Here is a 115,343-nt window from a genome sequence, read left to right as displayed (position 1 = left end):
CCAGGCTCTGGATGCGCTGGAAGCCATTCAGCGACAATGACACTTCTTCGTACAGCAACAGCCCGTCCTGCGTTGGCACCAGCCGGCCATGATCACGATGGAATAATTCGAAACCGATCAATGCTTCCAGCTGAGCCAGTTGACGGCTGACGGCCGGCTGCGACATACCTATGCGGGTGGCAGCGGCAGTCACCGAACCGGTACGGACAATCTCGTAAAACGCCCGCAGGGCTTTTAGATTGAGCAAGTCTTCTTTCATGGCGATCAGTAGTGCAATACCACGGCCAGCATGGTGGCGACTGCGGCAATCACAGTGAACACCCCGAACAGCGGCAAGATCAGACGGAACCAGCGACCGTAAGGAATACCACCGGCCGCCAGGAATGCCAGCAGCATGCCCGAAGTCGGCGAGAACATGTTGACCAGGCCATTCCCGAGGATGAAGGCCAGCACGGTAGTTTGCCCGCTGACACCCACGCTTTCACCGATAGGACCCAGGATGGGAATGCTGAGTGCGGCCTTGGCCGAGGTAGACGGTATCAACAGCGTCAAGACCATTTCCAGCCCCATGATGATAGGCGCGACCAGTATCGGTGACAGATGTTCAACCTGGGCGGAAGCATAGGCGATGATGGTGTCCAGGATGCGGCCTTCACGCAGCACAATCTCGACACCCCGCGCCATGCCCAGCAGCAGCGCCGCCAGCGTCATCGAATTCATGCCTTCGACAAAGGCATGAGCACCGACCCGGGCACTCATGCGATAGGCCAGCCCAATGCACAGTGCAGTCACCATGTACAGCGTGGCAAACTGCGAATCACGCCAGCCCAGCGCGGTTGATCCATACACCAGTATTGCCAGTGCAATGCAGACAATCACGATCACCAGGAAGTGTGGTTTGGACAAGGGCTTGCTTTCAAACACGGCAGCCTTGGCCGGGCGCGGTTCCATGCGTAGTACAAACAAGATAGCCAGCGTCAGGAAGATTGCCCACAGCGTCAAACGCACCAGTGCACCGCTGAATACCGGCACGCCAACGATGGGCTGGGCAATCAGCAAAGCCAGCGGATTTGACACCGATGCCAGGTAACCGACCTTGGCAGCCAGGGTTAGCAGGGTAAAGCCATATAGCCGGCTCATGCCCAGGCGCTCGGCAATTGCAATCACCACCGGGATGAAGATCAGGTATTCGGTGATCATGCCCAGGAAGGTACTGCCAGCCGATAAAATCACCATCACCACCGGCGTCAGTACCACCACCTGACCCCCAGTCAAACCCAGCAGCCGCTCGATACCGGCGTCGAAGGCACCGGTGGCGCGAAACACCCCCAGCAGGCCACCCAGCAGCAGGATCATGAAGATCAGGTTGGCCGACTTCACCAGACCCGCCGGTACCGAGGTAAAGATGGCGCTCGGTGACAACGGTGCTGCCTCATTCTTGCTTTGAGGCTGCTGGATCAGTGCCGCAGCGCTGAGGGTTTTGGGTATGCCGTGATAGCTGCCTGGTACCACGGGCGATACCTCGGTCGTACCGCTGCGCTGGTACTCGCCGGACGGCAAGATCCAGGTCAGCAGTACGCCTATGGCCAGCGCGATGAACATCATCATGACCGGTTCCAGCGCCCAGCGCCGTTTGACGATGTTGTCCGTCGCGGGCTGGTCGGCATCTGCCTTGCTTGGCTTGTCTATCATGTTGGACATAGTCATTTTCAGAACTTGGTGTTCACACGGGTATAAAAGTAGCGGCCACGTACATCGTAGGTGTATATATCGAAATTGATAGGATTGTTGGCAGCCGATGCCGGTGGTTGCTTGTCAAAGAGGTTGTCTATGCCCATGCCTATGCTGGTTTTGCCATCGCTGAAGTTATACGACAGTTGCAAGTCGTGATACAGCGTGCCCGGCACGTTACCGCCATTGACTGCATTGTTGGGCACATCAGCGGTTGGGCCGATATAACGCGCTTTCCAGCCAGCGGTGATGCTGGAACCGATATAGCGCAGCGAAGCCTGGGCTTTCAGATGCGGGAAGGTCGAACGTGGCTGGTCGGATTTGCCGGCACGTTCGTCTACCACGATAGAACCATCTGGCTGTGGTACATAGGATTTGTAATGCTGCAGATAGGCCAGGTCAAGCGCTGCATCGATCTTGGCACCGGCGACCGGGACCAGATAGCGCAGCGTTACGTCCACCCCTTGCACTTCAATACGTGACAGGTTAACCAGTGCCTGTGTCAGTTGCAGGATCTCGCCGGTATTGGCGCGTTGTACCAGATTACAGAAGGTGCCGGTCTGGGCGCAGGCGGTCAGGATCTGGGTGGCAGTCTGAGAGGCGATGGCGTCCTTGATCTTGATCTTGAATTGATCGAGGGTCACGCTAAACCCTTTAAGCTGTTCTGGCGCATAAGTAAAACCGACAGAATAAGTATCTGCGCTTTCAGGCTTCAGGGTAATGTTGCCGGACGTGACGCCACGTGGAATGCCGCTGCTATACAGGGACTGGTTGTAGCTGGTGGGAATGCCGGCGCAACCTGGTAAGCCAGCGCCGCCGCCGTTACATGGGTCAACTGCCGGGAAACTGGTTTGTTTCACACCCTGGTACAGCTCAAGGATGGATGGTGCACGGAAACCCTGGGAATACGTGCCGCGCAACAGCAGCGAATTGAACGGGCGATACAGCACGCCGAACTTGGTAGTCGCCTTGCCGCCTACGGTGGAATAACGCGAATAACGTACTGCCGCATCCAGTTCCAGTTTTTTCACCCATGGCAGATTCGCCAGCAGCGGAGCGCTCAGTTCGGCATAGGCTTCGTTCAAGTAGTAAGAGCCAGCGGTTGGGTTGCGCGCTGCTGCCGAGGTGGTTGCCTGTGCTGCACCGGATACCAGTGGCAGCACGCTTGAAGCCTGCGAGACAAAAGGATCGGGGCTGTCGTACGCCATTTCGCGACGATATTCATAGCCAGTGGCAATGCCCAGCGGGCCGCCTTGCAGTTCCATCAGGTTGCGTGTGGCATTCATACTGAAATCAGTCTGGCTGGTGCCGTTGGTATCATGCGAGTACGAACGGATATAGTCGGCCATGGCTGGCGTGATGGTGCCAAACAGGTCAATAGGCACGCAACCTGGCGCGGCAGCACAGGTGGCTGGCGAGGTCATGGTGCGGTAGAGGTTGTCGAAATTGACGCCATTCCTTTGATCGAAGCTGGCTTTGTTTTTCGAATAGGACAGTGTTGCATCCCAATTCCAGTCACCCCACAGAGAGACCGTGCCTTCCAGGCCGAGCAGCAGGCGACTCATCTTGACATCTTGCAGCACTTCGCGGTTGCCGACCTCGACCGGTACACGCTGGATACGGAAGGTAGAACCAGAAAAGCCGAGCGCATTGGCCGCCGGGACGCCGTTGGCAGTACCGAACGGGTTATACGCCTGATCCTTGGAAATCGAATATCCGTTGCTGCCGCGAATATCCAGCAGGTAGGGTGAGAATAGTTGTGACGATTGGCGCATGGTATAAGTGGCTTCCAGATGCGCCGTTATATCGGGCGTGATCTCGTAGGTCAGGCGACCGAACAAACCAGCAGTTTTGCTGGGGCCAGTGGCATACATACCCTGGGTCTGCTGGTTGTAATAGTCACCGGGCAGGGTAGCGGTGTGGAAGCTATTGTCTGCCGTAGAACTGGCACCTATGCTGGTGACGCCGGTATTGCGAGTGACGGCATTGGCTGCATTCGATGCAAAACCAGTCGCGGTGCCGAAATAGGCGTTATTCGACAGGCCTGGTAATACATACAGACCTTGCGGGCTGGTACCAGGAGCGGTCAGCGGCGACAGTGCCACTTTGGTCAGATCACGGTCTGCTGACAAAATAGGGCGGGAATCGTTCATGCTACCTGACAGGAAGACCGATCCCTTGTCGAAGCGTTTGCCCCAGTTCAGGAAGCCATTGTAATTTTCATCATCATTACGGGATGAGGTGCCCAGGCGCATATTGGCTTCGAAACCGTCGAGCTTGCGCTTGGTATGAATATTTACCACACCAGCGATCGCATCGGCACCATAAATGGCCGAGGCACCGTCTTTCAACACTTCAACGCTGTCAATGATGCCCAGCGGAATGGTGTTCAGGTCCGTGAAGTCGCGGAAGCCGCGGCCACCCGCGGCATTTACCCAGCGGTGGCCATCGACCAGTACCAGAGTACGGTTGCCACTGCCTTCGGCGCTGCCAAGGTAGCGCAGATTGATGGAACTGACGCCGTAGGATGTACCCTGGGTGCCGTTGGAATTGAGACTGACGCCGGCATTCGGCAACGCCTGCATGATGTCGCCGAGCGAGGTCGGTGCCGCGAATTTAAGGTCATCCTTGGTCAGGGTCAGCATGGGACCGCTGGTTTCCGTATCCCTGCGGGCGATGCGTGATCCCGTCATCACCACCTGCTGGATCGGGGCCGAGGCATCATCTTTTGCCGGTGTCGCGCTGGCCGGGGCTGCAGCGGGTGCCTCTTGTCCGTGTGCGAAATGTGTTACAGCCAAACTGAGTGCTACCGCACTGCGCGCCGCTATCGCCTTCCTGTTCTTCATTTTCATAATCGTCCCTGGGGTTAGTGATGCCACGGCAATTTTGCGTTTGCTATTACCTGAGACGATAGTAGGTGGGCCTCAATGCATGATGCAATATTATGATAATTTCGGATTGTCGTATGCAAAAATGGTATGAGGATAAGGTGGTTTGAACGGCGTTTCAGAGTGAGAAAAGGATGTTTCAGGAAATGTTTCTATGGGGAAATTGCGCTGATTGCTGTCGTACAAAAAAGACGATGTTATAAAAAAACAACAGCCTTTGATGCTGAAGAAGCTGTCAGGGCGCGTTGACCTAGCCCCAAAAAACACGTTTTAAGCAAAAAAGTGCTGCGCGCTATTTTTAGACTTATTCCGGCAAGCCTTCCATTTGCCAGCCTGAAAAGCTCAAATCTGGCAGGCCATAAAGAATTTCTCTATAAATCATGGGCTTGCCAATGGGGAGGTAAAACCGCAATGCTATAATGTGAGGTTAATCCTCATATTTATTGCAAAAGGTTTTCTGTGCTTTCTACCGCAAATATCACCATGCAGTTTGGCCCCAAGCCACTGTTTGAAAATATCTCAGTCAAATTTGGCGAAGGTAACCGCTATGGCCTGATCGGTGCCAACGGCTGTGGCAAATCCACCTTTATGAAAATTCTGGGGGGCGATCTTGAACAGTCTTCTGGTACCGTCATGCTGGATCAGAATGAGCGACTGGGTAAATTGCGCCAGGATCAGTTTGCCTTTGAAGACAGGCGCGTGCTGGAAGTGGTCATGATGGGCCATACCGAGATGTGGGCAGCGATGGCGGAACGGGATGCGATTTACGCTAACCCGGAAGCGACTGATGATGACTACATGAAGGCTGCCGACCTGGAAGCCAAATTTGCCGAATATGATGGCTACACCGCTGAAGCGCGCGCTGGTGAATTGTTGCTGGGCGTGGGCATACCAATTGACCAGCATCAGGGCACCATGAGTGCCGTTGCACCCGGCTGGAAGCTGCGTGTCTTGCTGGCCCAGGCGCTGTTTTCCAATCCGGATATCCTGTTGCTTGATGAACCGACCAATAACCTGGACATCAATACCATCCGCTGGCTGGAAGACATTCTGAATGAACGTAATTCCACCATGATCATCATTTCCCATGATCGCCATTTCCTGAATCAGGTATGTACCCACATGGCGGATATGGATTACGGTACCTTGAAAGTGTATCCGGGTAACTATGACGACTACATGCTGGCATCATCCCAGGCACGCGCACAGCAAATGGCCAACAATGCCAAGGCCAAGGAAAAAGTCGCAGAACTGCAAGACTTCGTCCGTCGTTTCTCTGCCAATAAATCCAAGGCGCGTCAGGCAACTTCACGTGCCAAGCAGATTGACAAGATCAAGATTGAAGATTTCAAACCATCCAGCCGTCAAAATCCTTTCGTACGTTTCGATGGCGAAAAGAAATTGCATCGCCTGGCTGTAGAAGTGCAATCCTTAAGTAAAGCTTACGATAAGCCATTGTTCAAGAATGTGGACCTGATGGTGGAAGCAGGTGAAAGAATCGCGATCATCGGTGCCAATGGTATCGGTAAAACCACGTTGTTGCGTTGCATAGGTGGCGATGACATTACCGGCATGCACGCTGATTATGGCATTGTTAAATGGGCAGAAAATGCCAATGTCGGTTACATGCCGCAAGATCCTACCGAAGAATTTGCATCAGACAAAAACCTGACTGACTGGATAGGTCAGTGGACGCAGGAAGGCGATGATGATCAGGCCGTGCGTTCCATCCTGGGGCGCTTGCTGTTTGGCGGTGATGACGTCAAAAAATCAGTCAAGGTTTTGTCGGGCGGTGAAAAAGGTCGCATGATGTATGGCAAGCTGATGCTGGGTCGCCATAATGTTTTGCTGATGGATGAGCCTACCAATCATATGGATATGGAATCGATCGAGTCACTGAATATCGCGCTGGAAAAATATGCCGGCACCCTGATTTTCGTGTCGCATGATCGAGAATTTGTTTCATCTTTGGCGACGCGCGTACTGGAAATCAAGGAAAATAAAATTGTCGACTTCCAGGGCACGTATGAGGAATACCTGAGCAGCCAGGGTATTGAATAAGTGCTGCCAATAACAGCAAGTTGCAAAACAAAAAGCCAGGGGTACCTGGCTTTTTGTTTATCTGCATGAAGCATGAATGATGTCTGATTGCACCAGTTGTGGCTAATGAGTGAGTTTCAGGATTGATTTTGTATCAGGCACTGCCGTCGTTTAATAACTGGTCCAGTCGATCACGCAGGCTGCGTGCCATTTCCGGGCCCTTGGCTTTTTGCACGGCCTCTACATAAGCCTGCCGGAGTCCACGGAAATCGTCGATGGTCGATGCCCGTTCCACTTTCAATTGCAGGCCATAACCACGCAAGCCTATGGCACTTTTAATGGTTTCATTGAAGAAGTTATGCAGTGCCTGGAAACGTTCTGCATCTGTCATTGCAGGCAGGCTGGGGGCTGCCGCTGTAGCGGGTTCGCTTGGCTTGGTCACTGGTGCTGCTGGCGTCGCTGGTGTGCCAGAAGAGGCGTGCGTGTTGCTTGCTGCCGGTATTGATTGGACTGTGATTGCAACAATGAAATCTTGCTCCAGCAGCTCTTGCATGTTTTGTTCGGTCAGGCCCAGTCCTGTCACTTTCCTCATGATGTCGTCATTCGTATGCTTGCCATCCACCATGACCAGCAAGGTCCGCAGGCGTGATGCTAACTGATGCTTACGGGTCGCAATTTCTTCACGCCCTTTTTCGGTCTTGTCGTAGATGATTACTGTCATATCCCGCTAAAGCCCTTGTTTGTCTCAAAAGTCCCAAAAATTGTATCTATTTTATGTTTTGAGGATACATCAATTCCGGCTGACTGCCAACGGCAGGCAGAGCGTGAAACAGGTGCTATTTCTGGGCTGGCAAATTTTTGATCAGCTTGATAGTCTGTTCTGGAGACTGCGGCTTCGAACAATGATTGTTTGACGCAGTATTGTTGGACGCGCAGCCGCCACATCCAGAACCACAGCCATCGCTCTGTTTTGACAAGCCGTCAAGCACGGGCACAAGGGCAGGGTGGAGGCTCTGGAAATAAATTTTGATCCTGTTTTTTGTGGCCTTGGGCATGTATTTCAATAGCAGGTATACGCTGGCCAACAGCAATAACAAGCTGGCAATCAGGTTTTGCATTTCTCATCTCCCCAGCAGGTAAGTTGACATATGAAAGGTCAGGAAAGAAGCCAGGTAGGCCAGACCAAACAGGTAAGCTGCCATCATGACCGGATAACGCCAGGTATTGGTTTCGCGTTTCACCACGCTCAGTGTCGCCACGCATTGCGGTGCAAACACATACCAGGCCAGCAGTGACAGTGCGGTCGGCAGACTCCAGGACTGGGCAATCAGCGGTTCCAGCGAGCGACTCAGTTCTTCGCCAGACTGTGACAAGGCATATACAGTCCCCAGGGCTGCAACGGCGACTTCACGTGCCGCCAGGCCAGGTACCAGGGCGATACAAATTTGCCAGTTAAAGCCTATCGGGGCAAATACAAATTCCAGCAAGCGCCCCAGTTGACCGGCAATACTGTAATAAATCGCCGGCTGATCTGCATTTGCCGGCGCACCGGGAAAGCTGCTGAGGAACCACAGCAATATCATCAGCGATAAAATGATGGTACCGACACGTGTGGTAAAGATCTTGATTCTCTCCCACAGGCCCAGCACCAGATTGCGCAGATTCGGCCATCTGTAATCGGGCAGTTCCAGCATCAGCGCCTGTTGGTGGATGTGGCTACCCCATTTTTTCTTGAAGAAAAAAGCCACCAGCATGGCCGAGACTATGCCTGCCAGGTACAGAAAAAACAGCACCAGGCCTTGCAGATTGAGCACGCCCCACACGGCTTTGTCGGGAATGAAGGCAGCAATGATCAGCGCGTACACCGGCAAGCGGGCAGAGCAGGTCATCAACGGCGCAATCATGATCGTCACCAGGCGATCACGCGAATTTTGTATGGTTCTGGTCGCCATGATGCCGGGAATGGCACAGGCAAAGCTGGACAGCAGGGGAATAAAAGCGCGTCCGGATAAACCGACTTTGCCCATGACCTTGTCCAGCAAGAACGCAGCGCGCGGCAGATAGCCCGAATCTTCCATCACCAGAATGAAAAAGAACAGGATGACAATCTGCGGCAAAAATACCAACACGCTGCCGGCACCGCCAATTACACCCTTGACCAGCAAACCCTGCAAGATACCCGGCTGCAAGGCCGCTTCCACGGCAGCACCGCTTGCATCAATGACGGATTTGATCATGTCCATGGGCATTTGCGCCCAGGCAAATACTGCCTGGAATACCAGGAACATCAGGGTTGCAAAAATCACGGGGCCAACGACAGGGTGCAATACCCAGCTGTCCAGGCGATAGCTGAGGCTGATGTCATTGGCCGCATCAGCGGCTTGCGATACGCTCAATTGCAATACCGCATTGACTCTTTCTTGCAGCGCTTCGGGGCTTTGATTGGTCAGCGCATGTGGCGTGATATTGGCCGACGGCACCAATTGCTGCGCCAGTGTTTCAAGTTGAGTCAGCAAGGCATCAATGCCCTGTGGATCAACCGCGACTGTTTCAACTACCGGTATGTTCAGTGCCTTGCTGATGGCATCGATGTCGATATGGATATGGCGTTTTTTTGCGATATCCATCATATTGACTGCCAGAACCATGGGCTGACCAAGGGCGATCAGTTCCAGCACCACCCGCAAGCCACGTCGCAAGTTGGTGGCGTCTACCACGCATACCACGGCGTCTGGCATGGCTTCGTCGCTATGATTGCCGGTGACTACCTGCTGGGTGATTTCTTCATCCGGGGTGGCTGCATGCAGGCTATAAGTGCCCGGCAAATCCAATACCTGCCAGTCACGCCCCGCAGACGAACGAAACTTGCCTTCTTTGCGTTCTATGGTGACGCCAGCATAGTTGGCTACTTTTTGCCGCGCACCCGTCAATCTGTTGAACAGTGCAGTTTTTCCGCAGTTGGGATTGCCGACAAGAGCGATACGCGGAGAAAACAATTCTTTCACTATTTTCCTACTTTTCCTGAGTGAGTAACGCCAATTAATGCCGCTTCAAAGTTTCTTAGTGCAAAAGTGGATTGGCCAATTCTGACTGCCAGAGGCTCACCACCAAAATAGCCTTTATGCAAAACCTTTACCGGTTCACCTTTCACAAAACCCAGTTCTTTCAAACGGCGGGTAATATTGAAAGCAGCATCACTTTTTGCATGATCCTGATCTTGTACATCAAGCACTATCCCTGAATCACCGACTTTCATCTGATTCAAAGTCATGGCGCCCGCTTGTTCAAATGGCAAATCATGCATGATGAGCTTCCCGTAAAGAATAAATGCTAAACCTAAATGATAATGAGAATATATATCAATACGGATTTTGTTTCAATCGTCATGACGTGTAGTGCCACTTGATTTGATCCAGCACAAGCAGAGCTTCGTGGGAAAATATGAAATTAAATGCCTATTAAGCATTTTTCTATTTAATTGTTGCAATTTACATATTATTTTCTTTTTGCATAAATGTGCCTAACTTCATCACGCAATAATTGAATACCCATGAAAAAACTTCGTTTGCAAGTAACCGATCCCTGAGTGGCGTCATTTTCAGCACCCAATAACATCGGCACAATACTCGCAAGGTTTAACAATATGGATCGGTAGATCGTTCAATGAAGGTTTCGATGAATGCTTGTGATTTATTGAGTCAATCTGCCTTGCCGTGCCTGGTAACTTGATCGAATACGCGCAAATAATTTCCACCTACTATTTTGCCGACTTCCGTTTTATTAAAATGTAGCAGTAGCTGGCCGACAAATTCGGGGAACTCTGCATAGGAAGAAAATATTGGCGGATGCATTGCTTCTTTATCGGTGCCGATTGCCACATGGTCGATGCCAATTAAATCCGCCAATTTTGCGATACCCACCGCATAGTCTGCGAACCCGGAAAATGAATGCGCGTTCGCCCAGATGCCGATAACACCTCCGGTATCAGCCACCAGCTTCGCATGGTCGGCACTAATCCAGCGCGATTGAAATTTCGGCGCGGCGGAATAACCGGTATGTGAAAGTATTAAAGGGGTGCTGGAGACGTTCGCGATCTGATTCGCCGTAGCGAAGGTAGCATGTGCCACGTCGACAACCATCCCAAGTCGATTGCATTCCCGCACTACATCGAGGCCATACGGCGTTGCACCTCCGTAGAGCGGTGCTTCGGTTTGAATATCGCCCAGTGCATTGTCCATGCGGTAGTGCACAAGTTGCCAATGGCGTATTCCTCTCTTGTAGGCGATTTGCAGGTGTTCGATTTTCCCTTCAAGAAAATCGCTTCCTTCAACAGCAAGAATAACGCCGGCTGATTTTTTTTCTTTACTGGCCTGTAAATCTGCCAGGGTCAAAACCCGCTGAAGGCCTTGCTGAGCAATCATGCGGTCGACAAAATCCAGCCTATTGACCATGTATGCATGTAATTCGCCGGGTTTGGGTTCGCGCCGGGCAAAGAGCTTATTTTTCTTATTGGTAGACAGAAGTATGCTGTCTGAAGCCAATGAAAGACAGATAGCCGATAATCTTCCCTGTTTCATGGGAGAGGAAATATCCTGGGCAATAGCATTGTGGCCGAGGATGCCGCCGGCATGGCTATGTATGTCAACAGAAAGAACTGAGTCAAGCAGGGCTGTTGCCCGCTCATGCAAGCTCGATTCGACGTCCTGTTCTATAGAGAATGATGGTGCTGGAAGACTAAAGTATAGCGCACTTCCCGCCACGCATTGTAAGAAACTGCGTCGCGATTTCGTGTGACCACATTGTAGTTTGTTGACATGGAGGGAGCTTTTCAATTTACGTCCCAATAAAGCGATCATTCAAGATCAATATAGTCGTTGATAGTTTGTATTAGAGAAATTTTGATTGATTCTTTTAGGCATTGAGTTGCTATTTTATGAGATCACTTAAAGTGGGGAATGACAGACCTCGGCATTCCTTGTGTGGTGCAAAAAATTTGGAGATGCTGCATACATAGAATTGGATTCAGTTGTTTCATTTTTCTAAATGTTCGTTTCTGAAACGTTCATTCGCCTCGTCCAGATGTTTCACAAGTACATGTGAAATGATATTGACCCCTATGCCACCGAACATGACGGGTAGAATATACAAAGCGAGTGATACTTCAGAAACAAACACCGTATCGTCGGCCAGCGAGGGCGTCAATTTGGCTGCAGCCGCAAGCATTCGCAGGAAGTAGACATCCAGCCCTGCGATTGCCACCAGTGCAAAACCAAGCATCAGCGTGGTTTGTCGTGAGATGGCTCGTTTCATCATCAAGACACTATACAAGCCAAACGGTAGTACGAAAGAGGTCAGCATCATCAGCCAGAATTTGAGCTCTGAAAATACGGTGTTTTCCATAAACATTTTCTACATGTGTTTTTTATATGACGATGTCAGGCATCCCATCTCAGAACCTGCTTACGATCTTACTGCGCGTGCGTGATCGGGGTTCATGCGCTGCTCACAATGCTCATGTACTTAGAGTACATTCCGCTTTTTGCGCTGCTCTTCACCCCGCTGACGCTCGCTCGCTACAGATCGTAAACACGTTCTCAGGCATCCCATCTTCCAGCAACATTTTTTAATAGCTGACTGATAGCCGCCAGTTGGCGGTTGCGTACACTGAGCAAACTGCTTTCACTGCTGAATGCAGATGCCTGTGCAACCACGACGTTGAGATAACTGACGGTGCCAGCGCGATATTGATCAAGCGTGATTTCCAGATTGCGCTGGGCGGCCTGCAGTGCTTCTGATTGCAATTGCGCTTCCTGCTGCAATTGGGCATTTAAGATCAGGTTATCTTCGACTTCCTGCAAGGCTGTTAACACCACCTGCCGGTAGCTGGCAGTCAGTTGTTCGGCGCTGGCACGGGCCTGGGCGCTGGCCAGTTTTCTTTGACCGCTATCAAAAATGGATTGCGTCAGGCTGCTGCCCAGTGACCATAAAAAGTGAGGTGCACTGATCAATTGCCCCAGGGATGTGCCACGATATCCTGCACTGGCAGACAGTGACAGCGAAGGAAAGTAAGCCGCATCCGCCACGCCGATTTGCGCATAGGCGCTGGCCACGCGTCGCTGCGCAGCCGCAATGTCTGGCCTGCGTTCCAGCAGGTTTGACGGCAGCATGGCTGGCACCACTGGTGCCACAGGCAAGCTGGCGTCATGGTTTATGGTCAGTTCAGCCGGCTGGGTGCCTACCAGCACGGCGATGGCATGCGCCAGCACCGCGCGTTGGGCGGTCAGGTCAGCGCGTTGGGCCTGGGCGCTTTTGAGCTGGGTCTGCGCCTGCAGGACATCGGTGCGACCGGCAACCCCGCCTTCATAGCGTGCCTGCGTCAGTGACAAGGAGCGTTCATACGCCTGAATGCTGCGATCACTGAGTGACAACTGGGCATCAATAGTGCGCATGGAAAAATAGCTTTGTGCCAAGGTGGCCTGCGCCGACAGCCGGGCTGACGCTAAATCGGCCATGCTGGCTTGCAGGGTGGATTGGGCCCCGGCACTTGCCTGTGACAGACGTCCCCACAGGTCGACTTCCCAACTTGCATTGGCAGTCAGGGACATGCTGTTGCTGGGATTGCTGGCATTGGCGGACGTGGTTGCCGTCGGGCTGGCGTCGCGGCTGGCACTTAAACCGGCCGACAGGCTGGGGTACATGGCACTGCGGCTGGCTTCCAGCGCAGCACGCGCATTGGCGACCTGGGCAGCAGACACCTTGAGATTTTGATTATCGATGACCAGGCGGCGTTCCAGCTCATCCAGTACCGGGTCCTTGAACAGGGTCCACCAGTTGTCAGGTACCGGCGTAGCTGCCGCGTTTCCCTGTAGCCATGCACCACTTTCCTTGAACTGGTCGGTGGCGACAACGGGTGCCGGCGGATCAACTTTGGTGACTGCGCAAGCGGCCAGCATCATCGGTGCAAGCAGGGATGTCAGCAGCGGGGCAGTATATGTGTGACGAAGAGCAAATTTCATGAAATGCTACCTATTGAGTAATAGTCATTGCAGGTTCACCCGCGATTCCCGGGAATTTTTCCGGACGTGGCAAGCGTTTCCTGCGCAGTCTGTCCATCATGACGAAGACGACAGGCGTAGTGTATAAAGTCAGCAGTTGGCTGAGTATCAGGCCGCCAACGATGGCGATACCCAAAGGCTGCCTTAACTCGGCACCATCGCCACTGCCCAGGGCAAGCGGCACGGCACCAAAAATGGCAGCAAATGTGGTCATCAGGATGGGGCGCAGGCGCAGGCAGGCAGCACGGAATATCGCTGCTCCGGCAGTTGCACTGTAGGCACGCTGACGGCTGATGGCAAAATCTATCATCATGATGGCGTTCTTCTTCACGATCCCTATCAGCAGGATCACGCCGATCAGGGCGATGATGGAAAAGTCGGTATTGAACAAGATCAGTGCCAGCAAGGCACCCACGCCCGCCGAGGGCAGGGTCGACAAGATGGTCACCGGATGAATCAGGCTTTCGTACAGCATGCCCAATACCAGATACACGGTAATGATGGCAGCAGCGATCAGGATCGGTTGTGATGACAATGATTGTTGAAACGCGTTTGCTGTCCCCTGGAAGCTGCCGCGTACCGATACCGGTACACCCAGTTCGGCCATTGCATTATTGATGGCCTGGGTGGCTTCGGACAAGGATACATTTAAAGGCAGGTTGAAACTGACCGTGGATGCAGGTGTGCCACTTTGGTGGTTGATCGACAATGGTGTATTGGTTGTTTCGAACCTGGCGATGGTGGAAAGCGGTATCTGCTTGCCAGCGCTGCTGGTCACATACAGGCGTTGAAACGTGGCTGGTCCCTGAAGATAGGGGCTGGCCAGCTCCATCACCACCCGGTATTGATTGAGTGGGTTGTAGATGACCCCAACCTGGCGCTGCCCAAAGGCATCGTTCAGGGTGGTGTCGATGGCACTCATTGATACGCCCAGGCGTGCTGCCGCATCGCGGTCAATTACGAGCGAAGTCTGCATACCCTTGTCTTGCTGGTCGCTGTTCACGTCTGCCAGTTCAGGCAATTGTGCCAGGGCATTGCGTATGCGCGGTTCCCAGGTACGCAAGGCCTCCAGATCATCGGCCTGCAAGGTATATTGATATTGCGCATTGGATTGACGGCCACCTATACGTATATCTTGTGCCGCCACCAGAAACAGGTTGGCACCGGGCTCATGGGACAGCCTGGTACGCAGGCGGGTGATGACGACATCTGCTGACACCTGGCGTTCACTGATAGGTTTCAGCGTAATGTAGAAATTGGCTGAATTGCTTTGCCCGCCGCCGGTATTGCCGCTGACGTTCGCTACCGCCGGATCAGCGCGGACGATGGCCACAAAGGTGTTGAGTCGCTGCTGCATCATTTGAAACGAACTGCCCTGGTCTGCCTGTACGCCGCCGACAATGACACCAGTATCCTGTTGTGGGAAGAAAGATTTCGGAATGGCCGTGTACAGGTAGACGTTAAGGACTATCACACCCAGCAACGCAATCAGGGCAACAGGCTGGTGACGCAAGGTCCACATCAGCGAATGGCGATAACCACGCATCATCAGGCGATTGAGTTTTGCCATCACGCGACCAATTTTTCCAGGACGTTTGACGACATGTTGCTTCAGCAGCACTGCCGCCATCATCGGGGTCGTGGTCAGCGACACCAGCATGGAGATCAAGATGGCGATTGACAGCACCACCGAAAATTCGCGGAACAGACGCCCAACCACGCCCCCCATCAAGAGCAGGGGAATAAATACCGCAACCAGGCTCAGGCTGATAGAGACGACGGTAAAGCCGATTTCGCGCGCACCTTTCAGTGCCGCTTCGCGTGGGCTTAAGCCTTGTTCTATATACCGGCTGATATTTTCAGAAACGACAATGGCATCATCGACGACAAATCCGGTTGCCACGGTTAAGGCCATGGCGGACAGGTTATCCAGACTATAGCCGCACAAATACATGACACCCAGGGTGCCAGCCAGCGATACCGGCACGGCAACTGCGGGCAACAGGGTGGCGCGCCAGTTACGTAAAAACAGCAGCACGACCAAGATCACCAGACCTACGGCGATAGACAGTGAACGTTCAACTTCACGCAGCGATGCGCGGATGGTCGGTGTACGGTCACTGACGACATTCAGGTCGATGGCCTGCGGGATGGATGCCTGTAAACGTGGCAGCAGGGTGCGCACACGTTCTACGGTTTCTATGATGTTGGCACCAGGTTCCTTCAGCAAAAACAGGACGATGGCTGGTTTGCCGTTGGCGACACCGTAATTTCGTACATCCTGTACAGAATCCACTACTTCAGCTACATCACGCAAGCGCACTGCTGCGCCATTGCGATAACTCAGGACGACAGGTGCATATTCAGCCGCCGTGCGGGCCTGGTCATTGGCACTGATTTGCCAGCTATGGCCATCTTCTTCCACGGCTCCTTTGGGACGATTGGCATTGGTGGCTGTCAGTGCCAACCGTACGTTTTCCAGCGATATGCCTTTCTGTGACAGCTTGTCCGGATCAAGTTCTACGCGCACGGCTGGCAGGGCACCACCCCCCACTGTTACCTGGCCAATTCCTTCTACCTGGGCCAGGCGCTGGGCCAGGACGGTAGAGGCGGCGTCATACATCTGGCCGCGCGTCAGGGTTTCTGAGGTGAGTGACAGTATCATCACGGGTGCGTCGGCAGGGTTTACTTTACGGTAAGTGGGATTGCTGGGCAGGCCGCTGGGCAACAGACTGCGCGCCGCATTAATGGCTGCCTGTACATCTCGGGCTGCGCCATTAATATTGCGATTCAGGTCGAATTGCAGGGTGATGCTGGTCGAGCCCAGCGAAGAGCGCGATGTGATTTCACTGACACCGGCAATACTGCCAAGCGCACGTTCCAGCGGCGTGGCGACGGTTGCTGCCATGGTGTCCGGACTGGCACCAGGCAGCGAGGCATTCACCGAAATCGTCGGAAAATCAACCTGGGGCAAAGGCGCGATAGGCAGCAATTGAAAACCAATGACACCCGCCAGCGCCACACCCAGTGTGATCAGTGTGGTGGCTACCGGCCTTGCTATGAATGGCGCAGAAATATTCATAGACGGCTTTCTTTCGCCAGCCTTGCGGTTTCGCGCCTGCTGCGCCATTCAGCAAGTTTTTGCGCCTGGTGGGTAAAGCCCAGGTAAATGACCGGTGTGGTAAATAAAGTCAGCAACTGGCTGACTATCAGGCCGCCAACCATGGTCACGCCCAAAGGATGGCGCAATTCGTGGCCGGCACCGGTACCCAGCATCAGTGGCAATGCACCCAGCAAGGCAGCCATGGTAGTCATCAGAATAGGGCGGAAGCGCAGCAGGCAAGCCTGGTGGATGGCAGCACGCGGTTCCATGCCTTGTTCGCGCTCGGCATCCAGCGCGAAATCGATCATCATGATGGCGTTCTTTTTGACAATGCCGATCAGCAGCACAATCCCGATGATACCCACTACGCCCAGGTCTTGCCCCGCTATCAGCAGGGCCAGCAAGGCACCCAGGCCGGCAGAGGGCAGGGTGGAGAGTATGGTGATAGGGTGAATATAACTTTCATACAGCACACCCAGTACGATATACATGGTGACCACTGCCGCCAGGATCAACAGCAGGCTACTGCTGAGTGAAGCCCGGAAAGCTTCGGCAGCGCCCTGGAAACTGGTTTCCACGCTGGGCGGTAAATCCAGTTTTTCTTCTTCAGCCTTGATGGCATCTACGGCGCTGCCCAACGATGCACCACCTGCCAGGTTGAACGAGATGGTGACGGAAGGGAATTGCGCCACGTGATTGATCGCCAATGCGGCAGATTTGCTGATCACCTGCGCAACCGATGTCAGCGGCACTTGTATGGTGCTGGAACCACCAGTGGCCGATACTGAGGTGCCCGGCACGTACAAGCCTTCAATAGCAACCAGCCCGGTTTTGACATCTTTTGCCGCTTCCAGCACCACACGATACTGGCTGGACTGGGTATAGATGGTAGAGATCAGGCGCTGGCCAAAGGCATTGTAAAGCGCCGTATCAATGTTGGCGACGGTGACACCCAGTCTGCCAGCCGCTTCGCGGTCTATCTGCACATAGGCTTGCTGGCCTTCATCCTGCAAATCGCTGGCCACATCCGCCAGTTGCGGTAGTTTTTTCAAACGTGCCAGCAAGCGGTTGGTGGATGATGTCAGGTCTGCAGAGCTGGGGGAACTCAGCAAGAACTGGTATTGCGTCTTTGAAATACGGTCTTCGATAGTGAGATCCTGTACGGGTTGCATATACGCCGTGATGCCAGGAATATGGGATGTGCTTTCATCCAGCCTGCGAATGATCTCGGACGCCGACGCCTGTCTTTGTGAGAAAGGCTTCAGGGTGATTTGCATACGTCCGGTGTTGAGTGTGGGGTTGGCACCATCCACGCCGATGAAAGAGGCCAGGTGGTCGACATCGGGGTCTTTCAAAATGGCCTCTGCCACTGCCTGCTGGCGGGTGGACATGGCTTCAAAAGAGGTGGTTTGCGTTGCTTCGGTAATCACCTGTATCAAACCCGTATCTTGTACCGGGAAAAAACCTTTTGGCACCCAGACATACAAAATCGCTGTCAGTACCACGGTGAAGGCGAATACCAGCAGCGTGCTGGCTGGGCGGTCCAGTACCCAGTTCAGGGCACTGCCATAACGATTGACCAGTGCATCAAAACTGCGTGCACTCCATGCGCCAAGACGCGAATGTTTGATTTCATGCTCGGGACGCAACAGGCGGGCACTCATCATCGGTGTCAGCGTCAGCGACACAAAAGCAGAAATCAAAATGGCGACGGCCAGCGTGATGGCAAATTCATGAAATAGCCGGCCAACCACGTCACCCATGAACAGCAGTGGAATCAGCACGGCAATCAGCGATACCGTCAGCGAAATAATGGTAAAGCCGATTTGCTTGCTGCCTTTTAAGGCGGCCGCCATCGGTGTATCACCTTCTTCAACAAATCGGGCGATGTTTTCTATCATGACGATGGCATCATCGACGACAAAGCCGGTGGAGATGGTCAGCGCCATCAGCGTCAGGTTATTAATGGAAAACCCGGCCAGATAAATGACACCAAAGGTGCCCACCAGTGACAGCGGCACCGCGACGCTGGGGATGATGGTGGCACTGGCGCTGCGCAAGAACAGGAAAATCACCATCACCACCAGGGCGATGGAAAGCAGCAGTTCGAATTCCGTATCGTCAACAGATGCGCGTATGGTGGTGGTACGGTCAGCAATGACCTGCACATCGACCGAAGCAGGCAGCGAGGCTTTCAATTTGGGCAGCAAGGCCTTGACGCGATCCACAGTCTGGATGACGTTCGCCCCTGGCTGGCGCTGTACATTCAAAATCACGCCAGGCATGCTGTCTGCCCATGCTGCCAGCCGCAAGTTCTCTGCATCATCTACTATCTGGGCGATGTCCTTCAGCCGCAATGGATTGCCATTTTTCCAGGCAATCACCAGGTTCTGGTATTCAGCGGCTGATTTCAACTGGTCATTGGCATCAATGGTGGATGCACGTTGCGCACCGTCAAAACTGCCTTTCGCCTGATTCACATTGGCTGAGACTATGGCCGAACGGATGTCATCCAGTGACAAGCCCAGTGATGCCAGGGTTTGCGGATTGGCCTGAATACGCACGGCAGGGCGTCGCCCGCCAGCTATGCTGACCAGGCCTACTCCATCCACCTGCGACAGTTTGGGTGCCAGACGATTTTCTGTTAAATCATGCAGCTTGATGACCTGCAAAGAAGGTGAGGTAATCGCAATCGTCAGTACCGGTGCATCGGCTGGGTTGATCTTGCTGTAGATGGGAGGCATGGGCAAATCACTGGGCAGCAAATTGCTGCCACTGTTGATGGCTGCCTGTACTTCCTGTTCTGCCACATCCAGTGACAAACCCAAAGAAAAACGCAGGGTAATGACAGATGCACCGCCGGAGCTGGTCGAGGTCATCTGGTTCAGGCCCGGCATCTGGCCGAACTGCCTTTCCAGAGGGGCAGTGACGGTGGTGGACATGACATCCGGGCTGGCACCTGGATAAAGCGTCGTCACCTGTATGGTCGGATAATCGACTTCAGGCAGTGCTGACAGTGGCAGCAGTCGATATGCCAGTATGCCCGCCAGCATGATCGCCAGCATCAGCAAGGATGTGGCGACGGGGCGTTCAATAAAGATTCTTGAAGGATTCATGATGGCTGCCCGGCTCTACTTGGAAGCGGCTGTGCTGCCAGCAGGCTGATGTGCAGGCGCCGACGATGCCGCAGATACGGATGCAGATGCCGACGCTGACGCTGATGCAGATGCCGATGCCGATGAGTCGGCCCCTTTATCTTTATTCCTGCCACGTTTTCCACCACCAGCGGGTGCGTTGGCACCGGCACGCTGTTTGGGGTCAGACGCGATGACTTCCACCTTGGCCCCTTCGCGCAGGCGGTCAACACCGTCAATCACCACTTTTTCACCCGCTTTCAAAGGGCCTTCTATCGCCATCCAGTCACCATCGACCGTGCCCGGTGTGATGACGCGTGTACTGACCGTGTTATCTGCATTGACAACGTAAAGGTAGAAGCCCTGGGTGCCGCGCAATACTGCCGATGGTGGAACTGCCAGCACATCGTTCAGCGTATCCATTTGCAGGGTGACGCTGACGGCCTGGTTAGGGAACAAGGCATCATCTGCATTGGCAAACACGGCCTTGACTTTGATGGTGTCGGTGGTCGTGTCGATGGCATTGTCAACCGTGGCGACGCGGCCAGTGGCCAGCAAACGCTTGCCACCACGGTCCCAGGCATTGACGGTCATTGCCGTGTTCGAGCGCAGGCGCGCCGTGATCAGGGGCACATTGGCGGAGGGTACCGCAAAAACCAGCGTAACCGGACGGGTTTGATTGATGATGACGATGCCGTTGGCGTCAGATGCCTGCACCACATTCCCGATGTCAACCTGCTTCAAGCCAACCCTGCCAGCGGTGGGGGCCAGCACGCGGGTATAAGATAATTGCAGTCTTGCGCTGGCGACGGCAGCCTGATCTACCTTGACTGTGCCTTCAAGCTGATGAACCAGTGCTTGCTGAGTGTCAAGTTGCTGTTTGGGGACAGCATCTTTAGCGAGCAGGTCGCGATAACGTGCCAGGTCAATATTGGCGTTATCCAGTTGTGCCTTGTCACGGGCCAGTGCACCTTCCGCTTGTCCCAGCGTCGCTTCATAGGCACGCGGATCAATCTGGGCCAACAACTGGCCAGCGCTGACCTGCTGTCCTTCAATGAAATGCAGGCGTTGGAGCACGCCATTCACTTGTGCATGGACGATCGCTGTATTTGATGCAGTTACACTGCCTATGGCGTTAACCATCACCTTGATATCCTGCTTGCGTACGGTCTGTATGGATACCGGCTGTATCGTATTGGCACCGCCAAAGCGTCGCCCGCCGGCGTTGCCGACAGGGGACTTGGCAGTTGCGCTGGCGGCGTCAGCAGTGGTATCAGGACGCGATTTCCACCACCAGATGCCGCCGGCACCTATCACCATCACTGTCAACAACAAGGCCAGCAGGCGAGGCTGGCTACGTCCTGCCTGATGATGCAAAACCTGTGCAGATTGAGCCGAAGGCTGGATGCGCTGTGTGAGCAAATCAGTGAGTTTGTTGTTCATTTTATTATCAAAAGTAATAAATTATTAATATTTTCTAGTTTACACCTGTAAACCGTCAGGCCGATGGCATTATTGCCACTCGGCTAGTCCAAGGCTGAATTATGGCGGGTAGCGGTGTCGCCAATGTTACTTAATGTATTGTTTTAATGCTTATTGAAACGAAACGGCAGTTTTTTTGCTTCGCCTACGTCATGACTTGGTGCTGCACGCTACAGCATGTGAAGAGTAAATGGAAGGTGTCAACCGGGCCGATTCAGAATTCTGGTTTGAATTTCGCCCTGAATGCTGCTGTGGATGCTGCTCTGGATACGCAGGAGTATTGGCAGAACGAAGATGCTGCCGGAGGGACGTATTGTTTTGAATGAGCGGCAGTTTTCGTCATTCTGAACGCAAGACAGGGCTTGATTGCCTGCATGCCAGCATTCATGTGGCAATGGCAGATTGATGCGCAGCATACCTGTTAGAACGTGTTTACGATCTGTAGCGAGCAAAACAGGTGTGCTGCGCGTTCTAAAGCCTTACCTTGGACAGCATTTTGGAGCGCGGACGCAGGCGCGGGGCGGCGTCAGATTGGCGACGCACCAGCATGTGTTCTATACGTGTGTGCTCAGGTGCTTCTGGCACATCATTGCGCTGCGCGCGGATTTGTCGCAGCAATAATTGCACCGCCGCTTCGGCCATATCGGCAATAGGTTGGCGTACGGTGGTCAGTTCTGGCCAGATGGTGGTTGCCAGTGCCGTGTCATCGAAGCCGGCAACGGTCAGGTCGCCCGGTACATCCAGGCCCAGCCGGTGGGCAATGGCGACCACGCCAGCAGCCATATCATCATTGCTGGCAAAGATGGCTGTGGGGCGTTCATCCAGTCCCAGCAAGGCTTCTGCAGCATCCAGACCAGAGCGATAGGTGAACATGCCCTGGACAATTAATTCCGGTGCATTGTCTGCGTGTTTTTCAGCGATGGCAGCCTTGAATCCCTCCAGCCGGCGGGCGCTGGCACTTTGATTGGGGTGGCCAATGATAAAGCCGATGCGGTGATGGCCCAGCGAAATCAGATGATTGGCCATCGCATAGGCAGCATGGAAGTCGTCGACGCTGATACTGCCCATGCGCGGGTCAGGCTGGCCACAGGCAACCATTACCGCTGGCGTGCCGGATGCGGCAATCAGTTCGATCAGACGCGCAGAATCGCATAAGGGCGGCGGCAGGATAATGCCATCGACCCCGTTGGCAATCAGGCGCTGGGCCTGTTCAACGTCATGTTCATCGGCTTCACACTTTTCGACCACGAGCTGTATATTGTTGGGACTGGCCTGATTCAGCAGACCAACCAGGAATTCACTTAAATAACCTGCGCTCGGATTGCTATATAAGAACCCGAAACGGATAGTGCGCAAGCCGGCCAGGCGACGTGCGGCCTGATTGGGAATGTAGTTCAGTTCAGTGATGGCGGCATCAACGCGCACACGGGTTTGTTCACGCACATTGGTATCACCGTTCATCACACGCGACACGGTCATTGACGATACCCCGGCCAGCTTTGCAACATCGGACATGGTAGGCGCATGCAGCCGGCTGTCGGCGGTTGGCACTGCTGGTGCTGGGTTTTGCTTCACCTTGCTTTTTGTCATCTGCCTTGAAAATCCATTAAAAAATGCGCTTATGTTAGAACCTAACTTTACCACAAGGGATGTTGTGTAGGGCTAACATGCTATGGTAAGCCTATTTCATGTGCAGTTTTTTTCGTTGCGCAAACGGCGCAACCAGCATTCAAACCAGCATTCAACGATACCGGTAAAGCCGCAGCTTTTGTATCGAAAACTCCTTGTTTGACAACATGATCTGTCGCCCCTGGTGGCTCTCATCGCCATTGAGCCAGCGTCCTTCCACCCATTTGCCATTTTCATAGCTGCCTTCCGTGATTTTTTCGAAGCCAACCAGTCGGGCTGGATCGCTGGCATCCTTGAAAGTGACGGTCAGTCCTTTGCCTGCAATCAGAAATTCGTTATCGGACAAACGGATGATCAGGCCGCCATGGGCTTCCAGGTCTTTGGTTTCGGTCTTGCTCCAGCGATTGTTCAGGTCAACCTGCAGCGCAAAAGAACCCATGGTGACTTTTTGCGGGGTGGAATCGACTGTGCCTTCATAGGAAACGTGGGCCTTGAAGCCGCGCATATTGCCGCTGCCCTGATACTGGGCAATGACTGGTGCCAATTGCCTGAGTACCCGAAAAGCCTGCGGCAATGTGTCGTCTCCCTTGCCCGTGCTGTCTTCTATGCCAAACGGTGAAAACCCGAAAGCATCATGCTCGCCTATGGAGTAGAAAGCTTTGGCGGCGGCGTCGTGCCGGCCTGCATTGTTTCCCTCTGGCACAAACAGCGGGTTATCCGGACGCTTGAACTGCACTGCCCATTCGGTAAAGTTGGGGAAGTAAGTGTCGATGGCCAAGACGTCAATAGAAGGCGCACCGGCCTTCCAGACATCAAACAGGTGTGGCAGCGGTCCTGCGCTCGGATATTCACCCGGCTTCTTGCCGGGACGATTCAGCGCTGCGTTGACATACATGGGTAGCGGATAGGTTGCTTTGCCGGCGGCAGTCATCGTTTCAACGAAACGGGCGTAAGACCATGCCTGAAAAATTTCTTCCGCAGCGATGCTGGCACCGAATACTTCGGCCCAGGTACCGTTCATGCGATTGCCATTGGCAGCCCACAGCGTTTTGACGGACGTGTGCAGGTCGGCGCGATTCGCCTGCAGATAGTCCATCAAGGCCTTGGGCACGGGGCCCTTGAATGCGATATTGGCCAGCGTGCCATAGTCGCGTACGTCTGGCAGCATGCCGATTTCGTTCTCGACCTGGATCATGATGACGGTGCGTTGCGTATCGACTTGCTTGAGATGGGCAAGCAAAGCCTGGTAGGCCGCTGTGTCAGCCGCCAGGGTATTCGGGCCAAACGGGGTGAGTATTTCTTGCGCTATGCCGTTGCGGTTTCGTGACAGCGGGAAGCGTTGCTGATCCTGCTTGACCCATGTCGGGACATAAGTGGACATGGAATTTTTCCAGGCACCGAACCACAGCAAGATCAACCTGGTGTTGTTGGCGCGGGATTGTTGCAACATGCCATCGAGGATAGTGAAGTCGAAACGACCTTCGACAGGCTCAATCTGATCCCACTCCACGGGTGCCAGTACCGTGTTGATTTCTGCGGTTTTCAAAGCAGGCCACAGCTTGTTGAGATAAGTCAGGCTGGAGGCTGACGAATTATGCAATTCACCACCCAGAATCAGGAAGGGCTGGTCGTCAACCATGAGTTGTGTGGCCGAGCCTTGCTTGCGTAAATAGGGAATGGCGTCGGCGGCGACTGCCATTGAATAGTCCAGCAGGGATAGCAGGAAGACTGAGGTCAACAGCCAGGCTCGGTGTGCACGGTGTTTCGGGGTTTTCATTACATTCCTTGCGTTATATCGAAAAAACCACCGTCTATGTCACCAAATGGTGGATAGACGGTGGGTCAATCCGCCCGATCGGGATCAGGCGGCAAGTGAGAAGGTCAGGCACCTGGGCTGGAAGCCTGGCTGCGAATCTGAGCATGCGTCCTGCGCTGACAAGTGTACGCAAGATGCCAGCGTCGGGAATACGATTCGATGATTCAGTGATGCTTAGTCAGTGAATTGGCCAAAAATTTTCAGTAAGGATCAAATCCTGGAACCCAAGTGCTTATTTAGGGTCGCGAACGCAAGAAGGCAGGCCGTTGTGGTAATTGCGCATCTTTAGACCTTGGATGGGCGGCGTTTCTGCTCGTGGCATGAAGTACAGCCAGGCGGTGGCATTTCATAGGCATTGATGTCTCCAGATTCGGTTTTTACCGCTATTTTTTTGTTTTTAGCCGGCTTTTTTATGGGGATTGGTAGCGCGACCATTTTTAGTTTATAAGCTAAATTAAGTGGGTGTCAATGAAATAATTAATTTCATGTTGTACGCTAACATATTTGCGATACTGCGATTTTGTCCATTCATTGACTTACTTGCAATGCGGTCGCTGGCTTGCGCGAACTTGAAGTCTTACAATCATTTTTTAAGCAGGATTTTGATTGTATTTTGACTGGATTCGCTCATTGAATTTGCTTTGCCGAAACGCAGTTTACATAGGGCAATGAAAGAATATAATGGTAGGCATTTCTTAAGAAAATCCAAGCGCATATCCCTGCTTTTTTGTTTTCGGTGAAGAGATGTCGGGTGTGGCCTGGATATTGATTTTTGCTATCGCATTGGTGTCGTCAAATGGTTTTTGTTTTTATTTGACGTGCGGACTTTTTATGCTGGCCAACAGTTGCGCTTGTTGTAATTGTTTGCGCTACCATTGATGAGCAAGTCATTCAAAGAAAATGGAAATGCTGCATTTTGCTCAAAAATACACAAGAAAAATACACTAAGAAAAACAGGAGATTTCATGAAATATCTTTATTCCAGCCTCGCCACGCTGGTGTTTGCTCTGTCGTCGACCGGGGTTGGTGCTGCCGAGACGACGAAGACTGCCTCACTCACGATAGACGCCAGTATAGACGCCAATAAGCCTGGGGTTACCATAGACCGGCGCATCTTCGGTCAGTTTGCTGAACATCTTGGATATGGTATCTATGAAGGAGTGTGGGTAGGGCCAACTTCGACGATTCCCAATACACGTGGCATTCGCAATGACGTGGTGGCGGCGCTGAAAGCGATCAGGGTGCCGGTGGTGCGCTGGCCAGGTGGCTGTTTTGCTGATGAATACCACTGGCGTAACGGCATAGGTCCGGCTGACAAGCGGCGTGCAGGCTTGAATCCTAACTGGGGTGGGGTGGTGGAGCCAAATACTTTCGGCACCCACGAATTCATGGATTTCGTCGAGCAAATCGGGGCGGAAGCCTATATTTCTGCCAACGTTGGTACCGGTACGCCGCAGGAATCTGCAGAATGGCTGGAATACTTAACTTCCGAACACACAGCCCTGGCCCAGGAGCGGGCAGCGAACGGACATCCTGCACCTTACAAGGTGGCGTTCTGGGGTATAGGTAATGAAAGCTGGGGTTGCGGCGGTGCCATGAGCGCTGATTATTACCTGAGTCAGCTCAAACTGTATTCCCGCTTCAGCAGGAATTACCTGAATGACCAGAAAATGCAGCAGATCGCAGTTGGTCCTGATGGTGGCAAGACTGAGTACACCGAAACCATCATGAAAGCATGGCGCGACAAGGTCTGGAGCTGGAATATCGATGGCCTGTCCCTGCATTCATACACAGTCAACGGCTGGCCACCAGCAAAGAAGGCGACCGGCTTTGGCGAGGATGAATATGCCAGTTTCATCAAAGAGACGGTGGGCATGGATGATCTTATCAAGACGCATTCGGCCATCATGGATAAATATGATCCGGCAAAAAAAATTGCCCTGGTGGTTGATGAATGGGGTTCATGGCTGGCACCTACGCCAGGCAGCAAACCTGGTTTTCTGATGCAGCAGAATTCGCAGCGGGATGCCATTCTCACAGCACTCAATTTCAATATCTTTGCGCGACATGCAGACAGGGTGCGGATGACCAATATCGCGCAGATGGTGAACGTGCTGCAGGCCATGATATTGACTGACAAAGAGCGTATATTGCTGACGCCAACTTACCACGTCTTCAAGATGTATGTGCCGTTCCAGGATGCAAAGCTGGTGCCGGTCAGTATTGACGCTGGCACTTATATCTTCGGTGATGTCCGTCTGCCGAGGGTGGATGTTATTGCAGCAAGAGACAAGAACGGCAAGCTGTGGCTGGCGCTGACCAATGTTGATCCCAATGCGGCGGTCAGCATCGCCATTAATCTGCCTGGCATGAATGCCAGTGCAGCGCTTGGTGAAACCTTGACGGCTCCGCGCATTGATGCAGTCAATACATTTGAAGCGCCTGAAACGGTTACTCCCAAGCAAGTGAAAGTCGGTATCAGTAGTAATAAACTGGCATTCACATTGGCACCGCAGTCCATCACTGTACTGGGGGTTCAACAATGAGCGGCGTATCTTCCAGTCATAAAACGGCGCATGTCATTCGACATCAAATTGTGCAACGCATCGCAATGACATTGATGATGGTGCTGTGCATGTTCCATATCGGCATGTCCGATGCGCAGGCCAGGTCGGGTGACAATGGTGATGGCACCTACACCAATCCACCGCTGTATGCTGATTATCCTGACCCTGACATCATTCGCGTCGGTGAGGACTTTTACTTTGTCAGCACCACGTTTGCGAATAGCCCTGGCCTGACTTTGCTTCATTCCAAAGATCTGGTTAATTGGGAATTTGCTTCGCATATCGTGTCAAAACTGAACGGGATGGAGCAATATGATCTCAAAAACGGGAATGCGTATCGTGGCGGATTGTTTGCTGCCAGCCTGCGATATTACCAGGGTACGTTCTATGCGGTGGTGACGCCGGTCAAGCAAAATACCCGTGTCTACTACAGTAAGGATGTCAAAGGCCCCTGGGCTTACCATGAGCTGGATCGCGCTGCGTTTGACCCTGCCATGTTCATCGAGCCTGACGGCAAGGGCTATATCGCGACTTCCATTGGGTCGGATGGTACGGTCAACTTGCTAAGTCTGAGCAGCGACTATTCAAAGGTGACTGACTCGCGCAAGATTCATTACATCAAGGGGGCGGAAGGTTCCAAGCTGGTCAAGCGGGGGGGGTATTACTATCTTTTCAACGCATTGCCATCCACTCTGACGCTGATCGTGTCGCGCGCCAAGAGCCTGTCCGGTCCCTGGGAATCGCATGCGCAAATCGATGATCGTACAGGTGGGCATCAGGGCGGGATCGTTGATCTGCCGGATGGCAACTGGTATGGCTTCGTGATGGTTGATGCTGGCCCCATCGGGCGCATGACGAATATCAGTCCGATTTTTTGGGAGGATGATTGGCCAGTGTGGGGTAGCAAAGATGCACCGGGCCAGGTGCCGGCAGTCGCCCCCAAGCCTATCCTTGGCAAGCCAATCACAAAATTGGCGACCTCTGACGATTTCAGTGCGCAAACCCTGGGTATGCAGTGGCAATGGAACCACAATCCGGATGACAGCCTCTGGTCCTTGCGCGAGCGGCGAGGCTTCTTGCGGCTGGAAGCAACCAAGGCAAGCGAGTTCTGGGCGGCGCGCAATACGCTGACCCAGAAGGGGCAGGGGCCCTGGAGTCGTGGTGAGGTTGAGGTGGATGTCAGCAATGTGCTGGCAGGTGATGTATGCGGATTCGGCACCATGGGGAAATTTAACGGCCACATCACTGTCCAGCGTGATGCAGCAGACAAATTGTTTCTGAGTATGGAGGTAATAGAAGACACCGCGATCGGACGACAGACCGAAGTGCGGGTGTCATCGCGCCCGATCAATGTCAGCAAGATTCATCTGCGCACGGACATGGATTTCAGAAAGAACAAGGCTGAAGTCGCTTACAGCCTGGATGGCAGAACCTGGAACGTGTTGGGTGGCAGTTTTGATCTGGGTTATGACTGGCGGACTGGAACCTTCCAGGGGCAGCAGTTTGCCTTGTTCTGCTATAACCCCCGTCCAGATCAGGGTTATATCGACGTGGATTCCTTCCGTTTTACTGATCAGCCTTAGGTTTTTCCAAGTCTTATTTTGATGCTGCCCGGAATCTTTCCGGGCAATTTTTTTGGCAGAAATGTTAGCGCAAACAATTTTATCAAAAAACCGTATCCGCGTAACAACGCAAGTGATAAAGATGATTGACGCGAAATTCCAAAAAGGCGACTATGCAAATGGTAGCGCTATTTATTGCAGTATCATCGTTGTTATGCGCAAACAAAGCGGCGACATATCCAGTGCCAGAGAAAGAGGAGGAAACCAAGCTGGTGTTTGCTGATGAAGCAGTTTATCGCCAATGGAGCAGGGCTGAATGTGCGGTATTTGTTTGCGTTACCACAATCTGTTTCTCGTAATAAATAAAAATTGAAGCGTCATATAAAGACGCAAACAACAATGGCACAAGATGCCGTATAAAAGGAGACATGCATGAACCAAAGAACAAAGGGTGCCGTTCGGCGTCGATTGGGCACAGGGAGTGATGTTTTTGTCACTACTGTCCTTGCTGGCCTGATTTCCAGCGCTTATGCTCAGTCGGTACCAACACCAACACCAACACCGGCACCAGCTTCGGCTACGGCGGCTGAAAAAGATAAGGAAAAGGAAAAAGACAAGGAAAAAGACAAGGCAACTCCAACCGTTACGGTGAGCGGCTATCGCAGCTCGCTGGCTCTGTCTGCCAATGAAAAATACGAGAACGTAGGGCTGAGTGATACCGTGTTTTCGGAAGACATGGGCAAATTCCCTGATCCTAATATTGCCGATGCTCTGGGCCGGGTTCCTGGTGTCAAGGTTACACGTGCTGAAATCGACGGTGAAGGCCTGAACGTTTCCATTCGTGGCATGGGGCCAGCCTTTACTCGCGTGCTGCTGAACGGCGCACCGATGGCTTCAGCCTCGGCAGGTAGCTGGGGTGGCACTATCAGTGCCAACCGTGAAGTCGATATGGACTTCCTGCCGTCTGAACTGTTCCGCAGTGCCAGCGTATACAAGAGCCAGCAAGCCAGCCTGATTGAAGGTGGTATTGCCGGTACGGTAGACATGCGCAGTGTGCGCCCCTTCGACAAGAATGGTTTCCGGTCCGCGATTACACTCAGTGGTAACTACCGCGATCAAAGTGGTAAAACGGGTACGACAGGTTCCGGCCTGATCAGTAATACCTGGGATACTGGCCTTGGTAAATTCGGTGTCCTGGTCGGCGCTGCTTTTGGTGATACCAAGTACAAGACCGAAGGTTTCCAGTCAGTGGACATGCGTAACTTCCAGCTGAAATCCTTCCAGGCAAACGCTGCAGACAATCCTAATAGTACTGGTGGCGGCTCGCAATCCACCCCGGACACAGTGCCGTCAGGCTTGGCGCTGAATGATTTGCCTGCCTATGCGCGTTCGATTCTGGTGCCAGGCAAACAGATTGACCGTGCCATGTTGCTGGCACTGAACCCGGGGGCCACCATTCAGCAGATTGATAATGCGCTGATGGCGCGTCTGGGTCGACATTTGATCTATGAAGGTGAGCGTAAACGTTACGGCGAAGTCGTCAGTCTGCAATGGCAGCCGAATGACAAGCTGGATGTCTATATGGACATGGTGTTCGCCCAGAAGGGCAACAAAATGATTTATGAGGGGATGAACGCCGGCACGCGTGCCAACACTGTCATCCCTATCGGCATGGAATTTGATCGCAGCGATTGCACGATTGGTTGCGTACTGACCAAGGCCACGTTTGCCAATACTTTCTGGTCCCTGGAATACCGGCCTATGGAAGAAAAAACGCTGTTCCGCAGCTTCAATCCTGGCTTCGAATTCCGTCCTAACGACAAGTGGACCATAGACGGCCATGTCAACTTTACCAAGAGCACGTTCTTCCGTGACATGCCTTCGGTATTGCTGGCCACCACGTCGCCCAACTCTGTCATTACCTATGACAACACGGTTCCAGGCCAGTCACCAACCTATGGTGCCAACCTGAATCTCAATGATCCGAAAAACTTCGGCTGGAATCAGGCAGGGCAGGGCTTGTCTGGTTTGCGTATGGATTTGTATGAGCGCACCAATCAAACCAAAGGCTCGCGCCTGAACGTTAATTGGGGCGACAGCAGCTTCAGCATCAAGTCTGGTGTGTCGTATGACGATATCGAGCGCCGTTACCGTGACTACTCTACCGCGGATGCCTGGATGAACGTTACCTGCGGCAATAACGTCAACTATCGCTTCTTTGCACCGAACACACAGATTCGTCAACCTGGTTGTGACGGTCGCAGCACACCGGGCGTGATTACAGATGCCGCCACTGCTTACCCAGGTTATGGTACTGGTTCTACGGCTGGTGCAACTACGCCGCTGACTTACCTCGGCTCTGTGGTTACCAATGCTGGCGTGCCGAATTATGCTTATGCCACGAACCACGGTTTTATCAGCGTAAATTGGCCCAAGTTCGGTCAGGACACGGACTATCAGTATTTCCGGGACAATATTTACAAAGGCTTTACCAGCGGTAGCGGTGGCTATATCCGCGAGGTAGTGGATGCCTTCTATACGGAAGCAAACGGTCGCTTCAACTTGTTCGACGGCATGCTGCGCTACAATGCCGGTGTGCGCTACGCCAATACCAAGCAAACGATTGGTGCTTTGAGTGTAGTGGCTGATCCACGCAATGCCACGTTGAAGAATGGCGGTCAGTATGACAATATTGGCGTCTGGGCATATGAAACAACCAGCTACGCCAATGTACTGCCATCCGCAACCCTTGCCTATAACATCATGCCAAAACTGATTTTCCGTGCATCAGCTTCCAAGTCTTTGACACGTGCCAACCCGGCCGATCTCAGACAGACCATGCTGACCATTGGTGACCAGGGCGCGCGTCAGGGTAATGTGACCAACCCCAACCTGAAACCTTTCGGGGCGAACAACCTTGATCTGGGGTTGGAATACTATATGACCCGTGAAGCCTATGTGTCGGCCAGTGCCTTTGCCAAAGACATTGTCAGCCGTCCTGGTCAGCGTATCATCACGTACACGCTGTCACAACTGGATGCCATTTATGGCACTGTGGGCCTGACAGCAGCGCAGCAACAGTCGGTCGATGCCAGCGGTGGACGCGACAAGCATCTGGTCGAGATCACCGAACCGTATAACATCGACACCAAGCTGAAAGTGCGCGGTATCGAACTGACCTGGCAACAACCGCTGGACATGCTGCCAGTCAAGGGTTTTGGTTTTACCGCCAATTACACCTATACCAATCAAAAGGATGAAGCACCAAATGCACCACCGGTCTCTGGCGTGCCACCACGCACCAGCAACCTGACGATGTATTATGAACGCAACGGCCTGAACTTCCGCGTCTCGCGTCAGTACACAGCGTCGCACGTGGTGAATACCAGCACAGGTTTGAACGTGCCAGGTGGTGCCTATGCCTACACAACAGATCGTACGCAAGTCGATCTGTCGGTGGGTGCCAATCTGAAACGCATGTTCAACTTCCCATACAACACAGACCTGACCCTGAGTGTATGGAATGCCAACAAAGCCATCAGCCAGTCATACACGCAGTTCAGCAATGCCGTGTTTGATGAGTACAAACCAGGTGCATCCTATACCTTGTCTATGCGCACTTCGTTCTGATGTTGCAGTGGGCCGCTTGCGGGCGGCCTGCTAAAAGCATAAAGAGGAGGGCATGATCAGGTAGCGAATGACGCAAAAAAAAGCCCGGCAGACAACATGTTTGCCGGGCTTTTTCACGAGTCAATTCAAGCATCAGACACTAATGCCGGTTTCCCCGATTGGTGTGACAAATAACAGTCCTCCTTCCATCGAACGCAATAGCATAATCAGCGCGATTCGCCAATCAAGATGTCGACCGTGTTCGACAGAGTGATACCGAGATTCGGAATACGCCCCTTCTGACCGGCTGGCCCCAGTTCCGGCGCAGGATGAAACTTGTCACCGATCGGCGCGATCGAATGCAGCAGCGAGATATCGCCGAGCGGGAATTCTACCTTGGTGGCTTTCGGGGAACTCGCTTCGCCTGCTGGTGCTTCTTTTGGCGTGAACATCCGCAAAGCGATATCGTCACTGTGGTTGACGAAAACCAACGGCAGGTTTGTCGTCTCCAGTTCTGCCCAGTAAACCTTGTCGTGATAACCCTTGAATTCAGGATACTGCCAGCTCAGGCCAGAGACGGTGTCGTTGTAGTCTTTCTTCCATATGTTGAACCCGACGCCTTGCGTACGGTTTTTCCAGACCCGATAAGGGCCTTTGCCCAACCAGCGCATGGCCCTGACCTGTGCTTCAGGATAATCGAAGCTCACGCCCAGATAATCGGCGCTCTGCGAGCGGCCTTCCATCCTGTATTGGTAGGACAGGGTCAGGCGGCCGGTCACACTCAAACGCCATTGCACCGATTGCAGATTGCCGCTGTAGCTAGCATCGACCAGCACATCGCCGCCTTGCCTGGTGGCGTGAATTTCTTTCAGTGTAGCGGTGCCGGTTACCAGACGCGGACCATTGGTCAGCGGGACCACCGTGGCACCCTTGCGCAACTGGCGCAGATAGCCAGTGCCCTTGTCGATGGTGGCGCTGATATCGCCAGCTTTGAGTTCGAATGCATCTGCCTGTTCCTGCACGCTGGCGGAGCCTGCACCTGCACCGGCAGCGCGATGCTGATCCTGCCATTGGGTGGCCGTTTGCGCGGCGACTGCATTTGCGCTGGCGATCATCCAGCTCCAGGTATAGATTTCGTGGCCACTACTGTCCACCGCGCTCAGGTATAACGCATCCTGTTTCGACCAGTTTTCTGGCAGGTCGATCCGGGTATTGCCACGCAAACCTGGGCCCACATCGGGTGACTTGAGCTTGCCTTGCGCCGTGACCTGATAACCGTTTTTGTTCGATGCGAGTGTATCGAATTTCACCAGCTTCCATGTCAGCTTGACGCTGGTCAGATTATTGAAATCATAGCGGTTTTCAAGCTGAATGCGGCCATCGAAAGTGGGTTGCAGATATGCCTTTTCCGCCAGCGGCAGATACACTGGCGACCAGATCTGCTTGATCGCAAAGAAGCTGCCTTCTTTTTCGCGGTAAGGTCCGACGATACCATCCGGTGCGCGATTGCCCCAGACGTCGACTTCGCCATTCTTGTCGGTGCGGACGATACCTTCGTCAGCAAAGGCCCAGATAAAACCACCCGCGCTCAATGGATTGCCGAGCATCGCGTTCCACCAGTCGTTCAGACCGGCGGCGGCACCGCCATCATACAAACCGTGCATGAATTCAGTCGGCATGAACACATCGCGTCCGTGAAACAGGGATGTTGCGCAACAGTCGTAGTAGGGATAATGCGAGGTATCGATGCCGCCGTAGTTTTCCCAGGGATGGATCACTGGGCGCTTTTGCAGGTCATACAGGTCGTAATGTGAATCAACACCACGCGGGAAACCGCCTTCATTGCCGTTTGCCCAAAACACGATGGAAGGATGGTGCTGGTCGCGCCTGACCAACTCTTTGACCAGTGGCGCGGCGACCTCGGTGTCGTAGGCTTTTTGCCAGCCGGTCAGTTCGTCGATCACATACAGGCCGATTTCATCGGCGACGTCGAGGAAATGTTCATCGGGCGGATAATGCGACATGCGCACCGCGTTCATGTTCATTTCCTTCATCAGGCGCGCGTCGATATAACTGAGCTCCTTGCTGGTCGTGCGGCCGGTGGTCGGCCAGAACGAATGACGGTTCGAGCCTTTCAGTCGAATTTTATTGCCATTGACGTAGACGCCGTCCTGCTTGCGCAGTTCTATGGTGCGAAATCCGATCACCTTGCTGATCTGATGCGTGACTTGTTTGCCGTTCAGCAGTTCAAACAACACCTTGTAGCGCTGGGGATTCTCAGCCGACCAGGGAATGACATTGTCTATATGCGTATGCAAATGCAGCGCTTGCTGCGCACCGGCGAACGCAGCCAGAATTGGTTTGCCGAGCGGTTTGTCGTCGAGCGTGGTCAACAGGACCCGCACGCTGGCACCCGCCGGTACTTGCTTGCTCAGGTAAACCTCGGCATCGAATTCGCCGGTATGACGGGCGTCGAGCGTGACGTGATCGATATTGGCGACCGGCTTTGCCTCTAGCCATACCGGACGATAAATGCCGCTGAATAGCCAGAAATCCGAGCTACGTTCGGCCCGATTGACCGAGGCATTATCGGACACCCGTTTGACGCTCACTTCCAGCAGATTGTTTTCGCCAGCCTTGAGCAGCGGTGTCACATCGTAGCGGAATTCATAGAAGCCGCCCTGATGGACAGGTCCGGCAAGCTGGCCGTTGATCTTCACTTCGGTGTCGGTCATTGCACCACCAAACACAATCTCGACCTGCTGTCCTTTCCAGCCAGCCGGCACCTGGAACTGATGGCGGTATTTGCCCACATTGTCCGGCACCGCTTCCTTGCCCCAGTCCTGACCATAACGGTAAGTGCCAAAACCTTCAAGTTCCCAGTTCGACGGAACCGGGATGGTTTTCCAGGCGCCGCCATTGCGTCCTGCGTCCAGGAAGAATTCCCAGTCCACCCGGTGATCCTTATCGATGCCGCTCAGATATTTGACCTGGGTGTCTGCCGTGTTGGCAGTGGCGGCTTGGCTGGAGGTGCTAATGCCGAAGCAGGCGAAGGCAATACAGAAACTGCCGAATATTTTTTTCATGGGGTAGGGCAATTCTTAGTTTGGTAGTCTGGTAGTTTCGTATTTGATCTATCGGCTTGTCCGTGACAGTACCAGCACGGTCACAGAATAAGGCGCGAAGCTGTAGTTGAATTGGGATCCCAAATCATGTGCCGCACTGGTTACCGGTACGATCTTGCCTGGCGCGTCGATGGTGTTGGTATCGTCCGGTGCATCCGAGCGCAGGCTTATCGCTTTTCCTTCCGGTGCCACCTTGATGGGCCCCGTCAAGTCTACCTTAACCATTTGCGGAGTGCCGATAGCATTGACGACCTTCAGATAGATTTCGCCACGTTGTTCCGACCTAGTGGCGGAAAAAAACAAGGTTGGCACTTGCCTGGCCGCCGGTGCGGGTTGATCCTTTTTCGCCTTGGGCTGCCAGGTCTGAGTTTGGATATTTTCTGCTACCAGCGGCAATGAGACGTCACCCAGATAAGTATTGAACATCTTTTGCACGTGATAGGACGGAGAGCCGTAGCTGGTCTGTGCATCATAGCCGATAAGATTGCTTCGCCATTGCATGCCGCCCGGATTGACGTTGACCAGCAAAGGAGCGTAACAGGACATCTCAATGATATCGGCGTTGCGCTCCATGCCGGTCATCCACGCGGCATCGGCCAGTGCGGAAATCAGGTTGGTGGTGGGAGCACCCTCGCGCGCTGCCCATTCGCCAATAAAAATTTTCGGCCCGCTGCGGCTATAGCTGTCATAGCGGCTGGCGTCACTCATCATTGCCAGAGGGTCGTAGTAATAATGTTCGTCAATCAGGTCTGGAACACGGCTGGTCAATAACTGACGCTGGCCAAGGCTGTCCTTACCATTCACGGTCGAAATCAGCTTTAGCTGCGGATACCTGGCCTTGATCGCATCATGGAATTGGGTATAGCGGCCATCGTAGGTCTTTTGCTTGTCGAATCCATCCTCATTACCAATCTCGACGTACCGCAATTTGAACGGCGCTGGATGGCCATCCCTGACGCGTTGCGCCCCCCATCTGGTGTTGACGTCACCCATTACATATTCGATTTCTTCCAGCGCTTCCTCGACAAACGGTTGCAGCGCAGGGCCGCCGGGTATGGTTTCACCTTTCAATGCATAACCAGCGAACACTGCCAGCACCGGTTCAGCACCCATGTCTTCGGTCCACTCCAGGAATTCGAGCAATCCCATGCCATCGGAAGAACGGTATTTCCAAGTACCGGGATGTCCCGGGCGCTGCTTGAGTGGCCCCAGCGTTTCCTTCCACTTGAAGCGGGTGGCAACGGTATCACCTTCCAGGTAATTACCGCCTGGGAAGCGCAGGAAGCCTGGCTTCATGTCTACCAGTTTCTGCATCAGGTCGATGCGATTACCGTTAGGCCGGTCTTTGTATGTTGGCGGGAACAGCGAGACAAGGTTGAACCAGACCGTGCCGGGGCTTTCAGTCGATAGCACCAGCCGGCTGGCCGCCGTCGGCTTGATATCGGGCCCGGTCTTTAGTGTGACGGTATATTGCTTCCATTCGCCATTGATCTTGCCACCCTGCGCCTGTGCATACACGGTCTTGCCGTCGCTACCTTCGAGGGCGACGGTGATCGGTACTCCGCCTGCGCCTGCGGTCTTGGCATAGAAGCTTGCGCGGTAGTTTGTATTTGGCTTGATGGGAATGCCCCAATAACCATCATTCGCGACACCGACCCGGTGGCCTGTCGATGCATGCGCTGCGTCGAGCCGTAGACTGGTCGTCAATGCAGTCCCGACAATCGGATAGCGCGTGTCGAGAGTGATGGATGCCGTGCCATCCGTATCTTGCACCAAGGACCAATGCACCGCTGCTTTTTCGTCATCCTGGAAAATACGATTACGAACCAATTCTGCGTACAGTCCACCATCGTAAGAATAATTAATTTCTTCTGTCATCAAACCGTATAAGGTGGGACTGACGGGAATGCCGGGTTTGGTCAAATCTATTCTGACAGTCGTTTGCGCGGAGGCGAACGCGGACATCAGTATGCTTGCCAGCATCAGGAGTGACAGGTAACGGCGGCCCGTCGATTGTGTATGACAGGAATGGATCAGTTTGATGCGGCTGTTCATGGGCGGATGACCTTTGATGGAAACTTTGCAAGTAGCACTGAAACATAGAAGACACCGATGCCTGGCCAACTGGCAGATTGTGTCGCGGCGAACGAAAATAAGCTAAACGAAATCGCGGTGGGAAATTTCCATAGGCTCACTCTCAAACATAAATTTGAATTCATATTATGAAACGAGTTGAGCCTTTGCCAACGGACATGAGGTGAATTATCATGTTATTGATTAGTCGAATTTTCGTATAAGATTTTCGTATAAGAATGGCCAGGATCTTCACGAATTCATTCAAGCACTAATCAAGCACTATGCCGGTTGGCCCGGTTTTCACGGTTTGGCGCAACGAATGCCAAGCCTTCTTCAAATGAACGCAACACTATATCAACGTGCTTGTTGATCATAGACTGGTCGGCCTGGTCTTCTTCTGAAAGCAGGCGGATGGTGACAATGATTGCATGTGGCAGGTTGGTACGTAACTCTTGCACTATGGGTATCCAGCTATCCATCATCGAGGCCAGCGGGTAGGTAATAAACACGGTCGATACGAGATTGGCAGTGTCTTCGCCAGGATTTTCTCTGTCATCACCAAATGAGATGCTGCGCGCATCGACCGCTACCTCGCGCAGGGCCATGACAAACAGTTCGCTGAGCAAATCATCGCGTTCGCTGGCAAACCCGGCGCATAACACGATAGAGCGCAACGGTACATCCAGCGGACCTTGCCAGCGCCCCAGGCGCTTTTGGCGTATCTGGCGTAAATGGGCACCCACATTGGCATCCAGCATGGATACCGTGCGCTGTTTTTGCTTCTTCATTGTAGCGCCTGGTATCTGAGCAACCGTCTCGGCAAGGATGGCGATGGTGGCGCGTATGCTGTCCTGTTGCTCTTTTTCTATCGTCCCGTTTTCAAAATCATTCGCGCCAAGGGCAAGGCCAGGCAGCAAGATATGATCACAATATTTGGCGAAACTGAACTTGCGCAAAAAAGCTTGCGCATCACGCACGATGGCATCCACATCGGCCGCCAGCACGCGATGAAAGAAGCGATGGGCTTCATCCACGTTAGGTGCATCGGCAAACAGGATGGTAATCGGCTCCAGCGCACTGACATGCCGGCCAGCAACGACCATGCACAAGGTGAGGGGAGTCGACAGTAAAAGGCCGACCGGTCCCCACATCGCACTCCAGAACAGCGCTGACACCATCACCGCCAGTGGCGACAGCCCAGAGCTGTGGCCATACACCTTGGGTTCGATCACGTTTGCTGCGATCAATTCAATCACACCAAAAATAACCAGACATAAGATCGCCAGCGTCCAGCCCGGATCGATGGCTGCGACGAAAACAGTGATCGCGCCACCGGCAACCAGCGCCCCCAAATACGGGACAAAACGCAGCAGGCCGCTGAGTGCGCCAAATAAAACAGCATGAGGAACCCCGGCAGCCCACAGTACCAGCCCGATGATTATGCCAAAGCCGGCATTCACCAAAAATTGTGAAAAGAAAAAGCGGGATACTCCCTCGGTCGCATCGCCCAGCGCCTTGATGGTCCTGCTGACATCGCCTTTGCCAGTGAGCCGGATCAGGCGATCCCTCAGTGATTCATGGTCAAGCAGGATAAACACCAGTAACACCAGCACCAGACCGGTTTCGCCCACCGGGCCTGAGATCGTCGAAATCAGGCGCGTTACGGTCTCGGTTGTGGTCAACTGTGGTGTGCGTATTTCCACAGGTACTGGTTGAATCTGGCCGCTGACGAGTTTTCTTTCGGCATTGGATTTGGGATTGACCTGGGCAGAACTGGCCGGCGTCACTGCTTTCAGCTCTGCCTCCAGACGCGCAAACGGTCGCTCGGTTATTTCCCGCACCGTTTCAAGCTTGGAATGAATCGCGGAGCGGTATTGTGGAAGTTCTTTCGTGACGGCCATTAACTGATAGGTAAGTATCGTACCTATTCCTGCCACGCCTATGCCGACAATCAGGAGCGAGCCAAATGTCGCCGTCAAACGCCCCATGCCAACGCGGCGCATGCCATTGATTAGCGGTGCGATAATCAGGCTAAGGATTAATGCCAGCGCGACAGGTTCCAGAACTTCACGCCCAAAATGCAAAAGCGCAAGTACGCAGGTCACTGTAACAACTGAACCAGAAGTAAGCCGGGGAATAGAAGGGAGACTAAGCATTTGGAATCCGAAAGTAGTCAGGACGAAGTCGTCTTGATGGGAAGCAAGGATTATACGAAATTAATTACACCCTCTCAGACGTATTTTCTGCCCTATTTTTTGCACGAGAATTCGTTCTTTGCTGCAAGCACCCAGTCGTTTTCATTCAAACAGACTAGCTCTTATCCCTTGTGGACCGCAAATAATCTGTTGCATATCGGCTACTCATCAAGAAATCATGGCTTGCCTATTTAAGCCAGATGACAGAAGAGATGGTCAAGCAATATGTGGAGCATCACTTGGAGCCGAATCCGAACCATCACTTCAAAATGGAGCCGGTCAGGTGCGTTGTTCAGGCGACACGTATCCGGACTTTCAGTCCTCAACCCAACACCCACCGGCTTTAGCCGGTGGGTGTTTAGTCTGCAGCGCGTTACCCGCCGACCGCGTCGCCCATCCCTGGGCACCAGCCGGACTAGTTGACGACGTCGATCCGGTCCGCCTGCACGATGACGCTGGTGGCGTGCGAGTTCTTCAAGCCGGTCACTCGCACCTTGATCGTGTGGGTGCCGAGCGGCAAGGTCGGCGTTGCATAGGTGAGCGTGTTGTCGGTCCGGGTCGTCGCGTACAGATCGACGTCGGTCTCGGCGCCGTCGTCGACCGAGAAGGCGGCGATGCCCTGGTTACTCGCGCGTGAACCGTACACGCGCGCCTGGGTGCCCGTGAAGGTCAGCGAATAAGTACTGCCGACCAGCGAACTCCAGTGGTTCTGTCCGCTGTACGCACCGGTTTGGTTGCCCGAGCACCAGGTCGCGCCGCAATTGCTGGTCGAATAGGTGAAGGACGAATCGTTGGTCGACGTCGCCTGCGGCGTGTAGTTGGCCCCGGTGACCACCCAAGTGGTCACCGAATTGGGCGGTAACGACGCCACCATGCTGCCGCCGGAGACGGCCACGTTGCCGATATTGGCCACGTTCTGCGTCGAACTGGTCCGATAGCCCTGGGCGCTGGCACCGAGGCTGGTGAAATTGCTCAGCGCGTAGGTGACCGGCACGGTGTTGGCGGTCCAGTTGGTGGTGACGATCGTCAACGTATTGGCGTTGCCGTCGTACGCAGCCAGCGAATTGCCGTCGTTGATGTCGATGAACACCGCGCCCGGCTTGATGTAGCGGGTGTAGTTCGCGTAGATGTAGTAGTTCTTGTTGATCGTATAGCTGTGGCTGGTGTAGTCGATCGTCATCAGGGTAGGCCAGTCCGGCTGCCAGATCGCCCAGGCCAAAGGTTTGAGCTCGCGGATATCTTTGGTCAGTTGTTGCGACAGCGACTTGCCGGTCGTCTCCGCGCTGCCCCACTCGGACATCACCAGGCGCTTGCCGGCCGCCGCCGCCGCGCTCGCCAATTGGCTGCGCTTGCTGCCCGCGTAGCTGTGAGTGTTAATTTCAGTCATCGCCGCCTTGGTCTCCGCCGAGTAGCCAGCGAAAATGCTCACCCCGTTGTCGATGTTGTAGCTGTCCATTGAGGCAACCGTCGTCAGCGGGCTGAACGATGGCAGTAGCGACGCCAGGCTTTGTACGATCACGCCCTGTTGCGCTGGCGTGACGGCTGCGCCTTCCTGCTTGGTGCTACCGAATTTCCACCACGAGGTGTCGGGCTCGTTGGTCGCTTCAATATGGCGGAAGGTGAGGCCGTAGCTGTTGGCGAAGTGGCCGACCACAGTGGCGAGATAACGCGGGAAGCTGTTGGCCCCGGTGCCGGTGTAGGCGTCTGACATATTGCTCGAGGTGGCGTCGGCGCTGCCGGTCGAACTGCCGCTGACGGTCATCCACCACGGCGGCGAATTCGATTGCGCCTCCAGGAACACGGCGCCGTTAGCGTACGCCCGTTGCGCGACCCAGCGCTGGTTGGCGTCGGCGTTCCAGTCGAACGCGCCGTTGATCTGCAACTGGTAACCGGGCACCGCGTGCGGATAGAGGATCGTGTTGTAGCAAGGACAGTCGCCGCCGCCGATGTTGTAGCGGGCGTAGGTGAGCCCGAGGCCGGTCGGCGGCGGCGCGAACAGGGCGTCGACCAGTGCCGAGCGGGTCGGATCACTCCAACTGCCGACCCCATTCGCCCACCACGACAGGGTGGTGCCGAATCCCTCGAAGGTCTGGTACTGCGTCTTGACGTTCACGGTTGCCGTGTACTGGGCCGATGCGGGGTTGGCCACGCTGCCGATCAAGGCCATCGCAGCCGCTATTTTTAAAATATTGTTCACAAACGCTCCTTTGATTTTTGATTTTCTGAATGCTCGACATTAGCTGCACAGCAAAGCGATGGCAAGTCGATATGGTAACGTTGTCATGCTGCGGCGACAAACAAGGCAATGGACAACCGGGCGATCGATTTGTGTGAATGGTAACGTTACCACAGTCGCGCCGCGGCGGCCATAGTAGAGACAAATAAAAATTTAGTGGCGTTTAAAGAGGGTATTTTTTCGTGCAATTTGACGCGGTAATGGATTTTTCAACACATTTATGCAGACCGAAAATTAGCTTTGGTTGGACGTTGCAATAATTAGCCTGAGAATTCAAGCACTGATGAAAACTTTTACCTTTTCGAGGGGATGAATAGAAATAGTCACTTGCACAAGTTGCGTTTCGCAACTATATTGATCAATAAATGCTTGCGGAACGCAACTAATAACTACTATGCAAAAATAAGAGATTGCCCATGAACCTTGTCGATCCTTCAACTGAACCACGGGAAACCACCATTCTGGAATTGCGCGAGTTTTCCCGAAGACTGGTGCGTGAACTCGGTTTTATGCGGCCGACCCTGGCCGACAGCGGTCTTGCTCCTTCGGCTGTGCATGCCATTCTCGAAATCGGTGCCAGGCCAGGCATGAATGCCAAGACTTTAGGCAGCATCCTGCTATTGGATAAATCGAACACCAGCCGGCAAGTAAGCAAGCTGGAGTCTAGTGGACTGGTCGAACGCAAAGCAGCCAGTGAAGATGCCCGCTCGTCTAACCTGTATTTGACAAGCGCCGGACAAAAGATACGAAAAAAAATCGACCGATACGCAAGCAATCAAGTGTCTGGTGCGCTGAGCCGCATCATTCCAGCCGACCAGCAAGCCCTGGTACGCTCACTGGCTTTGTATGTTGATGCGCTTGCGCAAAACAAGCAAGTCAGCACAGACACTGACAATCCTGCGGACAGGGCTATCCTTGAAGCTTACCAGCCTGGCTGTATTGGCGACATTGCAGGCTTGCACGCCCGGTTCTATTCAAAGCATTGGGGCTTCGGTGCATTCTTCGAGCAAAAGGTAGCAACAGAACTGGCCAGTTTCACAGGCAGCTTGCCGGCAAATGGCAAGGCTTTGTGGACCTATTCAGACAATGGACGCTCACTGGCTTCTATTGCAATCGACGGTGATGATGAAACAGGCATGGCGCATTTGCGATGGTTCATTGTCGATGATTCCTTGCGTGGTTCAGGTATTGGGCGTCAACTCATGACGCGAGCGATGAAATACGCCGACGAGCGTTTTAACGAAACCTATCTCTGGACATTCAAGGGCCTGGATGCCGCACGCCATTTATATGAATCCTTCGGTTTTCAACTGACCGATGAAGAAGAGGGCGTGCAATGGGGGAGCCGCGTCACTGAACAGCGGTTCAGCAGGAAATTGCCATGACGTGAAGCTGAATGGAGCAGGGCGATGCATAAACTTTACAACTGCGATTTGTATTATTCCACCATTTGTTGTTTGAAAGACTGAAGCTTTGATTCTTGCTGCTGAGGAGGTGATGCCTTCTTGAGGCTTTCCAGCATGCGCTGAAACTCCGGGGATTGGCGCAGCACTTCACGGCCTGCCAACTGCAGTTGTTCAACATAACTGGGCGCGATCGTAAAGGCGGTTGGCACCTGCAACAGCGCACGACGTTGGCGGTTGTCTTTAATGTCTCGCAGGCTGACGCTGATGACGTGCATTTCTGCATCGGCGGCAAAGGGGCTGTCTTTTTTGCCGCGATGTTCGATGATTTCACGGTTCCAGCGCGTGACATCATCGTTGAGCATGGCCAGTGTGACCTGGGAATCGCGTGAGCCTACGCCAAACAAGAGCGCATCTGCGACTTGCCCTGTTGTCGGTACCTTATCATTCTGATCGATTCTTTCTGCCAGATCGCGTTCTGAATTTATCGAAATTAACACCACACGCCGTATTGATCCCGGCGGCGCATCGCGAAAATTGGCCTGCACTGATCCGTCGGCAATGGCCCTGTCCAGTAGCATCCTGACACCCAGATTATCGGTCAACCCACCATCCACCAGATGTAGAAAAGGGCGTTCGGCAGCATTTTTATAACTGTCTTCAGTGGCTTTGATGATGTGTGACCTATAATTGTCTGCACCCAAATTGCCTTTGCTGACCCTGGTGGCATCCGGGCGCTTAGGGCAATCTTGCGCGTAATTGCGCAGTGTTAACGGTGTCAGGACAATAGGTACTGCCGATGATGCAGCCGCTGCAAAAGACAGGGGAACACTGTCCAGGTCAGAACAGATCAGGGCGAACTGCTCTGCCGTGAATTCAAACGGCGCGCCGGTGGTCAGATCAGTGGCCGTGACAACGAGTTCAGGCGCGCGCGGGTTTTTTTGTAAATCGCCGAAAGTCATGCCGCGATAGAGTCTGTTCAGTTGCTCGCTTAACACCTGGCTGCGACCATACCAGGGTGAGCGTAGCCGATACATTTGTTTGGGCGAAAATGTGGTTTGTATCAAGCTACCTTCAAAATTGGACAACAAAAACTCGGATTCAAAACGAGTGAATGTGTCGTCACCAAAGGCAGCATAATAAGCCGCCAGAATACTGCCGCCAGATACACCGCTGATCATGCCCAGCTTGTCGAGTATCGTCGTCGATTGACCTTCCCAGGTGAATTGGGTGTCTTTCAGTTCACGCAGCACACCCAAACCAAACGCCGCCGCCCGTGCACCACCGCCTGACATGGTGACAGCGACCACGATGGATTGGGTTTTTATCAGTTTGCTTTCCGGTGCAACATTGCCTGGGGTCGCCTTGGCCACTTCATTTTGCCAGGGGTGAAATGTCGAGCAAGCACTTAACAGCGTTGCCAAGCCAAGAACCACGCAGCGTTTCATGTTTGAAAATAATCTCATCTGTATTCTGGTTTAATTCGTTGAATCGCACTGCGCAGTGTGGCCATATTTGATTACGCAAGCGTGAAATGAGCAAATCAGCACCTTACATTACTATCGCCTGTCGCGCCCAAGCCCATATCCGCACTGGTACCGGGCAGTTTTGCTGGATGCAGGTGGCAGAGATGTAAGATTATATAAAGTTTTTTGCAATTTATACCGATGCTGTAGATAAATGTACAAATAATCAGGGATCAACGTGGCAGAGTCAATTTCATTTGTGGGAAGACCAAAATTCGTCCAATTTGCAAACTGGGATTGAACCTCGTCGAGAGGGAATCCTTGTCAAAATCTAGTCATTCGTTCTCGCCATCCTGGTGAGCGACCGGGTTCCTGATGGCCGCACTATCCAATTCTGTGTTGATGTACGCCAGCTCGGTCGGTAGAAAAGGGCTGGAATTGATTGCTATGCTTTTGCTGACAGTGCTTACGCTTACTGTTGTCGTGCTTTCAATTCGCAAGGCCTACGACTTGATCACTGTTCGTTTTCTGATTGCTTAACCTTTCCCTGAGTCGCGCTAATAGGCGTACGAGCAATGACTGCAGTACTTGCCGCTTCAGTTCAATGAAACAGTCGATTTCCCCCACTTGCATTTTGGCAATCGAAATGCGCATCTCTTTGTATTCAATATGGCTGAAATAGTTTCCATAGAACCATCAAGCCAGTCAAATTCCCTCTGAAATTATTGTTTTGCTATTCATTCCTCAAATAAATAAAGCTATTTAAAAATATTTTGAAGAAATCGCTAAACATTTTCTAAATTCCGTGGATACCTTGCGCAGATTAGAAATAGTGCGATTGATCCGTTATGTATTTGCCAATTTAAATTTCCACTTGGCAATGATGGCGGGGCGATATTTACGAACAGCAAAGGGTAAGCAAAATGGTCGGAATAGTAAATGGTCAAGGTTTGGGCGCGAATTTGAATGCATTGAATTTGCTGGGACAAAAGAATCAGTTGAGTCAGTCCCAGATTGGACGAAATGGGCAACGTGTTTATGTCAATGGTAAAAGTGGCAATCTGGTTGTTCAGAATCAAGACCTGCAATTATTCGACCATGGCCTCGATCTGGGCGTTTTACGCACCTACAATAGCAATGGTCAATTTACTGACGACAATGGCGATAACTGGCTGACAGGGTTTTATGCAAAACACCTGGATGTCATCGGCGAAATTGGTGCGACTGGCAGCAGCATAGTCAAGACCGATGCCGATGGCTCGCAAGTCACCTACCATTGGGATGACAGCCAGCAAAAATACACAGGGCACAAAGACGGTGAAGTTAAAAGCACCCTGAGCATTGACGGTGCTCAACTGGTCTGGAGCCAGGGTGATGGTGGTTTGTCCGAGTCCTACGATAGCGCTAGTGGACGCCTGTTGGCCACCATAGACCAGCTCGGCTATCGCGTCAGCTATGAATACAATGCCAACGGCTTGCTCTCCAGGGCAAGCGTAGACAATGGCGTAGCAACCAGCTATCAATATGATGGCAACAACCTCAGTGCAGTCGTCACCCATTATCAGGATCAGGCTGGGCAATGGCATGACCAAAGCACCGTCCACTACGTCTACGATACGCAGAACCGCTTATCCGCGGTTACGTTGACGATAGCAGCAGGTGAGCAGGGTGGTACTGACAGTGTGTACAGCACCCGCTATACCTATGATGGTGACAGCAAGCGCCTTGCCAGCATTACACAAGACGATGGGTCGCAACTGAGTTTCACCTATGAACAAATCGCAGGTGATTATCGCGTCACGCAAATTGAAGATGCCCAGTACGGCATCACCCGTTTTGCCTACGACTTGGGAAACGGTATAACGACCGTTGACGATCCTTTGCATCACAGTACTGTATTGACTTACGGGCCAGATGGCAAATTGACCGCCATTGACCAGCCATTGTCTGATCTGTCCGTGTCCCATACCGACCTGCACTATGACGCTAACGGCAACTTGCTCAGTGTTGCCGGTGAAAACGGTCATGTAAATGAAATGACCTATGACGCGCAAGGCAATCAAACATCTACCCGTGATGCCAATGGCAATACCGTCACCCGCGCCTATGACAGCTTGGGACAACTGCGCAGCGAAACAATCTACCTGACCACTGATACCGATGGATCAGGTCCGGCATTGCCTGCTGATGGCAGCACTACACGTTACTACTACGCACCTGCTCCATCTGGCCGTGGCGAACTGCTCCGGTTTATAGTCAGCGCCGAAGGCCGTATCACCGAATACCGTTACAACGCCCAGGGCCAGCGGATTACCGCATTGGCGTATACCGGCCAATCGCTGGATGCCATCAACCTCAACGGCAATGAAACTGCAGATGCCATCAACACGATGGTGCAAAACCTGGTCAATAGCAAAGATGGACAAGCGCAGTCCCGGGCCGACATTGTGCGCACAGACATGCGCTATGACGCCCATGGTCAATTAAGCAGCGTCATTCGTTTTGCCAAAGTTCTGGTCAATCCCGCTTTTGATGGTGCGGCAGATGGCCAGGCAGAAACCCGCTACGTCTATGACCAGGCGGGTCATCTTCTTTCCAAGCTGGATGTAGAGACGGCACTACAAACCATTTATACCTATGATGGTTTGGGCCGTATCCTTAGCGTCACAGAAGGCAGCCAGGCCGCGGCGGTCAATCAATACGATGATTTGGCAAAACGCGTCACGTTCACGGATGCAGCAGGCGTAAAAACCGTCAATATTTATGACAACCTCGGACACCTCGTCACGTCGGCAACTGATGGTGCAGCTACCGTTGCCAGCTATAACTATGATGCAGCAGGACAGGTCACGTCCTACCAGGACCAAAGCGGCATAAAAGTCTGGAAATTCTATGATGATGCCGGGCATAACATTGCCACCATCGACAGCGCTGGCACGCTGACTGAATTCAGCTATAACAAAGCGGGCGACCTGACCAGGACCCACCTGTACGCCACTGCATTGGATGTGACTACTCTGACAGGGCCAAATGGCGAGCCTAAGAACCTCAAACTTGCAGACCTGCGACCAGCGTCGACAGCAACTGACACATCAACATGGCAAGTGTTTGATGGTGCCAGCCGCCTGGTCTATCAAATTGCCAGCAATGGTGCAGTAACCGAAAACCGTTATGACGGTACTTCCCAACTGACAGAAGTCATTTCTTACTTCACGCACATCAATACCAGCAATTTGGGTGGCAGCCCCGTTGCAGCAGATCTTGGCCTGGTGGCAGATGCGACCAAAGACGGTCGTACACGCCATTTCTATGACCGCGATGGTCTGCTGCTGGCGACACTCGATGCCAGTGGTGTACTGACACAATCGCTGTATGACAGTGCCAAACAAATGACTGAAAAGCGTGTTTACGCCCAAAAAGTCAGTGTTGAACTGCGAGCAGAAGGCACGCTTTCACAAGTGATAGATGGTCTTAAAAATGCAGGAGATGTGCGCACCCTGTATACCTATGACGGCAAGGGCGAGCTGGTTTCCCAGCAGCCAGTGACGGGCTATGCCGATGTCATCTTGCCTGGCGTGCACGATATAGAAGGCAGCATTGTCCAGCCTGGCGAACAGGACAGCTATCAGTTTGTGGTCAAAGAGCGCTCCCGTTTCTTTTTTGACGGCGTGCAGGGCGATCAAATCCAGTGGCAACTCGATGATGGCGTCAGAAGCCTGTTTCCAAGCAAAGGTCTTGAAGAACGCAATGATAGCTTTCTTGATCTGAATGCAGGCACGTATCACCTGACAGTCAATGCGAAGGACGGCAAGACTGGAAATTACCATTTCCGCTTGCTGGGTGAAGAAGCTGCCATTCCAGTACAGGCCAATACCGCAGTCAGCGGCGAAATAAACCCATCTAGCCAGGCAGCGCTGTATGCCATTGATGTGCAGGCAGGGGACAGGCTGTATTTCGCGCATAACGGCGGATCTGATTGGAACTGGCGCATCTTTGGTGCCGATGCCAGTGTAGTGAGAAATGGTGGGTATTGGGGCGATAGCGACACCATCGTTGTCAGCCAGACAGGTAAGTATTGGGTCAGCATCGAAGCGACGTCGCAAAGTGGCACAATACCGTTTTCATTCCTGCTGTATAAGCAAACACCGCCTGTTATCGCTGGGGTATTAGGACAAACTTATCATGTGGATTTGCCGACACCTGGTGCCGCTGCCAATGTTGATTTTGATGTAACACAAAGCGGCTGGCTCAAATGGGATCAATTGTCCAACGTGAGTGACGCAAGCTGGCGTTTACTGGATGCCAAAGGGCAGGCTGTCTCAGGCTGGTCAGCGGGCCGCGATGAAAACGATTTGTCACCCGTAGCGGTATCGCCAGGCCGTTATCGCATCGAATTTTCCAACTCAGGGCGTTCGACCGCTTCCCTTGATTTTAAACTTTTATCCATTGCAGAATCAGCGCCTCAGAATGTGACTAGCGGACAGCTTATTGCGGTAGGCTCGTCGTCCGGACATGCTGACAATGTCTATAAACTGCATGCCGATGCGAATTCGAATCTGGGCTTCCACGCCCAGTTCGACCAGTCAAACGCCGTTGCCCATTACCAGGTAACCGACCGCGCAGGTCATATCGTAAAAACAGGCGAATTAGGTAATGGTGACTATGCCACCATTACCTTGCCTCAGGCCGGTGATTATTACCTGTGGCTAGGCGGTGCATTAAGAAACAATGCAGGCTTCTCTGGAAATCTGGCCGTGCAAACATGGAGCAATGTTGCGCACGACAATGGAACGCTCAGCGACGCAGCGACAAGCGCTTTGAGCGGGACTATTATTGCCCCCGGCCAGGTCGTAAAAAACAGCTTCCACCTGGCACAGTCCGGCACCTGGTTGTTCCAGGCAGTTGCTGGTTTGAACAATGGACAATGGCAATTAAGCGGGCCAAATGGAGCCGTCATTGACTGGCATTCCCTGAATGCAGCCCAAAGCGCGGATGTTGTTCCTGCCTACCTGATCGCGGGCGACTATGAACTCGTCGTGCAAGCTGGTAATGCAATCGGTGATTATGTGGTCAATGCCAGCTCGGTACAGACTGCACAGGCGCTGGCCAACCAGGTCGCAATTGACCTGCCGACATTGGCTGTCGGGGAATCTGCGTTGTATCGCCTTGCATCGACGCCACAAGACCATTTTAGTTACACCCTCAACGCCCAAAATGGCGAGTTCAGTGTCCAGGCTTTTGATCGCTATGGCCGCATTGCGTCCAGCGGTAACACCACAGCAACGGGCGAATTCAATCAGACCCAGGCGCAAGGCGATGTGTTTGTGCGTGTTATCCGCGTTGCTGCAGCAACAGGCAGTGGAAACCCAAGTATAACGACAGTCCGCACAGCGGCAGTGATCACACCGCCACCTGCAGGCACACCTATCGATGTCGGGCAATTGGTTACGACAGGTGCAAGTGCTCAGGCGCAAGCAAGCTATAGTTTCGATCTTGCCCATGATGGACTATTGTTTTTAGAATACCCTGGGTCCACCTCGAATTCGCTTGTGGTGACAGGCGCAGTGCGGCAATTTCAGGCAGATTTGCCGGCAGTGAATGCCGACGGCAGTAACGGGCCACTGGTATTGGGTTGGGCACCAGCCGGTCACTATGAGATCAGCTTTGCAAACACTGCCAGCGATTTTTCTTTTGCGGTACGTACCAGCGACAGCGCACAAGCCATCGTCCCTGGTCAGGTCAACGCCAGCAGCTTCTCTTCAGGTCAAAACCTGGCATTGTTCCGTTTTGATGCAGAGATCGGAAAAGACTATGAATTCAATTCTGACATTACCAATGATCAGCTATACACCGTGTTTGACAGTTTTGGTAATGCTCTTGACAGTGGCAGTTTAAATAATCTCAAGAGACAAAGCTGGGCCGTCAACCCAGGGCAGACTAGCTATATCGCGGTTTACAAAAATCCGGCACTCAGCGCTGATGCTGCGGCAATCAATTTTAAAATTGAATCGTCCAGCCATATTAGCGTCGCTGATGCTGGCACCATCAACGCCGCAGCACCCGTTGATGTGCAGATCCCAGGCATCGCTGGCGGACAATATCGCACCGTCAATTTTACCGTTTCGCAAACGGGTTGGTGGAATGTCAAATCTGCAGATGTCACTGCCGATAATCATTCTGGCGCGTGGTCACTCGACCCAGCCAACCGGGGAAATTTGAATTCCGGAAAAATGTTCACAACATTCGATGGGTCGTCGGTTTCAGTCTACCTGACAGCAGGCCAGCACCAGATACTGGTGCAAAACAATGGCGGAATGCCAGGTCAAAATGGAATTGGTGGCGTTGTCGATTTCGGTCTCGAATTCAGCGCGCTGCAAACGGTGCCTGTCACAGCCGATGTCGGTACCAGCCTGGGTACCCTGGCTGACAATCAGGCCCTTGCACTCAAGCTTGATGTGACGCCTGAAGATACGCTGACTTTGCATATTCATGCCGAAGATGGCAGCCATCATTACGATGTCCGTGCCTACAATCGCGCAGGACAGTCATTGAGTGTGAATACCCATATCGACGACATAAGCGGTGACCAAATCGTTGATGTCACACAAAACTACCTCTCTGGTCCGGCCTATGTCGTCTTGACTAATCGTGCTGGCACAGGTGTGCAGTCGGCGTTGACCGTGTCAGCCCAGGTCACGCCTAACGAAGCGTCAGCCCAGAACAATGGCCGCATCAATCTAGGTGACTGGTTTGCTCCTGATCCAGCTTATATCGATTACGCCTTACGTTATAACCTGACGGTGCCAGAAGATGGCATGGTTTTTGTTGATACAAAAATTCCTGATCGTCGTATCTACGACGAATTCCAATTAGGGCTGTTTGGTCTTGGTACAGATGGCAGCATTTTTACTTCCTATTCCACGGATGCGTATAAAGTGGCAGCGGGCGAATATGAATTTGATTTACGCCAATTCCGCAATTTAATTAGTCAGACACGTGTACTGAGTTCACGCGACGCTACATTATTACCCAACAATGTAGCAACACCGGTGCATCTGAATGCGAATGAACCAAGCAATCTGTTTTATCAGGACTTAACGGCAGGCGATGACTGGAGCCTCAGCTTAGACGCACTAAATAATCAGACGCGATTCAGCTTGTATGACCCCGATGGCAAACAACTTGTCGGCAATGCCGTAGCCGGGAATGTAGCAATCCAAAAAACAGGCCGCTATATTTTACGTATCAACAATGAAGTTAATGACGCAAGCGACGTCAATATCATCACCCATACTGGCCCGGCGTCCGGGTTAGCGCCTATTCCACCTTCATCGGTAGTACTGGCGACAGCGGCACCGACCACGATAGCAACGACATTCAATGCCGCCAATCAAACTGCCGAAATCAGTTTCGATGTGACACACAGCGGCCCCTGGGCGTTTGCAGCGCTGACTGCCAACTGGGGCACGCATGCTCAACTGTCTGGCACTAGCGGTAACAAAATTTATCTGGATGATTTGTCTGCCATCATTGGTGGCAATGACCAGGTGATTTATCTCGAACAAGGTCATTACACCCTGGTATTGACGAATGGTACTGACCCCGCGTCATCTGCCTCTGTGCGTTTAATGCCGCTGGTCGCGGCGACGCCGATTACAAATGGCAACAGCGCCTCGCTGCAACAGATGCAAGTGGGCGAAACTGCCTGGTATCGTGTCACTGAAACGCAAGCTAGGGCAGCGTCTGCCGGTCTGTCCATAGACGGTCTTCAATTTGCAGTCAGCACTGATTTTGAAATCAATGCCCTTGATACATTTGACAGCTCCGGTTTGGCAAGATTTTTGTCCAGTGGCACTTTGCCAAACAGCGTTTCAAAAACCATGCTGGCAGATGGTGACTTGTATGTGATGGTACATCGCGTGGCCAATAGCGGTGAAGATGCTAAATTACTGGTGTCCAGTCAGCCCGCATCTCATTCCAGTGCTGCTGCCCCTATTCAAGTCAACACGCCAGAAACCTGGCAACTGCCAAGTCAAAGCTACGACTTCGATGTCGCCGCCGATGGCTGGGTTGCACTTGAATGGCAAGAAGGGAACTACCAGGACTGGACACTGACAGGGCCACGTGGGGTTGAAGCCAATGGTCATATCGGTGAGCCAGTTTCCAGTTACGAAAATGTGTATGGATACCGAACCGGTAGCTGGAAAGCACCGCTGCAATGGTTGCCAGCCGGTCATTACCATTTCATTTTAAGCAATGGTAGCGGCACTGCCACATTTACGCTGGCCACTGCAGCGCAAGTTCAGCCAATTAGTTTTGGTACGCCAGCGAGTGTTGACTTGGTAGCAGATCAACACTATGCCCTGTTTGGTCTGGACGTTAACGCTAACAGCGAAGTAGTACTGAATGGTTTGGCCAATGCATCGATTGGCAATTTTTTCCGTGTGTATGATGCCGCCGGCAAGGTAGTCTTGCAGGGCGATCCTTCCCAAAACCAGGCGCAGACATTTACCAGCTTGCACGGTGGTCACTATACCTTGATCGTATCGCGCAATACCTTTGATGCGATTGGTGGCACATCCATCAGACTCGCCATCAATCAGCGCTCAACTGAACCGCAAGCATTGCCAATTGGCCAGCTTGTTCAAGGTCAGCTTACCAGCAGTTCCCAGACACTGAGCTATGCAGTGACCGCAGACGCAGTTTCTCAATTAAGTTTGACTGTGCCGGGCAATTCTTTATCCTTCAATTTGTATGATGCGCTTGGAAACAGAATCAACAATTTCAATAGCAACGGCGGCAATGATGGACACAGTGTCTTTGTCATGGCACCTGGTCAATATACTTTGCAAGTCACCGGTCCTTGGGGCAATAACTGGCCTGCTGCTTTCTCGTTTTCCAACCAACTGATCAACACCCAAACTCCGCTTGTCACTGGCGTAGCGACAACTGTTAACTGGTCGAATGGAAATCCGGATCAATTACTCAATATAGTCGGTGAGGCCGGTAAAACCTATTGGATAGATGCAACGACAGCATTGCCCTATGGCGCAGAAATTCAATATTCTGTTCTGAACTCGAGAGGACAATCGGTCGCAGCCGGAACACTGAGACATTACGGAGATACCCCGGAAACTGGCATCGCATTCAATGCCGCAACCAATGATACCTATACGGTAGAAATGTTTGCCCGCACCGCAAGCGCAGGATTGAATAGCAATACCAGCTTCAGTCTGACCGAAGGCAAGAATCAACAAGAAAACTACGTGCTGGGCAGCACAGTCAATGCTTCGCTGAATGTCCCTGCTGACGCACAAAGCTATAACTTTACACTGACTGAACCAACCTCAGTCTGGCTCGATGTGTCGGGCGGTGCCTATACGGTCCGATTGGACAGAACAGACATCGCATCCACAATCCTTGCTGCCAACAGCAGCACTTCTTTTGCTCAAAGAGGTCTTTATCACCTGGATGCCGGAAGTTACCATTTTACATTCACACCACGCCAGGATGCACCGGGCGCATTCCATTTAGCATCGACCCTGGTCAGCGATTTACCGGCGTTGAGCCTGGGTGTTACCACGCCTGTTACGGTGGACCAAAGCAGCCAGCAAAGTATCTGGCGCGTGCATGGCAATGCAGGCCAACAATTACTGATCGATGCCCGTCTATTGAGCGGATCAAGATATGGCCAGAGCTGGAATTTATATGACAGCAATGGACGCTCTATTGCAAATGCAACCCAATATCAAAATGGTGACCAGTCACAACGGGTGACTTTGCCAGCGGATGGCGACTATGTTTTCGTACTAGGCAGTTCTGCTAATACTGTTGTTGACGATCTTGAGCGCAACAGCTCTGTGTATATTGGCGTTATTGCCGAGCCAGTTACCGACATCCACGTCGGCGACCAGATCAATGCCGCCATCGCCAAGCCCGGCAACACCAATCATTACCACTTCACGCTGGATCATGACACCACCGTTGTAATGGATGCGATGGGTGGTGCAGCTTATCTTTCCCTGACAGGTCCACAAGGCAATCTGCTGAATCTACCGCTGTCGGACAAGTCAGGCTATGTACTGAAAACACTCAGCGCTGGCAGTTACAGCATCGATGTGAGTGCTGCGGGCGCCAATACAGGCGATTTCGGCTTTAAACTGCTGTCCTTGACCGATGCCGCCATCGCCCAGACCACACCGGGCAACTTGAGTGCCGACCTTGGGGCAGGGCGCAGCCTGGGATTATTCAAGCTCGATACCCAGCCTGGTCGTGTATACAATCTGGACTTCACAAGTCCGGTTGGTAATCAGGATGCGCTTCATTACGTCATCGTGGACCAGTATGGCCGTACCATCTACAGTGCCTGGAGCAATGATAGTTCCATCAGCTTTACCACACCAGATACAGGCGGTGTTTACCTCCTCGCCAAGCAGTCCACTGACACCAACACGCCACAACACATAGAACTGAACCTCAGGCAACCTGCAGCAGCGACGGCTGAACTGGTCTGGAACCAGCCAACATCCGTCGCCATGGCAACCCGCCAGGATCAGTACAGCTATCACTTCCGCATGGATGCAGCAGGCTGGGTGCAGTTGCGCGATATCAGCCTCAACTCCCAGTTCACGGATTTGCAAATCGTGACACCCAATGGCAACGTGGTCGCGGGCCGTGGTATTAAGACAGATGCTTTCCTGGATGCCGGTGACTATTTTGTACGTGTAAGAAATAATGTAGATACAGCAGAGGGCACGACCCGGTTCACCCTGGCCTCGATACCAGCAACACAAAACCTGGAAAGACAAGGTGGCGTTGCCCAGACATTAAGCATGCCTAGCGGTGACGACACCCAGTCTGTCTGGTCAATCAAAGCGCGCAATGGGGACCACATCCACCTGTCTGCCCAGCAATGGGCTGGCAGTGGTCATGTCGAAATCCAAGGTACATCAGGTCCGACTTTAATAGACTGGGATCCTGCCAATGGTGATGCGGACATCAGCGCCACCGATGGCGGCGTGTTTTTACTCACGGTTCACCGTGACAGCTTGGCGAATGTGCCATCCAACGGCTATTCCCTGACCGCGACCATCGGCGAAGCCGATGTGCCTGAAGCCATCACTTCCGTCTTCAGCGCATCGGGCACGATCAATGGGGACGAAACACAAAGCTTCCCGTTTGAAATCAGCGAATCTGGCCTGTGGTATCTGGACCGCAATGTCACGCCTGGTGACAATGCCAATTATCAAAGCGCCCAGATTACCGACGCCAATGGCATCAGCTTCAAACCCAATAGCTATGGCGAGGCACAATTCCTCCAGGCCGGACGCTATACCTTAAGCATTACGCAAAGATATGTCCCAAGCACCTATGATTTCACGCTGCGTAATTTAAATGACAGCCAGGTTCCGGCCTTGCAACTGGAGCAGTCAGTCACCGCCGCGCTGGGTAGTTTTGCAACGCTCGCCTACAAAATAGATGCAGTAGCAGGTAATAAACTGAACCTTAATGTGTTGGGCGGAACAGGCAACTACACCACCAGAAGCTGGCGCCTGCTCAATCAGTTTGGTCAGTTGCTGCAACATGGTAATGTCAACCAGGATGTCCCTGCATATGAAGTGACAGATACTGCCCCGGTTTATTTGTTGCTGGATAATCCAGGTAGCGTCAGCAACAGCGCGAACAGTAGCATCTCCTTGCAGTTGACCCAGGTTTCCAACAGTGCTGTCCGCAACATCAGCCTGGGCCAAACCGTCACCGGCACGCTGCCTGCGGGGCAGCATAGTCGCACATTCTCGTTCACCCTGGATCAGGCAAAGTTGGTCCAGTTTGACCGTTTGAACATGGTCACCAGCAGTTCAGTCGCCTGGCGTCTGGATGGCCCCTATAGCGACGGTAATCTGGCGAACCAAGGCTTGCCGGATACCGATGGCTATGACACCGGTGCACGCGAATTCAATTTGAAACCAGGTACCTACACCCTCACGGTGTATGGATATGGTAGTGCGACGACCGATTTTGGCTTCCGTCTGCTCGATACCGCTGCAGCAATACCACTGGTCAATGCGCAAATTGTGGAAGGGCGCTTATTGCCATCAGGCGAGACCACCAGCTACAGCATTAATGCCCAGGCGGGTGACAGTATTTATCTTGATTTCCGTGACCTGGCACAACACAGCTATGTCTACGAACCAGAAAAAGGCGGCTGGCATTTCAACTATACAGCCAACGTCCGCGTGGTCGATCCCTATGGCCGCCAGGTCGCTTATGGTGACCTCGGTGACATGGCACTGGTTGCCACTGTGGCAGGCAAATACACCATCGATGTAGAAGACCGCGCACGTACTGATGCGCCGGTCCCTTACACACTGGCCGTGTTCGTTAACCCAAAAACCAATCCGCGCATCATTGATCTGGACAATACCGCCACCACCGGCATTGACCTGGCGGTCCAGAATGTCAATGTTGTTCCTGTTGCGACAGACACAGCCCTGCAATCAGGCGCTGAAATCCGTATCAACTGGCAGACAGTCAACAAAGGAAACAAACCGACCATTGGTGACTTTAACGAACGCGTTGTGGTACGCAATAAACGTACTGGCGATATTGTCCTGCAAGCCAGCCTGCCTTATCTTGAATCGAAAAACAATGGCCCTATAGCAGCAGGTGCCTCTGTCAGCAGGACAGTGACGCTGCGTCTGCCGGTGGGTCCTATTGGTGCCGGTGATCTTGAAGTCACCATCGAGACCAATTCCGACAATGTGCAGGATGAAACTGGCAATGTCGCGCAAAACAACCTGGCAACCACCAGCTTTAGCAGCAGCCTGGCACCGTACCCGAATTTACAGGTCAGCGATATCAACATGTCGCCTGCATCGAATTGGCAGGCAGGAGACCAGGTCAATATCCAGTGGACCACCGCCAACACCGGCAATGCCGCAGCCGCTGGTGCCTGGGGTGCCTGGACGGAACGCGTTGAACTGGTCAACCTGACCACTGGTGTCACCGTCGCTGACCTGACCCAAAGCTTTGCTGGTCAGAATCTTGCAAGTGGCACAAATGTGTCACGCAGCGCCCATATCGTCTGGCCAAGCGGCATCAGTGCCATTGGCAGTTTCCGTTTGCGCGTCATCGTCGATGCCAATTCACAAGTGCCAGAGTACGATGCATCTGGCGCACTGGAAAGCGATAATGTCGCTGAACAGACCTTTGCTGTCGGCCCGGATTTACAGGTGCGCAATGTCGGTGTCCTGGAAACCGGCATCAAAGACGGCGATCTTGTCACCGTCGTCTGGGAAGATGTCAACCACGGCGCAGTGGCCGCACCGGCAGGTTATCAGGACCGGGTAGTGGTGCGCCAGCGCAATCTGGATGGCTCCCTTGGCAGTGTCATTCTCGATACCGCGATTGGTTTCCCCGAAGATGCAGGCCAAACCCTTGCTTCTGGTGCTTCCCGCGTCCGTTCCATCAAACTGGCATTACCAAAAGGCTTGACCGGCAGTGGTCAATTTGATGTCAGCATCGTCGCCGACAGCAATACCTCAGGTGCTGGCAGCATCTTTGAAACCAATCTGCTTGGCAATGCCGAAACCAACAACACCGCCAGCGGCCAGTTCGCCTCGTCCACCCATAACTATGCCAACTTAAACGTCAGCAGCCTGACGATACCGGCCACTATCAGTTCCGGTGACGATGTTGTTATCTCCTGGGTAGTCAGCAATTCCGGTTCTGCCCCCGCTTCCGGCACATGGACCGACCGCTTAATTCTTACCAGTGATGGTATCGCTGGCAATAGTGACGATATTGTTCTCGCGAACGTCAAATATACGGCGTCGCTGGATGTCAATCACAGCTATACCCAGTCTGCCACCGTCCACATACCAGCACGCCTGACCGGTAACTACCGGTTTGCCGTTATCACGGATGTCAATCGTGCTGTAGTAGAACCCGATACACGCGCAGACAATCTGCGCCTGTCCGCGCCAGTGGCGATTGCTTCCACCTATACCGACCTGGTACCAGTCGTCACGACGGCACCGGTCGCAGCGTATGCCGGTCGCCCAAGCAGAATCGAATGGAGCGTCCAGAACAAAGGCAACCTGGCAACCGACGTGACCCGCTGGGTGGATCAGGTCTATCTGTCCACCACACCAACCCTCAATAGCGATGCTGTGCTGCTGGGTTCCCTGACCCATGTGGGTGCCGTCAGTGTGGGCGGTAGTTATACCGGCGCGCTGGATGTCACATTGCCTGAATCCCTCACAGGACAATATTATTTCGTCGTCAAAACCGATGCCTTTGCGAACGCCTATGAACCCGGCAATACCGACAACAATATTGCCGCTGCGCTGACAGCTACCGTCATTTCACCACAACCAAAACCGAACCTGACAGTTACTACGGTCAGTGGCGATCAGGTCTGGAAAGTAGGTGAGACCGTACAAGTCAACTACACCATTAAAAACAGTGGCAATGAAACGGCAGATAGCTGGACGCAAGAACAACTGCGCCTGGTCAATATCGCTGATACGACCCAGGTTATCACCATAACCAATTCACCAGGTACCGTCAGAAAGCTGCTGGCCGGTGAATCCTTCACCAGCCAACTGAGTTTCAGCCTGACCAATGTGCCAGTCGGTCAATGGCGTCTGGATATCATTGCCGATGCACCCAACTACATTTCAGAACTCAATGAAGCAGACAATGTCGGTAGCACACAGATCACCGTCGTCAGCCCTGATCTGGCAGTCGACACACTCAGCGCCAGTGGCCTGCTAAAAGGCGGCGAAAGCATTTCCCTGAATTGGACCACCCGCAACAACGGTACAGCCAGTGCCAGCAATGTCCGTGACGTGATTTACCTGTCACGCGACGGCAATCTGAGTGCCGATGACATTAAACTTGGTGAACTGAATCATGGCCTCATTGCGTCCGGTGCCAGCGCGACTGGCAGCCTGGATGTCAAGCTGCCTGTCGACAGCCAGGGACAATACCGCCTGATCATCGTCACCAATCCTGACAATACGGTCAATGAAGACGGTGCCCGTGACAATAACCAGACCGACATCAGCATCAATGTCGCACAAGACAGCTATGCGGACCTGGCCGTTCAATCGGTGACTAATCCAAGCCTGGTGATTGGTGAATTGGGAAGTGTTACCGTCAACTACAGCGTCATCAACCAGGGTACAGGCGTGGGCCGAACCGCATCCTGGACCGACGTCGTGATCTATTCCAGTGACGACATCGTGGGCAACAGCGACGACATCATCCTTGGCACAGTCGAACACACAGGTGGCCTGCAAGTCGGTGACACCTATACCGGAACCGTGACCTACCTGAGCCAGGACGGCCTCAGCCGCCATGGCCATGTCTTCGTCAAGGTCGATAAAGACGGCAAGGTCTGGGAAAACGACGCCGAAAGCAATAACACCCTCAAATCTGCCACTGCGCTCGATGTCATGCCCAAACCCTATGCCGACCTGCGCGTAGAGTCCGTCACCACCTCGTCACCAGCAAGCAGCGGCCAAGCCCTGCAAGTGACCTGGTCGGTTGCCAATCGCGGTATCGGCATTACCGACACCGGCAACTGGTCAGATAGCATCTGGTTAAGCAGCAACCCGGATGGCAGTGGCACCCGGTATGACCTGGCAAGTTCCAGCCATTTGGGACAACTGGCGGTTGACGGCAGCTACACCCGCAGTTTAATGGTCAACATTCCAGATGGGATTGAAGGTAACTACTACATCAACGTCAAAACCGGTGGCCCGTTCGAGTTTACCCATACCGACAACAACACCACTGTGGTTACAGTGCCAGTGCAATTGTCAAGCTCCCCTGATCTGGCGGTCACCTCAATTGAAGTGCCACCAAATGCACAAGAAGGTGCATTGGTGAATCTGTCGTGGACAGTGAAAAATCAAGGCGCTGTACCTGCTGGCGGTAAATGGACAGATACGGTAGAACTGATACCCATCACCGGTGACGGCGCCGCAATCCGTCTGGGTAGCTACACCTATACCCAGGGTCTGGACGCAGGCATCAGCTATACCAGGAAAGAAGAAATCCGTCTGCCACTGCGTACCGAAGGTGCCTATCGCATCCGCGTCACCACCAACAGCTTGCTGGGTAACAGCAATGCCGATGCACAGATTTATGAATATGGCACCGCAAGAACCAACAACGTGACCTTGTCCGGCAGCCAGATTCAAATTGATCTGACACCACGTCCGGATTTGCATGCTGGCCAGATCACCGTGGTTGGTGACATCAAAGCAGGCAACAACGCTGGCGTCAGTTTTGCGATCACCAATACCGGCTCCGTGCCGACCTCTGGCAAATGGGTAGATGCCGTTTACCTGTCACTCAATGGCAAGCTGGATGGCAACTCGCTTCTGCTGGGCAGAATTGACAATGCACTGGCACTGGTGCCAGGTGACAGCTACAGCAGTCAACTGGCCAGTTTCGCCATACCGCTGCGTTATCGTGGTGAAGCCTACATCCTGGTGGCTGCCGATGTGGATAATCGTATAGAAGAATTCCCTAACGAAACCAATAACATCGCCGTCAAAAAAATCAATATCGAGCCAGTCCCGTTTGCGGACCTGGTGGCAAGCAATGTTGTCGCCCCGGATCAAGCCTCATTTGGTGCTGCTATTGATATCAGCTATAAAGTCACCAACAAGGGCGAAGCCGCAACCCGTGGTGACAGTAGCGGTGTCAATGGCTGGACCGACACCGTCTGGCTGACCAGAAGCAAAGGCAAGCCATCACCCAGCAAAGGCGACATCTTGCTGGGCCAGGTCAGCCATACCGGCTTATTGGGCGTGGGCGAAGATTATCTGGGCAACCTGTCCGTGCGTTTGCCTGACAATATCAGCTCTGGTCAATACAATATCACCGTGTGGACCGATACCTACAACGTCATCCCGCAAGACACATTGGCTTCCAACGTCAATCCAGATGATCCAACCGCAGTGCAAAGTGACAACTTCAAGGCCAGGGTCATTAACGTCCTGGGCGTCACCAAACCTGATCTGACGGTTGCCTCGGTCAATTTCGACCACAATATCGTCGCAGGCACTGATTTCAGCTTCAACTACTCTGTCAAGAGCGTGGCAGGATCAGTCAACGGCACATGGCGCGATAGCGTCTGGCTTAGCGATAATGCTGATCTCAGTAAAGCCAAGGTTAAGTGGCTGCTGGGTGAATACAAGCAAGAACGCGCGCTCGGCAGTGGTGAGCAATATACCGTCAGCGACACAGTGAAGCTGGGGCCTTCAGTTTCTGGCAGTTATGTGGTGGTCCAGACGGATACCGATACCTATCATCCTATTGATGAATTTGATGAAACCAATAATGCATTGGCAATTGCAGCCAACATCACCAATGCACCATCAGACTTGCAAGTGACTGCCGTCATCACCCAGCCTGACAATGATTCTGGTGAACTCACGCCTGTTACCTGGACCGTCACCAACAAAGGTGCCGCAGTCTGGAGTGGCACCAAAGGCTGGGTAGACAACATCTATGTTGGCACCGTCCCGCAGTTCGATCCCAAACACCTGACACAAATCGGTTCTGTCGTCCATAAAAACGATGGCGGTCTGGCAGCAGGGGCAAGCTATACCACCACAGGCAATTTTGCTTTACCTGCCGGTATCAGCGGGCAATACTATGTGTACGTCGTCACCGATGCCACTTACTATGTCGGCGACGGACTGGGCCCGCAAAGTTCTAATGGCGCTACCTATGAAGAACTGACCGGTGATCCAATCACCAATGCCAATGCGCGTGACAATTTGTATGGCGTCAGCGTATTTGAAGGCATCAACAATAAAAACAATATCGGTCAAAGCAGCCTCAACGTGACTTTCAAAGAGGCTGACCTGCAAGTCAGCTCCTTTACCCTGTCTGACCCTAACCCCAAAGCCGGTCAGACCGTTACAGCAAGCTGGACCGTGGTGAATGCTGGCCAGCGTGCGACCAGGGTATCGTCCTGGTACGACGGCCTGTTCCTGTCGCGCGATGACTCCATCGACGACACCGATTACCCTGTGGTCGACAACGGCAGCGATATCGAAAAATTCTTCCGCATCCGTTCCACCGCCCTGGTGGATGCATTTGGTAATCCACGCTATCTGCAACCGGGCGAGTCCTATGTCAATACCGTGTCATTTACTTTGCCAAGCTCCATCAGTGGTGATTTCCATCTGATCCTGAAGGCCGACACGGATATCTCACGCGACAGCAGTTCAACGCCGGCGCCTAGCTCCATTCGTGATGGTTTGCTGGTGGTCGATATGAGCGGGGCAGGGGGCGGCTCAGTTGCCGAATTCAATAAAGAAGGCAATAACATTGCCAGCATGGCCCTGCCAATTACGGCGGTAGCACCACCTGACCTGGTCATCACAAAAATAGACATTCCACAATCCGTGGTGGCTGGCCAGGACTTTACCGTCAAATACCATGTCGTCAACCAGGGTAGCGATACCCCAGCCGATCAACATGGCTGGAACGATCTGATCTACCTGTCCAAAGACCGCAATCTCGATATCAAGAATGATAAGTATCTGGGCTTTGTCAGCCACAGTGGTGGCCTGACAGCGTCTTCGTCTTACGACGCCAAAATCAGCTTCAAAGCACCAGGCACACTCGAAGGTAGCTACTACGTCTTCGTCGTGACCGACCCCGAAACCGGCATGGGTGCAGGTAAGGCCACCGTGTATGAAGTCAATAAAGACAACAACATCGCCGCCGCTGATCAGCCTTTGCTGATCGTGACACCACCACCGGCAGACCTGGTCGTGGCTTCAGTTACCTTGCCGACGACTGCCCAAGTGGGCCAAAGTGTAGAAATCAACTACACCGTCAATAACGTATCCGACAATCCGGCCTATGGCAGCTGGACCGATTCCATCTACCTGTCATCTGACAATCAGTGGGATCTGGGCGATATCTTGCTCGGCAAAGTCGCCCACGACGGTGATCTGGGGGCGCAACAGTCTTACACTGGCAAACTGATCGCCAGCCTGCCGCCTTTGAAAGAAGGTTCATGGCGCGTGATTGTCCGTCCGGACATCTACAACCAGGTGTATGAAGGCCAGATCAGCTATGACGCCAATGGCGTGCATTTGCCACCTGGCAAAGCCAATAACCTGCTGGCATCTGGCAACACCTTGAACGTCACCGTACCAGTTTTGCCTTTGGCAACGCCGGTCAACACCACCCTGTCCAGCGGGCAAAACCTGGTCTACAAAGTACAAGTGGCCGCAGGGGAAACCTTAAGGGTATTGCTCGATTCAGCCAGTGCCAACGGTGCCAACGAAGTGTATATCCGCTATGGCGACATCCCTAGCGGCTACAACTACGATGCCGCCTATGGTGTCGCCGTATCGCCAGACCAGCAAGCCATCATACCAAGCACCAAGGCAGGGGATTACTACGTCCTGATCCGTAGTCGCGAATCAGCAGCAGGCACGCCTGTCACTGTGCGCGCTGATCTGGTACCACTGTCCATCACCGGCATCACCCCAGACGCTGGCGGTACCGGTGACGATGGCCATCGCTGGGTCACCATGGATATCCAGGGTGCACAATTCAAGGCCGGTGCACTGGTCAAACTGTCACGCCCCGGCGTGTTTGAAATCCAGCCAGATCGCTGGCAAGTGATTGATGCCACCCACATCCGTGCGATATTCAACCTGCAAAACGTGCCGCATGGTTTGTACGACGTCCAGGTCATCAACCCTGACGGCCAAACCGTCACAGAAAGCTTCCGCTACCTGGTAGACCGCATGATAGAACCCGATGTCACCATCGGTATCGGCGGTTCACAAAACATCAATCCGGGTGACAGCGCCACCTACAGCGTGGCATTGCAAAGCCTGACCAACGTTGATACACCGTACGTCCGCTTTGATATTGGTGCCACCAATATGGGCAATAGCGACAACATCATCGATGGTCTTAAATTACCCTATGTCACCCTCGCATCGAACGTGGGTGGCCAGCCGACGGGGCAGATTTCTCCTGACATTGCCAATAACCAAAGCTATGGCACCACACCAACCGACGGCACCACCCGCAAAGACATCCCCTGGGCGTCGCTGGATGGCCAGGTCAATACCAACGGTTTCAACCTGACCCCTGGTTACGCCTTTGACGTGGCAGCCAACGGCATGGCCAGCGCTACCTTCAACGTCCAGACCTATCCCGGCCTGGCCGAATGGATGGCGCGTGACTTTACCGGCCTGCGCAACAAGTTGTACCAAATCCGCCCCGACTGGAAAGCCGCTGGCCTGCTCGATGGTGGTGTCAATGACCTCGACAAGATATCAGCAGGTCTGGCCGCCAAGTTCAAGGGGATAGACAGCATCCACTTAAATGAAAATGAAATCACCGCGCTGCCTTTCCGCTTCAACATATTTGGCGTGGCAACCCCGATTACCCGCGATGAATTCATTGCCGAACAAAGCAACTATGCCCAACAACTGCGTAGCGCCATCCTGGCGGACAAGACCGCACCGCTGAACCTGCAAATTCTGGCTGCCGATGCTTCACAATGGACGCAAGGCTGGCTGGCCGCACTGGAAGCAGGGGGCATGTTGCGCCCGGTTGACCAGGCACCACCTATCCGCCTCAATCCACAAGTGGTCAGCCTCAACACCACCCTGGCCACCGGCATCTTGCTGGGCAAGGGCGGTGACAGCTACGTCACGCAAGCCAGCGTGGTTGAATTCTTTAGCAAAGTGCAGCAATGGTATGGCGATACCGCCCGCAGTGCCGGTGACCCTAATGCCGCCAAGGCAACCGTTGCCTACAATGAAGTGCGCGAGACGCCACACCGTGACATCGTAGAAGTACCCGTACCGGTTGCACCGGATGCGGCAGACTACAATGCCAATGCGGCCCAGTCCACCCACTTCATCAACTTCAACGTCTTTGCTGGCTCGCAGTCAGAGCTGGAATACCTGCGCCATATCGGCTTGCTCGACCAAAACTTCAAGCCAGTCGGCCCACAAGCACTGAACCTGGCCCAATACCTGAGCCAGGCTGCAACCCAGGCCACCGCCGACCAGACCAGCATAGGCATACGCGGGCCACAAGTCTTGCCGAATACCCAGGGTGTCTCGTATATACCGGCCAATGTTGACCTGCCTTACACCTTCAGCTTCCAGAACCCGACTGACCATGCACTGGGCCAGGTACGCCTGGTCACCCAGCTCGACAGCAACCTCGATGCCCGCACCCTGCGTTTAAGCGACATCAAGATCGGTGACCTCAACGTCCATGTACCGGCAGACCGTGCCACCTTCCAGGGTGACTTTGACTTTACCGCCAACAAAGGCTTCATCCTGCGCGTTAGCGGCGGGGTAGATGCAGCAACCCACACCGCCACCTGGTTATTGCAGGCCATCGACCCGACCACCGGCGAAGTACTCAACGACGCCAGCCGTGGCCTGTTGTTGCCGCAACAAAACGACGGCGGCAAGAGCATCAGCGGCTTTGTCGGTTACACCGTACAGGCCAGCCCCAATGCGGTCAGCGGTGCTAAGGTTGACGCAAGCACCACAATTTGGTTTGATGGCATGCCGCCACTGGAAAGCGCCCACGTCAGCTACCTGCTCGATGCCAAAGCACCACAAACCAGCGTCACCGTGTCCACCCTGGCGGCAGACGCGACCGGCGCACCAAACTACAGCGTCATCTGGAAATCTGCTGACGATGCCAGCGGCGTCAAAGCCGTCACCATCTACGTATCCGAAGATGGTGGTGACTTCCATATCTGGAAAAAACAAGTTGCCTCCGCCGAAGGCCAGGCCGTCTTCACCGGTAAAGCAGGGCACCAGTATGAATTCCTGGCTGCCGCGACCGACAATGCCGGCAACCGCGAAGCCGCCAGCGTCAGCAATGCCGTCTTGCCAGACGACGGTGGCAGCGCCACCCTGGGCAACAACCAAAGCGTACAAAGCACGCCGGAATTGCCTGCCGCCAGCAATGACCGCACCTATGTCAGCAACGACATCTTCCAGTCCGCCACGCAAGCCTTGCCAGGCCTGGTAGCACCCGCACAAAAGGGCGACCTGCAAAGCGTCATCGCCCCCATGACACTGCGCAGCTTTGCTGATGGTTATGACGCCAGCCAGGGCGACATCGGTGCCATGGCCATGGTGCAACTGCCAGACGGCAGCATCCTCGCCAGCGCCGGCAGCCAGCGCAATCAAGTCTTCGCTTACAGCAAAGACGGTGGTCACAATGTGACGCCATTGTTCACCCTCGACACCCCTGTGCTTGACATGGCCGTCGACAAACTGGGCCAACTGTGGGTCATGACTGGCAATGAGCTTTTGCTGCTTGACGCCCATAGTGGGTCAATAATTTCTCGTCAAACCGGCCCAGGTGGGCTGGCCTTGACCCAGGCACTGGCCATCGACCCCAACAGCGATGCCATCTACGTGTCGTCTGGCAATGGCATAGAAATCTTTAATCCCAAAGCCACGAATGCAACCAATGGCAACAACGGTAAAGCCTGGACGCATTTCTCGAACACACGGGTGAATGACCTGGCCTTCGGTACCGATGGCCGCCTGTGGGGCGTGCGCTGGACCGGTGGCGACATCACCACCGCATTGCCAACCGCCACCACCGACATCATCAGCTTCCCGATGACCGGCAAAGAAATTGGCAGGGCACAGCTGGAATACCGCATGGCGGGCATCATCGACAGCATCAGCTTTGGTCAGGCAGGCTCGCCCCTGGCAGGTCTGTTGCTGGCGTCCAGCAGCCCGGCGCAACATCCGACAACAACGGATGCAGCCACACCACACACCGCAGGCGTGTGGATGATAGAACTGGCCTCGCACCGCGTCTTGCAAGTCGCCAGTGGCGGCAGCAAAGGCGAAGCCATTGTGTCCACCAAAGATGGCCGCATCCTGGTGGCGCAAACTGGTCATATCGATGAGATTTCACCGATCAAGCCACCCCACATCCTGGCCAGCACCATCCCCGATGGCGCCATGCTGCCTTTGCCGTTGAACCAGGTGGCGATCAACTTTGATCAGGCCATGTGGACAGGCGCAAGCGGTGACGACGTCAGTGACAGCGCCAGTGTATTGAACACGCAGAACTACAGCTTTGTAGCGACTGGCACCAACAGCAGCCTCACCCTGCACCCCACAGCCGCCCGCTGGAATGCGGCAACACGTTCCGTCATCCTGACCCTGCCAGATTTACCGGCAGGTGGCTGGGTACTGCAAATTGCCAATACCCTGCGCAGTGCCAACCAGGTACCGCTGGAAACCGGTTACATTAGCAACTTCACCACGCTGATGAACTTTAGCAGCAATGTCAAAATCAGCTTCAACAACACCCGCGCCAACCATGCCACAGGTGAAATCAGCTACGACATCAGCATCACCAATATCGGCCTGGACGATCTGCATGCGCCGATCACCCTGCTGATCGACCCCGGCCAGTACTTTGGTGGCGCAGTCAACAACGCCACCCTGGGCACAGGCCAGCAAGCCGGTCTCTGGAAAATCGACCTCAGCGCCGCCATGGCAGCCAATGGCAATGAAATCAAGGCAGGCCAGACACTGGCGAACCAGACCGTGACAGTCAAACCAATGGCAGGCCTGGTAAGCACCGATGCGTCTACCGGGCAGATCGTGAAGTTTGATGCGGCGCATAATGTGTATGCGTTGCCGTATGCGAATACGCCGCCGGTGTTGAGTATTGTGAGCAGTCAGCCTGCAGCAGCACCGGCAGTCATCGATCCGGTAGCACTTACCTCCTTGCTGGCGCGTATGAATTTGGCTGATCAAGCAGCGTTGGTTACGTTGATCAATCAAACTGATACCAGTGCTGTCACCGATATGTCAGGAATGCTGACAGCCCTGCATCTGCCAGCAGATTTACCAGATGCAGAACTGGGTGCGCTGTCCGCGATACTCGACAGTATCGCCGGACCAGATCAGAGTGTCGTCAGCTTTGATTCCGCCACGCCAGGTACCCCATGGACAGCCAGCATCGCAGCCGATGACGTTGACGGCACCCAGTTCTTCTGGGAAATCGTCCAAGGCCCGGCTGGCCTTACTATCACGCCAGATACCATCGTCAGCAATACAGATAGTGGACATCGTAATACCGCCACGTTGCACTGGACACCAACAGCGCGTGATCTGGCTAACACTGATATTGTCATCCGCGTACAAGATTCACGCGGTGGCGTCGCCATTCGTCACCTGACTATTCCAGTGACAGGCGGTAATTACGCACCTGTCATCAATTCCACAGGCGACATCACCCTGACTGAAGGCCAATCCCTGGCCATGCCAATCAGTATCTCAGATGCCAATGGCGATCCTTTGACCATCACCGTGCGCAACCTGCCAGCAGGTGCCAGCTATAACAGCGCCACCGGCATCCTGAGCTGGACCCCAAGCTATGATCAGGCCGGTGACTACAACAACATCAGCATTGTTGTCACAGATGGTAAGGCCACGAGCGTACAAAGCTTCAATATCCACGTTGACCAGGGCTATGCCAAACCAGTACTGAATCAGGTCGCCGAACAGCAATTGCGCGAAGGTGACAGCTTCGGTATGCAACTCAGCAGTAAATTGCCTGGCTCAAGCAGACAAGCTGGCGATATAGCCGGGGTCTATCATCAGGCCGATGGCACGGTAGTCAAGCTCAGCTATATCGCCCCATGGTTGCCAGCAGGTGTCAGCTTGAACGAAGATACCGGCTGGCTGTCCTGGACACCCGGCTTCGATCAGCATGGCAAAGTCACGATACCAGTCACTCTGGTTGCGACCTACCTCAGCGCCAGCGGAGAAGAACTCTCCAGTACAGAAGTAACACAAGACTTCAAGTTCAATGTGCTCAACACCAATGGTGCGCCGGTATTTGCCGCACCTGAAGCATGGCATATCCTCGAAGGCCAGCCTTTACAGGTAGGCGTGTTCGCCTACGATCCCGACAACGCAGACTTTGAACCCAAAGTCCGTCTGGGCGCACAAGCGCCAGCCACCGGTGGCCAGGGTACGGCAACTGTCCATTACGTGGTCACTGGCTTGCCACAAGGTGCCACATTTGATGAAGATACCCTGGAAATCAACTGGACACCTGGCTACACCCAGGCAGGCACCTACCAGATCACCGTCACGGCAACTGATGATGGTGATGGCACAGGTGTTCCCGCATCAAGCCAGATCACCATCCCCGTCACCGTAGAAGAGAACTTCAGCGCCCCAGTCTTTGGCAGCATCAGCAATGCTTCCGTAGCAGAAGGCAGTAACATTGATATTCCTATCACTGCAACTGACCCGAATGGCCAACCCGTGACCCTGACCGTCATTGGCCTGCCACGCTTTGCGACCTTCACCCAGACTGGTACCGGCAGCAATGCGACAGCCGTACTGCACTTTGCACCAGGCGCAAACAACCGGGGTGATTACACCATTACCGTCATAGCCCGTAATGATGGTAATGGCGACATGACTAAAGCCCTGGCCACCTCCAGCACCTTCGTCCTGTCCGCCACCAGCCTGACCGAACCGCCAGTCGTCAACGTCGCCCCACGCTCCGTCGCCGTCGTAGGCCAGGAACTGCGCATCCCCATCAGCGTCACCGACCCTGATCAGGATGCATTAAACTTCTCCGCCCAGGGCTTGCCAGACGGTGCACAGATCGTGCGTGATCCGCAATACGGTCAGGCCTGGCTGGTATGGACACCCACTGCAGCCCAGTTGGGTGGTCACGACATCAGCCTTGAAGTCAGCGACAGTGGCTTACCCCCTTTGAATTCTGGCGTCATCCTGCCAGAAGACTTTGTGGCAAAACCCAATACCGTCATTACTGATTTACGCATTGTTGTACGTGCTTCCAACAGCACACCAGAAGTCTTGAACGTCCAGGCCAATGGTGGACAACTGGTTTCCAGCACCACCACAGCCAGCGTCGTCAACGCCAGTGAAGGCGTGCCTTTGTCTGTCACGGTTTTGGTGCGTGATACTGACTTTGATGCCATCAACTGGGCCGTCAAAGGCATGCCAGACGGCATGACTATGCAAACATCCACCGGCAGCGATGGCCAGACCAGGGCCACCTTCAGTTGGACACCCGGCATGCTGGCAGCACAAAGCTCCTCTGCTGCTGACCCGGCAGGTGTGTATCACCTGAACCTGCGCGCCACCGATGGCGCAGCTTATGCCGATCACCAGATCGAAATTCATGTCGCCAACGTCAACCAGGCCCCATTGGTCATGCAAACGCCATTGCAACTGGTATGGGAAGGCGACACCCTCGCGTTCGCCTTACACGATGTGGACCCGGATGGTGACGCCATGTCAGCCAGCCTGCTGCGCGATCAAAACACCCCAACTGGTGTCACTTTCGATGAACAAAGCGGTTATTTTGAATGGACACCCGACGCCGATACCGTCAACAACCTCAACGCCAAAGACAAACTCTTCACCTTCCGCTTTGCAGTCACGGACGGTAAAGCCACCACCATCTCCAGCGTACAGGTACGTGTACTCGACGTTAATCGTCCTCCACAAATCCTCACCAGCAACCATGCTCTGGTCGTCGGCCAAAGCTTTAGCCTGCCGGTGATCAAAGGCGGTACTACTGATCAGTCAAGCGCAGGCCTGCGTGTTATCGACAGCGATGGTGAAGCTCAAACCCAGGCCCTGACCGTCAGCTTTGACAATCTGCCACAAGGGGCAAGCTATGATGCCGTCAATGGCAAACTCAACTGGACCCCAGGCCCAGGCCAGATTGGTGATGTCAATGTCAGCGCCCGTGTTTTTGACGGCAAGCAAACCGTGGTTGAAGTCTTTACCCTGCGCGTGGTCGCTGACCCAACTGCCAACAAACCAGCCATCCTCATCGACCTGACCCCGGCCACCCCGGTCTTGCCGGGGCAGACCGTATTGGCGACGGTACGTGCCAGTGCCTATAGCAGCATCAAAGACACCCAGACCCGTATGCGCATCATTGGCAGCGATGGCAGTGTCGGCACCTGGACCACAGTCAGCCTCGACGCCACTGGTCGTGTCAAACTCACCCCCGCCCAGGCAGGTTTGGTGGAACTGGAAGTGACTGCCAACGACGTAGATGGTTTCAGCAACACCGCCACCCAGACCATACGCGTGCGTGATCCACAAGACAGTAGCGCACCAGTACTGAACTGGGGTGGGGCGCTGGCCAGCAGCGATGCCACTACTGCACCACTAAGCATCAACAACGCCAGTCTGATCCAGGCCACGCTCAACGAGGCACAACTGATGGGCTGGAAACTGGAGATTGCCCCTGCTAATGGTGGTGACAGTGGTACTGGCAGCGCAAGCACCTGGATCACACTCAACAGCGTCACCGCAAATGCCAGCCACAGCACAGGCCAGCTTGACCTGACTACCCTGGACCCGGCCCAGTTTGCCAATGGTGTCTACCGTCTGCGCCTGACGGCATGGGATCTGGCTGGCCGTACCAGCGAAATCAACAGCCGCGTCATCATCGACAGCAGCAACAAAACCTTGAGCCAGGCCAGCAGCAACGACGCCAGCTTCCAACTGGGTAACCACAGCTTTGCCCTTAACCGCAATCTCAGCACCCAAAATGCGACCAGCAATACTCAAGGTGACCTGGGTAACTGGGCACTCAGCCTGCTTGACACCCATTTAAGCCAGGACCAACTGAGTACCGACGCATTGGGTGCCACCGCCCCATGGCAAATTGGTGCCCACGTCTGGCTGCAAGTACCATCCAGCCTGACAACGGCCAATGCAGCGACCCAGTTCCTCAGTTTTACTCTGGGTACCAGCACAGAGGCACTCAGCAATGGCACAAGTACCAATGGCGCTAGCGCCCCTGTAGTTGTGCACCCTACATTTGCAACAAACCAGGGCTGGACACTGCAAGCCACCACCATCGACACCCAAAATGGGCTTAACGCACGACCAGTTGCCCTGCAACGCCAGGGTAATCGCCTGTACGACCAAAGCACAGGCTTGCCATGGCAGGCCGAGGCGTACACCCTGACAGGGCCAGATGGCACCCGTTATCAGTTAGACGCCATGGGCAAGATCAACAGCGTCCAGTTCACCGATGGCCAGCAATGGCTGATCAGTGACAGCGGCGTGGTATTGGTCGCCAGCCAGATTGGTGCAGACAGCAATGCCCGTGTCAGCTTCTTGCGCAATGACAAAGGCCAGATCATCCAGGTCAGTGGCCCGGCAGCAAATAACAATAGTAATGTAAGCAGCTCCAGCTCAGCCACAGCCATCGCTTACCGCTATGACCAGGCAGGCCAGATCATCCTGGCACGCCAACTGGGTAGTAACGATACCGGTACCCAACTCGGCTACCATACAGACGGCAGCCTGATCCAGGACAGCATCACCGCCAACCTGGGTGCAGCCGTCAACTGGATTGCCAGTGGACCCAATGCCGCAACCACATTGACCAATAGCTGGACAGGCAACCTGGTGGCTGGACAACCCGTCACCCTAAGCTACACCGTACGCGACAGCGAACTGGCATCCACCGTCAAGGTTGCCGGTGCTGCACCGCGCCTGATGCTGGCAGTAGAAATACAGGGAACACAGGGAGCAGATGTACAACTCAATGCCAGTGGTGCAGTCGTGCTAGGCAGTAGCCAGAACGGTAACCGTCGCATCACCTTATTGTCGGTGACTGAAGCGGGCATGAAATTGCTCAGTATCACCGGCACGGGCAATGCCAATGTCCACATCAGCATTGCCGGTGACATCAATCAGGATGGCATCATTGATGGCCTGGACAGTGCCGCCTTCGAGCAGGCATTGACTACCCAAAACCAGATCGCTGATCTGGACGGCAATGGCATCGTCAATGCAGCAGATCGCCAGATTCTGTATGCCAACTACGGTCTCAACACCAATGTGGCACCACAGACCAAGGCGCAAGACTTTAGCAACGCAATAAAAACCCATACTGACCTCAATGGCAGTGTTGCACTCAGCAATATTGCAGAAGATCAGGAAAATGATCCTGTGTTCTGGCGTGTCATTGGTGCGACCCATGGTACAGCAACACTGGCGGCTGATGGCTTGACAGTCTTGTTCACACCAGAAGCAGGCTACGCAGGCCAAGCCACGGTCACCGTGCAGGCGGATGATGGCTTTGCGGTGGGACATGCGATTGAATTGGGTGTCAATGTCAGCGGTGCCAAACTCGTTGCACTACATTTGCAAGCATTACCAGATATGCAGCCAGGTCAGGTGGTGCAGTTGCATGCGACGGCGGACTTTGAGGATGAGGCTGGGGTGAATATTGATGGCAACCGGAATTACCTCAATACCAGTGTGCAAGACCTGAGTGGTCTGGGTTATGTGGGGGCGAATGCGGTCAGTCTGGATGCCAACAACAAGGGCATGCTCGTTGTACATGCGCAGGGTAGTGCGGTGATTGGGGCTAGTCATACGGATACCCAGGGGCATACCATACAAACGGCGATGGCGTTCAATACCCAGGCGGCAACTGTGCCTGTTGATCCGAATGCGAGTGATGAAGGCGACGGTTCTGAAGACAATGGCCTGACCTACGCACCAGATGTTTACCCAGCTAACTTGGCACTCGAACCCGGTGGTGTACGTCAAATCAAGATACGTAATAGCGATGGCGGTGCAGATGCTATCTATATGGCGTATCCAAGTGGCACACGCTATATCAGCAGCGATGAATCTGTTGCTACCGTCAGTGCTAATGGCGTCATCACTGCGCTTAAAAACGGTAGTGTCACCATCAGCGTGATCCACCTTAGCAGTGCTACGGATGAATCGGGTAACGTGCTGGATCAGGGTATTGCACAAAGTGACATCCATCTGACAGTGCAAACTGCGCAAGTTACTGACACTGGTGGCAGTGTAGGGCCGCGTAGCGTCAACATTTCTGCAAACCAGGGCGGGGCTGTCAGTGACGCGACTGGCGAAACTGTACTCATTGGTGCGGGTGCACTCGCTGGCGACACGGCTGTTTCCATCAGCCGCATTGACACTAATCAGCTTGAAGCTGTCACCGGCATGACCGTACCAACACCGCAAGCCATACGTGCCATGGCCGCATTCCACCTCGATATTGGCGAGACTGATGCCCAAGCACCATTGCAACTGTCTATTCCAGTACAAAATGGCCAGGCGTTTGAAGTCGGAGAAGAGGTTCTGTTCTTGCGTAAAGGCACCTTCCCGCATGAAGACGGCACTAGCGAGCCAACATGGTGGATCGTTGACAATGGCTTTATCGGTGCCGATGGCATTGCGCGTACTGCAAGTCCGCCATACAACGGCGTGGATGCCTCTGGTGAATATCTGGTGGTTGCCAAATTACCGAATGTACCTTACAAGAGCTCACTTCAATTGCTGGGAGGGGGTGCCAGCTTTGGTGGTGTGTCCATCATGTCTAGTGCAATTACTTCCAACATGATCGGCATCATTGCGGCACGGGCGACGACCGGTACCGCCATTAGCTACCATCTTGGACAGCCGCAGTTTGCCAAGTTTGATATGCCTACTGCAGACAATAATGACAGGATCGTTGTGCGGGTCTCGACACTGATCCCTCCTGTATCAACCGAAGATGGCACTATTGTTATTCCAAATATTACAAAAGCGGAATACGATTTTAGTAGTGGGCAATTGCAATTCACCATCCAAAATGACAATCCAGGGGAACTCAAAGGCAATATTGTATTGCGCGCCTGGTTCTCTGATGGCAGCTATCGCGACATCCAGAAGTTGGGTGGGGACGCCAACGGTGTTATCAACGTCAATCCGCCCACTGATCTGGCTATAGGCAGTGTTCAATGGCAATTGATCAGACAATTCCCAAATGGGACAGCAAAACCAAATGGTAAGCCTGTAGGCGGTGTTGCTAAAGAATTTAAAGGCAACACGGTAGACGTACATCCACAACCACACATGGCCGCCTTATTGACCCGTACGGGCATTACCTTCATACGTGAGAATAAAGATGCGGTCCATATTGAGCTTGTCAAAATGTTGGGCAACAACAGCCTTGACGGTAGCTATCAAACAGGCACGAAGTCACAACCACTGGCTTATTCTGGTGACTTGAGTCGTGTTTATGTGGGTGGTAAATCCGTTATTTACGTCATTGATACCATCAGTTGCAAACTCATCGAAACCATAAATATCGAAGGCGGCAAGAACATTGGTAGCCTGGTTTGTGTCGGCGATTTATTGATCTTCGGCGAAACCTCCGGCATGGGTAGAGGACCAGCAAATAACCGCCTGATGGCACTCGATGTAACACCACGCAAAGACAACAGTGCTTCCAGAAAACCGATAGTACTCAAAGATACCGGCGTAGAAAATGGAGGATATGGCGTCACCGGCATGACCGTTGGAACGGATGGACGCACCCTGGTAGTGGGTCTGCCGAATGATCGCAATGGCGTCATGATTGGAAATCCGAATAAACGCGGTGATGTCCTGATCTTCGATCTGGATACCCTGGATTTGAAGACCGGTAAAATTGCCAAGCCTGTCATCGTCGAAAAAACGATAGATAATCTAAGTGGCAAAGCCCCGCAAAATATCAGCGCAACCAAAAATCCTGATCAATACCTGGTAGCAAATGTAGCCGATTACGATAAAGGAGCGGCGACACTACAACTGACGCGTAACGAAAAGGGAGTGGTAATTAAAGCAGTGATGACACCCATCTCCATGGGACAAAAACGAGTTGTCATTGACAGACTGGATATACAACGGGCTCAAAGCGTCGTTCTGGTGACCAGAAAAGACCCGGACACCGGTCAGGACATGGAATATGCGATTGTGAGTGATGACAATTACAATTTCAATGACCCCTACTGGAAAGCCATGTTTGCCGTTCCAGATTTCATCTTTACACCAAATGGTCCACCAATCATGGTTGGTGGTAGCGTGGACGCCAAAAAAGTGGCTGTAGGAGGAAAACTGGGGATTATTCAGGATCCATTTGGTAAAAAAGGCGCACCGAAATATCTGGGGGCGACTTTACCGCTGGATGGTTACGGCATACGGAATCTGGCGATTTCGCAAGATAACAAGGTCTTGATAGGCCAGTTATATGGCAAGTATGGTACCGAGCATCAGTTGGATCCAAAACCTAATGAGGCACACACATGGAATGTGGATGCCTTGATTGCGGCAGCCTTGGCGATGTCGGATGCAGACAGGGATACCAAGCATATTAAGCTTGATGCGAATGCAGAGCAGAAAATCAATGGACAGGATGGGTCGCCAGCCGGAACTTACTTTGATCCGGAATATGTCGATGTATCCGCAAAAGGCCGCATGGGCGATGTAATCGGAGTGGATTTGCGTGAACTGGCTGCAAAAAAACTGCTATACAAAGAAGGTAAATTTGACAGTGGTGACCTTGCTGAGGACACAAAAAAAATGTCCGAAGAAAAGCAACACATGATCTATGAGCGAATGAGTTACTTGTCTAATTTCCACATCGAAGACTCGTGGTTGGATCGCGAAAAGCCAACAAACCCTGCTTCCAGTAGCGATGCAGTGAAGTTGGTGATGAAAAATGTTGGAAACGGAAAATATGTACCTGTTACAACTTTCTCCTTGAATAGCGCTGAGGAGGTGGATTTTGATATGTTCAAGCTCACAGGTATTTTATATTTCGTTCCAAATATTACTAATGACGATGAAATAAAATTGCGCAAAGGTGAGACTTTGGACGACAAGTATGGCGGATTTTTCTACAATTTTGATGATAGCTATGATGTGGAAAAGGGTACTCGGTTGGCGGATGACCAATCTAAGGGGAGTGAGGGTTGGGTTACTGTACGTGCGAAAGATTATGATCAAGGCGATGCTGTATTTGTTGGTGATAGACCTCTGGATAATCCTGGGTATAGTGCCTTTACACTTAGTGGGGAAGTAAAGAAAGATTCGAAAAATACACTTGATGTTTTCCGAGTAGAGCAACGATTAAAATATTTGGGCTATCCCATGCTTGGGGACGGTGGGACGTACGAAACCGTTAATGGAAAACACTTATCGAACATAAGAGAATTTGTTGTGGATGGCTCATTTGGTGATAAAGAGGAAAGTGCGTTGCGCGCATTTTATGGTGCGACCCACTATAAGCAATATTGGAAAGACGATACGACAAATAGTTACAGTGGATTAAATGGGTTTCAAACAACTGAATCGAATGACAATTCTAAGAAAGTTGAATCTGGTTTAGAGAAAGACGGGAATTTTGAATGGCTAAATGCATACAATTCACCTCATTTCGAAAATATTTACAATACGTTTAATATTCCCATAAATGGTGCAAATAATAATTTTTTGGATGGAACAACTGTAACCGAAGAACAATACAGTACAAGTTGGGTCCGAGATTTAATTCGCGCTTGGGTTGATTCCAAAGGTAGTCAAGGTTTAACTAATGCACCGCTTCAGGTCAATGGATTAACTGATCCCAATTACATATTTGCTCAGCACAATAGAGGAGGGCATAGCGTTGGTATGGGATTCGATCTGGGTATTGGTCAATTTGTGAGTGGTTTCAATCAAACATCTACGAGCAATAACGGCAATTCTTTGACGTTTACTGAACACGGCTGGAGCATTGCAAATGCAATTGATTTTTCAAATAAATTACCTAATGGACCTGGTTATAACCAGAGAGCCGCTTTAAAGAATTTTCTTTCTCTTTACGCGATTACGCAAAAAGATGATATTAAAGACAACGGAACTTGGGATGATCTTACGTTTGAGAATGGTGATGATGTTCGAGCGGCTTTGTTTGGTTCTGGGAATCAAGATGCGAAATCATTAATTCAAAATGTTTGGATCGGGGGGCGTGCGACAAGTAGTCAAAATCCCATGCCAAATATTAGATATGTATTGCAACAATTAGGGTTTACTGACAATCAAGGATCATACAATTCACTTCCTCACACTTTTTCAATGAAGGATCACCAAAATCATTTTCACATTGATTTTAGGCCATTGGCGCGAGTGGATATAGCAAATGGCGTACAAAATTTATTAGTTCAAGATATCAAAGATTCGTCGAAAGGTATTGTTCCAGATAATCACTTTTCGGTGTTGACACATACTGATCTAATTGAAAGTGCAATATCTGATTTAAATTTTAACGACGGAGATATTTCTATGTTTATTCTTGATATGCCACCTGCGGTACCTGAGCAAGCATCAATCATGCTCGCTAGCACCAATAAAACTAGTAAGAGTAATCGTCAAGTTGGTATTTGCCATATAGTTCCAAATGGACCGTCGCATGATAGAAAGTCTGCTGAAAATATTATTGAGCCAAAGGGAGAGGCTACTGAATATTTTAGATTGTATGAAAAGCGAATAATTAATAGTCCAAATACAACCATTATTAAGCAGTTCCCAAAACATGGAAAATTAATTGAGCTAGAGAGTGGTATTTATAGCTATCAACCTGACCCAGATTACTATGGAGCAGATAAAGCTGTTGCAACAGTTTCCTTTGGTGGAAGCTATGTTGATGTTGTATATTTCTTTAAAGCTACAGAGGGCGTTGCAAACGGTAACACAACTATTGAAGACTTATGTGGGAAAAAAGGATATCGATGGAAAATTTCCAAAGCTTCACAGATATTAAATGATCAAGAAAATATTGAAAAGCTGCAGCTAGATGCGAGTGAGTTAGCATCAAAAATTTCTGCTCCATCAATGGAATTAAGTGAATTGAGTGGCAATTCTGTAGGTCAAACTACAGGTGAAGGCTTAAATGCCCAAATCACGTTGGACACCGATGCCGCCGGTAACGGCTGGTTCGTAGACACTACTCCAGAAGACAGCAGCGAATTTCTGCCAACCGCCGACCCAACCATTTGGAAGGCTAAATCCGGTTCCGCGGCTGACGGCAAGATGGACATGCTGTCCGTATTGCTGCACGAATATGGACATGCATTGGGCATAGAGCACAGCAGCGACAACCGCGACTTCATGGCTCCAAGTCTGCAACCAGGTGAACGTCGTCTGCCAACTGCAGATGAACTCACGCTGATGAGTAAGCTGGTTGCGGCACTCAAATTGGATTCAGGTATCGGTGCTTATGCTGGCGTAGCCGATCCAGGTTTGCCACAGCCTGTGCCACGTCCATTTGACCCAAGCCTGCCTATCGGTGGTGGCATGGCATTCCTTGCCTATGGTTTATTGCGCCGCAATGATTTCGGCGGCTGGAGCCTGGACATGGGGGGCGGTCAAAACATCCTGGCTCCTGCACCACTTGGTACGGCGAGCGCCAAGCCACAGTTCGAGCGCGCCATCAACACCAGCCTGACCAACACCCAGTTCAACACTGCGACGACTGGTGATGTCACGGGCTGGCAAACCGCAGGCAACGTCACCACCACCCCACAAGGCAGCGTGACACTGGGCGAAAGCACATCCGCCAACGCCCATCTGTCTCAAGCCTTCATGCTCAAGCCTGGTGACAGATATTTGTCCTTCACCATTAGCAGCCAAGACTTGCAAAGCAATGGCTTGGTTGGTGGTGATGAAGCCGGTCCTAAAGACGCCTTTGAAGTTGCCTTGCTCAACGCCAACACCGGTGCCGCTTTAGTCGGTACCGATGGCTTAAGCCATAGCGACGCCTTGCTCAACATCCAGACCGATGGCACAGAACACCTGGCCCAGACCGTGCGCAAAGTCGTGCACCCTGATGGCAGTGCCACTTACTACATCGACCTGCAACAAGGCATGAACAATGGTGCCACCATTGCGGCCACACCTGCCTTGCTATCCTTTGACTTGCTTGGTTTTGGTGCAGGCAACAGCCATGTCAGCCTGCGTGACATCCAGCTCATTAGCAAACCGGTCGCCTTTGATGACAGCATCAGCACCAATGAAGACCAGGCCGTTGTTGTCAACCCATTGAGCAATGACTTGTTCGGCGCTCCTGCTGCTGTACCACAACTGGAAATTACGACCCAGCCAGCCCATGGCAGCCTGGTCGTCAATGCCGATGGCACCGTCAGCTACACGCCGTCAGCCCTGTACTATGGTGAAGACAGCTTCCAGTACCGCTATACTGTGGCGGGCGTCGATGTTGGGGCAGGGACTGGCTCAGGGTTATCTGACAGTGCAGCCAACACCAGCAACATCGCTACTGTTCATCTGACTATCAACCACGTCAACCATGCACCAACCGTGGTAGCAGGCAATCTGGATGCCAATGTCACAGCAGGCAAAGCCTATAGCTTTGATCCACTGCTGGCACCAGCAGCAAGTGATGTTGATCACGACAGCATCAGCGCCGTCATCGACACCCAGCCTGTCCATGGCAATCTGGTCATCAATGCCGATGGCACCTGGACTTACGCCGCCAACAGTACCTACAGCGGTGAAGACAGCCTGGTCTATCACATCAATGATGGTGCTGCCAATTCAACCAGCGTGACGGTGCACTTCCATGTAACGCCAGCCAATACCGCACCGGTGGCCAACAATGCCAGCCTGCAACTGCAAGAAGACGGCAGCATCACTATCCGTCTTGCTGACTATGGCACAGATGCACAGCACGACACCCTCAGCGTACGCATCAGTGCCCAGCCAGCCCATGGCAGCCTCACCGCCAATGCAGATGGCAGCTACACCTATGTGCCTAACCAGCTCTTCCACGGTGACGACAGCCTGCGCTTCATCCTCAACGATGGCCAGCTTGATTCACAAGAAGCCACCATCAGTCTGCACGTAGCACACGTCAACCATGCGACAGTGGTAAACAACCGCAACGTCAGCCTGGCAGAAGACACGACAGCAGTATTGAACCTGTTAAATACTGCAAGCGATGTGGATGGCGATGCATTGACAGTGAGTATCACCACGCAACCAGCACATGGCACAGTCGTGAAAAACACTGACGGTACCTGGACTTACACCCCAGCCGCTAATTACAACGGCAGCGACACGTTCAGCTATGTTGTCAACGACGGCACGGTGGATTCCAACATCGGCACTGTCAGCCTGACCGTAACAGCTGTAAACGATGCGCCAGTATTGGCAAATCAATCTCGTACATTGGCAGAAGACACGACTACTGTATTGAACCTGCTGTCTACCGCCAATGATGTTGACGGTGATGTATTGACAGTACGTATCACCACGCAGCCTGCACACGGCACAATCGTGAAGAACGCGGATGGCACCTGGACTTACACGCCAACAGCCAACTACAACGGAGGTGATAGTTTTGCCTACGTGGTCAATGACGGTACCGTTGATTCTAATATTGCCACCGTCAACCTGAACGTAACCGCAGTGAACGATGCACCAGTATTAGCAAATCAGTCTCGTACGTTGGCAGAAGACACAACTGCGGTATTGAACTTGTTGAATGCGGCAACAGATGTGGATGGCGATATGTTGACAGTGCGTATCACGACCCAGCCAGCACATGGCACGGTTGCGAAGAACGCGGACGGCACATGGACCTACGTACCAGCCGCCAATTACAACGGCAGTGACAGCTTTGCTTATGTTGTTAATGATGGCACGGTGGATTCCAATATTGCTGCTGTCAGCCTCAACATCACTGCGGTGAACGATGCCCCAATACTGGCAAGTCAATCTCGTACATTGGCAGAAGACAGCGCAGCAGTTTTGAACCTGTTGTCCACTGCGAATGACGTTGACGGTGATGCATTAACGGTACGAATCACAACGCAACCAGCTCATGGCACAGTCGTGAAGAATGCTGGCGGTACCTGGACTTACACCCCAGCCGCCAACTACAACGGTAGCGACACATTCAGCTATGTCGTCAATGATGGTACAGTGGATTCCAACATTGCCACAGTTAATCTGACCGTAACAGCCGTCAATGATGCACCGACGCTGAGCAATCAAAGTGTTAGTCTGCTGGAAGACAATGCTACCAAACTCAATTTGCTGACCGCAGCCAGCGACGTTGATGGCGATGTATTGACAGTACATGTCACGACCCAGCCGACACACGGTACGATAGCGAAGAACGCCGACGGCACATGGACTTACACACCAGCCGCCAACTACAACGGCAGCGACAGTTTTGCCTATGTCGTCAACGACGGTACTGTAGATTCCAATACCGCTACAGTCAGCATCAACGTTGTTTCCGTCAACGATGCCCCGGTCCTGACAGGCCAAAGCATCAGCCTCAACAGTGGCAGCAACAAGATACTGAACCTGTTAGCCAATGCCACAGATGTCGATACAGGCGATGTCCTAAGCGTCCGTATCACCACCCAGCCGGCCCATGGTACGGTTGTGAAGAATCCAGACAATACCTGGACCTACACCCCCGTTGCCAATTACAGTGGCACAGACAGTTTCGCTTATGTTGTCAACGACGGCACCGTTGATTCCAACGTCGCCACCGTCAGCATCAACGTTACCCCTGTCACCCAGGCAGGCATCAATGCTGATCTGGGCATAGCAGGCAAATTCAACGTCTTCACCTTCAACGACTTCACCGGTAACAACTGTGACGTCCAGGGTGCGGTTGCCGTTGGTCACAACTTCAACGTCAGCAACTACAGCGTCAATGATTTGATCATGCCTTACAACGGCCTGTCCCTCATCGTTGGTAATGACCTCACAGACCACAATGGCGGCATCAATGGCACCGCCTCTTATGGTCATGCGCAAGACACCTATGGCCAGAAGATTGATGACCAGTTCATCCATGCTGCACCACCGTTCTCGTTTGCCGATACCCAGGCCCAGCTGACCACCCTCAGCACCAAGCTGGCCAGTGCACCAGCAACTGGTACCGTGGTATTGCAATACGGCGGCCTGACCTTTACCGGTGATGGCCATTCTGCTGTCCAGATATTCACCGTCAGTGGCGCCGACTTTGCCAGCGCTGGTTACACCCATCTGGACAACATCCAGCCGGGCCAAAGCATCATCGTCAACATTGTTGGTGATTCTGGCTTTGATGGTGGTGTCACTGACGCCTTTGATGGTTATAACACCCTGTTCAATTTCAGCACCGCCCAGCAGGTGAACATCAATACCGGCGTGTATGGCAACATCCTGGCTCCGCACGCCAGCATCAATGGTGGCTCTGGCGTGGTCAATGGCAACATCATCGTCAACAACTGGAACTCTGGTGTGCAAATCAATGCCTACCACTTCTTTACCCCAGTCACTGTAGACAATGGTGGTACACCCTTACCGGTCAACCACGCCCCCGTGGTCAGCAACCAAAGCATCACCCTCGATAACGTCGGCAGCTTCATCATTGATCCTTTGGCCACAGCGACCGATGCTGACAACGACAGCCTGACCAGCAAACTCATCAGCACCGCCAGCCATGGCACCGTCACCCTCAATACCGATGGCAGCTTTACCTACAAAGCCGCCACAGGCTATGTTGGTAATGACAGCTTCAGCTACATGGTCAACGATGGCAAGGCAGATTCCAATCTGGCCACCGTCAACCTGACCGTGACTGCTGTGGCAGCACCGGCACTGACCAGCGCTAATCTGGGTCTGGCAGCGCAGTTTGGTGCCTTTGTCTTCAATGACTTTAACTCCAGCGCAGGTGAAGTTGCTGGTGCAGTGGCGGTAGGGCATAACTTTGCTGTGTCTGCCTTCAGCATAGACACAACCCAGAAAAACTATCAGGGCTTGTCCCTGGTCGTGGGCAATCAGTTGGATTTCCATGGTGGTTCCTTCCATGGTCAAGCCACCTATGGCAACACGCAAAACACCAACAACCTGCCAGATTCAGACCACATCGTGCATGCCGCGCCACCATTCAGTTTTGCAGATACCCAGACACAACTGACCGACCTGTCCACCGGCCTTGCAGCACTGCCTGCCAATGGCAGCAGCACAGTACAGTATGGTGGCATGACCTTCCAGGGGGATGGCACTAACGCAGCACAAATCTTCAACGTCAACGGCGCTGATTTGATGAACGTGTCGTATGCCAATTTCATCAACCTCACACCAGGCCAAACCATCATTGTCAATGTCAGCGGCGATGGCGGTATGCAAGGTGGCATGCCAGATGGCTTCAGAAACTACAATGCCTTGTTCAACTTCAGTACAGCACAACAACTGACGTTTAATTATGTGTCCCTCAACGCCAGCATTTTGGCACCACGGGCGACTGTGCAAGGGGGCAGTGGGGTGATCGATGGCAACGTCATTGTCAACAACTGGAACAGCAGCATCTACATCGCCAACAACCGCAGCTTCCAGGCGGCTGGCTTGCCGGTTCAGACAGCACCATCAGCACGATTCAGTGCCATGGCCAGGTCAGTGGCAGCTGCCAACCCGTATGCCACCGTCATCAGCCAGGCGACACCGGCTGACACCACAAGCAACAGCACGATAACGGCGACGAACTTGCAAGCAGTATCAAGCAGTAGTGCGATTCAGATACCGGCGGGGTTGATGTCGGGTAATGCGACCAGTACCAGCGACACCACAAGCACAGATGAAGACGGTGATCTTGCGATGGCGGCTTTGTTGGCGGGATTGGGGGCGACGCTGGATAGTGCTTTGCAGGCGCAGATGGATAAGGCTTTGGGACAGGGAAATTGAGGGATATGCCCTGTTTATCTGGCCCGATAGGGATGGGGTGGGTAAACGGGGCGTGTCTAGTGTTTCTAGGGATACCAAACGAATGAGATAATGGGAAACTTGAGATTTCAAGTCTTAACGTATTGTTTACGCCCTTAAGGTAGAATTCTGACATCGAAAATTAACATAAATAGGGGATTTAATATGCAAACGATAGAACGACCAGGCATCAACCTGAAATGGTCCAAGAGCTGGAAAGCTGATGCGAAAAATCTGACGAGATGGCGAGATAATCATGGGCCTGATAATATTCAGGAGTTAGAACATTACGCGAAGTATGGTACCGAATTAAAAGACTATGGCATTGATCGTCAGCATGTTGAGCCACCGTTTCTTGCTTGGGAGCCAATTGCTACAGAAATTAATATGTATGCGTTAATGAGACTTTTTGAACTTGAGTCGCAATTAATGAGCAATAAAAATTTTGATTTGAAGCTTGCAAGTAGTGTATTTGATGCCGCATCTCTTGCGCAAATGATAGTTTTGCAAAAACATTTTAAAGCGCCAATGCGCTTTAAAAAAGATTTACGGGTTATGAGTTTGAGTTGGGTACCCTTTACTGCATTGGGACTATTGATTGGCGCTGAAGATGCAGCATTACGATTAGCCCGATTGCAATTACTTGCTTATGGTAAAGGTTTTTATACTGCTTGGCATCATTACCCAATTTTTCATTTCATATTGCGTATTTTTGCTGATTATCTGGATGAGCCTATACCGGTTTTGGTAGGTGAGCCGCTTGCTGAACCCATTTTCCAAAAACTGTTTGCAATTTGGCGCACACCAGATTTGGACGAATTGTCGGCTGTATGTCTGGCCGCTTGTGATTACCATACCCACCGTTGCCACTCAAAAGGGGATGCGATTGTTGAATTTGACAATGGTGACTGGAACCGCCTGCCCATTGAGATACTCTTGCTGTTCAAACTCAGAGAGTTATCTGGTTTGGCTAACCCACAAATCGATCATCCTTTGATGAACCCTGTGATGGCAGCATTGCCTCCAGAAATGCGTTTTATACCTGACCCGCTGATACAGCAAGTACGCGCCCGTATGATGCAGGATGAGTACGACGAGCAAGTTATTTTTGATCAGTGTTATACCTGGAAAGGTCAAATCCAGACCTGAAAAACAGAAACGTTCTGCAACAATAAACACCTGCCGCCATGAAAGGTGTTTATTTAAACCAAAGTAATCTATGCAAACGACAGAACGACCAGGCATCAACCCGAAATGGCCCAAGAGCTGGAAAACAGATGCGAAAAATTTGACTAGATGGCGAGATAATCTCGGGCTTGAAAATATCTTGGAGCTGGAGCAATATGTACAGCAAGGTACTTTGTTGAGTGACCCCGGAATAGAACTGGATAGTGTTAATCCGCCGTTGAAAACATGGGATTTACTTTCTAATGATTTACGTATATACGGGTTTATGCGGCTCTTTGAGCTAGAACTGGAATTGACGAATAAAGGTAAGTTTGATCTTTCGCTTGCGGGGCGCGCATTTGATGCTATACACGTTGAACAAATGATTGCGCTCGAGGAGCACCATAAGGCGCCAATGCGCTTTAATAAGTATCTGCAAAGCATGTCGTTGAGACTAGTACCTTTTACTGCATTGGGGCTATTGATTGGCGCTGAAGATGCAGCATTACGATTAGCCCGATTACAATTACTTGCTTATGGCAAAGGGTTTTATACCGCTTGGCATCATTACCCAATTTTTCATTTCATATTGCGTATTTTTGCTGATTATCTGGATGAGCCTGTACCGGTTTTGGTAGGTGAGCCACTTGCTGAGCCCATTTTCCAAAAACTATTCGCAATTTGGCGCTCGGCAGATTTGGACGAATTGGCAGCTGTGTGTTTGGCTGCTTGTGATTACCATACCCATCGTTGCCAATCCAAAGGGGATGAAATTATTGAATTTGACAATGGCGAATGGACCCGCTTACCCATAGAGATACTCTTGCTGTTCAAACTCAGGGAATTATCTGGCTTGGCTAACCCGCAAATCGATCACCCTTTGATGAATCCGGTGATGGCTGCATTGCCTGCGGAAATGCGTTTCATACCTGACCCGTTGATCCAGCAAGTACGTGCCCGCATGATGCAGGATGAGTACGACGAACAAGTTATTTTTGATCAGTGTTATACCTGGAAGAGCCAAATTAATATATGAAAAATCCAAATTTTTCCAACAAAAAATTAAGTACAGGAGATGGTGAAAACCATGAGTTTTCACATATAAATCTGGTGCAATTTTTTAGTCCTGCCATGGGCATTGTGGTTAATGTGCCAGACAATTGGGTCGAAGAAAGCAGCGACAGCATTTTCCAGGTGAGCGATCCGGTAACAGGAACGCAGTTTACCGCCAGCGCTTTTCAAAACCCTGGCTTGTCATTCGATAAGTGGACTTTCATGCGCCTGTCTATGGTTGAGGAGGGCATGCCGTATTTGCGTGAGGTGCGAGGACCCTATCCATTCAAAGCTAAGACATGGGCAAATTTTGCGGCTGAGTATGAGGGGCGTTTTCCAGAAAAGAATGAGGATAGCCGTTATGTCGTGCTGTGCATGCATACGGACAAAATGCTGATTTCTTTTACTGTCGTCGCAAACGCAAAAGTCTATGCTGCGAATGAAGCTTTATACACATGGTTGCTGCAGAATCATTTGGAAATTTACGATGTGATCAGGGTTAAGCAGGAAGGCTGAAAGTCTTGGGTTCGCGTATTGTGATTTAAGTATGCATGATGCGCGGCAACTGGCAGTTGCCGCGCATCATGCAACATGGGCTTCAAGCTTGGCTATTGGATTTTAGTCTCAATTGTTTTTGGTGCTTGTGTGTTGCTCATGCTTGGCCTATTTTGAACGCATTTCGCAAACGTGGGCAAAATAGTGCATGATCCAATAATCTGGAACATCGATCTCGTCTTTTTCATTTTGCGAGGTATTGATGATATCAATGATGGTCTCTTTTTTTCCTTCTTCTTCGTAATTGTCGTCTTCATAAAAATTGACTACGGCAGCCATGAGCACTTTGTTTTTTGGCGTGGCCAAGAATGTCAGGTCATAACAAACGCTTCCTGCGGAGTTGAGCCTGTCCTCGTGCGCTTCCGCTAACAGTTCACTCATGATGTTAAGTTCTGCCTTGGTCAGCGCTGGCGCGGAGTCAGCTTGCTTGAATAGATTTTGACAGCGGCTGGCGAGGTAAGTCATTAACCAATCATTGTAAACAAAGACCTGATCTTCGGCTTCCATAATATATTTGAGGCTGAGTCCATCTTCGTCAGAATTTTCATCATCTTCGTCTTGCGGTTCTGCACATAATTCAAACGCGGCGGCAAAAATGGCTTTATTTTCATCCGTTGCCGGCATCGTAAAATCATTGGCGCTATGATCGGCGAATTCATTTCCAGCTTCCTCCAGAAGCATGGCCAGGAGTTCAACTTCAGAAGAAGAAAATTGTTGGGGGAGATTCGGAGAGGTATTTTCGGGCACTATGAAAACTTTCAAAAGCAGAGTGGATGTTCTTTTGGGTGCTGCCGTGTGCAGTGGTCAGGTAAGTCATAACACGAATGTTGACAATACTATAGATAATTGTCGTTGTGAACCAAGGCCAGGGAAATAAAGTGCGCTAAGTATCCTGGCTATTGTTTATTTAAACGAAAATAATCCGCCTTCCTGTATTTTTGGCGTGAATGCCTCAGTGGTAAAGTTGATTAGAGAAGTTACTCTAAAATCGAAACTTGCCTTACCCTTGCCTTGGGTAAACATGCGCATGGCTCTACACTATTGCAATCCTTTGCAACATCATGGTGGCGCTGGTAATTTCTATCCATATTGACAGGCGATAAATTGAAGTGTAACATTCGGTAACATTGCTAAACAGTCTAATTACAATTCCAATGAACTTTGCTGCACAGCAACAATTTTGACGTTGATTTGCCTTGCTTCCATGAATTTATTGATCAGCTTTGCATAGTTTAAAAAAAGGCCGCGCTCGATTTTGGGTTGCCGTTTTCCAGTTTTGGAATGTGTTTTAGGGAAGTGGCTTGAAGGAATTGGGTAATGGGGTCTGATGTTGCACTGCACTTGATGGAGCAATTATTATGGGGCGCACTGTTGATTTGTGCGCCTATTCTTATTTGTACTCTCGTCGTTGGTTTGGCTGTTAGTGTTTTACAGGTGGTGACGCAGATTCAGGATATGTCACTGACCTTTATCCCTAAGCTGGTGGCGACCATTTTGGCGTTGACGGTGTTTGGTTCGTGGATGTTGCGCAAGCTCTTGATTTTTGCACGAGAGTTGATCACAAATATTCCCAATTATTTTTAGTTGCCCATGATTTTTACAGCATCTGCTAGTTGGGTAACTGCCGTTTTATTGTGTTCCCTTCGTTTGGCCGCTTTATTGCTGATGACGCCCATCTGGCAGGCACTGGGCTTGCCGATGCGTATTCGCGTCATTTTGGTGGCGACGCTGGCGTTTTCTTTGGTGTCTGGCATGCAGTTGACGCCGGCGGCTGTTCCCACGGATTTGTTTGGCCTGGTGATGGCTGGCTTGGGTGAGGTGATGCTGGGTGCATTGATGGCATTTGGTATTTTTGTGGCGTTTGCTGCTTTTTCATTTGCGGGCAATTGTTTGGATTTGCAAATCGGCTTCAATATTGCCAATATTTTTGACCCGACTACCCGCAGTCATGCGCCGTTGATTGCTGCTTTGTTCGGTATGGTGGCACTGGCGCTGTTTTTTACGATGGATGCGCACCATACCTTGTTGCGCGGACTGGCTTATTCTTTTGAAAAAATTCCACTTGGTCAGATGCTGGAATTGCCGCCGCCTATGTTGTTGGCCAGGCAGTTTGGCACGGTGTTCAGTTATGGTTTGATGCTTGCTGCACCGCCATTTTTTTGTCTTTTTCTGGTTGAGATTGGTCTTGCGGTACTGTCGCGTAACTTGCAGCAGTTAAATATTTTTATGTTGAGCGTGCCGATCAAGATTGCGGTGGGCTTGGCGGTGCTGGCGTATGTCAGTGGTCATTTTGCGTCTGTGGCAACGAAGGCATTTGGTTCTTTGTTCGGGTTTTGGGAGGACATGCTGTAAATGTCTGAAGATACTGACAAAAGCCAGGAAGCCACGCCCCATAAACTGCGCGAAGCGCAAAAGAAGGGGCAGGTTGCGAAAAGTAATGAGGCGATTTTTGCTGCTGTACTGGCAGCACTGGTCGGCATTTGCTTTGCGGTTGGGCCTGGCATCGCCAGGCAAGAATTAGGTATTGCGCAGCAATTGCTGCAAGACGCAGGGCGGGCAGATTGGTCAAGCGTGACGACCATGCAGTGGTTGTTGAATGCCTTGGTGGATAGCATGGGTGCCATTGCGCCACTGTTGATCGCTATTTGCGTGGTTGCCATTGTGGCGAATGTGGGGCAGGTGGGTGGTATTTTCAGTTTTGATCCGATTACGCCAGACTTTACCAAGTTAAATCCGGCCACTGGCCTGCAGCGTCTTTTTTCCAAGCGTCTTATTTATGATGCGTTGCGTAGCCTGGTTAAGCTGGCCATTCTTGGTTGCGTAAGCTGGGGTGCGCTCATGCATTTAATGCCGGAGATGCTGAAGCTGACTTATATCAATGCACGTGCGCATGCTGGGATCGTGCTGGGCACTATCGGGCCGTTTTTGTTTAAGTTGTTTTTGGCGATTCTGATCATTGCCTTGATTGATTTGTTGTATACGCGCTGGGAATTTGCAAAAAAAATGCGTATGAGTCATAAAGATATCAGTGATGAACATAAGCAGCGCGAGGGCGATCCGCGTATACGTCAGCGCATCAAGCAGTTGCGAATGGAGTTGTTGAAGCAGTCGCAGGCCGTTGGCAAGTTGCCGCAAGCAGATGTGTTGATTACTAATCCTACCCATATTGCTGTGGCGATATCTTATCGCCATGGTGAAATGCCAGCGCCGAAGTTGTTGGCCAAGGGTAAGGGTGAGCTGGCTGCAAAAATGCGTGCAGCAGCCAGGCAGCATCATATTCCAGTGGTGGAAAACCCGCCATTGGCGAGGGAATTATATAAGCGCCTGAATTCTGATCAGTTTGTGCCTGAGGATATGTATCCTAAAGTGGCGAAAATTTTGATCTGGGTTTATGCGATGCGCAAGAATCGTCAGCAGGCAAATGCAGGTTCTGTGCGTGGGGCGTTTACATGAGTGCATTAAGACAGGTATTGCAGAAAAATACTGACATCGTGATGGTGTTGCTGGTGGTGGGCGTGTTGTTCATGTTGTTTGCGCCTATCCCGTCAGAGATGCTGGATTTTTTGATTCTGGCGAATTTTAGTTTTGCCTTGCTGATTTTGTTGTTGACGTTTTACATGGCGAAGCCGGTGGAGTTTTCTACCTTTCCGTCTATGTTGCTGGTGGCAACCTTGTTCCGGCTGGCTTTGAATATTTCTGCCACGCGCCTGATTTTGCGCGATGCGGATGCGGGCAGGGTGATTGGTGCCATCGGTTCTTATGTGGTTGGCGGCAATTATGTGATTGGCCTGATCGTGTTTTTGATCCTGGTGGTCGTGCAGTATGTGGTGGTGACGAACGGTGCGCAGCGGGTATCAGAGGTGGCTGCACGTTTTACGCTGGATAGCATGCCTGGTCAGCAAATGAGTATTGATGCTGATTTGAATATGGGCTTTATTGATCAGGAAGAGGCGCAGCGCCGCCGCAAGAACATCAGTAAAGAGGCAGCGTTTTATGGCGCCATGGATGGTGCCAGCAAGTTCGTCAAGGGTGACGCCATTGCCGGCATTATCATCATGCTGATTAATTGCGTGGGTGGCCTGGTGATTGGTGTCATGCAAATGGGTATGCATTGGGACCAGGCGTTGAAAAGTTATACCTTGCTGACCATTGGTGACGGTATTGTGACGCAGGTGCCTGCACTGGTTATTTCAGTGGGCACGGGTTTGATTGTAACGCGCTCTTCTTCTGACACGAATTTGGGTGTTGAAGCATTTCAGCAAATTACGTCGTTCACCAAAACTTTATGGCTGGTGGCTGCAGCATTGCTGGGCTTGTTATTTTTGCCGGGTATTCCGGCGTGGCCAGTGCTTATATTAATCAGCTTTTATGTGGCATTGGTGATGTTTCGTCGTGGTGCGGTCAATCAGGAAGAAGATGAAGCAGGGCAGGGGGCTGCTGCTGATGCCGCTTCTGGTGCTGCTGCAAAATCAGCGGACAAAGAGCAAGATGCTTATGGCTTGTTGCCAGTTGAAGCTGCCGAGGTATTGCTGGGTGTGGATTTGACACCGATGCTGGAAACTGAACGCGCTATTTTTGGCGAGCGCATTGCTGCTTTCCGTAAGCAATATGCACTGGAATCGGGCTTGGTGGTGCCGAATATTCGTTTCCGTGACGGTGCCAGGCTGGCGGCACATGCGTATGAGATAGTGATTTTTGGAGTGACAGTCGCCGGCGGTAATTTGATGCCGGGAAAATTGCTGGCAATAAAACCAGCGGTTGAGGGTATCAAATTGCAAGGCGTTGAAACCAAGGAGCCCAGCTATGGTTTGCCAGCATTGTGGATAGAAGAATCACAGGCAGAGGAAGCCAGGGCAGGTAAATACACGCTGGTAGAACCGCCTACGGTGTTTATGACGCATTTGTGCGAAGTATTGCGTCAGCAGTCTGCCACCTTGTTAACCCGTCAGGAAACTGAACGCTTGTTAAAGCGTGTGCGTGAATCGCAGCCGGGCCTGGTGGAAGAAGTGGTGCCAACGGTGTTGGGTGTAGGTGAGATACAAAAAGTATTGCAGAATTTATTGAAAGAGAAAGTTTCCATCCGCAACCTGGATGCGGTTGTGGAAACCATCGTTGATGCGGCCAAGATTAACAAGGACACCTTGTACCTGACTGAAATGGTCAGGCAGCGTTTGGGGGCGTTGATTTGCCAGTCACTGACGCAAGGCAGCAATGTATTGCAAGTACTGACGCTGGACCCGACGATAGAACACAATTTGATGCAAAGCATACGTGCAGTGGAAGCGGGTGGTGCGATGGTGGTGGAGCCGAAGTTTGCCGAACAGGTGATTACCGGTGTGGCCAGGCATGCAGAAAAAATGATGAAGAGTAATTTGTTACCGGTGTTGTTGTGTGCACCAGAATTGAGGCGACATATGCGCGTATTGTCTGAACGCATGGTGCCACAATTGCGGGTGGTGTCGTTGGCTGAAGTGCCGAATACTTTAGAGTTGCGTGCTTTTGCAACTTTGTCGTTGTAGTAGCCTTCGATCGCAGTGTATGTTGTTGAACCCATAAATTGATAAGTGAACCAGATGGCAAATGCATTAATCACCGCCGTGCAGAGTATGCAGAATGATCTGCAGTATATGGACACCATCAGCCAGAACATGGTGAACGTGGCCACGCCTGGTTATAAGCGCGCTATCCCTACTGCCAAGCCGCTGTCCAGCCTTTTTGATGCAGTCATGAAAGGAACTGAACTTGCCGGGGACGTTAGCCGTACTGTTGAAAAATCGAATGTACTGGGTAGCGTCTTGGATTTGTCTACAGGCGCAATCAAGCAAACGGGCAAGCCTTGGGATTTTGCAATTGCGGGTGACGGTTATTTTGAATTGATGACACCGGAAGGTTTGGCCTATAGCAGGGCAGGAGATTTTCATGTGGATGGCAGTGGCCGCCTGGTTTCTTCACAGGGGTATGCCGTACAGGGGTTGGGTGGTGATATTCAGGTGCGTGGAAATGACGTCAGTGTTGATCATTCTGGGCGTGTGATGCAGGGTGAAACACAGATTGGCCAATTGAAGATCATGAAGTTTGATGATCCCAAGAATTTGGTTAAAACGCTTAGCGGGCTGATACAGCCAGCTAATGCGGAAAATAAGGCGGTGGAAAGCAAATCGGAAATCCAGGTAGGCTTTTTGGAAAATTCGAATGTCACGCCGATGCGCGAGATGGTCGCCATGATGGAAACAACAAGACACTTTGAATCGGCTCAAAAGCTGTTTCAAGGATATGACGAGATGCTGAACACGGCGATACAAAAACTGGGTGAGTTTTAAAAAACACTGATTTGTACTCATCAAAAAGTATTCACAGCATAGAAAAGTATTGAAAACAGAAATTTATGAATAATTCCCTTTATATCGCCGCCACAGGTATGCAAGCTCAGCAAACGAGCATTGATACCATTGCCAATAACTTGGCGAATGTAAACACGTCTGGTTTCAAAAAAGGCCGTGTCAATTTTCAAGAGATGCTGCATGTTGATGGCAGTGCGTCTTCGCAAAGCCCTTTGGCAACGCTGAACCCAGTAGGCTTGGGTATAGGCATAGAAAATGTGTCCAGGGATTTTGTCGCCGGTGCGCTGACGCAAACCAATTCGCCTATGGATATCGCGATCAATGGCAGTGGTTTTATTGAAGTGACCTTGGCTGACGGTAGCCATGGTTATACGCGTGGTGGTACCTTGCAGGTGAATCAGGATTCTTATTTGGCGACCAGCAGTGGCCAGGTGTTAAAACCTTCGATTCATTTGCCACCTAATTTGACCAGTATTGTTATCGGTACCGATGGCAAGGTGATGGCGCAGGGCGCAGACCAGTCGCAAGCTACCGAGGTGGGGCAAATTGAGTTGGTGAATTTTTCCAATCCTGCTGGTTTGAAAATGGTGGCAAGTGGGGTTTATCAGCCAACGGCGACCTCTGGTGATGCAACATATGGCAAACCAGGTGTGGCTGGTTTTGGCACTGTTGCACAAAATACCCTGGAAGGCTCGAATGTTTCCCTGGTGGATGAAATGGTGACACTGATGATTGCCCAGCGTGCGTATGAAATGAGTTCGAAAATCGTGCAGGCGTCGGATGAAATGATGTCTTTGACGAATAATCTGCGTCGCTAAATTGATATTGACCATGCGTTTTCTTGCCTTGCTTTTATTTGGTTTTGGAATGTTTGCTACGTCTGCCATGGCAGGTGTGGTTGCGTCCCTGAAATCGGAAGCGATGGTCAACGCACCAAGAGTCAAGCTGGCAGATATTATTCAGATTGAAGCAGATAATGCAAAACCAGGTGATGCAATGAGCAAAACCCTGGGTTCAATTGATCTTGGAAATGCGCCTTTGCCTGGTTACAGCGTGCGTTACAGCCGCAAAGAAATTGACAGGATTGTGCGCGCCAATGGACAGGCACAAGGCATAGAGTGGCGCGGCGCAGATGCTGTTAAAGTAGAACGACTGGCAAAATTTTTTGACAATGCGCAATTGCTTGCTGTTGCTGAGTCATATGTAAAAGAAATACTGAGTACCGGTCAAAACCAGGTTGAAGTGGAATTGGCAGAACGTCTTCCAGAGTTACTGCTGGCCGAAGGTAAGATTGATATTAAACCTCGTCCTTTGACCATGGCAGATGCGATGCACAGCAAGGTCGCGGTATGGCTGGATATTACTGTTGGTGGTGTGTTTAGTCGTTCGGTACGCGTGCCAGTCAAAGTCAAAGTATTTGATAAAGCGCTGGTTGCCAAGCGAGATCTGACCAAGGGTGTAACGCCGACGTGTGAAGATTTGTTGGTTCAGGAATTGGATGTGGCCAGCCTGGATGGCACCAATGTGCCGGCTGATTGTGCGGCATTGAAGGGTAACCTGAAAAGAAATATTCAGGCAGGCATGGCGTTAACCCGCAGTTATATTCAGGTGCCGATGGCTATCAGCCATGGTGATACTATTAATTTGCTGTTGAGCGCTGGTGCACTGATACTGGAATCTCGTGGTATTGCCATGGCTGATGGCGAAATTGGTCAACGCATACAGGTAAAGCCAACTGCGGCAACAGATACCATCGCTGCGGTTGTGGTGGCCCCGGGTGTTGCGAAGATCATCGGAAAATGAGAATAATGAAACCATTTTATTTTGCGTTCATGCTGTTATTGTCGGCACTGCCTTCTTTGGCATGGGCCGATAATTTATACAATGAGAACAACTATCGGTCACTGGCATCGGACAAGCGTGCGCAGTTACCTGGTGATGTATTGACTGTGTTGATCTACGAAAGTTCAAGTGCATCTTCCAATGCTGATACTAATTTGAAAAGAAAAAGTGAAATTGGTGCGCAGGTAGGGCTCAATCAAAAAAATAATCAGGCACGTATTTCGGTCAATAATGATTTTGATGGTGGCGGTACGGTGCAGCGTAGTGGAAAATTGCTGGCACAAATGAGTGTGACCGTCATGGGCATTGAAGAGAATGGTGACCTGTTGGTTAAGGGCCAGCAATTGCTGGAAATTAATTCCGATCAGCAAAGAATCACTGTTGAAGGGCGAGTACGGCCACTTGATATTGCAGACAATAATACAATTTTATCTACCAGACTGGCTGATGCCAAAATAAGTTATGCCGGTGACGGTGAACTGGCGAATCATCAGCGTCCCGGGTTTTGGTCCAAATTATTTAGCTTTGTGGGATTCTGATGTTTTTATTTCGTTCCCCATTACGTGGTTTCTTTTTTGTCTTGGTGGCACTGGCATTCAGTGGCAACGTGACAGGCGCTGAGTTGGTGCGGCTTAAGGATATCGGCAAATTTTCTGGCTGGCGTGAAAATGCGCTGGTTGGTTACGGGCTGGTAACGGGTCTGGCGAATACCGGCGACTCACCCAATAACAAGGCAACCAGGCAATCGATAGCGAATGTATTGGCACAATTTGATGTGGCGGTGCAGCCTGATCTGGTGTTAAGTCGCAACGTTGCCGCTGTGATGGTTACTGCAAAACTTCCTCCTGTCGCGCGGCAGGGGGATGCCATTGATGTCACGGTAACGTCGATAGGTGATGCACGCAGCCTTGTAGGTGGTACCTTGCTGACGGCACCGATGAAAGCACCCAATGGCAAAGTCTATGCGCTGGCGCAAGGGGCTTTATTTGTCGGTGGTTACAAGTACGATATGAATGGCAATGTCGCACAAAAAAATCACCCGACGGTTGGTTCTATTCCCGCTGGTGCCATCGTGGAAGTCGGTGTACAGGCCAAGATATTGAGTCGTGAAAATACGATGACGTTTACATTAACTGATGCTGACTATACGACGTCTTCAAGAATTGCTGCAGCAATCAATGAAGCGTTTGGTGAGCAGTTGGCCAAGGCAGAAGATGCGGAAGGTGTGCAAATCCGCGTACCGGAAGCGAATCGTGAATATCTGGTCGATTTTGTGACACGCATAGAAAAAATCAATATAGAACCTGATACCCGTGCCAGGGTGGTAATCGATGAACGGACCGGCACGATCGTTTCTGGTGGTGATGTGCGTATTGCGAAGGTGGTTGTGTCTCACGGTGATCTTAAATTGTCCATCATCACAGATAACTCGGTTTCGCAGCCTATTTTGGTTAGAAATACAGCGGCAGAAATACGTACCGAAACGGTGTCAAATTCTCGCGTGAATGTGTCCGAAAAATCTGAATCCGGTTATGTCAGCGCGTCCAACAACACGGTCGCAGATTTGATTCAGGCTCTGACCCGGATTAAAACCAGCACAAGGGATATTATTTCCATTTTGCGCGCTGTCAAAGCAGCAGGGGCGTTACGGGCAGATTTGATTATTCAGTAATGTGTACGAAAAGACGTAGCAACTATTATCCAATTAACCAATTAACTCATTTTGGAAATTCAGATGTTTGGACAAACTGAAGCAGTCACGATGGATATGCTGAAGACGGCCCTGGATGCGGCCAGTCTCAGGCATCAGGCTATTGCCAATAACATCGCCAATGTGAATACGGCTGGCTACCGCCCTGCTACCGTCAATTTTGAACAGCAGATGGACGCCATTCGTTCCACTCTGGCGCAAGGGAAAACCGTACAGCCAGATATGTTGCGCGGTGTACTGCCATTTATAGAGCGATTGGCACCTGTAACGGATGCGGACCGTACAGCACTGCTGGATACAGAAGTGTCGAATATGGCGCAAAACACGGTGCAATATGAAGCTTTACTGAAAGCAATGGGCAAACATATGTCCATACTGAGTTCGGCCGTAGCTGAAGGGAAACGTTAATGGATTATCGTAATGCATTCGCGATCAGCGCGACAGGCATGAATGTAGAAAAGCTGCGCCTGGATACAACAGCGAACAATATTGCCAACCTGCACAGCACCAAAGGCGCGGATGGCAAGCTTTACAAACCTTTGCGTGTGAAGGTGGTTGAGGCCAGTGACAATTTTGCCGTTGATTTCGAGCGCATGTCTGGTGCCACTTTACGTGGCGTGCAAGTCGCCAAAGTCGAGGAAGTGGATGTCGCGCCACGCAAGGTGTATGAACCGGGTAACCCTGATGCTGATGACAAGGGTTATGTATCCATGCCTGGCATCAATCACGTAACAGAAATGGTGACTATCTCCAGCGCTTTGCGTGCCTATGAAGCCAATGTGGTGGCGATGAATGCGGCTAAACGTATGGCCTTGAAAGCACTGGAACTGGGAGGCGCATGATGACTGTCGACGCAATCAATTTTTTACCTGCGATTTCCATGCCCGAATTGAATTTGGCTGGAACTTCAGGAGTGGGGCAATCTTTTTCAGCACCACCAACAGCACAATTTGCAAACTGGTTTTCAGAGCAATTGTCACAGGTCAATGATCAGCTCTTAACGGCCGATAAAGGTGTGCAGCAACTTGCAGCAGGCGACGCCAGTAATTTGCACCAGGTCATGATCAACCTTGAGCAAGCCAAGTTGTCTATGCAACTCGTGATGCAAGTCAGGAATCACGTGCTGGATGCCTACCATGAAATTTTACAGATGCAAGTTTAAGGCAATAGCAAGTGAACGATTTTATTGAATATTGGCGGCGTATTGATCGCCGCGCACGGTTTGGTCTGATTTTTGGTGTTTTGCTGATCGTAATCGCTACCGTAACAATTGGTGCCATGACTTTGCGTACCGATTATCAGGTTCTGTTTGCCGATTTGGCACCGCAGGATGCATCGACCATGGTGGCTGAACTGGATCAGATGAAGGTGCCTTACCGCCTGGTGGGTAACGGCAATACCATTCTTGTGCCTGCCGAGATGGTGTACAAGACGCGTCTTAAGCTGGCTGGTAAGGAATTACCTTTGCGTGGTGCTGTCGGCTTTGAACTGTTCAATAACAGCGAAGTTGGCATGACCGAGTTCGCCCAAAAGATCAATTATCAACGTGCCTTGCAAGGCGAGTTGACGCGCACGATTTCTGCGCTGGACGAAGTGCAGTCAGTACGGGTTCATTTAGTATTGGCCGAACAAGCTTTGTTCAAGAAAATTGGCACTCAGCCAAAAGCATCCATCACGATTGCGGTCAAACCCGGCAAGACTCTGGATATGGCACAAATACAGGGCATACAGCGTCTGGTGGGCGCGGCTGTCCCAGACATCAAGCCCAATGATGTCACGATATTGGATCAGCATGGCATTGCCCTGACAAAGAAAAGCGGCGAACCCGGACAGGATATGATTTCGTCATCCAGCGGCCTGGATGAAAAACGTGCGATTGAAGCGTATCTCAATAAAAAAGTCGTGGAAGTGTTGGACAAGACTTTTGGTGTGGGGCAGGGAATTGCCAGTGTTGATGTCACACTGAATCATGAGCAAAAGAAGACGACCACTGAAAGCCCTTTGGCTGCTGATTCCAAATTTGAAGGCCAGCCTACCGGCGTGATTGTCAGGGACAAGCAGACTGCGAATGAAACGAATCGTGGCAATAAGGCGGAAACCACAAATAACCCCGCTACTGGTGACCTTACCCAGAGCAGCCGTGAAGTTGAATACCAGGTTGGACGCAAGGTCGAGCAGGTCATTTCGGCTGCTGGCGCGGTGAATCATCTTAATATTGCCGTCGTGGTTCACCATAGCTTGCAACCTTCACAGCAAGAGCGTTTGAAAGAGTTGCTCGCTGCTGCCGTTGGTATTGATAAGGCGCGTGGCGATATCATTGCGGTTTATTCAGTTGAACAGATTTCGACTATTCCTTCCACCGAAGTCGCTTCTTCTACAAAAGAAACATTGATTGATGAAGTGCCTTTGCCATTACCCGGGAAGGCCGTTGCAGATACTGCATCTCAAGGTTTTGTGTATAAGAATGAATATATTGTTTGGACTTTGGCTGGGTTGGCTGGATTTTTCCTGATCATACTTGCTATCCGTTTGACACGTCGCGCTGCACCCGTCAGAAGTTTGAGTGAGCATGAAAGAAAGCGGCTTTTGGCGCAAGTGACAGGCTGGTTGGAAAGCTCCACGGAAAACTCGCTGGAGCGTAACTAATGTCCGGACACAGGCAATCAGCTTTGCTGCTTCATGGTCTTGGTGTACAGGATCAACGTTGGATACTTGATCAGTTGAGTAAAGATGATCAAGTGACGCTGCGCAGCCATCTTGCCGAGTTGAAGGATTTAGGCATCCCTGCGGATCGGAGTATGCTGGCTAATTTAGGTATTTCTGAAACTGGTGGCAAACTTGATGCATTACAAGCCGCGTCTGCGGCAGATATGCAACTGCTTTTGAGAGGTGAGCCTGTTTGGCTGATCAAGCAGGTGTTGTCTTTAGAGAACTGGCCATGGAAGCAAGAGTATCTTGCATCCATGACTTCGGCTCAGGCGGACAAACTCAAGCATATGCAGTTACCACAGCCAGGACCACGTGCAAGGCAAAGTTTGAGGTCTCATTTACTTCAAGAATTGAAACTCGCTCGCAATGCGTCATTCAATACGAACGAAGATGAAGCCCGGCCGAATAGTTGGAGCCAACGCCTTTTGCGGGTATTTGGTCGATGAGCATGAAATCTGTTTTTGATCATGACACCAGGCTAGCACTGTGCGGAAATGCATTGTGTGCATATTTTGCCTGGATGGGAGCGCTTTGATGCAAGCTGTTCTCAACGCTATCAAAGCAGCTGACTTTGTTCAAAAGCTAGGTCACGTCCGCCAATTGGCTGGGTTAAGTATTGAAGCAACTGGCCCAGATGTGCTGGTCGGTGAAATCTGTGAAATACGAACCCGGTATGGTGACCGCAAATTAAAGGCAGAGGTAGTTGGCTTGCGTGATGGACGGGTAATGCTGATGCCTTATGGGGAAATTCACGGCATCGGTGTTGGAAGTGAAGTTCTCGCAACGGGACAATTGCCGCGTATTGCTGTTGGAGAGCATTTATTAGGCAGGGTCATTGATGCTTTTGGGGAACCTCTGGATGGTTTGCCGTTGAAGCCAGCATCTGAATACCGCCCTTTGAAAGCGATGCCTTTGAATCCGCTTTCCAGACCGCGTATTACCGACATTCTGGAGACGGGCGTACGTTGTATTGACGGCATGCTGACGATAGGTAAAGGCCAGCGTGTCGGTATATTTGCGGGCAGTGGCGTGGGTAAGAGCACGCTATTGGGTATGATCGCCCGGCATACGATTGCCGATGTGAATGTGATTGCCTTGATTGGTGAGCGTGGACGGGAAGTACGGGAGTTCATTGAAAAGCATTTGGGAGAAGAGGGCATAAAGCGGTCTGTAGTGATTGTCGCTACTTCTGATCAGCCTGCCTTGGCGCGTGCCCGTGCAGCCTATGCGGCAACGGCCATCGCTGAGTATTTTCGCGATAACGGAAAACAAGTCATGCTGACCATGGATTCGGTAACCCGATTTGCGATGGCGAAGCGTGAAATTGGATTGTCGATAGGTGAGCCGCCAACGGCGAGGGGATATACGCCATCTGTTTTTGCGGAAATACCTGAATTGTGTGAGCGTTGTGGAACGGCGTCATCGGGTGGGGCGATTACGGCCTTGTATACGGTACTGGTGGAAGGCGATGATTTCAACGAGCCAGTCTCTGACATGTTACGAGCGACATTGGATGGACATATCATGCTGTCCCGCCGGCTTGCCCAGCAGGGGCATTATCCGGCAATTGATGTATTGCATAGTGTGAGTCGTTTATTGGGCGATCTGATCTCGTCCGAAGATCAGAATTTGGTTCATGATGCGCTGGAAAGTATGGCAACTTACGAACGTAATCGTCAGTTGATTGACATGGGTGCTTATCGCGCTGGCAGTAGTGCAGAGATTGATTTGGCGATTCAGTTGTGGCCTGAACTGGTCAAGTTTTTGCGTCAGCGGGATGAAGCCGTGCTTGATCGGCGACAAGTCTTGGCGCAACTACGCGCTATCATGGCAAATGCTGCCGGCAATAAAGTGTTAAGTGAAGGCGCGTTGCAATGACAAAAGACCGACGCGGATTTCATTATGCCCTGGACCCTGTGCTCAAGAAGACCGAGTGGGAGATGAATGACCTGTTTCAGGACCTGGCAGAACACAATGCCAAAGTGAATCAGCAGCAATTGAAAGTTGATAGCCTTGATCAGGCAATAGCATCAGCACGTATGGATTTGATGAAGCAAAGACAGCATGCGGCCATTATCAACATTGACGCCCAGCGCATGGCACATAACTACATGTTGCAGATACAGCGTCAACAGAAGGAAGAAAGCATTCAATTGCGGGAATTTGTTGTTACACGTGACGAGGCGCAGTTAAAACTGAATGAAGTCAGGAAGTTTGTCGATAATCTTGAAAAAAATAAAGAAGTAGTAGGCAATGAATTTGATCAGGAAGCAGCGAAAAAAGAATATCAATTGTCAGACGACAATTGGCTGCAGCGTATGCACTGGAGGAAATCAACGTGACAAAGATTAGCGCATTTTTGCAATTACCTGCTGATATAAGCAAACGTGATTTGCATACCGTAAAAAATGACCTGGATAGCCAACATGAAAACTGGCTACGTCAAATGGAACTTTCCATGTTGTCTGATTTCAATCAGCACGGCAGTTTTAATGCGTCGCCCATTCAGGCGCAAAAGCCAAGTATGAAACCTGAGTCAAATTATGGGAAGCCATTATCAGAGCAAGCTTATTCCCAGGAAAAAGCAGCGCTTACAAAAAGAGAAATCTATCCAGTGACGCCGCAAGCTGCGAAATCCGGCAATGTTGTCAACGATAGCACTCAGGGAAATGATCCTCAAGCGGTAGAACAAAGGCAAGTTGATGGCAACCATCAGGGAACATCTGCACAAACGGTTTCAACCGCAAGCGATGCAACGACGGATGTGATTGCGGCTAATGCTGAAGCAGACCAGAAGCTCGATTTGATACCAGGTAAATATGACATTAGCCGGGCCGGGAGTTCTGCTATTTCTCAGCCAACGGTGTCAACTGGCAATGCTGCAGCCCAGGCCCTTAAAAATAGCTCACTGCCAGGCAAGAACAATTCTGTTGATGTGATTTCGGTGCAACCGATATCGCCACGTACTTCTCAGTTTTCACGTGACATATCTCGTGCAAGCCATCTTGACCAAAGCGAATCTCAGGGTGAAGATTTGGATGCCACTGAAGAAGAAATGGGGCATGTTGCAGAGCCTGCACAGGATAAACAAGTCTGGCAAAAACGCATGATGCACGTGACGACTGACGATCAAAATGTTAACGTCTGGATCAGAGATCAGGATATCAGTGCTGAACAGACTCCCTTGCTTATCAAGCAGTTGACAAGTGAAATGGCAGAATCAGGCCTGCGTCTGAATGGCGCAACGATTAACGGAGAACTCGTTTTTAAATATAAAGATGCCGACACAGAAGATGAAGCATCTTTATTGAAAGACGATGATTTCGCGCAGCCTTTGGATGGCAAAGAGACCCGCGATATATCCATCAATTCCTTAGAGAAAGCACACTAATATGGCACTCAACAGTGTAAGTCCTGCAAGCTCTGCAACAAGTGGGCAGGCGCATATTAATCAACAGGATTTTCTGAAAATTCTGCTGACGCAATTGAATGCACAAGATCCGTTGAAACCTATGGATAACACCGCTTTCGTCGCGCAACTGGCCCAGTTCTCTCAGTTGGCGCAAACTCAGGAATTGAAAGCGAGTGTCGACCAGTTATTGGCAGTGCAAACCGCCGTGCAGTCAGTAGGTTTGCTCAATCATGTGGTGAGCATTACTAATGGTGGAACGACCGCAACAGGAACTGTCACCGATATTTCTGTTAGCGGAAATGCGCCTGTGCTGACAATACATCCGACAACAGGACAGGATATTTCCGGCATCGCACTCAAACAAGTCTTTGATATTCGTTAAAGCCACTTCGGTAAGGAATCATTATGTTGAACTCAATAAAAATTGCAACGACCGGATTGACTGGCTTTTCGAAAGAATTGCAGACGATTAGTAATAATGTCGCCAATCTGAACACGCCTGGATTTAAAGGCTCGAACGCCAAATTCAGCAGTTTTTTCTCGCATGACGGTGATAGTGCCAGTGGTGGCCACCAGGGCGCGGCTTCAGGTGCTGGCCTGGCAGTTTTGCCTAGCGTGGTCAACTTTGCACAAGGACAGATCAATCAGACCGGTAATGACCTGGATGTTGCTGTCGATGGTAATGGTTTTTTTGTATTGCGCGATAGCCAGGGCCAAACTTTCTATACACGTGATGGCTCATTCAAATTCGACAGCAAAGGCTTTTTGGTTGATGCTGATGGTAATCATGTGCAGGCACTGACGAACCAGGGCGTGTTGCAAGATATCAGCATCACAGGCTTAAAGACAAATGCTGCCTCGGCAACCAAGGCTATCCAGTTATCCGGCCGTTTATCAACTGCCGATACAGATAAAGCTGTTGGCGGTGTCATTGTCACTGATGCGGTCGGCGGTACGCACACGCTTGCGGTCAACTTTAAAAATAATAACGCTGCAACACCTGGCAGTTGGTTGGTAACCATCAAGGATGGCAATGATACGGTAGGCACAGGTGAAGTGAAGTTCATCAGCGGTGTACTGGATTCAGCGCACAACTCAGTTGCCTTTACCTATTCACCTTCAGGCGTTGCGCCTCTCTCGCTCACGATGACTCTCGACGCCAGCACCACCAGTGCCGCGACAGGTGCGTCGACACTGGCGGTTGCAAGTATTGACGGTTTTGCGCAGGGGGATATGTCCAATGCAAGTTTTGATGGGCAAGGTAACCTGGTTATTTCCTATACCAATGGCCAGACATCAAAGAATCAAACATTGGCATTGGCTAATTTCAGTTCTACCGACCACCTTGTAGCCATCAGCGGAAATAAATTCAAGAGTACACGTCAGCAAGATGTCTCCCTCGGTGTGGCAAGCAGTAATTTGAGTACCATTGATGGCGGATCCCTGGAAGGCTCCAATGTAGATTTGTCTAAAGAATTTAGCGAGATCATTATTACGCAACGCGGTTATCAGGCATCGTCAGAGTTGATTAGTACAGCGAATCAAATGTTGGATACCTTATTGCATATGAAAGGCTAAGTGCGATAGTGAATGTGTCTCCTTATTTATTGCTGAAAAATAGTATTGCCAATGCGATTTCGGCTCAAGTCGAAAACAGTTTGGAACTATGGGCCAAGTCTTGGGATCTACCGGCGGAAAATACGGCCTCTTGCGTACCCGCAAGCCAATACAAAGCCGATTTTTTCTTGAACGCTCACTGCGGGCAGCGGCACTTACAAAATGGCAGCACTGTTTGGTTCCAAATTCCAGAAGCCTTGGCCCGTAGCCTGGAGCAATCTGTATTTGGACTGGATAAGGCAGATGCTACTGTTGAAAGAAATAAAAGTGCTTCATTTGCCGGTAAAGTAATTGTGGAAGCGCTGGATGAACTCATCGACAAAATCATCAGTGCGATCTGCCAGCTTGAAATTCAGCCAGAATCGGCCGTTTTTTTACCCCCGGCACATTTATTCAAACGTGGATCTGGTGCAGTTATTTGCGAGATAAGTATCGGGGCAAACGTGCTACGCGTTTTACTGCCAACTGCAGCAATACCTCAAATCGGGAAGACGCAAACGGCACGCTCAAAATTGGGGCTGATTTCTTTGCATGAAGCTTTGAAAAAAACACCGGTGAACCTGCATGTAGAAGTAAGTGACGCCGAATTGACTCTGGGATACTTGAGTACCTTGGCTATTGGTGACGTATTGAAATTGCCCAATAAGCTAGACCAGACTTTGAGGGTGATGACAGCGGATCATATTACTGTATGTAATGCCCATCTTGGTAGCTCAGCAGGATCACTTGCTATCGAAGTCGTAAAACCTCATTGATGCTAATGATAAGCAGCATAGTAGAGTAAATAGGAAACAAAATGAATTCATCAACACACGCCATCGAATTATCAGAGTTGAGCGCACATGCGCCAGGTCAATCTTTATTGAATGGTAATTTGAATGTAGTCCAGGGCGTAAAAGTCAAACTCTCAATCAGGGTAGGGGAGACCGAGGTCAGTATTGGCGAACTCATGACTATGCGAGAGAACCATATTCTGAAATTAAATACTGCTGTTGATGCACCTGTCGATGTTTTATTGGATGGCAATGTGGTTGCCAGAGGTGTATTGGTTGCTGTCGATGACAATTTTGGCGTGCAAATTTCTGAGTTGCCGCAATCGGACAAAAAGTAATGTTTCGTTATTTGGTGCAAGCATGGTATCTGCGCTGCTTCTTTGCATTCGGAATTTTTTTCGAAGCTGGAATGGCCGTGGCCCAAACTTCTGTTGCCACTCCACATACGACCATCCCGTTCAAGCAAGACAAGCAATCGAATGATACGATGGCTTATCAGAGTATTGCAGCCTTGTTCCTGGCATCCTGCGCAGCTTACGGCATTGTCCTTGGCCTGAAACGGTATAGAGATAAAATCGGGGGTGGAGGGATCAAGTCTTCACGCAGGCTGAGAACTGTCGAAGCCATTCGCCTGGGCAAAACAAGCATGCTGTATGTTGTTGAATATAATGGGGAAGAATTGTTGATCGCCGAAAGCACGCATGGCTTGCAACTGCTCAATAGTAGCCCCGTCAAGCCTCAGGATGAAAGTGTGGCGAGTGATGTTTAAGACCCGGCTCTCGCAATGCCTGAAAGCTGGCTTGCTCATATTGACCCTGTTCGCAGTTAGTCAAAGTATGGCTGCCAACGGCTCCGTTTTCTCGTTGCCTGGCATAGATGTGCGTGTTGCGAATGATATCTCGCAAACGTCGCAAGTATCTGCTGCGCTGAAAGTGCTATTAGGGTTAACGGTTCTGAGCCTGGCACCGGCCTTATTGGTATCAGTGACTTCGTTTATTCGTATCATTGTTGTTCTTTCGATGATGCGACATGCTATTGGCATGCCTGAAACGCCTCCCAATACAGTGCTTATCAGCTTGGCTTTGTTCCTGACATTGTTCACTATGTCACCAGTGCTGACGCAAGTAAATCAAAACGCTTTTCAACCGTTTATGGATGGAAAAATGGCCGCCGGGCCTGCGTTTGAAAATGGATTAAAGCCTATTAGAGAATTTATGGTGCGCCAAACGCGTGAGCAGGATTTACAGCTAATGGTAGAAATTGCCAAAAGCCCTGAACCAAAGACCATAGATGATATTTCAACGGTACAGTTAATACCTGCATTCATGTTATCTGAGTTGCGATCTGCATTTCAAATCGGTTTCGTCATCTTTTTGCCGTTTGTTTTGATCGACTTAATTGTCTCCACCATCTTGATGTCGTTGGGCATGATGATGGTGCCTCCTGTATCAATCTCTCTCCCCTTGAAAATACTGATGTTCGTGTTGATTGATGGCTGGAATATCGTCATACGAGCCTTGCTGGGTACTTTTCAATAGTTTATTCGCCACGTGTCGAAGATAGATCAATCGCAAAAATACGACTCAACACCCCCAATAGCAGAAGCAATTTTATGGAATAGCATGCAAAGTGGGGATGACTTGGCACGTCAGCGATTAATAGAAAATTATTTGCCGTTTGCACGTGTACTAGCAGCCAAGCTTTTCGCAAAACGCATTGATAATGATCTCGATTTTGCAGAGTATATGCAGCTAGCCAGCATGGGGTTGATACATGCAGTGGATCAGTTTGACCATACTAAAGGGATATTGTTTACCACCTTTGCTTCTCATCGCATCAATGGTTCAGTTCTGAATGGCTTGGAACAGATGACCGAGAAGCGAGAGCAAATAGCGACCCGAAAGCGGCTGTATGAGGAGCGACGCTTATCAGTAAAATCAGTTATTTCTGAGCCCGAATTGGATACTTTCCAGCAATTGGCTGAGATCGCTATTAGCTTTGCCTTAGGGTATATGCTAGATAACCCCCTCGCTTATCATCATGCTGAAGCCACTATTGAAGATAGCGTTTACGGCGGTTTGGAGTTAAAACAGTTGCGCGAGAAGGTGAGGGCACTTGTCGATCGTTTGCCACATAAAGAACGCATTATTATTAAATCGCACTACCTGAACCATCTGCCTTTTAATGTAATCGCTGAGACTTTACAGTTAACCAGGGGCAGGATTTCGCAATTACATAAAAATGCCCTAAAATTATTGCATAAGGCCATACGAAATTCTGAACTGCGGGATGTAGTATTGTAAGGTAAGTAGCGTCGGTTTAAAAAGGAAAACGCAATGGCAGGAATAGACAGCATCAATCAAATTGTCGCTCTAATGCGTACGCAAATGGCGAATAAGGTTCGTCATGCAGGTAAATCTGCAAATGCGGTTAAAGGTGAAGCAAGCAAAAAAAAGGACCGCCAAAAATCACCTGAAGGGCCAGATAAAATTGAAAAATTGGTGTCTCTGCGAATTAAGAGCATCAACCCAGATGACCCCAAGAAAGGTAAAAAAGTCTTTAGAATTTTTTTGGAATCTGTTTTGCTGAGTGAATTAGGTGAAGATTTGATTAACGACCCGATTTTCTATCAAATGGTGAATGATATCCAGGCGGCCATGGAGGAAGATCCACAAATCGCATCATTAATAGACAAGGCTGTTGCCGACCTGTTAGGAAAAGACTCCACATCCGCAACCGACGGTAAAGCCAATATTTAAGAGGCTTGAGATTTTCGCGCCGACAGCAGTGTCATCCGCAAATTTTCTAATTGCGTTTCTAATCTGGCATCCAGATCACCCACTGGTGTTTCGAGTATGCATCCGCCCAAAGCTATGTCTGAATCAGCTATCCATGATATTTGTTCCAACGTCTGTGCCGGCAATGTCGATTCAAGAACACCGCCACTTTCGAGAATTTTGAAATCAGAAGGGTTGAGCCTGATCACCAGTTTTTCTCTGACACTGACTCTTTGGGCAACCTGTCTCACAATAGCCTTAACACCATCCTGTGAAACAACGGTATCGCCAAGAATTTTGCAGACAGACTCAAATGCAACTGCCACAGCCAAGTCTTCAATCCCTTTAATGCCGGTTTCGACCGCCATTGGCAATTTCTCGGTAATCGACTTAATTCGGGAAAATTCTGCTGCAAATTCAGATTTAGCCTCTTCCATGCCCGCCTGACGCCCTTCGCGCAATCCGCGCTGACGGCCCAACTCACGAGCAGCCTCGGCCTCATCCTTAATTTGTGCCAATACCGAAAGACGAGCCTGTTCAACCAGGTCTGCTACTGCTTTATTTGGATCGACCGGTTTGGTAATATTTGGCCCAGGCAAGACTGCGCCTACATTTGCCGTGCCATTGGTAGTGGTCGGCAAGCTATCGGAATTGACTGGAGATGTATCTTTCGTAGCCCGCGTAGCCAGCGTACGTTTATGGCCAGATAAAGTTGCCGAGCGAATAATTGATGCCATGGTAGTTCTGTAGAGGTTAACAGGGCAATGATACCTGTTGAATGAGAATTTGGTGCGGTGAATGCGAAAATAGTGAAGTTGCGTAGCTCAAGAACCGGGAGCACCCGGGGGATATGGAATTACGTAAGAGGACTCCTGTTGCCGCCACTTTAATATGTTCTTTAATTTCGCATAATTTATATTATGTAAAATAGCTTCTAGAGCTAAGAGATGGATTTTGTCAAAAATATCCGCCGCAATTTGGACAATCTTTTCCTCTTTTGAGTACGCTGACATCTTATTGAGGTGTTTAGCGACATCATTATGGGGTGTTCAATGAATCGGCTGAATAGATACAAATTGATGTCCGTGGAAATCCGACGAATATGTGATGTTCGATTAAATCTTGTATCGACCGGTGGCGTGAAGGGTCGCGACTGTTTTTTTGACCTGTGTACGCGTAGCACCAAACCTACTCATACCTTCTGGTACCTGCTCAATACAAAAAAAACAATCGAAGTACTTTCCTGCGAGTCCTTCTCTATTCTGACGAAGAAGCTTTCTTTTAACTGCACCAACACTAGAAGCTTGACCTGAGTCTCGTAACCTGCGCGATAGGGATCTGGCCCAAGCATCAAACGCGTCGTTGTTTAAATGGGTCTTTACATAGTTCTCGATCAAGTAGACGAACCATTGTTCCGCTAACTGCGAAAACCACTGCCCAGAACTTACAGGGATTTTTACTATCTCTTTTGCAGCAATGCCCGCATCCCCAGTTTGGAGTAAATGTGAATAGAACGTCCGAAAACCTCTCATCGCATCTGCTGGATTGATTTCCTCTGTCGGCGCCACTATACAGAACGCAGGCGATGGCCGTATGGGTGAGTATTGACCGTTTAGATATGCGCCGTAACATGCAGAGACTGCAACTAGTAGATTAAATCGAGTCGCAATATTTAGTTGCGTGAGTAATTCGCCCCACTCCGCCCAATCGAGGGTGCTGCCATTTTCAAACTCGATTCCTTCTGTTGGTGATCCATGACACTCGACGTGGAGCAATGGTCGATCCCCGTTGGCAGCAGCTGCATTCGTGAGCTCTTTAAGAAAATTTCGGAACTCTTGCGCACTGTGGCAGTTGAAAGCGACTATCTCCAGCGCCGGAGCATACTCTTTAACTAAGCTCGTCAGGAGCTCGACTAAGATCTCGCCAGTCTGAACTTCATGGAGTTCCAGCGATTGGACGATAACAAACTTTGATATTGTGAATCCGACGGCCATAGGTTCTCCCTGGTTTGACACCCGCAACAGAGCCCGTCAATGACAGGCAATACCCTATACGAATAGTTGTGGACATGTCAGGCACCTACGGCGTCGAGAAAGACATAGAGAGAGTGGATGCGACCGTTCTCAAAATGTGCGATATCCATACCCGTGACGGCTATAGGACCGCCCTGCGGGCCGGAACTCCATTTCAGGCGGCCAATACCGTGGTGCCCCATCGCTGGACCCAGTGCGCGAAAAACGAAATCCGGCGGCAGGCGAGCAAGCAGCCCAGTAACAGCTTCGGAAATCGCAGCATGGCCTTTGGCGGACGCATGCGGCTCGTTCAGCACGGCATCTTCCGCATAAAGTTCTCGAATCGCCTCGATACGCCGCCCTGCATCGTGTTCGCCAAAAACACGCACAAGGTTTGCCTGCATCAAGCCGTCATAGTCGATTGTGGTGGTGGACATCATTAAACTCCTGTGCCTGCACGGCTGGCTTTGCTCATGGTCATTTTCCGCTTGCTTAGTTGATTAAGATAGTATCCGATTCAATATCAGACTTGTGCTTGCGCCCTGCCCAGCGTGATTTCAATACCGCGTCAATTCGGTTGATTTCGGCCAGTCAGCACGTCAAGGCTTGTAGTGCTGCGGGTACGGTCAGCCTTGGATGACAGTGGTAGCCTGATTGTAAAGCAATTTTCCGAGGTATTCACCCATGCTGCCATCACCTGATCACGCGGTGGCCAGCCTGAACCAGACAACCCAGCAAAACGCCGCCCCGGTGAGCGAAACGTCGGCGGGTCAGGAGTTGCATACCCAAGCAGACCACTTGTCCAGCGCTGTTGCGATCTTCAAACTGAGCGCATCGCGGGAGCCGAACGCGACGCCGCTTGATGGGCGTGGCGCCGCTCCCGCAGGGGTACGACTGGGATTCACCGCGTAACAGCGGGAGTTCACTGTCCCCAAAAAGCGTCCTCTTGCGTTTGGTCGCTAGAGAACAGCCGGATTTCGACAATCTGGCCACCCTCTACGCGAATCAGGTCCACGCCGGGTTGCTTGAGCTTCATGCCGTTGGCCTCGCCAGCGAACTCCAGGGTGATGGCGACCCAATCCCCATTGGCCATGTAGTGGTCGGCACGGGTGATTGCGAACGTGCCCTTGGAAACTTCCATCATCGTGCCGAGCATCGGGCCGACGGCGGCCATGCCCCGGTGCGTGCCGGAAAACCGGTTCTTGCCTGGCTGGTGCCAGATCACATCGGGTGAAATGATACTGCCCAGTGTGGCTTGGTCGTTAGTTTGTACTGCCTTGATGTATGCCTTGGCGATATCGATGTTGTTCATGGTGTGCTCCTGTGTTGACGGGTTGTGAAAGATGCTTGTGCCAGCGCTGGGGCGGTACCCCCGGCAAGGCTAGTGGTGAGAAAGAAAACGCCGGGCAAGTCTCGGCAGGTGCTGGGTTTAATTGCATGAATTCAGAACGTGCTTACGATCTGTAGCGAGCGAGCGTCAGCGGGGTCGGGGTAACAAAAACGCAGCGCAAAAAGCGGAATGTACTCTAAAGTACATGAGCATTTTGAGCAGCGCATGAGCCCCGCGTGGATTCCGATTGCGCTCGCGCAGTAAGATCGCAAACACGTTCTCAGGACATCATGGCCTGCAGGGCTGCCATATTGCGCGTGAACGACCAGTTCACATGCACCACGCGCCACTGGCCGTTGATGAGGCGATAGACCTGTGTGGAGTTCCACGGGGTGCCCGGCTTCTCGCCACCTTGTCCATCAGGAACGAGGTTGATCAGGTTGTAGTGCAGCACCGCGAGGTCGCCGCCATCGCTGACGATCACCTGTGGGTTGGGGAACTCGTTGCGCAAGATGCTGAGCTTGCCCTCGAAGAACTGGCGGAAATACCCGTCCACAGCCTTGCGGCCTTCCAGGCGCATCTCAGTCATAGGATCGAAATAGGTCACGTCCTCGCTGTACATCTCCAGCGCGCCGTCGACATCGCCTTTGTTCCAGCGCTCATTGATTCCCAGCTCCAGGGCAAGGATGGTTTCGGTAATCTTGCTGACGTCTGCCTTCATCATCAGTCCTTTTCAAAGTGGTTTATTTACGGTTATTATTGGACATATTTGGCCAAATTAAACGGTATAAACTGGACAATGAATGATACTTTTAAGACATTGAGATCAAAAAGAGGGCCATACAAAACGGTGACGTCAGTTCAGTCCTCGTCAGAAAGCGCGAAGCTCAATACCGATATTGAGCGTCTGGGCTATCGACCGCAAGCACATTACCAACTCGACCTGGAAGTGTTTAGCATGGCCGACCTGAGGCATCGGGCCGGCAAAGAAGTGCGAATAACGCATCGGTACGAGTTCCACACCTTAGTGTGCGTCACGCGGGGCAAATGCACCCAGATGGTCGATTTCAAGTCGATCTCTTGTGAACCGGGGTCGCTGTTTGTGGTGCGAGCAGGACAGGCCCACAACTATGGACAGGGTGATGATTGGGACGGCTGGAACCTTCTGTTCCGCCCGGAATTCGTCTTATCCGTTTCGACGCCGTCCCGCGATCTCAAGCGCGCGCCCGATCTGGAAAGGCTGCCGGAACACCTGATCCTGAGTAGTCCTGAGCTGGGGAAGGTGATGGACTCTATCTGGCAGATACGTGAGGATACGCTGCTTGACGCGTCGCTGGAGGACGTCCATGCACTGCTGCGCCATCAGCTCCATGCACTCTTGATGCGGCTGAGCATTCTGCATGGCCAACGACAGGCACAAGAGCCGCTGGTCACTCCTGCATCACAACGCTTCAAGCGCTTCCAGCAACTTGTGGAGGAGCGCTTCGCTGAATGGCACCAAGTGGCCGACTATGCCAAGCAACTCGGCTACACGGAAAAAAGTCTGGCGCGGGCAGTAATGGCCGCGATGGGTATGACAGCCAAAACCTTTATTGCTGCGCGCATCAACCTGGAAGCGAAGCGCCTGCTGGCGCATACCGACTTGCATGTTGGCACCATCGCAGAGAAGCTGGGCTTCGAGGAAGCCACCAATTTCAGCAAGTTTTTCAAACGGGAAGTCGCCTGCACCCCGGCCGAGTTCCGACAGCGGCAACGGGCGCCCATCTGATCGTATCCTTGCTCCGGGGTTTAACTTGCTATAGTAAGGGTGTTGCGGATTGCGGCTGAACCATTGCCGACCCCCGCATTACTGTAATGCCTGCGAGTCATTCTCGCGTTGCGGTGGTTGTGCAAGTACCCACATGAAATAGAGTGCTTTGGCGGCCTTGGCGCGGCTGACCAGAAGCTTTGGCTGCAGTTCTTTTCCGTTGATCATGCGTCCGCGTGCAATACCTGCTTCGGAACGGATCAGGCCGAGTTCGTAAGCGTCTTTGAATTTATCCAGATAAGCTGGCGATACATCAACTGCGTCTGTCAACTGATTCCAGCTTACCAGCGGATAATACATTGCGCCCTTTGCGCCGCTATCCAGATTGGGGTCGTAGCCAGACATGCCCGGCACCAGGGTTTTACCGTTATAGGCAGTCATGTACTTCGGTTTGCTTGTGAATCTGGCGTGATAGGCGTCAACCAGAATTCCACTCATGACTTCACGTGTTAATGTTAGGGGAGCATCCGCATACTGAGTCAATGT

The 115,343-nt window shown here is 51.7% G+C and carries 65 protein-coding genes (2 of these 65 running past the window's edge); 38 read left to right on the top strand and 27 right to left on the bottom strand.

Annotated features, from left to right (window positions below):
* The 3 genes in view from ACO0K9_RS03920 to ACO0K9_RS03910 are tightly spaced (at most 5 nt apart) and all read right to left on the bottom strand, a layout consistent with a single transcriptional unit that may run on beyond the window.
* Positions 1-259, bottom strand: partial view of a LysR substrate-binding domain-containing protein gene (locus tag ACO0K9_RS03920; protein ID WP_422981960.1) — the 5' portion only. 656 nt of this gene lie to the left of the window's left edge; 259 of the gene's 915 nt are visible here — the first part of the coding sequence; the start codon lies at positions 257-259; its stop codon lies beyond the left edge, outside the window.
* A 5-nt stretch (positions 260-264) separates the two neighbouring features.
* Positions 265-1,707 carry a YfcC family protein gene (locus tag ACO0K9_RS03915; RefSeq protein WP_422981958.1) on the bottom strand — a complete coding sequence of 481 codons (1,443 nt, stop codon included), beginning with the start codon at positions 1,705-1,707 and terminating at the stop codon, positions 265-267.
* A gap of 2 nt (positions 1,708-1,709) precedes the next feature.
* Entirely contained in the window at positions 1,710-4,583 is a 2,874-nt protein-coding gene (locus tag ACO0K9_RS03910) for a TonB-dependent receptor (protein WP_422981956.1), read from the bottom strand.
* Between the two features lie 495 nt (positions 4,584-5,078).
* Between ACO0K9_RS03910 and ACO0K9_RS03905 the strand changes: the two genes are divergently transcribed.
* Complete coding sequence (locus ACO0K9_RS03905; protein ID WP_422981954.1) at positions 5,079-6,680, top strand: ABC-F family ATPase; 1,602 nt, start codon at positions 5,079-5,081, stop codon at positions 6,678-6,680.
* A gap of 133 nt (positions 6,681-6,813) precedes the next feature.
* On the opposite strand, the gene ACO0K9_RS03900 is transcribed toward ACO0K9_RS03905, so the two are convergent.
* The 12 genes from ACO0K9_RS03900 to ACO0K9_RS03845 form a co-directional block, all read right to left on the bottom strand.
* Positions 6,814-7,380: a hypothetical protein gene (locus ACO0K9_RS03900; protein ID WP_422981952.1), complete on the bottom strand. Its 567-nt coding sequence runs from the start codon at positions 7,378-7,380 to the stop codon at positions 6,814-6,816.
* 115 nt (positions 7,381-7,495) lie between these two features.
* Positions 7,496-7,777 (bottom strand): hypothetical protein, encoded by a 282-nt coding sequence (locus tag ACO0K9_RS03895; RefSeq protein ID WP_422981950.1) that lies wholly within the window; start codon positions 7,775-7,777, stop codon positions 7,496-7,498.
* A gap of 3 nt (positions 7,778-7,780) precedes the next feature.
* Entirely contained in the window at positions 7,781-9,664 is a 1,884-nt protein-coding gene (feoB, locus tag ACO0K9_RS03890; protein ID WP_422981948.1) for a ferrous iron transporter B, read from the bottom strand.
* Positions 9,664-9,963: a FeoA family protein gene (locus ACO0K9_RS03885; RefSeq protein WP_422981946.1), complete on the bottom strand. Its 300-nt coding sequence runs from the start codon at positions 9,961-9,963 to the stop codon at positions 9,664-9,666. Before ACO0K9_RS03885 ends, feoB begins: the two co-directional genes overlap by 1 nt.
* A gap of 394 nt (positions 9,964-10,357) precedes the next feature.
* Positions 10,358-11,515: a dipeptidase gene (locus tag ACO0K9_RS03880; RefSeq protein WP_422981944.1), complete on the bottom strand. Its 1,158-nt coding sequence runs from the start codon at positions 11,513-11,515 to the stop codon at positions 10,358-10,360.
* A gap of 175 nt (positions 11,516-11,690) precedes the next feature.
* Positions 11,691-12,059 (bottom strand): hypothetical protein, encoded by a 369-nt coding sequence (locus ACO0K9_RS03875; RefSeq protein ID WP_422981942.1) that lies wholly within the window; start codon positions 12,057-12,059, stop codon positions 11,691-11,693.
* A 194-nt stretch (positions 12,060-12,253) separates the two neighbouring features.
* Complete coding sequence (locus ACO0K9_RS03870) at positions 12,254-13,675, bottom strand: efflux transporter outer membrane subunit (protein ID WP_422981940.1); 1,422 nt, start codon at positions 13,673-13,675, stop codon at positions 12,254-12,256.
* Positions 13,676-13,685: 10 nt separating this feature from the next.
* Positions 13,686-16,796 carry a multidrug efflux RND transporter permease subunit gene (locus ACO0K9_RS03865; protein ID WP_422981938.1) on the bottom strand — a complete coding sequence of 1,037 codons (3,111 nt, stop codon included), beginning with the start codon at positions 16,794-16,796 and terminating at the stop codon, positions 13,686-13,688.
* Positions 16,793-19,933, bottom strand: a complete 3,141-nt coding sequence (locus ACO0K9_RS03860) for an MdtB/MuxB family multidrug efflux RND transporter permease subunit (protein ID WP_422981936.1) — start codon at positions 19,931-19,933, stop codon at positions 16,793-16,795. The genes ACO0K9_RS03865 and ACO0K9_RS03860 overlap by 4 nt, the downstream gene beginning before the upstream one ends.
* Positions 19,934-19,948: 15 nt before the next feature.
* Positions 19,949-21,394 carry an MdtA/MuxA family multidrug efflux RND transporter periplasmic adaptor subunit gene (locus ACO0K9_RS03855; protein WP_422981934.1) on the bottom strand — a complete coding sequence of 482 codons (1,446 nt, stop codon included), beginning with the start codon at positions 21,392-21,394 and terminating at the stop codon, positions 19,949-19,951.
* A 510-nt stretch (positions 21,395-21,904) separates the two neighbouring features.
* Positions 21,905-23,023: a LacI family DNA-binding transcriptional regulator gene (locus tag ACO0K9_RS03850; protein WP_422981932.1), complete on the bottom strand. Its 1,119-nt coding sequence runs from the start codon at positions 23,021-23,023 to the stop codon at positions 21,905-21,907.
* A 151-nt stretch (positions 23,024-23,174) separates the two neighbouring features.
* Positions 23,175-24,839 carry a DUF5597 domain-containing protein gene (locus tag ACO0K9_RS03845; RefSeq protein WP_422981930.1) on the bottom strand — a complete coding sequence of 555 codons (1,665 nt, stop codon included), beginning with the start codon at positions 24,837-24,839 and terminating at the stop codon, positions 23,175-23,177.
* Between the two features lie 1,004 nt (positions 24,840-25,843).
* Between ACO0K9_RS03845 and ACO0K9_RS03840 the strand changes: the two genes are divergently transcribed.
* From ACO0K9_RS03840 to ACO0K9_RS03825, 4 genes are all read left to right on the top strand, one after another.
* A complete protein-coding gene (locus ACO0K9_RS03840; RefSeq protein WP_422981928.1) occupies positions 25,844-27,424 on the top strand; it encodes an alpha-N-arabinofuranosidase in 1,581 nt (526 codons plus the stop codon).
* 50 nt (positions 27,425-27,474) lie between these two features.
* Positions 27,475-29,028 carry a glycoside hydrolase 43 family protein gene (locus tag ACO0K9_RS03835; protein WP_422981926.1) on the top strand — a complete coding sequence of 518 codons (1,554 nt, stop codon included), beginning with the start codon at positions 27,475-27,477 and terminating at the stop codon, positions 29,026-29,028.
* Positions 29,029-29,080: 52 nt separating this feature from the next.
* Positions 29,081-29,290: a hypothetical protein gene (locus ACO0K9_RS03830; protein WP_422981924.1), complete on the top strand. Its 210-nt coding sequence runs from the start codon at positions 29,081-29,083 to the stop codon at positions 29,288-29,290.
* A gap of 149 nt (positions 29,291-29,439) precedes the next feature.
* The gene (locus tag ACO0K9_RS03825) at positions 29,440-32,637 is read left to right on the top strand and encodes a TonB-dependent receptor (protein ID WP_422981922.1); all 3,198 of its coding nucleotides are present in this window, start codon (positions 29,440-29,442) and stop codon (positions 32,635-32,637) included.
* Positions 32,638-32,843: 206 nt separating this feature from the next.
* On the opposite strand, the gene ACO0K9_RS03820 is transcribed toward ACO0K9_RS03825, so the two are convergent.
* The 4 genes from ACO0K9_RS03820 to ACO0K9_RS03805 all read right to left on the bottom strand — a co-directional run bounded on the left by ACO0K9_RS03820 (position 32,844) and on the right by ACO0K9_RS03805 (position 42,209).
* Positions 32,844-35,702: a glycoside hydrolase family 2 TIM barrel-domain containing protein gene (locus tag ACO0K9_RS03820; RefSeq protein WP_422981920.1), complete on the bottom strand. Its 2,859-nt coding sequence runs from the start codon at positions 35,700-35,702 to the stop codon at positions 32,844-32,846.
* A gap of 48 nt (positions 35,703-35,750) precedes the next feature.
* Positions 35,751-37,796, bottom strand: coding sequence for an alpha-L-arabinofuranosidase C-terminal domain-containing protein (locus ACO0K9_RS03815; protein WP_422981918.1), 2,046 nt, complete (start codon positions 37,794-37,796; stop codon positions 35,751-35,753).
* Positions 37,797-38,089: 293 nt separating this feature from the next.
* A complete protein-coding gene (locus tag ACO0K9_RS03810; protein ID WP_422981916.1) occupies positions 38,090-39,973 on the bottom strand; it encodes an AI-2E family transporter in 1,884 nt (627 codons plus the stop codon).
* Between the two features lie 454 nt (positions 39,974-40,427).
* Complete coding sequence (locus ACO0K9_RS03805) at positions 40,428-42,209, bottom strand: glycoside hydrolase (protein ID WP_422981914.1); 1,782 nt, start codon at positions 42,207-42,209, stop codon at positions 40,428-40,430.
* A gap of 455 nt (positions 42,210-42,664) precedes the next feature.
* Between ACO0K9_RS03805 and ACO0K9_RS03800 the strand changes: the two genes are divergently transcribed.
* The gene (locus ACO0K9_RS03800) at positions 42,665-43,633 is read left to right on the top strand and encodes a bifunctional helix-turn-helix transcriptional regulator/GNAT family N-acetyltransferase (RefSeq protein WP_422981912.1); all 969 of its coding nucleotides are present in this window, start codon (positions 42,665-42,667) and stop codon (positions 43,631-43,633) included.
* 53 nt (positions 43,634-43,686) lie between these two features.
* On the opposite strand, the gene ACO0K9_RS03795 is transcribed toward ACO0K9_RS03800, so the two are convergent.
* Positions 43,687-45,117: a patatin-like phospholipase family protein gene (locus tag ACO0K9_RS03795; RefSeq protein ID WP_422981910.1), complete on the bottom strand. Its 1,431-nt coding sequence runs from the start codon at positions 45,115-45,117 to the stop codon at positions 43,687-43,689.
* A gap of 375 nt (positions 45,118-45,492) precedes the next feature.
* On the opposite strand from ACO0K9_RS03795, the gene ACO0K9_RS03790 reads away from it, so the two are divergent.
* The 5 genes from ACO0K9_RS03790 to ACO0K9_RS03770 all read left to right on the top strand — a co-directional run bounded on the left by ACO0K9_RS03790 (position 45,493) and on the right by ACO0K9_RS03770 (position 88,487).
* A complete protein-coding gene (locus tag ACO0K9_RS03790) occupies positions 45,493-45,657 on the top strand; it encodes a hypothetical protein (RefSeq protein WP_422981908.1) in 165 nt (54 codons plus the stop codon).
* Positions 45,658-46,040: 383 nt separating this feature from the next.
* A complete protein-coding gene (locus ACO0K9_RS03785; RefSeq protein WP_422981906.1) occupies positions 46,041-85,733 on the top strand; it encodes a tandem-95 repeat protein in 39,693 nt (13,230 codons plus the stop codon).
* A gap of 183 nt (positions 85,734-85,916) precedes the next feature.
* Positions 85,917-86,900, top strand: a complete 984-nt coding sequence (locus tag ACO0K9_RS03780; protein ID WP_422981904.1) for a hypothetical protein — start codon at positions 85,917-85,919, stop codon at positions 86,898-86,900.
* Between the two features lie 70 nt (positions 86,901-86,970).
* Entirely contained in the window at positions 86,971-87,954 is a 984-nt protein-coding gene (locus tag ACO0K9_RS03775; protein ID WP_422981902.1) for a hypothetical protein, read from the top strand.
* Positions 87,951-88,487 carry a hypothetical protein gene (locus ACO0K9_RS03770; protein ID WP_422981900.1) on the top strand — a complete coding sequence of 179 codons (537 nt, stop codon included), beginning with the start codon at positions 87,951-87,953 and terminating at the stop codon, positions 88,485-88,487. The genes ACO0K9_RS03775 and ACO0K9_RS03770 overlap by 4 nt, the downstream gene beginning before the upstream one ends.
* Positions 88,488-88,634: 147 nt before the next feature.
* On the opposite strand, the gene ACO0K9_RS03765 is transcribed toward ACO0K9_RS03770, so the two are convergent.
* The gene (locus tag ACO0K9_RS03765; RefSeq protein WP_422981898.1) at positions 88,635-89,273 is read right to left on the bottom strand and encodes a hypothetical protein; all 639 of its coding nucleotides are present in this window, start codon (positions 89,271-89,273) and stop codon (positions 88,635-88,637) included.
* Between the two features lie 570 nt (positions 89,274-89,843).
* Here ACO0K9_RS03765 and fliQ point away from each other — a divergent pair.
* The 25 genes from fliQ (at position 89,844) to ACO0K9_RS03640 (ending at position 109,690) form a co-directional block, all read left to right on the top strand.
* The gene (gene fliQ / locus ACO0K9_RS03760; protein ID WP_422981896.1) at positions 89,844-90,110 is read left to right on the top strand and encodes a flagellar biosynthesis protein FliQ; all 267 of its coding nucleotides are present in this window, start codon (positions 89,844-89,846) and stop codon (positions 90,108-90,110) included.
* Between the two features lie 6 nt (positions 90,111-90,116).
* On the top strand, positions 90,117-90,878 hold the full coding sequence (locus ACO0K9_RS03755) for a flagellar biosynthetic protein FliR (RefSeq protein ID WP_422981894.1): 762 nt from the start codon (positions 90,117-90,119) through the stop codon (positions 90,876-90,878).
* The gene (locus ACO0K9_RS03750; RefSeq protein ID WP_422981892.1) at positions 90,879-91,979 is read left to right on the top strand and encodes an EscU/YscU/HrcU family type III secretion system export apparatus switch protein; all 1,101 of its coding nucleotides are present in this window, start codon (positions 90,879-90,881) and stop codon (positions 91,977-91,979) included. It abuts the gene before it with no gap.
* Positions 91,976-94,045 carry a flagellar biosynthesis protein FlhA gene (locus ACO0K9_RS03745; protein WP_422981890.1) on the top strand — a complete coding sequence of 690 codons (2,070 nt, stop codon included), beginning with the start codon at positions 91,976-91,978 and terminating at the stop codon, positions 94,043-94,045. Before ACO0K9_RS03750 ends, ACO0K9_RS03745 begins: the two co-directional genes overlap by 4 nt.
* A gap of 54 nt (positions 94,046-94,099) precedes the next feature.
* Complete coding sequence (locus ACO0K9_RS03740) at positions 94,100-94,846, top strand: flagellar hook-basal body protein (RefSeq protein WP_422981888.1); 747 nt, start codon at positions 94,100-94,102, stop codon at positions 94,844-94,846.
* A 65-nt stretch (positions 94,847-94,911) separates the two neighbouring features.
* Positions 94,912-95,685: a flagellar basal-body rod protein FlgG gene (gene flgG / locus ACO0K9_RS03735; RefSeq protein ID WP_422981886.1), complete on the top strand. Its 774-nt coding sequence runs from the start codon at positions 94,912-94,914 to the stop codon at positions 95,683-95,685.
* 49 nt (positions 95,686-95,734) lie between these two features.
* On the top strand, positions 95,735-96,670 hold the full coding sequence (gene flgA / locus ACO0K9_RS03730; protein ID WP_422981884.1) for a flagellar basal body P-ring formation chaperone FlgA: 936 nt from the start codon (positions 95,735-95,737) through the stop codon (positions 96,668-96,670).
* 5 nt (positions 96,671-96,675) lie between these two features.
* On the top strand, positions 96,676-97,248 hold the full coding sequence (locus ACO0K9_RS03725) for a flagellar basal body L-ring protein FlgH (protein ID WP_422981882.1): 573 nt from the start codon (positions 96,676-96,678) through the stop codon (positions 97,246-97,248).
* The gene (locus tag ACO0K9_RS03720; RefSeq protein ID WP_422981880.1) at positions 97,248-98,381 is read left to right on the top strand and encodes a flagellar basal body P-ring protein FlgI; all 1,134 of its coding nucleotides are present in this window, start codon (positions 97,248-97,250) and stop codon (positions 98,379-98,381) included. Before ACO0K9_RS03725 ends, ACO0K9_RS03720 begins: the two co-directional genes overlap by 1 nt.
* A 63-nt stretch (positions 98,382-98,444) precedes the next feature.
* Entirely contained in the window at positions 98,445-98,828 is a 384-nt protein-coding gene (gene flgB, locus ACO0K9_RS03715; protein WP_422981878.1) for a flagellar basal body rod protein FlgB, read from the top strand.
* Positions 98,828-99,262 carry a flagellar basal body rod protein FlgC gene (gene flgC / locus ACO0K9_RS03710; RefSeq protein WP_422981876.1) on the top strand — a complete coding sequence of 145 codons (435 nt, stop codon included), beginning with the start codon at positions 98,828-98,830 and terminating at the stop codon, positions 99,260-99,262. The genes flgB and flgC overlap by 1 nt, the downstream gene beginning before the upstream one ends.
* Positions 99,263-99,300: 38 nt before the next feature.
* Positions 99,301-99,582, top strand: a complete 282-nt coding sequence (gene fliE, locus ACO0K9_RS03705; protein ID WP_422981874.1) for a flagellar hook-basal body complex protein FliE — start codon at positions 99,301-99,303, stop codon at positions 99,580-99,582.
* An 11-nt stretch (positions 99,583-99,593) separates the two neighbouring features.
* On the top strand, positions 99,594-101,066 hold the full coding sequence (gene fliF / locus ACO0K9_RS03700; RefSeq protein WP_422981872.1) for a flagellar basal-body MS-ring/collar protein FliF: 1,473 nt from the start codon (positions 99,594-99,596) through the stop codon (positions 101,064-101,066).
* Positions 101,066-101,575, top strand: coding sequence for a hypothetical protein (locus tag ACO0K9_RS03695; protein ID WP_422981870.1), 510 nt, complete (start codon positions 101,066-101,068; stop codon positions 101,573-101,575). Before fliF ends, ACO0K9_RS03695 begins: the two co-directional genes overlap by 1 nt.
* 88 nt (positions 101,576-101,663) lie before the next feature.
* Positions 101,664-103,007: a FliI/YscN family ATPase gene (locus tag ACO0K9_RS03690; RefSeq protein ID WP_422981868.1), complete on the top strand. Its 1,344-nt coding sequence runs from the start codon at positions 101,664-101,666 to the stop codon at positions 103,005-103,007.
* Positions 103,004-103,471 (top strand): hypothetical protein, encoded by a 468-nt coding sequence (locus tag ACO0K9_RS03685; protein WP_422981866.1) that lies wholly within the window; start codon positions 103,004-103,006, stop codon positions 103,469-103,471. Before ACO0K9_RS03690 ends, ACO0K9_RS03685 begins: the two co-directional genes overlap by 4 nt.
* Positions 103,468-104,520: a hypothetical protein gene (locus ACO0K9_RS03680; RefSeq protein ID WP_422981864.1), complete on the top strand. Its 1,053-nt coding sequence runs from the start codon at positions 103,468-103,470 to the stop codon at positions 104,518-104,520. The genes ACO0K9_RS03685 and ACO0K9_RS03680 overlap by 4 nt, the downstream gene beginning before the upstream one ends.
* A 1-nt stretch (position 104,521) precedes the next feature.
* Positions 104,522-104,923: a flagellar hook assembly protein FlgD gene (locus ACO0K9_RS03675; protein WP_422981862.1), complete on the top strand. Its 402-nt coding sequence runs from the start codon at positions 104,522-104,524 to the stop codon at positions 104,921-104,923.
* A gap of 23 nt (positions 104,924-104,946) precedes the next feature.
* Positions 104,947-106,119: a flagellar basal-body rod protein FlgF gene (flgF, locus tag ACO0K9_RS03670; RefSeq protein WP_422981860.1), complete on the top strand. Its 1,173-nt coding sequence runs from the start codon at positions 104,947-104,949 to the stop codon at positions 106,117-106,119.
* A gap of 14 nt (positions 106,120-106,133) precedes the next feature.
* A complete protein-coding gene (locus ACO0K9_RS03665) occupies positions 106,134-106,913 on the top strand; it encodes a FliM/FliN family flagellar motor switch protein (RefSeq protein WP_422981858.1) in 780 nt (259 codons plus the stop codon).
* Positions 106,914-106,954: 41 nt separating this feature from the next.
* Positions 106,955-107,269, top strand: coding sequence for a FliM/FliN family flagellar motor switch protein (locus ACO0K9_RS03660; protein WP_422981856.1), 315 nt, complete (start codon positions 106,955-106,957; stop codon positions 107,267-107,269).
* A complete protein-coding gene (locus ACO0K9_RS03655) occupies positions 107,269-107,700 on the top strand; it encodes a flagellar biosynthetic protein FliO (RefSeq protein ID WP_422981854.1) in 432 nt (143 codons plus the stop codon). Before ACO0K9_RS03660 ends, ACO0K9_RS03655 begins: the two co-directional genes overlap by 1 nt.
* Positions 107,693-108,469, top strand: a complete 777-nt coding sequence (fliP, locus tag ACO0K9_RS03650) for a flagellar type III secretion system pore protein FliP (RefSeq protein WP_422981852.1) — start codon at positions 107,693-107,695, stop codon at positions 108,467-108,469. Before ACO0K9_RS03655 ends, fliP begins: the two co-directional genes overlap by 8 nt.
* A gap of 12 nt (positions 108,470-108,481) precedes the next feature.
* Positions 108,482-109,234: a sigma-70 family RNA polymerase sigma factor gene (locus ACO0K9_RS03645; RefSeq protein WP_422981850.1), complete on the top strand. Its 753-nt coding sequence runs from the start codon at positions 108,482-108,484 to the stop codon at positions 109,232-109,234.
* A gap of 33 nt (positions 109,235-109,267) precedes the next feature.
* A complete protein-coding gene (locus tag ACO0K9_RS03640; protein WP_422981848.1) occupies positions 109,268-109,690 on the top strand; it encodes a hypothetical protein in 423 nt (140 codons plus the stop codon).
* Here ACO0K9_RS03640 and ACO0K9_RS03635 read toward each other — a convergent pair.
* The 3 genes from ACO0K9_RS03635 to ACO0K9_RS03625 all read right to left on the bottom strand — a co-directional run bounded on the left by ACO0K9_RS03635 (position 109,687) and on the right by ACO0K9_RS03625 (position 112,157).
* The gene (locus ACO0K9_RS03635) at positions 109,687-110,445 is read right to left on the bottom strand and encodes a FliH/SctL family protein (RefSeq protein WP_422981846.1); all 759 of its coding nucleotides are present in this window, start codon (positions 110,443-110,445) and stop codon (positions 109,687-109,689) included. The genes ACO0K9_RS03640 and ACO0K9_RS03635 overlap by 4 nt on opposite strands.
* 378 nt (positions 110,446-110,823) lie before the next feature.
* Positions 110,824-111,702, bottom strand: coding sequence for a hypothetical protein (locus ACO0K9_RS03630; protein ID WP_422981844.1), 879 nt, complete (start codon positions 111,700-111,702; stop codon positions 110,824-110,826).
* Positions 111,703-111,779: 77 nt separating this feature from the next.
* A complete protein-coding gene (locus tag ACO0K9_RS03625; protein WP_422981842.1) occupies positions 111,780-112,157 on the bottom strand; it encodes a nuclear transport factor 2 family protein in 378 nt (125 codons plus the stop codon).
* A gap of 247 nt (positions 112,158-112,404) precedes the next feature.
* Here ACO0K9_RS03625 and ACO0K9_RS03620 point away from each other — a divergent pair, with 247 nt between their 5' ends.
* Positions 112,405-112,632 (top strand): hypothetical protein, encoded by a 228-nt coding sequence (locus ACO0K9_RS03620; RefSeq protein WP_422981840.1) that lies wholly within the window; start codon positions 112,405-112,407, stop codon positions 112,630-112,632.
* A 10-nt stretch (positions 112,633-112,642) separates the two neighbouring features.
* Here the strand turns inward: ACO0K9_RS03620 and ACO0K9_RS03615 are convergent, their stop codons facing one another.
* Positions 112,643-113,032 carry a nuclear transport factor 2 family protein gene (locus ACO0K9_RS03615; protein WP_422981838.1) on the bottom strand — a complete coding sequence of 130 codons (390 nt, stop codon included), beginning with the start codon at positions 113,030-113,032 and terminating at the stop codon, positions 112,643-112,645.
* Positions 113,033-113,330: 298 nt separating this feature from the next.
* A complete protein-coding gene (locus ACO0K9_RS03610; protein ID WP_422981836.1) occupies positions 113,331-113,771 on the bottom strand; it encodes a YybH family protein in 441 nt (146 codons plus the stop codon).
* Between the two features lie 78 nt (positions 113,772-113,849).
* Between ACO0K9_RS03610 and ACO0K9_RS03605 the strand changes: the two genes are divergently transcribed.
* Positions 113,850-114,818: an AraC family transcriptional regulator gene (locus ACO0K9_RS03605; RefSeq protein ID WP_422981834.1), complete on the top strand. Its 969-nt coding sequence runs from the start codon at positions 113,850-113,852 to the stop codon at positions 114,816-114,818.
* A gap of 78 nt (positions 114,819-114,896) precedes the next feature.
* Here the strand turns inward: ACO0K9_RS03605 and ACO0K9_RS03600 are convergent, their stop codons facing one another.
* Positions 114,897-115,343: the 3' portion of a GDSL-type esterase/lipase family protein gene (locus ACO0K9_RS03600; protein WP_422981832.1), read on the bottom strand. Its footprint extends 1,581 nt past the window's final position; the window shows 447 of its 2,028 coding nt (coding positions 1,582-2,028); its start codon lies off the right edge, out of view — the gene reads right to left on this strand; its stop codon occupies positions 114,897-114,899.

The sequence above is a fragment of the Undibacterium sp. Ji50W genome (genome assembly GCF_049340445.1).
Classification (GTDB): domain Bacteria; phylum Pseudomonadota; class Gammaproteobacteria; order Burkholderiales; family Burkholderiaceae_D; genus Undibacterium.
Note: the sequence above shows the minus strand (reverse complement) of the source record. Positions and strands in the feature narration are given on the sequence as shown.

Bases quoted from the DNA above. Each gene is read 5' to 3' on its own strand.
- ACO0K9_RS03840 (WP_422981928.1), top strand. From the start codon at position 25,844: ATGAAATATCTTTATTCCAGCCTCGCCACGCTGGTGTTTGCTCTGTCG.
- ACO0K9_RS03615 (WP_422981838.1), bottom strand. From the start codon at position 113,032: ATGAACAACATCGATATCGCCAAGGCATACATCAAGGCAGTACAAACT.
- ACO0K9_RS03810 (WP_422981916.1), bottom strand. From the start codon at position 39,973: ATGCTTAGTCTCCCTTCTATTCCCCGGCTTACTTCTGGTTCAGTTGTT.
- ACO0K9_RS03660 (WP_422981856.1), top strand. From the start codon at position 106,955: ATGAATTCATCAACACACGCCATCGAATTATCAGAGTTGAGCGCACAT.
- ACO0K9_RS03685 (WP_422981866.1), top strand. From the start codon at position 103,004: ATGACAAAAGACCGACGCGGATTTCATTATGCCCTGGACCCTGTGCTC.
- ACO0K9_RS03855 (WP_422981934.1), bottom strand. From the start codon at position 21,394: ATGAACAACAAACTCACTGATTTGCTCACACAGCGCATCCAGCCTTCG.
- ACO0K9_RS03895 (WP_422981950.1), bottom strand. From the start codon at position 7,777: ATGCAAAACCTGATTGCCAGCTTGTTATTGCTGTTGGCCAGCGTATAC.
- ACO0K9_RS03750 (WP_422981892.1), top strand. From the start codon at position 90,879: ATGTCTGAAGATACTGACAAAAGCCAGGAAGCCACGCCCCATAAACTG.
- ACO0K9_RS03865 (WP_422981938.1), bottom strand. From the start codon at position 16,796: ATGAATATTTCTGCGCCATTCATAGCAAGGCCGGTAGCCACCACACTG.
- ACO0K9_RS03875 (WP_422981942.1), bottom strand. From the start codon at position 12,059: ATGGAAAACACCGTATTTTCAGAGCTCAAATTCTGGCTGATGATGCTG.
- ACO0K9_RS03740 (WP_422981888.1), top strand. From the start codon at position 94,100: ATGGCAAATGCATTAATCACCGCCGTGCAGAGTATGCAGAATGATCTG.
- ACO0K9_RS03605 (WP_422981834.1), top strand. From the start codon at position 113,850: ATGAATGATACTTTTAAGACATTGAGATCAAAAAGAGGGCCATACAAA.
- ACO0K9_RS03880 (WP_422981944.1), bottom strand. From the start codon at position 11,515: ATGATCGCTTTATTGGGACGTAAATTGAAAAGCTCCCTCCATGTCAAC.
- ACO0K9_RS03915 (WP_422981958.1), bottom strand. From the start codon at position 1,707: ATGACTATGTCCAACATGATAGACAAGCCAAGCAAGGCAGATGCCGAC.
- ACO0K9_RS03745 (WP_422981890.1), top strand. From the start codon at position 91,976: ATGAGTGCATTAAGACAGGTATTGCAGAAAAATACTGACATCGTGATG.
- ACO0K9_RS03885 (WP_422981946.1), bottom strand. From the start codon at position 9,963: ATGCATGATTTGCCATTTGAACAAGCGGGCGCCATGACTTTGAATCAG.
- ACO0K9_RS03845 (WP_422981930.1), bottom strand. From the start codon at position 24,839: ATGAAAACCCCGAAACACCGTGCACACCGAGCCTGGCTGTTGACCTCA.
- fliQ (WP_422981896.1), top strand. From the start codon at position 89,844: ATGGGGTCTGATGTTGCACTGCACTTGATGGAGCAATTATTATGGGGC.
- ACO0K9_RS03610 (WP_422981836.1), bottom strand. From the start codon at position 113,771: ATGAAGGCAGACGTCAGCAAGATTACCGAAACCATCCTTGCCCTGGAG.
- ACO0K9_RS03825 (WP_422981922.1), top strand. From the start codon at position 29,440: ATGAACCAAAGAACAAAGGGTGCCGTTCGGCGTCGATTGGGCACAGGG.
- ACO0K9_RS03910 (WP_422981956.1), bottom strand. From the start codon at position 4,583: ATGAAAATGAAGAACAGGAAGGCGATAGCGGCGCGCAGTGCGGTAGCA.
- flgB (WP_422981878.1), top strand. From the start codon at position 98,445: ATGTTTGGACAAACTGAAGCAGTCACGATGGATATGCTGAAGACGGCC.
- ACO0K9_RS03850 (WP_422981932.1), bottom strand. From the start codon at position 23,023: ATGACAAAAAGCAAGGTGAAGCAAAACCCAGCACCAGCAGTGCCAACC.
- ACO0K9_RS03790 (WP_422981908.1), top strand. From the start codon at position 45,493: ATGGCCGCACTATCCAATTCTGTGTTGATGTACGCCAGCTCGGTCGGT.
- ACO0K9_RS03625 (WP_422981842.1), bottom strand. From the start codon at position 112,157: ATGTCCACCACCACAATCGACTATGACGGCTTGATGCAGGCAAACCTT.
- ACO0K9_RS03630 (WP_422981844.1), bottom strand. From the start codon at position 111,702: ATGGCCGTCGGATTCACAATATCAAAGTTTGTTATCGTCCAATCGCTG.
- ACO0K9_RS03695 (WP_422981870.1), top strand. From the start codon at position 101,066: ATGTCCGGACACAGGCAATCAGCTTTGCTGCTTCATGGTCTTGGTGTA.
- ACO0K9_RS03720 (WP_422981880.1), top strand. From the start codon at position 97,248: ATGTTTTTATTTCGTTCCCCATTACGTGGTTTCTTTTTTGTCTTGGTG.
- ACO0K9_RS03775 (WP_422981902.1), top strand. From the start codon at position 86,971: ATGCAAACGACAGAACGACCAGGCATCAACCCGAAATGGCCCAAGAGC.
- ACO0K9_RS03860 (WP_422981936.1), bottom strand. From the start codon at position 19,933: ATGAATCCTTCAAGAATCTTTATTGAACGCCCCGTCGCCACATCCTTG.
- fliE (WP_422981874.1), top strand. From the start codon at position 99,301: ATGCCCGAATTGAATTTGGCTGGAACTTCAGGAGTGGGGCAATCTTTT.
- ACO0K9_RS03800 (WP_422981912.1), top strand. From the start codon at position 42,665: ATGAACCTTGTCGATCCTTCAACTGAACCACGGGAAACCACCATTCTG.
- ACO0K9_RS03690 (WP_422981868.1), top strand. From the start codon at position 101,664: ATGCAAGCTGTTCTCAACGCTATCAAAGCAGCTGACTTTGTTCAAAAG.
- flgA (WP_422981884.1), top strand. From the start codon at position 95,735: ATGTTTGCTACGTCTGCCATGGCAGGTGTGGTTGCGTCCCTGAAATCG.
- ACO0K9_RS03870 (WP_422981940.1), bottom strand. From the start codon at position 13,675: ATGAAATTTGCTCTTCGTCACACATATACTGCCCCGCTGCTGACATCC.
- flgC (WP_422981876.1), top strand. From the start codon at position 98,828: ATGGATTATCGTAATGCATTCGCGATCAGCGCGACAGGCATGAATGTA.
- ACO0K9_RS03770 (WP_422981900.1), top strand. From the start codon at position 87,951: ATGAAAAATCCAAATTTTTCCAACAAAAAATTAAGTACAGGAGATGGT.
- ACO0K9_RS03640 (WP_422981848.1), top strand. From the start codon at position 109,268: ATGGCAGGAATAGACAGCATCAATCAAATTGTCGCTCTAATGCGTACG.
- ACO0K9_RS03635 (WP_422981846.1), bottom strand. From the start codon at position 110,445: ATGGCATCAATTATTCGCTCGGCAACTTTATCTGGCCATAAACGTACG.
- ACO0K9_RS03820 (WP_422981920.1), bottom strand. From the start codon at position 35,702: ATGAAAAAAATATTCGGCAGTTTCTGTATTGCCTTCGCCTGCTTCGGC.
- flgG (WP_422981886.1), top strand. From the start codon at position 94,912: ATGAATAATTCCCTTTATATCGCCGCCACAGGTATGCAAGCTCAGCAA.
- ACO0K9_RS03780 (WP_422981904.1), top strand. From the start codon at position 85,917: ATGCAAACGATAGAACGACCAGGCATCAACCTGAAATGGTCCAAGAGC.
- ACO0K9_RS03755 (WP_422981894.1), top strand. From the start codon at position 90,117: ATGATTTTTACAGCATCTGCTAGTTGGGTAACTGCCGTTTTATTGTGT.
- ACO0K9_RS03900 (WP_422981952.1), bottom strand. From the start codon at position 7,380: ATGACAGTAATCATCTACGACAAGACCGAAAAAGGGCGTGAAGAAATT.
- ACO0K9_RS03655 (WP_422981854.1), top strand. From the start codon at position 107,269: ATGTTTCGTTATTTGGTGCAAGCATGGTATCTGCGCTGCTTCTTTGCA.
- fliP (WP_422981852.1), top strand. From the start codon at position 107,693: ATGTTTAAGACCCGGCTCTCGCAATGCCTGAAAGCTGGCTTGCTCATA.
- ACO0K9_RS03725 (WP_422981882.1), top strand. From the start codon at position 96,676: ATGAAACCATTTTATTTTGCGTTCATGCTGTTATTGTCGGCACTGCCT.
- ACO0K9_RS03795 (WP_422981910.1), bottom strand. From the start codon at position 45,117: ATGAGATTATTTTCAAACATGAAACGCTGCGTGGTTCTTGGCTTGGCA.
- ACO0K9_RS03785 (WP_422981906.1), top strand. From the start codon at position 46,041: ATGGTCGGAATAGTAAATGGTCAAGGTTTGGGCGCGAATTTGAATGCA.
- ACO0K9_RS03675 (WP_422981862.1), top strand. From the start codon at position 104,522: ATGGCACTCAACAGTGTAAGTCCTGCAAGCTCTGCAACAAGTGGGCAG.
- ACO0K9_RS03815 (WP_422981918.1), bottom strand. From the start codon at position 37,796: ATGAACAGCCGCATCAAACTGATCCATTCCTGTCATACACAATCGACG.
- ACO0K9_RS03620 (WP_422981840.1), top strand. From the start codon at position 112,405: ATGCTGCCATCACCTGATCACGCGGTGGCCAGCCTGAACCAGACAACC.
- flgF (WP_422981860.1), top strand. From the start codon at position 104,947: ATGTTGAACTCAATAAAAATTGCAACGACCGGATTGACTGGCTTTTCG.